The organism is Pseudomonas sp. SG20052 (assembly GCF_031766055.1).
GTDB classification, from domain to species: domain Bacteria; phylum Pseudomonadota; class Gammaproteobacteria; order Pseudomonadales; family Pseudomonadaceae; genus Aquipseudomonas; species Aquipseudomonas mandelii.
Genome location: NZ_CP134498.1, coordinates 5151837 through 5267179 on the forward strand (window position 1 = coordinate 5151837; position 115343 = coordinate 5267179).

At 59.4% G+C, this 115343-nt stretch carries 108 protein-coding genes, 1 tRNA gene and 4 pseudogenes (2 of these 113 cut by a window edge); 45 read left to right on the forward strand and 68 right to left on the reverse strand.

The annotated features are described in order from the left end of the window. Positions 1–930, reverse strand: the 5' portion of a protein-coding gene (locus RHP74_RS23685) for a methyl-accepting chemotaxis protein (RefSeq protein WP_311096442.1). The gene continues 693 nt to the left of window position 1, outside the view; 930 of the gene's 1623 nt are visible here — the first part of the coding sequence; its start codon is at positions 928–930; the stop codon falls past the left edge of the window. A 274-nt stretch (positions 931–1204) separates the two neighbouring features. Here RHP74_RS23685 and RHP74_RS23690 point away from each other — a divergent pair, with 274 nt between their 5' ends. Next, positions 1205–2227 carry a transporter gene (locus RHP74_RS23690; RefSeq protein WP_077748671.1) on the forward strand — a complete coding sequence of 341 codons (1023 nt, stop codon included), beginning with the start codon at positions 1205–1207 and terminating at the stop codon, positions 2225–2227. Between the two features lie 213 nt (positions 2228–2440). Then, positions 2441–4057: an inorganic phosphate transporter gene (locus RHP74_RS23695; protein ID WP_010457300.1), complete on the forward strand. Its 1617-nt coding sequence runs from the start codon at positions 2441–2443 to the stop codon at positions 4055–4057. 128 nt (positions 4058–4185) lie between these two features. Here the strand turns inward: RHP74_RS23695 and RHP74_RS23700 are convergent, their stop codons facing one another. Further along, positions 4186–5082, reverse strand: coding sequence for a LysR family transcriptional regulator (locus RHP74_RS23700; protein WP_077748673.1), 897 nt, complete (start codon positions 5080–5082; stop codon positions 4186–4188). Positions 5083–5203: 121 nt separating this feature from the next. On the opposite strand from RHP74_RS23700, the gene RHP74_RS23705 reads away from it, so the two are divergent. Beyond that, the gene (locus tag RHP74_RS23705) at positions 5204–5962 is read left to right on the forward strand and encodes an SDR family NAD(P)-dependent oxidoreductase (protein WP_010457302.1); all 759 of its coding nucleotides are present in this window, start codon (positions 5204–5206) and stop codon (positions 5960–5962) included. 154 nt (positions 5963–6116) lie between these two features. Here RHP74_RS23705 and RHP74_RS23710 read toward each other — a convergent pair whose 3' ends face one another. After that, entirely contained in the window at positions 6117–6551 is a 435-nt protein-coding gene (locus RHP74_RS23710) for a multidrug/biocide efflux PACE transporter (protein ID WP_200666852.1), read from the reverse strand. 90 nt (positions 6552–6641) lie between these two features. On the opposite strand from RHP74_RS23710, the gene RHP74_RS23715 reads away from it, so the two are divergent. Further along, positions 6642–7496: a LysR family transcriptional regulator gene (locus RHP74_RS23715; RefSeq protein WP_311096444.1), complete on the forward strand. Its 855-nt coding sequence runs from the start codon at positions 6642–6644 to the stop codon at positions 7494–7496. A 120-nt stretch (positions 7497–7616) separates the two neighbouring features. On the opposite strand, the gene RHP74_RS23720 is transcribed toward RHP74_RS23715, so the two are convergent. The 4 genes from RHP74_RS23720 to RHP74_RS23735 all read right to left on the reverse strand — a co-directional run bounded on the left by RHP74_RS23720 (position 7617) and on the right by RHP74_RS23735 (position 10222). Further along, on the reverse strand, positions 7617–8852 hold the full coding sequence (locus RHP74_RS23720) for an RNA polymerase sigma factor (protein WP_010457305.1): 1236 nt from the start codon (positions 8850–8852) through the stop codon (positions 7617–7619). Next, a complete protein-coding gene (locus tag RHP74_RS23725) occupies positions 8852–9343 on the reverse strand; it encodes an SRPBCC family protein (protein WP_010457306.1) in 492 nt (163 codons plus the stop codon). Before RHP74_RS23725 ends, RHP74_RS23720 begins: the two co-directional genes overlap by 1 nt. A gap of 27 nt (positions 9344–9370) precedes the next feature. After that, on the reverse strand, positions 9371–9715 hold the full coding sequence (locus RHP74_RS23730) for a YciI family protein (protein WP_010457311.1): 345 nt from the start codon (positions 9713–9715) through the stop codon (positions 9371–9373). An 81-nt stretch (positions 9716–9796) separates the two neighbouring features. Beyond that, a complete protein-coding gene (locus RHP74_RS23735) occupies positions 9797–10222 on the reverse strand; it encodes an SgcJ/EcaC family oxidoreductase (RefSeq protein ID WP_083375907.1) in 426 nt (141 codons plus the stop codon). 140 nt (positions 10223–10362) lie between these two features. Between RHP74_RS23735 and RHP74_RS23740 the strand changes: the two genes are divergently transcribed. Both RHP74_RS23740 and RHP74_RS23745 read left to right on the forward strand, forming a co-directional pair. Beyond that, on the forward strand, positions 10363–10848 hold the full coding sequence (locus tag RHP74_RS23740; protein WP_145309280.1) for an N-acetyltransferase: 486 nt from the start codon (positions 10363–10365) through the stop codon (positions 10846–10848). 7 nt (positions 10849–10855) lie between these two features. Next, the gene (locus tag RHP74_RS23745; RefSeq protein WP_288110559.1) at positions 10856–11461 is read left to right on the forward strand and encodes a pyridoxamine 5'-phosphate oxidase family protein; all 606 of its coding nucleotides are present in this window, start codon (positions 10856–10858) and stop codon (positions 11459–11461) included. A 135-nt stretch (positions 11462–11596) separates the two neighbouring features. On the opposite strand, the gene RHP74_RS23750 is transcribed toward RHP74_RS23745, so the two are convergent. The 3 genes from RHP74_RS23750 to RHP74_RS23760 all read right to left on the reverse strand — a co-directional run bounded on the left by RHP74_RS23750 (position 11597) and on the right by RHP74_RS23760 (position 13619). Then, on the reverse strand, positions 11597–12085 hold the full coding sequence (locus tag RHP74_RS23750) for a GNAT family N-acetyltransferase (RefSeq protein ID WP_010457320.1): 489 nt from the start codon (positions 12083–12085) through the stop codon (positions 11597–11599). Between the two features lie 313 nt (positions 12086–12398). Then, positions 12399–12887 (reverse strand): GyrI-like domain-containing protein, encoded by a 489-nt coding sequence (locus RHP74_RS23755; protein WP_311096446.1) that lies wholly within the window; start codon positions 12885–12887, stop codon positions 12399–12401. A 69-nt stretch (positions 12888–12956) separates the two neighbouring features. Continuing rightward, on the reverse strand, positions 12957–13619 hold the full coding sequence (locus RHP74_RS23760) for a LysE family translocator (RefSeq protein WP_077748680.1): 663 nt from the start codon (positions 13617–13619) through the stop codon (positions 12957–12959). 138 nt (positions 13620–13757) lie between these two features. Here RHP74_RS23760 and alaC point away from each other — a divergent pair, with 138 nt between their 5' ends. Beyond that, the gene (gene alaC / locus RHP74_RS23765; RefSeq protein ID WP_083375904.1) at positions 13758–14975 is read left to right on the forward strand and encodes an alanine transaminase; all 1218 of its coding nucleotides are present in this window, start codon (positions 13758–13760) and stop codon (positions 14973–14975) included. 193 nt (positions 14976–15168) lie between these two features. On the opposite strand, the gene RHP74_RS23770 is transcribed toward alaC, so the two are convergent. Together RHP74_RS23770 and RHP74_RS23775 are read right to left on the reverse strand one after the other, a co-directional pair. Next, a complete protein-coding gene (locus tag RHP74_RS23770; RefSeq protein WP_010457326.1) occupies positions 15169–16521 on the reverse strand; it encodes a GntP family permease in 1353 nt (450 codons plus the stop codon). A gap of 82 nt (positions 16522–16603) precedes the next feature. Continuing rightward, on the reverse strand, positions 16604–17137 hold the full coding sequence (locus tag RHP74_RS23775) for a gluconokinase (protein ID WP_010457327.1): 534 nt from the start codon (positions 17135–17137) through the stop codon (positions 16604–16606). Positions 17138–17352: 215 nt separating this feature from the next. Here RHP74_RS23775 and RHP74_RS23780 point away from each other — a divergent pair, with 215 nt between their 5' ends. Then, on the forward strand, positions 17353–18384 hold the full coding sequence (locus RHP74_RS23780) for a LacI family DNA-binding transcriptional regulator (protein WP_010457329.1): 1032 nt from the start codon (positions 17353–17355) through the stop codon (positions 18382–18384). Between the two features lie 104 nt (positions 18385–18488). Here RHP74_RS23780 and RHP74_RS23785 read toward each other — a convergent pair whose 3' ends face one another. Then, positions 18489–19361, reverse strand: a complete 873-nt coding sequence (locus RHP74_RS23785) for a LysR family transcriptional regulator (protein ID WP_077748683.1) — start codon at positions 19359–19361, stop codon at positions 18489–18491. A gap of 121 nt (positions 19362–19482) precedes the next feature. Between RHP74_RS23785 and RHP74_RS23790 the strand changes: the two genes are divergently transcribed. The 3 genes from RHP74_RS23790 to RHP74_RS23800 all read left to right on the forward strand — a co-directional run bounded on the left by RHP74_RS23790 (position 19483) and on the right by RHP74_RS23800 (position 21321). Continuing rightward, positions 19483–19914 (forward strand): PACE efflux transporter, encoded by a 432-nt coding sequence (locus RHP74_RS23790; RefSeq protein ID WP_010457335.1) that lies wholly within the window; start codon positions 19483–19485, stop codon positions 19912–19914. Between the two features lie 57 nt (positions 19915–19971). After that, positions 19972–20604, forward strand: coding sequence for a glutathione S-transferase family protein (locus tag RHP74_RS23795; protein ID WP_010457337.1), 633 nt, complete (start codon positions 19972–19974; stop codon positions 20602–20604). A 162-nt stretch (positions 20605–20766) separates the two neighbouring features. Then, positions 20767–21321 carry a hypothetical protein gene (locus tag RHP74_RS23800; protein ID WP_077748727.1) on the forward strand — a complete coding sequence of 185 codons (555 nt, stop codon included), beginning with the start codon at positions 20767–20769 and terminating at the stop codon, positions 21319–21321. A gap of 70 nt (positions 21322–21391) precedes the next feature. On the opposite strand, the gene RHP74_RS31470 is transcribed toward RHP74_RS23800, so the two are convergent. After that, positions 21392–21964 carry a methyl-accepting chemotaxis protein gene (locus tag RHP74_RS31470; protein ID WP_238706180.1) on the reverse strand — a complete coding sequence of 191 codons (573 nt, stop codon included), beginning with the start codon at positions 21962–21964 and terminating at the stop codon, positions 21392–21394. Between the two features lie 27 nt (positions 21965–21991). After that, positions 21992–22711: pseudogene (locus tag RHP74_RS31475) on the reverse strand (PAS domain-containing protein); the annotation flags it as partial. Positions 22712–23535: 824 nt separating this feature from the next. Between RHP74_RS31475 and RHP74_RS23810 the strand changes: the two are divergent. Then, positions 23536–24015: a GNAT family N-acetyltransferase gene (locus RHP74_RS23810; RefSeq protein ID WP_010457343.1), complete on the forward strand. Its 480-nt coding sequence runs from the start codon at positions 23536–23538 to the stop codon at positions 24013–24015. Between the two features lie 54 nt (positions 24016–24069). Here RHP74_RS23810 and def read toward each other — a convergent pair whose 3' ends face one another. From def to RHP74_RS23825, 3 genes are all read right to left on the reverse strand, one after another. Next, on the reverse strand, positions 24070–24609 hold the full coding sequence (def, locus tag RHP74_RS23815) for a peptide deformylase (RefSeq protein WP_083375900.1): 540 nt from the start codon (positions 24607–24609) through the stop codon (positions 24070–24072). Beyond that, entirely contained in the window at positions 24606–25562 is a 957-nt protein-coding gene (locus RHP74_RS23820; RefSeq protein WP_010457347.1) for a YihY/virulence factor BrkB family protein, read from the reverse strand. Before RHP74_RS23820 ends, def begins: the two co-directional genes overlap by 4 nt. A 171-nt stretch (positions 25563–25733) precedes the next feature. Beyond that, the gene (locus RHP74_RS23825) at positions 25734–25925 is read right to left on the reverse strand and encodes a CsbD family protein (RefSeq protein ID WP_010457349.1); all 192 of its coding nucleotides are present in this window, start codon (positions 25923–25925) and stop codon (positions 25734–25736) included. A 199-nt stretch (positions 25926–26124) separates the two neighbouring features. Between RHP74_RS23825 and RHP74_RS23830 the strand changes: the two genes are divergently transcribed. Beyond that, the gene (locus RHP74_RS23830; RefSeq protein WP_010457352.1) at positions 26125–26502 is read left to right on the forward strand and encodes a hypothetical protein; all 378 of its coding nucleotides are present in this window, start codon (positions 26125–26127) and stop codon (positions 26500–26502) included. 202 nt (positions 26503–26704) lie between these two features. On the opposite strand, the pseudogene RHP74_RS23835 reads toward RHP74_RS23830, so the two are convergent. Together RHP74_RS23835 and fadD2 are read right to left on the reverse strand one after the other, a co-directional pair. Beyond that, positions 26705–28032: pseudogene (locus RHP74_RS23835) on the reverse strand (AMP-binding protein). A 383-nt stretch (positions 28033–28415) separates the two neighbouring features. Beyond that, positions 28416–30104: a long-chain-fatty-acid--CoA ligase FadD2 gene (gene fadD2 / locus RHP74_RS23840; protein WP_010457356.1), complete on the reverse strand. Its 1689-nt coding sequence runs from the start codon at positions 30102–30104 to the stop codon at positions 28416–28418. Between the two features lie 235 nt (positions 30105–30339). Between fadD2 and RHP74_RS23845 the strand changes: the two genes are divergently transcribed. Next, positions 30340–31284, forward strand: coding sequence for an alpha/beta hydrolase (locus RHP74_RS23845; RefSeq protein WP_010457358.1), 945 nt, complete (start codon positions 30340–30342; stop codon positions 31282–31284). 41 nt (positions 31285–31325) lie between these two features. Next, positions 31326–31796, forward strand: coding sequence for a MaoC family dehydratase (locus RHP74_RS23850; RefSeq protein ID WP_008151121.1), 471 nt, complete (start codon positions 31326–31328; stop codon positions 31794–31796). 195 nt (positions 31797–31991) lie between these two features. Here RHP74_RS23850 and RHP74_RS23855 read toward each other — a convergent pair whose 3' ends face one another. From RHP74_RS23855 to RHP74_RS23870, 4 genes are all read right to left on the reverse strand, one after another. Continuing rightward, the gene (locus RHP74_RS23855) at positions 31992–32849 is read right to left on the reverse strand and encodes an HlyD family secretion protein (protein ID WP_077748686.1); all 858 of its coding nucleotides are present in this window, start codon (positions 32847–32849) and stop codon (positions 31992–31994) included. Positions 32850–32859: 10 nt separating this feature from the next. Further along, positions 32860–33066, reverse strand: coding sequence for a DUF1656 domain-containing protein (locus RHP74_RS23860; protein WP_008151119.1), 207 nt, complete (start codon positions 33064–33066; stop codon positions 32860–32862). After that, a complete protein-coding gene (locus RHP74_RS23865; RefSeq protein ID WP_311096447.1) occupies positions 33053–35041 on the reverse strand; it encodes an FUSC family protein in 1989 nt (662 codons plus the stop codon). Before RHP74_RS23865 ends, RHP74_RS23860 begins: the two co-directional genes overlap by 14 nt. Positions 35042–35199: 158 nt before the next feature. Continuing rightward, entirely contained in the window at positions 35200–35667 is a 468-nt protein-coding gene (locus tag RHP74_RS23870; protein ID WP_010457366.1) for a PA2169 family four-helix-bundle protein, read from the reverse strand. Positions 35668–35870: 203 nt separating this feature from the next. Between RHP74_RS23870 and RHP74_RS23875 the strand changes: the two genes are divergently transcribed. Together RHP74_RS23875 and RHP74_RS23880 are read left to right on the forward strand one after the other, a co-directional pair. Further along, positions 35871–36107, forward strand: coding sequence for a DUF3820 family protein (locus RHP74_RS23875; RefSeq protein ID WP_010457368.1), 237 nt, complete (start codon positions 35871–35873; stop codon positions 36105–36107). Between the two features lie 28 nt (positions 36108–36135). Then, positions 36136–37317 carry an aminotransferase class V-fold PLP-dependent enzyme gene (locus RHP74_RS23880; RefSeq protein WP_311096448.1) on the forward strand — a complete coding sequence of 394 codons (1182 nt, stop codon included), beginning with the start codon at positions 36136–36138 and terminating at the stop codon, positions 37315–37317. 2 nt (positions 37318–37319) lie between these two features. Here RHP74_RS23880 and RHP74_RS23885 read toward each other — a convergent pair whose 3' ends face one another. The 4 genes from RHP74_RS23885 to zwf all read right to left on the reverse strand — a co-directional run bounded on the left by RHP74_RS23885 (position 37320) and on the right by zwf (position 41080). After that, positions 37320–38045: an intradiol ring-cleavage dioxygenase gene (locus RHP74_RS23885; protein ID WP_311096449.1), complete on the reverse strand. Its 726-nt coding sequence runs from the start codon at positions 38043–38045 to the stop codon at positions 37320–37322. Positions 38046–38227: 182 nt separating this feature from the next. Continuing rightward, positions 38228–38893: a bifunctional 4-hydroxy-2-oxoglutarate aldolase/2-dehydro-3-deoxy-phosphogluconate aldolase gene (locus RHP74_RS23890; protein WP_010457374.1), complete on the reverse strand. Its 666-nt coding sequence runs from the start codon at positions 38891–38893 to the stop codon at positions 38228–38230. 17 nt (positions 38894–38910) lie between these two features. Further along, a complete protein-coding gene (gene pgl, locus RHP74_RS23895; RefSeq protein WP_169858027.1) occupies positions 38911–39624 on the reverse strand; it encodes a 6-phosphogluconolactonase in 714 nt (237 codons plus the stop codon). Continuing rightward, a complete protein-coding gene (zwf, locus tag RHP74_RS23900) occupies positions 39611–41080 on the reverse strand; it encodes a glucose-6-phosphate dehydrogenase (protein WP_010457378.1) in 1470 nt (489 codons plus the stop codon). The genes pgl and zwf overlap by 14 nt, the downstream gene beginning before the upstream one ends. Positions 41081–41319: 239 nt before the next feature. Between zwf and RHP74_RS23905 the strand changes: the two genes are divergently transcribed. Next, complete coding sequence (locus RHP74_RS23905) at positions 41320–42180, forward strand: MurR/RpiR family transcriptional regulator (RefSeq protein ID WP_169858048.1); 861 nt, start codon at positions 41320–41322, stop codon at positions 42178–42180. 153 nt (positions 42181–42333) lie between these two features. Here the strand turns inward: RHP74_RS23905 and RHP74_RS23910 are convergent, their stop codons facing one another. The 11 genes from RHP74_RS23910 to edd form a co-directional block, all read right to left on the reverse strand. Then, positions 42334–43188, reverse strand: coding sequence for a D-hexose-6-phosphate mutarotase (locus RHP74_RS23910; protein ID WP_010457382.1), 855 nt, complete (start codon positions 43186–43188; stop codon positions 42334–42336). A gap of 107 nt (positions 43189–43295) precedes the next feature. Beyond that, positions 43296–44642, reverse strand: a complete 1347-nt coding sequence (locus RHP74_RS23915) for a carbohydrate porin (protein WP_010457384.1) — start codon at positions 44640–44642, stop codon at positions 43296–43298. A gap of 172 nt (positions 44643–44814) precedes the next feature. Further along, a complete protein-coding gene (locus RHP74_RS23920; protein WP_010457386.1) occupies positions 44815–45975 on the reverse strand; it encodes an ABC transporter ATP-binding protein in 1161 nt (386 codons plus the stop codon). A 2-nt stretch (positions 45976–45977) separates the two neighbouring features. Next, positions 45978–46823, reverse strand: a complete 846-nt coding sequence (locus tag RHP74_RS23925; protein WP_077748691.1) for a carbohydrate ABC transporter permease — start codon at positions 46821–46823, stop codon at positions 45978–45980. Further along, on the reverse strand, positions 46816–47724 hold the full coding sequence (locus RHP74_RS23930; RefSeq protein ID WP_010457390.1) for a carbohydrate ABC transporter permease: 909 nt from the start codon (positions 47722–47724) through the stop codon (positions 46816–46818). The genes RHP74_RS23925 and RHP74_RS23930 overlap by 8 nt, the downstream gene beginning before the upstream one ends. Positions 47725–47872: 148 nt before the next feature. Then, the gene (locus RHP74_RS23935; RefSeq protein WP_010457391.1) at positions 47873–49174 is read right to left on the reverse strand and encodes an ABC transporter substrate-binding protein; all 1302 of its coding nucleotides are present in this window, start codon (positions 49172–49174) and stop codon (positions 47873–47875) included. 117 nt (positions 49175–49291) lie between these two features. After that, a complete protein-coding gene (locus tag RHP74_RS23940) occupies positions 49292–50551 on the reverse strand; it encodes an AGE family epimerase/isomerase (protein WP_311096450.1) in 1260 nt (419 codons plus the stop codon). Positions 50552–50777: 226 nt separating this feature from the next. Continuing rightward, a complete protein-coding gene (locus RHP74_RS23945; protein WP_172791516.1) occupies positions 50778–52247 on the reverse strand; it encodes an ATP-binding protein in 1470 nt (489 codons plus the stop codon). Then, a complete protein-coding gene (locus tag RHP74_RS23950) occupies positions 52237–52968 on the reverse strand; it encodes a response regulator (RefSeq protein WP_010457397.1) in 732 nt (243 codons plus the stop codon). The genes RHP74_RS23945 and RHP74_RS23950 overlap by 11 nt, the downstream gene beginning before the upstream one ends. A 183-nt stretch (positions 52969–53151) precedes the next feature. Next, on the reverse strand, positions 53152–54102 hold the full coding sequence (locus RHP74_RS23955; protein WP_077748693.1) for a glucokinase: 951 nt from the start codon (positions 54100–54102) through the stop codon (positions 53152–53154). After that, the gene (gene edd / locus RHP74_RS23960) at positions 54099–55925 is read right to left on the reverse strand and encodes a phosphogluconate dehydratase (protein WP_010457401.1); all 1827 of its coding nucleotides are present in this window, start codon (positions 55923–55925) and stop codon (positions 54099–54101) included. Before edd ends, RHP74_RS23955 begins: the two co-directional genes overlap by 4 nt. A 220-nt stretch (positions 55926–56145) precedes the next feature. On the opposite strand from edd, the gene gap reads away from it, so the two are divergent. The 5 genes and pseudogenes from gap to RHP74_RS23980 all read left to right on the forward strand — a co-directional run bounded on the left by gap (position 56146) and on the right by RHP74_RS23980 (position 61549). Then, positions 56146–57147, forward strand: coding sequence for a type I glyceraldehyde-3-phosphate dehydrogenase (gap, locus tag RHP74_RS23965; RefSeq protein ID WP_077748694.1), 1002 nt, complete (start codon positions 56146–56148; stop codon positions 57145–57147). Between the two features lie 15 nt (positions 57148–57162). Beyond that, entirely contained in the window at positions 57163–57627 is a 465-nt protein-coding gene (locus RHP74_RS23970) for a methylglyoxal synthase (RefSeq protein ID WP_311096451.1), read from the forward strand. A 561-nt stretch (positions 57628–58188) separates the two neighbouring features. Further along, positions 58189–59148, forward strand: a pseudogene (locus RHP74_RS31480) (chemotaxis protein); the annotation flags it as partial. 378 nt (positions 59149–59526) lie between these two features. Further along, a pseudogene (locus tag RHP74_RS31485) lies at positions 59527–60054 on the forward strand (methyl-accepting chemotaxis protein); the annotation flags it as partial. Between the two features lie 163 nt (positions 60055–60217). Then, positions 60218–61549, forward strand: a complete 1332-nt coding sequence (locus tag RHP74_RS23980; protein ID WP_311096452.1) for a CoA transferase — start codon at positions 60218–60220, stop codon at positions 61547–61549. A 128-nt stretch (positions 61550–61677) separates the two neighbouring features. On the opposite strand, the gene arcD (RHP74_RS23985) is transcribed toward RHP74_RS23980, so the two are convergent. Further along, entirely contained in the window at positions 61678–63105 is a 1428-nt protein-coding gene (arcD, locus tag RHP74_RS23985) for an arginine-ornithine antiporter (protein WP_083375891.1), read from the reverse strand. Between the two features lie 428 nt (positions 63106–63533). Here arcD (RHP74_RS23985) and arcD (RHP74_RS23990) point away from each other — a divergent pair, with 428 nt between their 5' ends. The 12 genes from arcD (RHP74_RS23990) to RHP74_RS24045 all read left to right on the forward strand — a co-directional run bounded on the left by arcD (RHP74_RS23990) (position 63534) and on the right by RHP74_RS24045 (position 78171). Continuing rightward, complete coding sequence (gene arcD / locus RHP74_RS23990; protein WP_083375890.1) at positions 63534–64961, forward strand: arginine-ornithine antiporter; 1428 nt, start codon at positions 63534–63536, stop codon at positions 64959–64961. Positions 64962–64996: 35 nt separating this feature from the next. Continuing rightward, positions 64997–66253 carry an arginine deiminase gene (arcA, locus tag RHP74_RS23995; protein WP_311096453.1) on the forward strand — a complete coding sequence of 419 codons (1257 nt, stop codon included), beginning with the start codon at positions 64997–64999 and terminating at the stop codon, positions 66251–66253. Between the two features lie 69 nt (positions 66254–66322). Next, positions 66323–67333 carry an ornithine carbamoyltransferase gene (locus RHP74_RS24000; RefSeq protein ID WP_010457417.1) on the forward strand — a complete coding sequence of 337 codons (1011 nt, stop codon included), beginning with the start codon at positions 66323–66325 and terminating at the stop codon, positions 67331–67333. Positions 67334–67512: 179 nt separating this feature from the next. Beyond that, positions 67513–68442, forward strand: coding sequence for a carbamate kinase (gene arcC, locus RHP74_RS24005; protein ID WP_010457419.1), 930 nt, complete (start codon positions 67513–67515; stop codon positions 68440–68442). Between the two features lie 12 nt (positions 68443–68454). Then, entirely contained in the window at positions 68455–68817 is a 363-nt protein-coding gene (locus RHP74_RS24010) for a DUF5064 family protein (protein WP_311096454.1), read from the forward strand. 243 nt (positions 68818–69060) lie between these two features. Next, positions 69061–70569, forward strand: coding sequence for a sigma-54-dependent transcriptional regulator (locus RHP74_RS24015; protein ID WP_077748702.1), 1509 nt, complete (start codon positions 69061–69063; stop codon positions 70567–70569). A gap of 452 nt (positions 70570–71021) precedes the next feature. Beyond that, positions 71022–71405, forward strand: coding sequence for a glycine cleavage system protein GcvH (gcvH, locus tag RHP74_RS24020; protein WP_311096455.1), 384 nt, complete (start codon positions 71022–71024; stop codon positions 71403–71405). A gap of 11 nt (positions 71406–71416) precedes the next feature. After that, positions 71417–74269 carry an aminomethyl-transferring glycine dehydrogenase gene (gcvP, locus tag RHP74_RS24025; RefSeq protein ID WP_311096456.1) on the forward strand — a complete coding sequence of 951 codons (2853 nt, stop codon included), beginning with the start codon at positions 71417–71419 and terminating at the stop codon, positions 74267–74269. A gap of 160 nt (positions 74270–74429) precedes the next feature. Beyond that, positions 74430–75806 (forward strand): L-serine ammonia-lyase, encoded by a 1377-nt coding sequence (locus RHP74_RS24030; protein WP_010457430.1) that lies wholly within the window; start codon positions 74430–74432, stop codon positions 75804–75806. Positions 75807–75844: 38 nt separating this feature from the next. Then, positions 75845–76969, forward strand: a complete 1125-nt coding sequence (gcvT, locus tag RHP74_RS24035; protein WP_083375885.1) for a glycine cleavage system aminomethyltransferase GcvT — start codon at positions 75845–75847, stop codon at positions 76967–76969. Between the two features lie 405 nt (positions 76970–77374). Next, positions 77375–77587, forward strand: coding sequence for a cold-shock protein (locus RHP74_RS24040; RefSeq protein ID WP_003175786.1), 213 nt, complete (start codon positions 77375–77377; stop codon positions 77585–77587). Between the two features lie 95 nt (positions 77588–77682). Further along, the gene (locus tag RHP74_RS24045) at positions 77683–78171 is read left to right on the forward strand and encodes an RDD family protein (protein WP_010457440.1); all 489 of its coding nucleotides are present in this window, start codon (positions 77683–77685) and stop codon (positions 78169–78171) included. Between the two features lie 136 nt (positions 78172–78307). Here RHP74_RS24045 and nadA read toward each other — a convergent pair whose 3' ends face one another. From nadA to RHP74_RS24140, 19 genes are all read right to left on the reverse strand, one after another. After that, positions 78308–79366: a quinolinate synthase NadA gene (gene nadA / locus RHP74_RS24050; protein ID WP_077748706.1), complete on the reverse strand. Its 1059-nt coding sequence runs from the start codon at positions 79364–79366 to the stop codon at positions 78308–78310. A gap of 272 nt (positions 79367–79638) precedes the next feature. After that, a tRNA-Lys gene (locus tag RHP74_RS24055) sits at positions 79639–79714 on the reverse strand. A 63-nt stretch (positions 79715–79777) separates the two neighbouring features. Further along, positions 79778–80470: a 7-cyano-7-deazaguanine synthase QueC gene (queC, locus tag RHP74_RS24060; RefSeq protein ID WP_145309231.1), complete on the reverse strand. Its 693-nt coding sequence runs from the start codon at positions 80468–80470 to the stop codon at positions 79778–79780. Between the two features lies 1 nt (position 80471). Next, the gene (gene queE / locus RHP74_RS24065; protein ID WP_311096459.1) at positions 80472–81119 is read right to left on the reverse strand and encodes a 7-carboxy-7-deazaguanine synthase QueE; all 648 of its coding nucleotides are present in this window, start codon (positions 81117–81119) and stop codon (positions 80472–80474) included. Between the two features lie 167 nt (positions 81120–81286). Next, the gene (ybgF, locus tag RHP74_RS24070) at positions 81287–82126 is read right to left on the reverse strand and encodes a tol-pal system protein YbgF (RefSeq protein ID WP_311096460.1); all 840 of its coding nucleotides are present in this window, start codon (positions 82124–82126) and stop codon (positions 81287–81289) included. A gap of 6 nt (positions 82127–82132) precedes the next feature. Next, positions 82133–82630 (reverse strand): peptidoglycan-associated lipoprotein Pal, encoded by a 498-nt coding sequence (pal, locus tag RHP74_RS24075; RefSeq protein WP_003178634.1) that lies wholly within the window; start codon positions 82628–82630, stop codon positions 82133–82135. Positions 82631–82682: 52 nt separating this feature from the next. After that, entirely contained in the window at positions 82683–83951 is a 1269-nt protein-coding gene (gene tolB / locus RHP74_RS24080) for a Tol-Pal system beta propeller repeat protein TolB (RefSeq protein WP_187699818.1), read from the reverse strand. A 29-nt stretch (positions 83952–83980) separates the two neighbouring features. After that, positions 83981–85060 (reverse strand): cell envelope integrity protein TolA, encoded by a 1080-nt coding sequence (gene tolA, locus RHP74_RS24085; RefSeq protein WP_010457470.1) that lies wholly within the window; start codon positions 85058–85060, stop codon positions 83981–83983. Continuing rightward, positions 85060–85512: a protein TolR gene (gene tolR, locus RHP74_RS24090; RefSeq protein WP_161807482.1), complete on the reverse strand. Its 453-nt coding sequence runs from the start codon at positions 85510–85512 to the stop codon at positions 85060–85062. Before tolR ends, tolA begins: the two co-directional genes overlap by 1 nt. A 23-nt stretch (positions 85513–85535) precedes the next feature. After that, positions 85536–86231, reverse strand: coding sequence for a protein TolQ (gene tolQ, locus RHP74_RS24095; protein ID WP_008147369.1), 696 nt, complete (start codon positions 86229–86231; stop codon positions 85536–85538). Continuing rightward, positions 86221–86688: a tol-pal system-associated acyl-CoA thioesterase gene (gene ybgC / locus RHP74_RS24100; RefSeq protein ID WP_311096462.1), complete on the reverse strand. Its 468-nt coding sequence runs from the start codon at positions 86686–86688 to the stop codon at positions 86221–86223. The genes tolQ and ybgC overlap by 11 nt, the downstream gene beginning before the upstream one ends. Before the next feature lie 126 nt (positions 86689–86814). Continuing rightward, a complete protein-coding gene (gene ruvB, locus RHP74_RS24105) occupies positions 86815–87876 on the reverse strand; it encodes a Holliday junction branch migration DNA helicase RuvB (protein WP_008147374.1) in 1062 nt (353 codons plus the stop codon). After that, positions 87877–88491, reverse strand: a complete 615-nt coding sequence (ruvA, locus tag RHP74_RS24110) for a Holliday junction branch migration protein RuvA (protein ID WP_077748709.1) — start codon at positions 88489–88491, stop codon at positions 87877–87879. It lies immediately after the preceding gene. Positions 88492–88606: 115 nt separating this feature from the next. Beyond that, the gene (gene ruvC, locus RHP74_RS24115) at positions 88607–89131 is read right to left on the reverse strand and encodes a crossover junction endodeoxyribonuclease RuvC (RefSeq protein ID WP_008147379.1); all 525 of its coding nucleotides are present in this window, start codon (positions 89129–89131) and stop codon (positions 88607–88609) included. Positions 89132–89257: 126 nt separating this feature from the next. Next, positions 89258–90004 (reverse strand): YebC/PmpR family DNA-binding transcriptional regulator, encoded by a 747-nt coding sequence (locus RHP74_RS24120; protein ID WP_282411145.1) that lies wholly within the window; start codon positions 90002–90004, stop codon positions 89258–89260. A gap of 120 nt (positions 90005–90124) precedes the next feature. Beyond that, a complete protein-coding gene (gene aspS, locus RHP74_RS24125; RefSeq protein WP_042932630.1) occupies positions 90125–91900 on the reverse strand; it encodes an aspartate--tRNA ligase in 1776 nt (591 codons plus the stop codon). A gap of 94 nt (positions 91901–91994) precedes the next feature. Continuing rightward, positions 91995–92216: an FmdB family zinc ribbon protein gene (locus tag RHP74_RS24130; RefSeq protein ID WP_010457489.1), complete on the reverse strand. Its 222-nt coding sequence runs from the start codon at positions 92214–92216 to the stop codon at positions 91995–91997. A gap of 135 nt (positions 92217–92351) precedes the next feature. Beyond that, positions 92352–92690, reverse strand: coding sequence for a ribbon-helix-helix domain-containing protein (locus RHP74_RS24135; protein WP_010457491.1), 339 nt, complete (start codon positions 92688–92690; stop codon positions 92352–92354). 264 nt (positions 92691–92954) lie between these two features. Beyond that, entirely contained in the window at positions 92955–93425 is a 471-nt protein-coding gene (locus RHP74_RS24140) for a Dps family protein (protein ID WP_010457493.1), read from the reverse strand. 307 nt (positions 93426–93732) lie between these two features. Between RHP74_RS24140 and RHP74_RS24145 the strand changes: the two genes are divergently transcribed. Next, entirely contained in the window at positions 93733–94335 is a 603-nt protein-coding gene (locus RHP74_RS24145; protein WP_010457494.1) for a cold-shock protein, read from the forward strand. Positions 94336–94396: 61 nt separating this feature from the next. Here the strand turns inward: RHP74_RS24145 and RHP74_RS24150 are convergent, their stop codons facing one another. Then, positions 94397–94603: a SlyX family protein gene (locus RHP74_RS24150; protein ID WP_010457497.1), complete on the reverse strand. Its 207-nt coding sequence runs from the start codon at positions 94601–94603 to the stop codon at positions 94397–94399. 3 nt (positions 94604–94606) lie between these two features. Beyond that, positions 94607–95032 carry an HIT domain-containing protein gene (locus tag RHP74_RS24155; RefSeq protein ID WP_042933027.1) on the reverse strand — a complete coding sequence of 142 codons (426 nt, stop codon included), beginning with the start codon at positions 95030–95032 and terminating at the stop codon, positions 94607–94609. 874 nt (positions 95033–95906) lie between these two features. Between RHP74_RS24155 and RHP74_RS24160 the strand changes: the two genes are divergently transcribed. After that, positions 95907–97178, forward strand: coding sequence for an OprD family porin (locus RHP74_RS24160; protein ID WP_145309225.1), 1272 nt, complete (start codon positions 95907–95909; stop codon positions 97176–97178). A 240-nt stretch (positions 97179–97418) separates the two neighbouring features. Here RHP74_RS24160 and RHP74_RS24165 read toward each other — a convergent pair whose 3' ends face one another. Next, positions 97419–98258: a mechanosensitive ion channel domain-containing protein gene (locus tag RHP74_RS24165; protein ID WP_311096464.1), complete on the reverse strand. Its 840-nt coding sequence runs from the start codon at positions 98256–98258 to the stop codon at positions 97419–97421. Positions 98259–98412: 154 nt separating this feature from the next. Beyond that, positions 98413–98898, reverse strand: coding sequence for a YajQ family cyclic di-GMP-binding protein (locus RHP74_RS24170; RefSeq protein WP_007906601.1), 486 nt, complete (start codon positions 98896–98898; stop codon positions 98413–98415). Between the two features lie 139 nt (positions 98899–99037). Here RHP74_RS24170 and RHP74_RS24175 point away from each other — a divergent pair, with 139 nt between their 5' ends. The 3 genes from RHP74_RS24175 to RHP74_RS24185 are packed head-to-tail and all read left to right on the forward strand — an operon-like array spanning position 99038 to position 102622. Next, positions 99038–99955, forward strand: coding sequence for a putative 2-dehydropantoate 2-reductase (locus tag RHP74_RS24175; protein WP_010457507.1), 918 nt, complete (start codon positions 99038–99040; stop codon positions 99953–99955). A 45-nt stretch (positions 99956–100000) separates the two neighbouring features. Continuing rightward, positions 100001–102037 carry a HAMP domain-containing sensor histidine kinase gene (locus tag RHP74_RS24180; RefSeq protein ID WP_042933026.1) on the forward strand — a complete coding sequence of 679 codons (2037 nt, stop codon included), beginning with the start codon at positions 100001–100003 and terminating at the stop codon, positions 102035–102037. Between the two features lie 3 nt (positions 102038–102040). Beyond that, on the forward strand, positions 102041–102622 hold the full coding sequence (locus RHP74_RS24185; protein WP_010457512.1) for a cob(I)yrinic acid a,c-diamide adenosyltransferase: 582 nt from the start codon (positions 102041–102043) through the stop codon (positions 102620–102622). 114 nt (positions 102623–102736) lie between these two features. Here RHP74_RS24185 and RHP74_RS24190 read toward each other — a convergent pair whose 3' ends face one another. The 4 genes from RHP74_RS24190 to secA form a co-directional block, all read right to left on the reverse strand. Continuing rightward, on the reverse strand, positions 102737–103687 hold the full coding sequence (locus RHP74_RS24190; RefSeq protein ID WP_010457514.1) for a Nudix family hydrolase: 951 nt from the start codon (positions 103685–103687) through the stop codon (positions 102737–102739). Further along, positions 103684–104316 carry a glutathione S-transferase family protein gene (locus RHP74_RS24195; protein WP_010457515.1) on the reverse strand — a complete coding sequence of 211 codons (633 nt, stop codon included), beginning with the start codon at positions 104314–104316 and terminating at the stop codon, positions 103684–103686. Before RHP74_RS24195 ends, RHP74_RS24190 begins: the two co-directional genes overlap by 4 nt. Positions 104317–104413: 97 nt before the next feature. Next, the gene (gene argJ, locus RHP74_RS24200) at positions 104414–105631 is read right to left on the reverse strand and encodes a bifunctional glutamate N-acetyltransferase/amino-acid acetyltransferase ArgJ (RefSeq protein ID WP_311096465.1); all 1218 of its coding nucleotides are present in this window, start codon (positions 105629–105631) and stop codon (positions 104414–104416) included. Positions 105632–105752: 121 nt separating this feature from the next. Further along, the gene (gene secA, locus RHP74_RS24205; RefSeq protein WP_010457520.1) at positions 105753–108488 is read right to left on the reverse strand and encodes a preprotein translocase subunit SecA; all 2736 of its coding nucleotides are present in this window, start codon (positions 108486–108488) and stop codon (positions 105753–105755) included. Positions 108489–108795: 307 nt separating this feature from the next. Between secA and RHP74_RS24210 the strand changes: the two genes are divergently transcribed. Continuing rightward, positions 108796–109251, forward strand: coding sequence for a DUF721 domain-containing protein (locus tag RHP74_RS24210; RefSeq protein WP_008147416.1), 456 nt, complete (start codon positions 108796–108798; stop codon positions 109249–109251). Positions 109252–109319: 68 nt separating this feature from the next. On the opposite strand, the gene RHP74_RS24215 is transcribed toward RHP74_RS24210, so the two are convergent. Beyond that, positions 109320–110807, reverse strand: a complete 1488-nt coding sequence (locus RHP74_RS24215) for a helicase HerA-like domain-containing protein (protein ID WP_010457524.1) — start codon at positions 110805–110807, stop codon at positions 109320–109322. Positions 110808–111138: 331 nt separating this feature from the next. On the opposite strand from RHP74_RS24215, the gene RHP74_RS24220 reads away from it, so the two are divergent. The 4 genes from RHP74_RS24220 to RHP74_RS24235 all read left to right on the forward strand — a co-directional run. Next, positions 111139–112884, forward strand: a complete 1746-nt coding sequence (locus RHP74_RS24220; RefSeq protein ID WP_409201919.1) for a methyl-accepting chemotaxis protein — start codon at positions 111139–111141, stop codon at positions 112882–112884. 194 nt (positions 112885–113078) lie between these two features. After that, entirely contained in the window at positions 113079–114200 is a 1122-nt protein-coding gene (locus RHP74_RS24225) for a glycosyltransferase family 1 protein (protein WP_311096466.1), read from the forward strand. Further along, on the forward strand, positions 114193–114969 hold the full coding sequence (locus RHP74_RS24230; protein WP_311096467.1) for a polysaccharide deacetylase family protein: 777 nt from the start codon (positions 114193–114195) through the stop codon (positions 114967–114969). Before RHP74_RS24225 ends, RHP74_RS24230 begins: the two co-directional genes overlap by 8 nt. Next, positions 114966–115343, forward strand: the start of a protein-coding gene (locus RHP74_RS24235) for a lysylphosphatidylglycerol synthase transmembrane domain-containing protein (RefSeq protein ID WP_311096468.1). Its footprint extends 618 nt past the window's final position; the window shows 378 of its 996 coding nt (coding positions 1–378); it begins with the start codon at positions 114966–114968; its stop codon lies beyond the right edge, outside the window. Before RHP74_RS24230 ends, RHP74_RS24235 begins: the two co-directional genes overlap by 4 nt.

A 115343-nucleotide genomic window follows, 5' to 3' on the forward strand; every position in this document is an offset into this window, starting at 1 on the left:
GGTGGCCGACATTTCGTTCATCGCCGTGGCCACCTGATCGGTGCGGTTGAACTGCTCATTGGTGCCGCTGGTCATGAGGCTGGCGATCGAGTTCAGCTCACTGCTGGCGCTGTCCAGGTCCTTGGCGCTGCGCTGCAAACGGCTGAACGTTTCGGCGAGGAAATCACGCAAAGTGTTGGCCGCAACCGCCAATTTACCCAGCTCATCCTGACGGGTGCTGGCCACGCGGTCGGCAAACTTGCCCTGGCTGAGTTGCGCGACGTACTCGATCAGTTTGCGAATCGGTTCAATCAGGTTGCGGTTGACCAGCCACAGGCTCAAGAGCCCGATCAACAGCCCCGAGACGAGCATCACAATGAGCCCCAGCAACACGGTGCGATCGGCTTCGGCGCTGATTTGCTTCGACTGCTCGACACCCTGCTTGCGCAATTCGCTGACCAACTCGGTCATCTGTTCACTGGTCGCACGGTCGACACCTTTGACCGCCGCGTCGCCTGCCGTCGGGTCGGCGCCCGCCGCCACGTAGGCGTCACGGCCCTTCTGATAGGCAGCGCCCAGCAAACGGTGTTCGTCACGCAGGCGTTCGATGCGGGTTTTCAGTTGCGGATCGATACCTTTTTGCACAGCCAGCTCACCTAGAATGCTCTGCACATCGCGCTGACGGTCTTCGAATTGTTTCCAATACTTCTCCAGGTCGGCCGGTTGCTTGCCACGCAGCAGGACGTTTTTCCATTCCTGGACCTGCACCTTGAATTGCAGGTTGGCTTCATCGATCAACTGCGAGGTGTGCAGCGGGCCTTCAATCAGTTTGACGTAGCTCTGAACGCCGCCGGACAGAAAGTGAAAGCAAGCCAGGGCGATCAACAGTACCGCCAACAGGCTGCCGCTCAACAGGGCGAGAATTTGTGCTCTCAGGGATTTTTGCAGCATCGAGTGATACTCATGACAGGGGGTGAGACACGCGGCAAACACAGCGTGAAAGGTGTCCGGACATCCCTGTCTGAAACTTGGCTCATGGCCGAAGCCGCGCAAGGTAACTTAAGCAAGATCGGCGGGCCAGAGCGGTTCTTGAATCTATTCCGACCACCGGCAATGCAATCGTTTGCGGTTATTTTTTCATCACAAAAACGTCATCCACAGTTGCGATGATGCGGTTCAAGTGAACCTGTAAAACCCGCGACAGGCGCCTCCCTTGCGAGCCCCAATGAACCACAGCATCGACCAAAGCCATCGCGACCCGGACCTGTTCGGTCTGCTCTACGGTTTCAGTTTTCGCCCCGGTGAGCGGGGTCGGGAGATTGATTCGGCGAAAGCGCTGCAATGCCTGCAACAGCCGGACGAGAGCGATGAATTCCTGTGGCTGCACCTGAACCTGGCGCATGCCGCGTGTGAGCGCTGGATGAAAAGCCACCTGGCATTGCCGGACGAGTTTTTCGAAGCCTTGCACGAAGGGTCTCGATCCACGCGCATCGAGCATGTGGATTCGGCGTTGCTGGCGGTGGTCAACGATGTGGTGTTCAACCTCAGCAGCATGGTGTCGTCGGATGTGTCGACGCTGTGGGTGTGCGCCCGCAGCCGGCTGATCATCAGCGCCCGCCTGCAACCGCTGCACTCGGTGGACAAGCTGCGCTCGTCGGTGAAGGCCGGCGAGTGCTTTCGTTCACCGCTGGAATTGCTGGTGCATTTGCTCCGCGATCAGGGCGAGGTACTGACCCAGATCGTGCGCAAGACCAGCCTCAGTGTCGATCAGATCGAAGATGAATTGCTGTCCTCGCGGCTGTCGACCAACCGTGCGGAACTGGGTGCCAATCGCCGGGTGCTGGTGCGCCTGCAACGGCTGCTGGCGCTGGAGCCGGGTTCGTTGTTGCGATTGCTCAACCGGCCGCCGCATTGGTTGCAGAAGGAAGACGTGAAGGAGTTGCGCAAGTCCACCGAGGAATTTGCGCTGATCATCAACGACCTCACGGCGCTGGGTGAGCGGATCAAGCTGTTGCAGGAAGAGATCGCGGCCAACCTGAACGAGCAGAGCAACCGCACACTGTTCACCCTGACCGTGGTGACGGTGCTGGCGCTGCCGATCAACATCATTGCCGGTTTTTTTGGCATGAATGTGGGTGGGGTGCCGTTGTCGGGGGATCCGGAGGGGTTCTGGATTCTGGTGGCACTGGTGGCGACGTTTACCGTGATTGCGGGGCGTTGGGCGTTTCGCAAGCGCCAGGATTATTGAGCCTTCACCCCATCCCCTGTAGGAGCGAGGCTTGCCCGCGAAGGCGTTTTACCTGATACATCGCTTTCGCGAGCAAGCCTCGCGCCTACAGGGACCGGGTGAATTCTGATTAACGGATCAGCAAAAAAACCAAACCCTGATCTAGGGCAGTTTCTCTGTAACATTTGGCAACGATCATGACAGACACTCCTTCCTTCCTCAGGATTGTCTGTCATGGCTACGCCCTCCTACACCGCCCAAACCCAGGCGCCCGCCCGCAGTGCCAGACCTCAACTCGATAAAAAACCCAGCCTGCTCACCCTCGTGGTGTTTTTCGGAGTGCTGGCCAGCGGGTTGTTGTTCACCGCCTACAGCCTGATGCACGACATGAGTGAACTCGGCACGGAGGTCACCACCTGGACGCCGTTTCTGCTGTTGGGCGTGGCGCTGCTGATCGCTCTGGGCTTTGAGTTCGTCAACGGTTTCCACGACACCGCCAACGCCGTGGCCACGGTGATTTACACCAACTCGATGCCGCCGAATTTCGCGGTGGCCTGGTCCGGGTTCTTCAACTTCCTCGGGGTGCTGCTGTCGAGTGGCGCGGTGGCGTTCGGCATCATCGCCCTGCTGCCCGTGGAACTGATTCTGCAAGTCGGGTCCTCCGCCGGTTTCGCGATGATCTTCGCCCTGTTGATCGCGGCGATCCTGTGGAACCTCGGCACGTGGTGGCTGGGCTTGCCGGCCTCGTCGTCGCACACCTTGATCGGTTCGATCATCGGCGTCGGCGTGGCCAACGCCCTGATGCACGGCCACGACGGCACCAGCGGCGTGGACTGGGCTCAAGCGACCAAGATCGGCTATGCGTTACTGTTGTCGCCGCTGGTCGGCTTCGGTTTTGCCGCGCTGTTGCTGCTGGCCTTGCGTGCGTTCGTCAAGAACCGCGCGCTGTACAAGGCGCCGGTCGGCAACACGCCACCGCCGTGGTGGATTCGCGGCATGTTGATTGTGACCTGCACCGGGGTCTCGTTCGCCCACGGTTCCAACGACGGCCAAAAAGGCATGGGCCTGATCATGCTGATTCTGGTCGGCACGCTGCCGATGGCCTATGCGCTGAACCGCACCATGCCGGCCGATCAGGCGCTGCAGTTCGCCGCCGTCGCCGAAGTCACCCAGCAAGCGCTGGTCAAAAGCGTGCCGATGCCGGCCCCCGCCGATCCGCGCCCGATTCTCTCTGAATACGTGCGCAGCAAGGAAGCCACACCGCAACTGATCCCGGCCCTCGCCGCCCTTACGGGCAGTATCGGCGCAGAGGTCAAGGGTTATGGCTCGCTGTCCAAAGTACCGGCCGAAGCCGTGGGCAACGTGCGTAACGATATGTACCTGACCAGCGAAACCATTCGCCTGATGGACAAGAACAAAGTCGGCCACTTCGACGCCGACACCACCGGCAAGCTGCAACTGTTCAAGCAACAGATCGACAACTCGACGCGCTTTATTCCGCTGTGGGTGAAGATCGCGGTGGCGATTGCGCTCGGGCTGGGCACCATGGTCGGCTGGAAGCGCATCGTGGTGACGGTCGGCGAAAAGATCGGCAAGACCCACCTGACCTACGCGCAAGGCGCCTCGGCGGAAACCGTGGCCATGCTGACCATCGGCGCAGCGGACATGTTCGGCTTGCCGGTGTCGACCACTCACGTGTTGTCCTCGGGCGTGGCCGGGAGCATGGTCGCCAACGGCGGCGGCTTGCAGATGAAGACCATCCGCAACCTGCTGATGGCGTGGGTGCTGACCTTGCCGGCGGCGATTGTGCTGTCAGGCAGCCTGTATTGGCTGTTCACCCAAATCTTCTAGCCCCACACATAACCCTGTAGGCGCGAGTGGTGCGGCAATCCGACTTGCCCACGAAGAGCGATAACCCGGTCATTCGGTCAGACCGCGTTATCGTTCTTCGCGGGCAAGCCTCGCTCCTACAGGGGCGGTTAGGTTGTGGACTGGATGACATTGGCCAGCCAGTCCATGAACGCCCTCACCCGCAGCGGCAAATGCCGTTGCCGGGCGTAGAGCAGCGAGACCTCCATCGAGGGTGCGCTGAACTGCGGCAGCACCGCCACCAGATCACCACTGCTCAAGTGCGATTGCATGCCCTTGACCGGCGCCTGAATCAGTCCGAATCCCCCCACGCACGCCAGCTCATAAGCATCGGTGCTGTTGACCGTCACGCTGCCCGCCATCGGCAGTTGCCGGGGCTTGCCTTCCACCTCGTACAGAAACCCGTCCGACCGCGAACCCAATACGCCGACGTAATGCACCATCCGGTGCTGAGCCAGGTCTTCGAGTGTTTCGGGAATCCCGTAGCGCGCCAAGTACGCCGGGCTCGCGCAGTTGACCATGGCGAAATCACACACGCGACGAGCGACCACCGACTGGTCCGGCTGCGACCCCACGCGCAACACGCAATCAAAACCCTCCCGAAGCAGATCGACTCGCCGGTCAGTGGTGCTGATTTCCAGTTCCAGGTGGGGGTGGCGCGCCATGAATTCCGGCAGTTGCGGCATCACCACCTGGCGGGCCAGGAAGTTCGGCATGTCGATGCGAATCCGCCCGACCAACGAGGCCGGGTCCTGGCGAAACAGGCCCTCGATGTCGTCCATGTGCGACAACAAATCCTTGCTGCGTTCGTACAGCACCAGCCCGTCCTGAGTCGCCTGGACCCGGCGCGTAGTGCGTTGAAGCAAGCGTGTCCCCAGCAGCGTTTCCAGCGCTTGAACGTGATCGGACACCGTGGACCGGGGCAGGCCCAGGCTTTCCCCCGCCAGAGTAAAACTCGACATTTCGCTGACGCGAACGAAGGTGCGCAGCAGTTCCAGCTTGTTCATGAGCCGCCCCTGTATTGTTCGGATTAACCGACCAGTGATTCCGATTTCATCCTGTTTATCACTTCAGAGCGGATAAATAAACTTCCTCCACACCGTCACTCACCACCTTTGAGGAAGTCCCATGAACCGTAAAATCGCACTGATCACTGGCGCCAGCCGCGGCCTCGGCAAAAACGCAGCCCTGCATCTGGCCGCCCAAGGCGTCGACATTATCGGCACCTACAACAGCAAGGCCGATGAGGCGCAAGAACTGGTCGCCGACATCGAACGCCTCGGCGCTCGGGCGGTGATGCTGCAACTCGATGTGAGCCAAAGCGAACGCTTCGAAGCCTTCGCCACCCAGGTCGCCGATGTGTTGCACAGCCGTTTTGATCGCCAGCACTTCGACTTCTTGCTCAACAACGCCGGCATTGGCCTGACCGCGAACTTCGTCGACACCACCGTCGCCCAGTTCGATCTGCTGATGAACATCCACCTGAAAGGGCCGTTCTTCCTCACCCAGAACCTGCTGCCGCTGATGGCGGACGGTGGGCGCATCCTCAACGTATCCAGCGGTCTGACCCGTTTCAGTTTGCCGGGTTACGGTGCTTACGCCGCGATGAAAGGCGCGATGGAAGTGCTGACCCGCTATCAGGCCAAGGAACTCGGTGCCCGCGGCATTTCCGTGAACACCCTGGCACCGGGCGCCATCGAAACCGATTTCGGCGGTGGCACCGTGCGCGATAACAGCGACGTGAACAGTTACATTGCCGGCAATACCGCGTTGGGTCGGGTGGGTCAGCCGGATGACATCGGCGCTGCGATTGCTTTACTGCTGGCGCCGGGCAGCCAGTGGATCAACGGCCAGCGCGTTGAAGCATCAGGCGGGATGTTTTTGTAACTGAAACCTGTGGCGAGGGAGCTCGCTCCCGCTGGGTTGCGAAGCAGCCCCAAAATCTCGGTACCTGCCGAAGATTTTGCGAGCGCTTCGCACTCGAGCGGGACAGTGCGGCGATCCGACAAGCTCCCTCGCCACAAAAGCGGTTCACTCTGGATTAGCGAGCAGTAGACACCATCAACATGCGCTCACGCACCACGTCATACGCCCAGTGATACACGTAAGTGTATGGCAGGAAAAACAGCAACACGCCGATATCCAGCAGGAACGCCTGCCACAGGCTGACGTTCAGCCACCACGCAATCAGCGGCACCCCCATCGCCACCAGCCCGCCTTCGAACAACAGCGCATGGACAACCCGTACCCAGGCGTTGTGCACGATGCCGTAGCGTTTGAGCAAACGGTCGAACAGCCCGTTGAAGACCACGTTCCAGGCCAGCGCCAGGGCGGCGATGACCAACGTGACGACGCCCATCTCGAGCATCGGTTTGTCCATGATCCACGCCAGGAGCGGCGTGCAGATCAGGATGGCCAGCACTTCGAAAGCGATGGCCTGGAAAATACGTTCAGTGATGGATTTGTTGACGCTCATGATCAGGAATCTCTGAGTGACTGTGGTTGCCATCATCCAGCCCTGCGTCGATACTTCCTAACCAATAACCATCGACAAAGGCGATAGTTCATGGCTTCTCAGGAAGTGTTGCAAGCGTTTGTCCAAGCGGCGACGCAAGGTTCGTTTTCTGCGGCAGCACGCAAACTCGGCCGCAGCCAGTCGACCATCAGTGCAGCGGTTGCCAGCCTTGAAATCGATCTGAACCTGGTCCTGTTCGACCGCAGCAGCCGCAAGCCGAGCCTGACCCCGGCCGGGCACGTGATGCTGCAGCGGGCCGAGGAGATCCTGGCCGCCACCAGCCGCCTGGCAATGACCGCCAGTCTGCTGTCCCAAGGGGTTGAGCCGAAGTTGACGGTGGCGATTTCCGACACTTATCAGTCCGACCGTTTCGAAGCGGCGTTGAGCGCGTTCGATCAGCGTTATCCGGACCTTGAACTCGAATGCCTGATCGCTGAATGCGATGACCTGGTGGCCTTGGTGCAAAGCGGCCGGGCGCATGTGGCCTTTGCCGAAAAGCAGGACAGTTACCCGCCGGACCTGGTCAGCTCGACCGTGGATGAACGCACGGAGATTGCCCTGTTCGTGTCCCGCGAGCATCCATTGGCAGCGCTGGGCCTCGTCGATCAAGACGCGTTGCAAAAGCATCGGGAGTTGCGACTGGCGACGATCGTCAATCCGTATGAAAGCCGTGCGAAGGGACGCGTCTGGTCGGCGCCGAGTTACCTGATGCTGTTGGAAATGGCCCAGGGCGGGTTTGGCTGGGCACCGTTGCCGCGATGGTTGGTGGAGCGGTTTGGCCCGGGGACATTGCAGGAGCTGGACGTGCGGGGCTGGCCGAAACCGGTGTTTGTCGATGCCTTGTGGTCGCGGCTGCATCCGCCGGGGCCGGCAGGGAGCTGGTTGCTCGGCAAGCTGCTGGAATGAAAGTCCTGCGGACCTTATCGCGAGCAGGCTCGCTCCCACAGTGGATCGCGGTGATCACAAAATTTGTGTACGCCCCCCCGTAGGAGAAAGCCTGCTCGCGATGGGGCCCGTCAGTGCACATCACCTCAGCGCCTTGATCCGCGCCTCGATAAAACGCCGTTCCGGCACCTGCTGCGTCAATTCCAGCGCCCGTTCATACGCCGCCCTCGCCTCTTCACGCCTCCCCAACTGCCGACAAAACTCCGCCCGCGCCGAATGCGCCAAGTGGTAATCCAGCAGATCACCCCGACCCAGAATCCCGTCCACCAGCACCAGCCCCGCCAACGGCCCGTCCCGCCTGGAGATCGCCGCTGCACGGTTCAACTCAATCACCGGTGAAGGCACCGCCGCCAGCAGCACGTCATACAAACCCACAATCTGCTGCCAGTCCGTCTCCCCCGCCGTGGTCGCTTCGGCGTGCACCGCCGCAATCGCCGCTTGCAGGCAATAAGGCCCGAACCGTCCGGTGGTCAGCGCCGCCTCCACCAGCGCGCAACCTTCGGCAATCATCCCGGCATCCCACAACGAGCGGTCCTGTTCATCCAGCACAATCAGTTCACCGCTCGCCGACGTGCGGGCCGGGCGTCGTGATTCATGCAACAGCATCAACGCCAGCAGCCCTATCACTTCCGATTCCGGCAGCAACTCCATCAACAGCCGCCCGAGCCGGATCGCTTCGCGGGTCAGGTCCTCGCGGGTCAGTTCGGCGCCGACCGACGCCGAGTAACCTTCGTTGAACACCAGGTAAATCACCCTCAGCACACTGTCGAGACGCTCGGGCAGTTCCGCCAGTGTCGGCACTTGATAAGGGATTTTCGCGTCACGGATTTTCGCTTTGGCGCGCACGATGCGCTGGGCGATGGTCGCCGGTGCCGAGAGAAAGGCGCGGGCAATTTCCTCCGTGGTCAGGTCGCACACTTCGCGCAGGGTCAACGGCACCTGGGCATCCGACGCGAGGGCCGGGTGACAACAGGTGAAGATCAACCGCAAACGATCGTCTTCCACGTCCTCATCACTCCAGTCGGCCTGTTCCAGCTCCTCCAGTTGAGCAATCAACATCGGCCGGGACGCGGCAAAACGCGCGCGCCGACGCAACACATCAATGGCCTTGAAGCGCCCGGTGGACACCAGCCACGTGCGCGGGTTATCCGGCACGCCGTCACGCTGCCAACGCTCGACCGCGACGAAAAATGCCTCGTGCAGGGCCTCTTCGGCGAGGTCGAAATCGCCAAGCAAACGGATCAGCGTCGCCAGAATCCGCCGCGAGTCTTCGCGGTAGACCTGCTCGACCCGAGCCGTGACCGAAGCGTCAGTCATCAGTCCGGCATGCCTTCAGTCACCAGCATCACCAAGCGATCGAGGCTTTGTCCCCAGCCATCGTAAAACCCCATGGCCTCGTGGGCCTGACGATCTTCTTCGGACCAGTGCATGGCCCGGGCGGTGTAGAGGGTTTTGCCGTCCTTGTCTTCGAGGGTCACTTCGGCCGACATGAAGGGTTTGCCCGAAGGAATCCACCCGGGAGTGAACGCGTCGGTGAACACCAGGCGTTCAGGCGCGACGATTTCCAGGAAGACTCCCATGGTCGGATACTCAGTCCCGTCCGGTGCGCGCATCAGGGTGCGAAACTGGCCGCCGACCCACAGATCCATTTCGCACTCCGGGGTGGTCATGCCATGCGGCCCCCACCATTGAGTGAGCAAGGCCGGCTCGGTCCAGGCGCGGAAGAGCTTGCGGCGCGGCGCGTCGATCAGACGACTGATGGACAGCTCGAATTCGGCAGGCTGATGCTTATAGGGTTGCGGACTCATGGGGATCTCCTGTCTTGTGCTTGTTATTCAGGGATTCAACTGGCGAACGGGCCGCACCTCGACGCTGCCGACCCGGGCCGCCGGGATGTTGCCGGCGACCTGGATCGCTTCATTGAGGTCTTTGGCATCGATCAGGTAGAAGCCGGCCAGTTGCTCCTTGGTTTCGGCGAACGGGCCATCGGTGATCGACATCTTGCCGTTGCGCATGCGCACGGTGGTCGCGGTCTGCACCGATTCCAGCGCCTCGGCCGCGATCATCCGGCCGCTGCCCTGGATCGCCTCGGCGTAGGCCATGCACTCGGCGTCATGGGGACTGTCGGGCAGCGAGTGCAACTCTTGTTCGTTGCTGTAGACCAGGCATAGGTACTTCATGTGGGCTCTCCCGGATCGAACTGATCAACTATGGCTGCTGATTGGCGTTTTGGCGCTGCTTCCCGATAAACAGCCCGGTGATCAGGGTTCAAGGTTGAACAGCGCCGTGCCACTGGTCATGTCGAACGGGGCCGACCAGTGTTCATGGACGATGCGCCATTGCCCGGCATCGCGCCGATAGCAGGCGGTCACACGCATCCAGCAGGCCTGGGTTTCACCTTGTTCGTTGGTGCCGCCGCAATGGGCCAGCCAGTGAGCGAAGGCGATGTGCTCGTCCGCGACGATGTTCAAGTGGGCGAAGTCGAACGTGTGCGCGCCCTGGCACATTTCCATGCACTCTTCCCAATGCGCGCGGTAAGCCGCCTTGCCGCGAAACTGCAAGGCCTTGACCGCGTCGTAGGAGACGATGTCGTCGGCATACAGCGTCATGAGTTTTTTGACGTCCTTGGCGATGACCGCCTCACGATAGGTGTCGATCAGGGCCTGGATTTCTTGGGTTGCGTTCATGGTGGTTCTCCGTGTTTTTTGTTGTGAAGACACCCTTAGTCGTCTGGCGCACCGCCAAATCGACAGTCGAAATAAAAATAATCCATGAATGCAAACTCGTTAGAATCCAACGCCTATTTTGTTGGAAAAAGGACACTCCAGTGACAACCCGACTCGTGCCTTACGAAAGCCTGAACGCGCGCCAGCGCCAGCAGATCGAGGCCATCGAAGTGCATAAAGAGCAGATTAAATTCTCCGGCGACATCCACGGTGCATTGCACACCTTGCTGTCCAAACCCGGTCCCGGCGTCAAGGGATTTGCGCTACTGGCCGAGGAGGTTCCCGTGGCCTTCCTGCTGCTCAAACGCCCGCCCGTGTTGCCGGCCTGGGCCGATGAACACAGTGCGACCTTGCATGCGTTGCAAGTCGATCACCGCGCTCAGGGCAAAGGTTATGGGAAGGCTTGCCTGCAAGCTTTGCCCGACGTGGCTCGTCAGGCGTTTCCGGAAATCAAAGCGCTGGAATTATCGGTGGACGCGGACAATGAGGCCGCCATTGCGCTCTATGCAAAATTTGGCTGGGTCGACAGCGGCGAGGCGTACAAGGGCCGGATCGGTTATGAACGGCGCATGAGTCTGGTTTTCTGAGGTGGTTATGCTCAACAGCATCGAAGCACTGGAAGCGATCTACGGCCAACCCCACGACCGCGCCGTGCGCAAACAGATTGCCTTTCTGAACGAGGACTATCAGGCCATGGTCCGTGCCTCGCCGCTGGTCATCATCAGCTCGGCCGGGCCTGATGGCCTGGACGGTTCGCCTCGTGGCGACACGCCGGGATTCGTGCGGATCATCGACCCGAAGACCCTGGCAATCCCGGACCGTCCGGGCAACAACCGCATCGACACGCTGCGCAATGTGGTGCTCGATTCGCGGGTGTCGCTGCTGTTCATCATCCCCGGCATCGGCGAGACGTTACGGGTCAACGGCACGGCGCAGATCAGCGCGGAACCGACGTTGCTGGAGAGCTTTGCGGTGAACGGCAAACCGGCGCGCACAGTGATGCTGGTGACCGTGGACGCGGCGTACTTCCATTGCTCGAAAGCGATTGTGCGTTCGGATTTGTGGAACCCCGAGAAACATCTGGAGCGCTCGTCACTGCCAACGGCGGGGGCTTTTCACAAGCGCTTGAATGATGGGCAGTTCGATGCCGAAACGTATGACCGGGAAGCGCCGGCGCGGGTGCGGGACAGTCTTTACTGACACGCCCCCTAACCAATGTGGGAGCGAGCCTGCTCGCGATGACGGCATAACATTCAACAGAAGTGTCGACTGTCAGACCGCCATCGCGAGCAGGCTCACTCCCACAGGGGATCTTCGGTGCTTGATATACGTTGGTTACAGCGCCAGAACCATCTCATGCCACGCCATTCCGCCGTGGTCGGAGGCCGACGGCTTGATGTAGGCAAAGCCGAATCCGGCGTACAGCGGAATATGCCGTTCCTTGCACATCAGATGGATGTGGGTCTTGCCCATCGCCCGCATGCGCTCGATGAATTCGCCCATCAAACGCTTCGCCAGCCCCTGCCCCTGAAAATCCGGGTGCACCACCACCGACATGATCACGACGTGCGGCCCGGCCGGGTCGTGGCCAATCAGCTCCTTGAACGCTTCGTCTGACATTTCCACCTGAAACGCCGCACCGGAATTGATGAAACCGGCTACAACGCCGTCCACTTCGGCGACGATGAAACCGTCGGGCCAGGTGGCAATGCGCGTGGCGATTTTTTCCCGGGTGGCGGCTTCGTCGCCTTCGTAGGCAACGGTTTCGATGGCGAAGCAGCGGTCCAGGTCGGCGGGAGTGACGTGGCGGATGACGGTGTTCATGGCAGCTCGGATTCAGCGTGGGAAAGGCTGGGGATCATAAATTAATAAGGTGTTCATATCGATCACTGCTGATGTCGTAAAGCCTTCGTATAGGCGCTTTCATTGCCGATCGGATCGGATTATTGGTGTTGCCTGTCTCTGATCATCGATAGGGGGAACACACCATGAGCAGCGTTCAGATCGGACTTCTCTTGCTGTTGGGCATCAGCACGTTTGGCTTTGTGACGTTGTCGATTGACGTGATGCGGTCGCGACGGATGAAGCGGAGCAAGTAACGATCAAGAGGCGGACGTGGGTCCGCCTCTTGATGCGGTCATTTGTCTTTTAGCGGCAGCCAGATTTCCAGCACGCCGGTGTTGAGCTTCGGGTTGAAGTCTTCGCTGTAGCGTTCGAACTCTGGCGCGTCCGCCGCCTGATGGCCGGACTGTGGCAGCCAGGTTTTCCAGATGTACTGAAAGGTCGCGGGCAACTGGTCCAGTGTGCCTTTGTGCTCGAACACCGCGTAATGCTGGGGTTGAACCTCGACCCAGCGGTACCTATCGGGCAGGTCGTCGAGTTTGGCGATTTCGACGCCGGCGATGTACTCAAACCCGCCTTTACCATCGGGATTGCAGCAAATACCGTAGGTCACTTCACCTTTTTGGCCGGGTATCTTGCCCATCTCGGGAATGAATTTTTCCCAGAGTTCGGGAATGCCTTGTGTGGTCTGCTGGGTAAATCGACCACCCAGCCCTGCAATGAGCAGAAAATGCCCATGTTCGAAGCGTGGCTCGGCCGGTTTCACGCCTGTTTGCTCATCCATGACTCAACTCCTTGCTGCAAAAAAAATGGGTTCGGCTGGGAGTATAGAAGCCAAACCCGATTCGCCTAATTACAGGGCGTGCAACTGCTCGACGGCGCCCGCACCAACAAACTCGTTATAGCCCGATAGAATCACGTACACCGCGAAATAGCAGAAGATCGCCGCCGATGCCATGTAGGAGTAACGCAGCAGTTTGTCGCCCAGCAACTTGCCGCCGTGGCTCGCGGCGAAGCACAACGCGACGCACCAGAACACTCCGGCGCACAGAAAACCGCCGAGAAACAGCGCCGAACTGACGGCGTCACCGCCACCGGAGCGCGCGATGAGCGTACCGCCCACGGCCGCAAACCAGAGAATGGCGCTGGGTGACGACATGGCCAGGAAAATCCCGCGGAAAAACTCCTTGCGGTGAGAGTTCTGCCCCACCTCGGCGGACTGCGCCAACACCGCTTCATGGTGAATCGCCGAATAGATCATCTTCGCCGCGAAATACACCAGCAACGCTGAACCGCCGATCCACAGCACCCAACGCACGGTTTCGTATTGCAGCAAAACGGTCATGCCCGCCAACGCCAGCACCGCGTAAATCAGGTCACCGACGCAAGTGCCCAAGCCCAGGGCAAAGCCTTGAAAATAGCCGCGCTGCATGGCCAGGGTGATCATCGCGATGTTGGCCACGCCGATATCCAGGCACAGCGAAAGGCTCAGCAGAAAGCCGCTGGTAAATTCCATCAACCGGGTTCCTTCGGACAAATTTGTTTACAGAGTCGCTGGACAGTGTGCCACAACAGCCCTTACATTCCGCCACAGGCCACCGCAGTGGCCAGCGTCGCTCGGACGGTTCCGGGCGCTCACGTTACCGAGGCAACAATGGCTAACCCAGGTTCGCCGCGCCGCTTTGCGCGCATAGATCGACTCCCCCCTTACGTATTCAACATCACTGCCGAACTGAAGATGGCCGCCCGTCGTCGTGGCGAAGACATCATCGACTTCAGCATGGGCAACCCTGATGGCCCTACTCCGCCACACATCGTCGAAAAACTGGTCACCGTCGCCCAGCGCGAAGACACCCACGGCTACTCGACGTCCAAGGGCATCCCGCGTCTGCGCCGAGCCATTTCCAATTGGTACAAGGATCGCTACGAGGTCGATATCGACCCGGAAACCGAAGCCATTGTCACCATCGGTTCCAAGGAAGGCCTGGCGCATCTGATGCTGGCCACCCTCGACCAGGGCGACACCGTGCTGGTGCCGAACCCCAGTTATCCGATTCACATCTACGGTGCCGTGATTGCCGGCGCCCAGGTGCGTTCGGTGCCGCTGATCCCGGGCGTGGACTTCTTCGCTGAACTGGAAAGCGCGATTCGCGGCTCGATCCCGAAACCGAAAATGATGATTCTCGGCTTCCCGTCGAACCCCACCGCCCAATGCGTGGAACTGGACTTCTTCGAGCGAGTGATCGCCCTCGCCAAGCAGTATGACGTTTTGGTGGTGCACGACCTGGCTTACGCCGACATCGTCTATGACGGCTGGAAAGCCCCGTCGATCATGCAGGTGCCGGGCGCCAAGGACATCGCGGTGGAATTTTTCACCCTGTCCAAGAGCTACAACATGGCGGGCTGGCGCATCGGCTTCATGGTCGGCAACGCTGAACTGGTCAACGCCCTGGCGCGGATCAAGAGTTACCACGACTACGGCACCTTCACCCCGCTGCAGGTCGCAGCGATTGCGGCGCTGGAAGGCGATCAGCAGTGCGTCAAGGACATCGCCGAGCAGTATCGGCAGCGTCGCAACGTGCTGGTCAAAGGCCTGCACGAACTGGGCTGGATGGTCGAGAATCCGAAAGCGGCGATGTATGTCTGGGCCAAGATTCCCGAAGCCTATGCGCACTTGGGCTCGCTGGAGTTCGCCAAGAAATTGCTCGCCGAGGCCAAGGTCTGCGTCTCGCCAGGCGTCGGGTTTGGTGAGTATGGGGATGATCATGTGCGCTTTGCGCTGATCGAAAACCAGGACCGGATTCGTCAGGCCGTGCGTGGGATTCGCGGGATGTTTCGGGCGGATGGCCTGGCCCCGAAATCCGCTGGCTAACACTTAACCTGTAGGAGTGAGCCTGCTCGCGATGAGGCCATCACATCCAATTGAAGTGTCAACTGCCCCACCGCTATCGCGAGCAGGCTCACTCCTACAAGGGTGATGTGTTGAGCAATGAAATCATCACCCACAAAAAAACCGCATTGCTGCGGTTTTTTTGTGCCTGCGCCTTGCTTAAACAAAGAGCCGCTTAAACGAACATCGACAGCAACAGGATAAAGCCCAGCGCAACGATGGACAGGATGGTTTCCATCGCGGTCCAGGTCTTGAAGGTTTCCGCCACGGTCATGTTGAAATACTGCTTCACCAGCCAGAAACCCGCGTCGTTGACGTGAGACAGGATCAACGAACCGGCACCGGTGGCCAGCACCAGCAGCTCACGGTTCACACCCGGAATCATCCCCACCACCGGCACCACGATGCCTGCGCCAGTAATGGTCGCCACGGTTGCAGAACCGGTTGCCACACGAATCACCGCCGCCACCAGCCAGGCCAGCAGGATCGGCGAGATCTGCGCTTCCACCGCCATGTGGCCGATCACGTCACCCACACCGCTGGTGACCAGCATCTGCTTGAAGCCACCACCGGCACCGATGATCAGAATGATCGCGGCGGTTGGCGCAAGGCTGGCATCCAGCCATTTGAGCATCTGGTTGGAGCCAATGCCCTGCTTGTAACCGAAGGTGTACAGCGACAGCAGCAACGCCAGCAGGAGAGCCGAGATAGGGTGACCGATCAGGTCCATGAAGGTGCGGAAGAAGTTACCGTCCGGCAGCACCACATCGGCAAAGGTCTTGAGCAACATCAGGAAAACCGGCGACAGCACGGTGATCAAGGTGATGGAGAAACTCGGGAGATCGGCAGAGTCGTTTTCACGTGCCAGTTGATCCACCAGTTCCTGGTTAGGATGGCCGGGGATGTATTTGGCGATGAACGTGCCGTAGATCGGACCGGCAATGATGGCCGTCGGCAGCGCAACGATCAGACCGTAAAGAATGGTTTTACCGATGTCAGCGCCAAACACGCCGATGGCCAGCAACGGACCCGGGTGCGGCGGAACCAGGCCGTGCACGGCGGACAGACCGGCCAGCAGCGGGATACCGATCTTGATGATCGACACGCCGGTACGTCGGGCGACGATGAATACCAGCGGGATCAGCAGCACGAAGCCGATTTCGAAGAACAGCGGAATGCCGACCAGGAACGCGGCGAACATCATCGCCCACTGCACCTTGTCCTTGCCGAACGCACGAATCAGGGTCTGGGCAATCTGATCCGCCCCGCCCGACTCGGCCATCATTTTGCCGAGCATCGTGCCCAGCGCGAGGATGATCCCGACAAAACCGAGCACCCCACCGAAGCCGTCCTGGAACGCCTTGATGATGGTGCCGATCGGCATGCCGGAGGTCAGCCCGAGAAAGGCTGCGGCGATGATCAGGGCAATGAACGGGTGGAACTTGAACTTGGTGATCAGGACGATAAGCCCGATCACCGTGACCACTGCATCGAGCAGCAGGAACGTCTCGTGGGACATGCCAAACATTAGGGGTGTCTCCTGGTTGTTGTTGTTATTAAAGCGGGTAACTCGCACGCCATCAGGACAGCGCTATCTCTTCGGAAAAAACTCATACGGCCTGTTTCAGGCCATGGGCCTGCCACCAGACATGCGCTTGCTTCGCCAGTTGCTCGACGCTGTGGTTCGAAGCGTCCAGCGCCAGGGTCAAGGGCTCGCCAACGGGGGATTCAAGGGTGGCGAACTGACTGTCGATCAGGGTCGAAGGCATGAAGTGGCCCGGCCGGTGGGAGACACGATCAGCGGCGACTTCAGGGGTCAGCTCAAGGAACACGAAGCCCAGGCCCGGCAAGGCGCTGCGCAGACGTTCGCGGTAACTGTGTTTGAGGGCCGAGCAGGTCAGCACCGGGCGCTGGCCTTGAGCGTCGACGCGGCGCAATTCATCGCACAGGCTGTCGAGCCAGCCGGCACGGTCTTCGTCGTTCAGGGGGATGCCCGCGCTCATCTTTTCGATATTGGCGGCAGGGTGGAAAGTGTCGCCTTCAATGGCGGTCGCGCCGCTGAGTTGGCACAAGGCCTCGCTGACGCAAGTCTTGCCGCAACCGGCAACGCCCATGATGACCAGGGCGGTGATGGAATGATTCATGTAACACCTCAGCGCGCAGACAGCGCTACCTTTGCCAGTTATGACGCTTGAGCAAAAGCAGAAGTTGCCGACGCCTTCTTGTCATTTTTGTGGGTTGCAGCATGTTCGTTCCCAATGCCAAAAAGCGGGGATCAGGCAAACCCCGCTCACGCATTTGCAGCTGCATCGAGACAGCGCTACCTTAGTGCCTCGAATTTTGTTTGGCAAGCCGTCCGATGATCTCCACTAAAAACGATAAGAATACGCGCACCACTGGCCGCCCTACCCTGAACGAAGTGGCACGCCTGGCCGGTGTCAGCCCGATCACCGCCTCCCGCGCCTTGCGCGGCGTCAGCACGGTGGCCACCGAACTGGTGGAAAAAGTGCAGAAAGCGGCCCTTGAACTCAACTACGTGGTCAACCCTGCCGCCCGCGCCTTAGCCTCGGCCCAGAGCCATTCAGTGGTGGTTTTGGTGCCTTCGCTGTCCAACCTGCTGTTCATCGATACGCTGGAAGCCATTCATCAGGTTTTGCGCCCCAAGGGCTTCGAAGTGCTCATCGGCAACTTCCATTATTCGCGCGATGAAGAAGAAAACCTGCTGCGCAATTACATGGCGTATCAGCCTCGCGGTTTGCTGCTGACCGGTTTCGACCGCACCGAAAGTTCGCGACGGATGATCGAGGCGAGCAACATTCCGTGCGTGTACATGATGGAACTGGACAGCGCCGCCGGGCTCAATTGCGTGGGTTTCTCGCAACTCGCGGCGGGTGAAACGGCGGCGCACCATTTGCTGTCACGTGGGCGCAAGCGCCTGGCCTACATCGGCGCGCAGCTGGATCAACGCACCTTGCTGCGCGGCGAAGGTTTCCGCAAAGCCCTGCAAAAGGCCGGTTTGTATGACCCGGACCTGGAAGTGCTGACGCCGCGTGCCTCCTCCGTCGGCCTGGGGGGCGAACTGTTCCTGCAACTGCTCGCCAATCATCCTGATGTCGATGCCATTTTCTTCGGCAACGACGACCTGGCCCAGGGCGCCCTGCTTGAAGCGATGCGTTGCGGGATCAAAATCCCCGAACAAGTGGCGATCCTCGGTTTCAACGACCTGCCCGCCTCGGCGCACATGGTCCCGCGCCTGAGCAGCATCAGCACCCCGCGCGAGGCGATTGGCCGACGTTCGGCGGAGTTGATGTTGACCTTGCTGGCGGGCAACACCGTGGCGAAACCGGTGCAGGACATGGGGTTTGAGTTGAAGGTGCGCGAAAGTACCTGACCCAGGTTGGCACGAGCCTACTTGCGATGGCGGTGGGTCAGTCACCATCAATGTTGACCGTCAGGTCCTCATCGCGAGCAGGCTCACTCCCACAAGGGATTGCCTCAGCGACCCATCAGTTCGACGAACGCCATTGCGCCTTTCTGCAACGGCTGGCTCTTGAGCCATACCGCGTGCACCGGCAGCACCAGACCGTTCTCGATGTTGCGGAAACTCAGGCGCTTGAGTCTTCCGGCATCGAGTAACGGTTGGACCACCGACAACGGAAAATTGCCCCAGCCCAATCCGGCTTCGACCATTTCCAGCGCCATGGCGAGGGTGTCGGTGCGCCAATAGGATTCGCCCACCAAAGGCCGGGTTTCGCTGATCGGCAGGTCGCGACTGGCAACGATGATTTGCCGCACGTGAACCAGATCCTCCAGAAACAAATCCTCGCCCTGAAACAGCGGATTGTCCGCTGCTAGCGTGGCGATCACGCGCTCGGTGCCGACGAACTGGAATCGCTCCAGTACGTTCATGCTCAACCCCGCGAAGGCCAGGCAAACGCTGACGCGACCGCTGTGGAGCATCGCCAGCACATCGTCCTGGGGCGCGCTGAGCAGTTCTATCTCCAGGAGCGGATGACGCTGGGCGATGACCTTGATCGCGGCCAGCAAATGGCGCTTGTCGAGGTCTGCCACGACGCCAATGGACAACTTGCTTTCCAGCCCCAGCGACAGCTCGATCGCATGCACCTGCAGCTGCTTGAGCTGTTCGGCGATCAACCGCGCGTGCGGCACCAACGCACTGGCCATCGCCGTCGGCACCGGTTCGCGATGGCTGCGATCGAACAGCGGATATCCGAGCTCGGCTTCCAGGTTGGCAATGCCCATGCTCACCGCCGACGGCACTTTGCCCAGCGCACGCGCCGCCGCCGAAAACGAACCGCGCTCGATCACGGCCAGGAACAACTCGATGCTGTCGCTGTTGAAATTCATTCCTCGTCCTATCAATAAAACTGAAAGCTGCTGACTTTTTCTGTCAGTACTATTGAAGCTATCTTTCGTCGCCTTCGCCAGTGCTGCTGGCTTCAAGTTCGCGAGAAAGAGGCAAAACTCCATGCAAGGCGTTAAACGCAAACTGGTCTACGTGTCGCTGTTCGAAGTCTTTGGCATGACCTTCTCGACTCTGGGCCTGGCATTGCTGTCCGGCACCTCACCCGGCAGCACCGGGCCGTTGGCCGTCATCATCACCACCATCGCAGTGACCTGGAATTTCATCTACACCACAGTGTTCGAGCGCTGGGAACGTCGTCAGCCATCGCGCACCCGCACCGTTAAACGGCGCATCGCCCATGCCGTGGGATTTCAACTAACCTTGATAGTGTTTCTCATCCCGCTGATCGCCTGGTGGATGAACATCAGCCTGGTGCAGGCTTTCCTGCTGGACCTGGCGCTGATCATTTTCATCCCGTGCTACACCTTCGCGTTCAACTGGCTGTTTGATCGCACATTTGGTTTGCCCGCCTCGGCGTTGCCGGATCCGGTTTGAAAACCGCGCAATGTCTGTCAGATTCCTGAAGCGTCGAATCGCTAACGGAGTAGCTCAATGGAACATGCACTGAAGATTTTGGGTAAGGCGTCGTCCATCAATGTCAGAAAGGTCCTGTGGACCTGTGAAGAACTGGGCGTTGCCTACGAACGCGAGGATTGGGGTAGCGGTTATGCCTCAACCCACACACCGGAGTTTCTGCGGCTCAATCCCAACGCGCTGGTGCCGGTGATCATCGACGACGCTGGAGTGCTGTGGGAGTCCAACACCATCTGCCGTTATCTGGCCGGCAAACACCAGAACACCGATCTGCTCCCCCACGAACCGGCCGCGCGCGCTCGGGTCGAGCAATGGATGGATTGGCAAGCCACTGAACTCAATGCCTCATGGAGCTATGCGTTCACGGCATTGGTGCGCAAAGATCCGGAGTTCCAGGACCCGCATCACATTGCTGCCGGTGTACGTGGCTGGAACCAGAAGATGGGCATCCTCGAACACCAGCTCGCGGCGACCAAAGCTTACGTCGCCGGGCCACGCTTCACCCTCGCCGACATTGTCATCGGACTGTCCGTCAACCGCTGGCTGATGACCCCGATGGAGCGGCCCGATTACCCGGCCATCGACGAGTATTTTCAGCGACTGGCACAACGTCCGGGGTTCCTCAAGTTCGGCTGCAATGGCCTGCCTTGATGCCCTGCCTTGTTTGCCGCCAAGCGGCAAAGACTAACCGCAGAACCCACGTCACCCCCTCGGCCAGCACTCACTAACTGGTTGATTTATAGTTGTTTTTTCTTATAGGCATACTATTTGCTCAAAGCACCGCACCACAACTACCTGCAAGGTCTATTCATCATGTTGGTCAGTGCCAAACAACAAACGTTAATGATCCCGCTCTCCAAGAAGCCCGGCGATGATCCTGCGGCTGAAGCCGCTGCCGGCCTTCAGGGGGCGATGCTGCAAACGTTGCAAAGCAACGTTCAGGCGCAAACCGCGCAGGTGCAGACTTCCGCCACCCGGGACGCCACCCGGCAAGTCAGCGAGGCGAGCAAAATAAGCGACAACGTGGATGAAGCGTTCGCCAAAACCCGCGTGCAATTGCAAGCGCTCGAGTCTCTCCAACTGCCGGCCGATGTTAAAGCCAGGGTCACGGACAGCGCCGCCATGAGCGACTTCAAGGACTACATGAGCAAAACGCCGGAGCAGCGCCTGCGCGACAGCATTCTGCAAGAGATGGGGCTGACTGAAGAAGAAGTACAAGCCATGCCACCGGAGAAACAACAGGCGATCGCCAAAGAGATCGCCGAGCGCACGGAGGACAAGGTCAAACTGGCGCAGGTCGAGAAAGAAAACGCCAACAGTGAGAAAGGCAGTAGCCAGGTGGTCGACAAGTTCCTCGCTTCGCTTTAACGGCAGGGAACCCTGCGCTTCATGCAGCAACCGGCACAGCCGGCTGCTACAAGAGACGCGACGCGATCAGTCAGTTCAACTGCAACGTTTCGTTGAACTGACTGATTGCATCTACTACATGCCGCGACCCTTGCTGAATCTCCAGGATCACCTCCCCCGCCTCGTTCGCCAGTTCCACCCCAAGTCCGGTTCGGCTCAAGCTCGACTGCATGCTGGTCACCGCGCTCAACGACAGGTCATGGTTCTTGCGCACCACATCGACGATCTCCAGCGTCGCCTGACTCGTGCGTGCCGCGAGGCTGCGTACTTCATCGGCGACCACCGCAAAACCCCGCCCATGCTCGCCGGCCCGGGCCGCTTCAATGGCTGCATTGAGCGCCAGCAAGTTGGTCTGGTCGGCAATGCCGCGAATCGTCTGCACGATGGTGCCGATGATGTCGGACTGTTTGCTGACGGCATCAATACTGAGCGCGGCTTCGTTCAAATCCCGGGAAATATCCTGGATGATCTGCACCGTTTGCTGCACCACCTGAGAACCTTTCTGCGCACAAGCGTCGTTTTGCACCGACGTGCTGTGCGCCGACTCCGCAGCGGTTTGCAACGTGGCGATTTGCCGGGTGATGTCGCTGGCAAACTTCACCACTTTGTAGAGCCGGCCCTTGGCGTCGAACAAAGGGTTGTAGGACGCTTCGAGAAACACGGTATGGCCGTGTTTATCTTTGCGTTCAAAACGATGAGAGTGATACTCGCCGCGATTGAGTGATGCCCAGAACGCTTTGTAAGCCGACGACTCGGATTCGGCGCGGTGGCAAAACAGGCTGTGGTGTTTCCCCACCACTTCGTTGAGCGAGTAATGCATCGTCTTCAGAAAGTTATCGTTGGCCGTGATGACGTTGCCCTCGGGGGTGAACTCGATCACCGCCATGGAACGACCTATGGCGGCGAGCATGCTTTCTTCTTCGTGTTCCTTGTAAACCCTGGCGGAGATGTCAGTGGCAACTTTAATCACGCTTTTAACCTGACGGTCGGGACCGAACACCGGCATGTAACTGGCTTCGAGCCAGACCTCCTTGCCGCGCTTGTTCAAGCGCAAGAAGCTCCCGCCCACCGGTTCGCCACGGGCCAGGTCGCGCCACAACTTCGCGTAAGCCTCGCTGCGATAAAAAGCTTCCTCGCAAAAGATCCGATGATGTTTGCCGCGCACTTCGTCGGCGCTGTACCCCATGACACTGCAAAAGTTGTCGTTGGCATCCAGCACGATGCCGTCCGGCGTGAACTCGATCATCGCCATTGATCGACTGACCGCCGCCAACTTGGCGTTGGCTTCGCTCAACGCGCAGCTATAGCGCTCGATTTCCAGCAGGTCAGCCTTGTGATGTAGGTTAAACATGGTCGTATCACCTTCAGCGCGTTCTTTTGATTGATGAAAGGTCTTTGGTCTTTCAACGGATCCACCACAACGTTCTATGGAACAGGCACACGCGTTCCTCCACGGGAGGAAGTGTCAGGTGATCAATGATGTTCAATCGGAGTGTCCATGCAGCAACGCACTCATCAAGACATCCTTCTCTTGATAGCCCGGGACCGGGCCAGCCCTAACGGTTTCATAAGTAATTCCCTTTACCGGCCAGCTCCTTGTTACTCCCTGTCGGCGCCTTGGGTTGGGCACTCTTGCTGCGCCATCTTTCATATGGCGAGCGACATGGGTAGTTAGAAGTCAGCGTAGACAGTCGATAGAGGGGCGCAAGGCCACTAGTCGGCCAGTATTGAGGACAAAATCGGTTCAGCGAGGCAAATCAGGAATGCCTGTAGCGCTGCAGCGCATCAAACGAACTCGCAGTGTCTGCCCGTGGGCGACATCGAAGTAATGGGGCATGGCGTCGCTCAGACCGGGGCCCCGTCCCCCTCTGTGCAATGGCGCAGGGAAATCTTGCGGATTATTGGGTTACTTCTTTAGGCATGCAGCAGGAGCCCGAAGACCGGGCTCCCTTGTGGCGAGATCAATGACCGAACACATCCACCTTCTTGGCCTTCTTGTCTGCGCGCTTTTCATCGGCGGTTTTCGCCGGTTTCTTCTTTGCCGCTTTTTTTGAATCCATGCCTTTGGCCATGATACGTACTCCACTCATACGGGATGTGAGATCAGGTATACACCTATCGCCGGCCGCGCGTTCTTTTATAATCACCCGCTTTGCGCACCGACAGATCGAACCCATGCCCGACACCCAGTACACCCTGCTCGCCGAGCCGTTATGGCCGTTGATGAACAAGTTTTATCGCGCCCACCAATCGTCGATGAAAGCGGTTCGCGACGCTCAGCTGTGGGTCGCCAGACGCGAGGAGATCATTGGCGCGCTGTGTTTGCGGCCGGTCTCGGGGGGGCATTGGTTGACGGGGTTGTTCGTCGATCCGGCCTGTCGCGAACAGGGCATCGCGGCGGCGTTGATCGCCGAAGCGGTGCGCGGTCTCGACCAACCGGTCTGGCTGTTCTGCCACCCGGACTTGCGGGGTTTTTATGAACGCCGAGGGTTTTCCTTCGATCCGCCAATGCCCTACGCCATGACCGAACGGTTGAGCCGTTATGCCCGCAGCAAACCGATGATCGCCATGGGCCTGGAACCGTCTGTGAGTTCGACATGTAGGAGCGAGCCTGCTCGCGAAGGCGGCGTGTCATTCGACATCATCGGTGAATGACCCGCCGCCTTCGCGAACAGGCTCGCTCCCACCGTGGTTTGTGGTGTTTACGCCTCAGTCGTCGGCGTTAGGGTCAAGGTCGGGGAACATCACTTCGGTGAACCCGAATTGGCTGAAGTCGGTAATCCGCGATGGGTACAACCGGCCGATCAGGTGATCGCATTCATGCTGCACCACCCGCGCATGGAATCCTTCGGCGATCCGCAAGATAGGCTGGCCCTTGGGATCGAAGCCTTCGTAGCGAATCTGCTGATAACGGTCTACCGCGCCGCGCAGGCCGGGCACTGAGAGGCAACCTTCAAAGCCCTCTTCCATCAGCGAGTTCAAAGGTGTGATCAGCGGGTTGATCAGAATGGTCTGCGGCACCGCTTCAGCGTCCGGGTAGCGTTCGCTGTGTTCGAACCCAAAGATCACCAGTTGCAGATCGACGCCGATCTGCGGCGCAGCCAGGCCGACGCCACCGACGCTTTCCATGGTCTGGAACATGTCGTCGATCAGTTGCCACAACTCAGGGCTGTCGAACATCTCGGCCGGCACCGGCGGAGCAATGCGCAGCAGGCGTTCATCGCCCATTTTCAGGATTTCACGGATCATTTTATGGTTTCGTCAGTGTGCGGCTTGATCGAGTGATCCCGACCCAGTCCGGAAACGTGGTGTTTGGGTTCGTGATCGAGCTCACCGGGGACTTTTTCACCGTCATTCTTGCCTTCGGTCGACATGTGCTCGATCACTGCATTCATCTCCGCGCCCAGCAACAGCACCGCGGCGGAAATATAAAAATAGAGCAGCAACACGATGATCGCGCCGATACTGCCATACATGGCGTTGTAGTTGGCGAACTCCTTGACGTACAGGCCAAAGCCCACGGAGGCAAGGATCCACACCACCACCGCCAGCACCGAACCTGGGGTGATAAAACGAAACTCTTGTTTAACGTCCGGCATGACGTAATAAATCAGCGCCACGGCCACCATCAGCAAAATCACCACCACGGGCCAGCGCACGATGGTCCACAGGGTCACGATGAAGTCTTCCATGCCGACTTGCGCGGCAATCCAGCCCATCAGTTGCGGCCCGAGCACCATCAACGCGGCGGCGATCAGCAGCATGCCGGCGATGCCAACGGTGTAGATGATCGACAGCGGAAAACGCTTCCACGCGGGCCGGCCTTCGACCACGTCGTAGGCGGCGTTCATCGCGCTCATCATCAGCCGCACGCCAGCGGATGCGGTCCACAGGGCAATCACGATACCAATCGACAGCAAGCCACCCTTGGACTGCTGGAGTTGGTCGATCACCGGGTTCACCTGCTCCAGCGCCTGGGGCGGCAGGACCAGTTCCGATTGCAGACGCAGCCACGAGAAGAAGTCCGGCAGGTGCAGGAAACCGATCAGAGCGATCAGGAACAGGATGAAGGGAAATAGCGAAAACAGCATTTGATAGGCCAGCGCCGAGGCATAGGTCGACATCTCATCGTCGACGAACTCGGTGACCGTGCGCATCATCACACGGTGCAGGCGCAGGCCTTTCATGTGGGGGAAAAACATTAGCGTCTCCTTTCGCCGCAGGTTGGGTTGAAGTCGAGGCGACTCAGGGGCCGTTTTCTACATCAAAGTAGCCTACTTGGCGACTTTGAAACAATTTCCGTGCGCAAGTTCAGGCTGACACAAAAACGGCCATCCGTGGATGGCCGTTCATGTTGTTCATCAAAGGCCGAATCAAGCCTTGTCGACGCCTTTCTTAATCGCGTCCTTGGCTTTGCCGACCGCTTGCTGGGCCTCGCCTTTTCTTTCCTGCACGACGCCTTCTGCGCGCATTTTGTCATTACCGGTGGCCTTGCCGACGCCTTGCTTGACGTTGCCGGCGGCTTCGTTGGCCATGCCTTTTACTTTATCGCCAGTGCTGCTCATGGTGTTTCTCCTGTGAACAATTCAACGGAAAAAGTCGTTACACAAAGATTGACCGGGGGCATTTGCGTGGAGTTTCATTTATTTCACGGCGACATTTCATCGTTCAATGCAGGTTGGGCTTTATGTTTGCCGACCAACCCCCGAGAATGCGCAACGTATTCAGGCCATGGCGCTGAAGATCCAATCCCGTAGGAATGTTATGAAACTCGATAAAAAGCAGGCCATTGCCCGCAGAAACCAGGAACTCGGCGGTGCTGTGCTTGGCGTCAACAACTGCCATTTCACCGAATTGAACCGCAACCGCAACATCTGGTGGTTCGATATCCCGGTGGCGCGCCTGGCCATTGGTCAGTACGAATGGGTTCACCTGCTGATGCACACGCCGGAAACCGACGAACTGCTGCACTTGAAAGTGCCGACGGTGTTCCTGCGCGAGAAGCTTGAAGGCCTGGTGGTGCGCAACGAAGGCAAGCGCAAAGCCGCCTTGAGCCTGGAGCTGAGCGCCGACAAGGACTCGTACCTCCAGGACATGCGTCCGGCGGGCACCAACGTCAATTTCGCGCCGTTTCGCCTGTAACTTTACACATCCCCTGTGGCGAGGGAGCTTGCTCCCGCTGGGCCGCGAAGCGACCCCAAATCAGACGCTGCGGTATTTTTGGTGTATCTCCATCGACTGGGTGACGACTGCTTCGCAGTCGAGCGGGAGCAAGCTCCCTCGCCACAAAAGCGGTCCTGATAGCGTTAAAAAAAAGCCCCGCATCTGCGGGGCTTCTTGTTTGTTACGCGCCGACTTTCCTGGCGTTGAGCTTCTTCAGCTCTTCGTCGCGCAATTCGCGGCGCAGGATCTTGCCGACGTTGGTGGTCGGCAGCGCATCGCGGAACTCCACGGCGCGCGGGACCTTGTAACCGGTGACGTTCGCACGCATGTGCTCCATCACCTGCTCCTTGTCGATGGAACCGGAATACCGATGGTGCCGATCTGGATGTGCTGGATCGGGTTTACGGTGGCGACCGGGCTGGTTTCGGTCATCCCGTAACCTTCGCAGATGGCGCAACCGGTGACCGCTTTCCAGCGCTCGGCTGCCGCCAGTTGCAGGGCCATGCCGCCGGACAGGGTGACTTTCAGCGCCGAGAAGTCCAGCTTGCGGAACGCTTCGTTGTTGCACAGCGCCACGAACAGGGTGTTGAGGCCGACGAAGCCGCTGAACTTCCACTTCGACAGTTCTTTGACCATCGCCGTCAAATCGCGCGGGTTGCTGATCAGGATGTTGTGGTTGCCGATCAGCATCATCGCCATGCAATGAAAGGTGAAAGCATAGATGTGGTACAGCGGCAGCGGCGTGATCAGGATCTCGCAGCCTTCGTTGAGGTTGGAACCCATCAGCGCCTTGCACTGCAACATGTTCGCCACGAGGTTGCGATGGGTCAGCATCGCGCCCTTGGCTACGCCGGTGGTGCCGCCAGTGTATTGCAGGACGGCAACGTCGCTGCTGGCCGGGTTGGCTTCAGCCACTGGCTGGCCGTGGCCCTTGCTCAGCACGTCGTTGAACTTGATCGCCTTGGGCAAGTGATACGCCGGGACCATCTTCTTCACGTACTTGATGACGCTATTGACCAGCAGGCGCTTGAGCGGTGGCAGCAGGTCGGCCACTTCGGTGACGATCACGTGCTTGACGCCAGTTTTCGGCACGACGATTTCGGCCAGATGCGCCATGTTGGCCAGGCAGACCAGGGCTTTGGCACCGGAATCGTTGAATTGGTGTTCCATTTCCCGCGCGGTGTACAGCGGGTTGGTGTTGACCACGATCAGCCCGGCGCGAATGGCACCGAATACGGCGACCGGGTACTGCAACACGTTGGGCAGTTGCACGGCGATTCGATCGCCCGGCTGCAAGTCGGTATGCTGTTGCAGGTAAGCGGCAAAGGCACCGGACAATTCGTACAGTTCACCGTAGGTGATTGTCTTGCCCAGGTTGCTGAATGCCGGTTTGTCGGCGAAGCGCTGGCAGGAACGTTTCAACACTGCCTGAATATTCGGATACTCGTCTGGATTGATCTCGGCAGCAATCCCGGCAGGGTACTTATCCTTCCAAAAGTCTTCGTTCATGGAAGCCCACTCCTCAGCAACGCGAATTCAGCACCGCATTTGATGCGATTATTATTGGTGTGTGTTTGTCGGTGAATCTAGCGCTTTCATAAGCCCGAGACGTCACAAAGCGCGCCGAGAGTAGCAGCTTTGCCAAGGGTCGACTAGAGCCAAAAGCGGCCTCTACGGTCACAATTGTGACTCAAGAATTGCTAGCGGTCATTTTAGAGCAAAAATTCTATACACCCCTGAAAAGCCTGTGAAACCGGGGGCTTCAGATGTTTAAAAGCTTCGCGGGCAAGCCTCGTTCCTGCAGGCTCGCATCGTTCGCTGACTTAATGAACGACACGAACCTGCAGGAACGAGGCTTGCCCGCGAACGCGCGAAGCGCGGCCATTCACCGACTACGCGATATCCCGCAACTCCCGCCGCAGGATCTTGCCCACCGGCGTCATCGGCAACGACTCCCGCAACACAATGTGCTTGGGCACTTTGTACGCCGTGAAGTTTTCCTTGCAGTACGCCTTCAGCTCTTCAAGGCTGACCCCTGATTCGCGGGCCACCACAAACAGCTTCACCGCCTCCCCCGAACGCTCGTCCGGCACGCCGATCACCGCGCAGTTGGCGACTTTCGGGTGAGCCATCACGATGTCTTCGATCTCGTTCGGGTACACGTTGAAGCCCGAGACGATGATCATGTCTTTCTTGCGATCGACGATGCGCACAAAACCGTCCGGGTCGATCACCGCGATATCGCCGGACTTGAACCAGCCTTCGGCATCCAGCACCTCGGCGGTGGCTTCCGGTTTCTGCCAGTAGCCCTTCATGATCTGCGGGCCCTTGATGCACAGTTCGCCTCGCTCGCCCAGCGGCTGCTCGACGCCTTCATCGTTGATCACTTTCAGGGTGGTGCCCGGCACCGGCAGGCCGACCGTGCCGATCCGCGATTTGTCGCCGTAGGGGTTGGTGCAGGCCACCGGTGAGGTTTCGGTCAGGCCATAACCCTCGGTGATGCGGCAGCCGGTGAGCTGTTCCCAGCGCTCGGCGGTGGCCTTGACCAGCGCGGTGCCGCCGGAGTTGGTGAGTTTGAGGCTGGAGAAATCCAGGGTCTTGAAGTCTGGGTGATCCATCAATGCAACGAACAGCGTGTTAAGCCCCAGCAGTGCCGAGAACCGCCAGTTCTTCAGCTCCTTGATGAAGGCGCCGATGTCGCGTGGATTGGTGATCAGCACGTTGTGGTTGCCGGTCACCATCATGCACATGCAGTTCGCCGTGAAGGCATAGATGTGGTACAGCGGCAGCGGCGCGATCATCACTTCCTGACCTTCGCGCAGCAATGGCTGACCGTCGCTGCCGAACTGTCCGAGGCATGCCCGCGCCTGTTGCATGTTCGCCACCAGGTTGCCGTGGGTCAGCATCGCGCCCTTGGCCAGGCCGGTGGTGCCGCCGGTGTATTGCAACACCGCGATGTCGTCGAGGCTGACGTTCAGCGGCTTGATGCCCAGGCCCCGGCCCAGACGCAGCGCGCTCTTGAAGGAAATCGCCTGGGGCAAGGAATAGTCCGGGACCATTTTCTTGACCTTGCTCACCATCGTGTTGACCAGCCAACCCTTGGCGGCAGGCATCAGGTCGCCCATCTTCGCTTCGATCAGGTACTGGATGTCGGTGTCGGGTAGCACTTCCTGGACCTTGGCCCCGAACATGTTCAGGTACACCAACGCCCGGGCACCGGAGTCCTTGAACTGATGACGCATCTCCCGCGCGGTGTACAGCGGGTTGGTGTTGACCACGATCAGCCCGGCGCGCAAGGCACCGAACACGGCAATCGGGTAATGCAAAACGTTGGGCATCTGCACCGCGATGCGATCCCCCGGCACCAAGTCGGTGTGGGCTTGCAGGTAACCGGCGAACGCCAGGCTGTAGCGTTCCAGTTCGGCGTAGGTCAGGGTCACGCCCATGTTGCTGAAGGCGGGGCGATCAGCGAATTTCTTGCAGGAACGCTCGAACACCTCAAGCACCGACTTATAGGCCCCAAGGTCAATATCCAGGGGCACGCCGGCCGGGCGTTTGTCATTCCAGAAATCAGGTTGCATTGTTCTTGTCCTCTTTACCTGAGCCTATCCGGGCCGCTTTTCTGTCACTTTTGTAAAAGCGGGGCTTCACGGACACTAGCAGCTATGGCGAATCAGGCAAATATGCCAATGGGCGTCATTGACCGCGTGAATCTTGCTGCAGCGGCGTGGCCTGATCATACGGCAAGCGCTGGATGCGCTATACAATGCATCGAGGCTATTTTCATACCCGGCAGCCCCATGCAAAGGAATCGCCATGATCCACGACACTTTCTGGCTGACCGCGAGTGACCGCAGCCGCCTCTTCGTCAACCAGTGGCTGCCCGATCCGCCTTTGAAAGCCGTGATTCTGCTGGCCCATGGCATGGCGGAACACAGCGGTCGCTACGCCCGCCTGGCGGAAAAACTCTGCGCGCAGGGTTACGGTGTCTACGCGCCGGACCTGCGTGGACATGGCAAAACTGCCGAAAACGGGACACTCGGCCATTTCGCCGATGACGATGGCTGGTGCAAAGTGGTTGGCGATCTGGCGAGCCTCAACCAGCACATCGGCCAGCAACATCCTGGCGTGCCGATCGTGCTACTCGGCCACAGCATGGGCAGCTACATCGCCCAGGCCTACCTTCTGCATCACAGCGCCAGCCTGCACGGTGCGGTGCTCAGCGGTTCGAACTTCCAGCCCATCGCGCTCTATCGCGCGGCACGTCAGATTGCCCGTGTCGAAAAACTGCGTCAGGGGCCCAAGGGCCGCAGTGCGCTGATCGAGTGGCTGTCGTTTGGCTCGTTCAACAAAAAATTCAAACCGGTGCGCACGCGTTTCGACTGGCTCAGCCGCGATCCGGCGGAAGTCGATCGGTACGCCAACGACCCGCTCTGCGGCTTTCGTTGCACCAATCAGCTGTGGATCGATTTGCTCGGTGGGTTGCAGCAAATCAGCAAAGCGTCCAATCTCGCTCAGATTGATCCGGGCCTGCCGTTGCTGGTGATTGGCGGTGAATGTGATCCGGTGAGCGAAGGCAAACGTCTGAAGGATCTGGCCGATGCACTACGCGCGGCTGGCAGCCAGAACCTGCAACTGACTATTTACCCGCAGGCACGGCATGAACTGTTCAACGAGAGCAACCGCGATGAAGTGATCAATGACGTGTTGAACTGGATCGCCCAGGCGCTGAGCCACCGCCGGCCACCCAGATCGGAATAGTTTTTTTGTGGATTTTTTATTCGTCACAGGAATTGAAACAGATGACCCAGGTTACCAACACCCCATACGAAGCCCTCGAAGTCGGCCAGACCGCCAGCTACAGCAAGACGGTCGAAGAGCGCGACATTCAGTTGTTCGCCGCGATGTCGGGTGATCACAACCCGGTGCACCTGGACGCGGAATTCGCCGCCGGCACCATGTTCAAGGAGCGCATCGCTCACGGCATGTTCAGCGGTGCGCTGATCAGCGCGGCCGTGGCTTGCGAGTTGCCTGGGCCGGGGACTATTTATATCGGTCAGCAGATGAGCTTTCAGAAGCCGGTGAAGATTGGCGACACCCTGACCGTGCGCCTGGAAATCCTCGAGAAACTGCCGAAGTTTCGTGTGCGGATCGCCACGCGGGTGTTTAACCAGCGCGATGAATTGGTAGTGGATGGCGAGGCCGAGATTCTGGCGCCGCGCAAGCAGCAGACGGTGACGCTGCCTACCCTGCCGGCGATCAGCATCGGCTGATTCATCTCTCACCTGTGGCGAGGGAGCTTGTCGGAACGCCACACCGTCCCGTTGGGGTGCCCAGCGCCCCCAAATCAGGCGCCGCGTTTGATCTGATCAACCGCGGCGTTAGTTTTTACGACTGCTTCGCAGCCGAGCGGGATGGTGCGGCGTTCCGACAAGCTCCCTCGCCACAATGATTGCGGCGCAGCGTATTTAGCGTTCGCTTACCTGCACACTCGCCGTCATCCCCGAACTCAGATTCATGCCCTCCGGCAATTTATCAATCTTGATCCGCACCGGAATCCGCTGTGCCAGCCTCACCCAGTTAAACGTCGGTTCTACCTCCGCCAACAACTGCCCATCTGGCGTGGTGTTGCGATCGGTAATCCCGCGACTGATGCTTTCCACATGCCCGTCCAGCGCTTCTCCCGCGCTCATCAACCAGATCTTCACCGGATCGCCAACCCGAATCCGCGACAACTTGGTTTCCTCGAAATACGCCTGCACATAGAAGGTCGAATCATCGATCAATGCCATCACCGGCTGCCCGGCGTTCACATAATTGCCTTGGGCCAGGCGCAGGTTGGTGATGTGGCCGCTGCGAGGCGCATGGACCTGACTGCGCGCCAGATTGAGTTCGGCAACCTTGGCTTCCGCCTGAGCTTCACGCAATTCACCCCGGGCGATACCGGCGTTGATTTGTGCGTTCTCGCGCAGTTCGGCACTGATGGCTTGCGGCCCGAGGCTGGCGCGGCGACTGGCTTCGCGTTCGCGCAGATTGAGTTGTTGCTGGCGGGTCTGCACCACCGCCTGGGCCTTCTCCAGCGCCGCTTCGAACCGGTCACGATCGATGCTCAGCAACAGGTCGCCCGCCTTGACCGGCTGGTTATCGAACGCCTTGAGCTCACGCACCCACCCCGAGACGTCCGGGGCGATGACCACCACGTCGGCGCGGATCCGCGCATCCCGGGTCCAGGGCGTAAGCATGTAGTACTGCCACAAATGGAAGCCGGCAAAGATCGCCACCGCCACCAGGCTCAAGGTTACCGCGACACGTACGGGGGTACGCATGTTCAACTCCTTATAAAGGTCCGAGGACGACGGTGATCAAGGTCAATACACAGACGTACAAGGCGCAATCAAACAGTGCTTCGTGCCAGATCCAGCGGCCGACCGGTGTCAGGCGCAACAGCATGCGCAAGGCTCCGGTGACCAGCAGTGCCAGCAGCACATAAATCAAAAACGGACTGAGCAGCACGCCGCCCACCGACCACTCACGCAAGCCCATGGCTTTGCTCCTGTTGACGGCACCAGGCGCGCCAACTGCTCTGCAATTGCAGCACCGCGCCCTGAGCCAGTTTCACCGCGTCGCTGGGTGGCAACGCGTACAAGGTCTTCAAGAAATCTGCGCTGGGTCGTTCCAGCGCATCGGCGCGGTTGCCCGCAGGGCCCTGCTCAAGGACTTTTTCCAACTGCTCGAGATAACGCCGCTGCGGTGCGCTGACCGGCACTTGCGCCACCGCCAGGCTCAACCGCAGATGCAACAATTCATCGCCGATATCGAGGCCGAGCAAGCCGTCATCCCAGCGACTGCGCGCCGGTTCCGGCAACTCGGGATAGTGCCGCGCCAGTTGCAGCAAGCGGTCGGCCATGCGTCCGCCAAACCAGCTTTCGGCACCCCGCAGGTTACGTCGGGTCAGCCGCACCAGATCGTCGAGCGTCGCTGTTAGCAAGCGGCGGCCATGCCACGCCGGGTTACGCAGGATCAGCAAATGAAACGCCAGCACCGCCGCGCCGACACCGACCACCATCGCCTGGGCGCTGTTGAAGAACGTGGCGACGTCGAATTTCATCGCGTTCAGCGGCGACACCAGCACGATGAAATGCAGACAGAACGAAGTCGCCGTGGCCCCAATCTGCGGCTTGGCCATGCCCAGCGCACCGAAAAACAACGGCACGCCCATGCCCATGCAGAGCAAGGCAAATCCGCTCCATTGCGGCAGCAGAATCTGCCCGACGAAAAACGCCGCCGGAATCGCCAGGAAAATGCCCCGCATAAAACTCATGCCGATCTGCGCACCGTTCTCGCGACTGGCGAACAGGCTGCACACCACGCACGTCAGCACCAGGGCGCCCGACGCGGCGGGCCAGGCCGTCGCCAGCCAGAAGCACGACACCACCAGAAACGCCAGGGCACTACGCGCGCCAAACACCAGCGCCAGTGACAGGTCGCGGTGCGGCGCCAGGGTGCGTGGCGGATCGACCGTTTCGCGCCCCTCCTCCACGGCTTTCATCGCCGCAGTGGCCGCCATCGCGGTATCGAGCAACAAGGTGAAACGGGCCAGGCAATAACTCTGCGCGGAGCTGATGTGCGGGTCATGGGACGCATCGAGCAACCTCGGCCGCAACGCTTGCAGGGTCGCCGTATCGTCGCCGCTGAGCGCAACCTGAACCTCGGTCATCCACGGCAACAGTTGCTCGGCATCCTGTGGTTCCAGCTGCTTCCACTGACGGCGCACCGAACGGGCGATGCGCAGCAGCATCAAGAGCTTCTGGCTCAAGCCGCTGATGGCTCGTGCCCGCTGCCGACCCAGGCCACCTTCAAACCAGGCATGTTCGCGCTGGGCATCGACCGCGACGATTCGCCCGAGGATTTCCAGCAACCCCTTACGGGCCTGAGCATCGCCGGCCAGCGTTGCACGCGCAGCATTCATCCCGCTGTTCCAGGCGGCTCGCGCCTGATCCGCCAGTTGTCGCTCGACGCGCATCGGCCACAGCAACGCGCTGGCCGCCGTGGCGCACAGGATGCCCAGACAGATTTCCGTGCAGCGCGCCACGGCCTGGTCGAACACCGTCAGCGGATGGGTAATGGCCGGCAACGCGATGATCGCTACCGTGTAACCGGCCAGCACAAATGAATAGGACCAGGCACTGCGCAGCAACGTTGAACTCGCCGTACACAACCCGAGCCACAACGCCAAGGCCAGCAAAAACAGCCAAGGCGTCTGGGCGAACAAGCCCATGAATACCACCGACATAATCGTGCCGACCAGCGTGCCCAGCAGCCGTGCCAGCCCCTTCTGCACCACCATTCCAGACAATGGCTGAGCGACGATGAACGCCGTCATCAATGCCCAGGCGGGTTGCTCAAGCCCCCAGCGCAATGCCAGCCACAAGGCCAGACCGCCACCGATCAGGGTTTTGATTGCGAACTGTAGGGCGCGGCGGTCAGGCGCAAACAAAGCCTGCAAAGTGATAGGCACGTAAAAGACTCTTGAAAGGACGTTTTTAACGATAGTCGGGTTCACTGAAGTCACTTGAAAAACAAATTATTAGCGAGCTATCTATATTCCGTCCAGCGTTAAATCCCAGACACAAAAAAACGCCAGACTGGCTGGCGTTTTTGACAGGCTACGGACGCTTAAGAGCGTGCGCGAGCCTGGTTGCGCAGGGCTTTTACCTGATCGTGATTGCGTTGCACGCCGTGATACTGACGTTCAACCAGGTCACGAATGCCCACCAGATTGTGCTTGTTGATTTTTTCGAGGGCTTCTTTGTATGCCTTCAGTGCATGGTCTTCACCGCGTTCGGCTTCGTTCAGCACGGCTTCTTCATCCTTGCCGGTGAACATCGCTTTGACGTCGACCCAACGACGGTGCAGATCACCGCTGACGCTGGTAGACGTTTCCGGATCGCCGCCCATCGAACGCACGGCACTCTGAAGTTCGGCAGCGGCGGTGGCGCAGTCGGCGGAGCGTTGCACGAACAGGGTTTTGAGTTCAGGGTGTTTGATGTCTTCAGCGCAAGTCTTGAACCCTTCCTGACCGTCTTTGCTGGTTTCAATCAGGTCGTTGAGTACAGAGATCGCTTCTTTATTCATGTCGGTCATTTTTCAATTCCTTGCGGGTTGATGAAAGATGCAATAGCTATTGCACCCTGCATGCCAGCTTCAAACTGAGAATTTATGCGTTATATTTCAATAAGTTAGTTATAGCGACCAAATCTGTATCCGCTTTTTTTGCATGAACTGTCAATTGGCCTGCATGCAGAATGCCTGTATTTTCCAGCCTGATGAATCAAGACGACCGATAGATGAACCCTGAAAAGCTCGAACTGTTGATCACCCGTGAAATGCCCTTCGGCAAATACAAGGGTCGCATCATTGCCGACCTGCCCGGCCAATACCTGAACTGGTTCGCCCGTGAAGGATTCCCGCACGGTGAGCTGGGCGGATTGCTGGCCCTGATGCAGGAGATCGACCACAACGGTCTGTCGGACCTGCTCGAACCGCTGCGCGCCAAACACGGCAAACCTGCCCCGCGCCACTGACATCGTCATCAAAAAAGCCGAGTAGCTCATGCCCGATAACACCCGTCGCGCCCGTGATGAACATTTCTGGAAGACCTTTGCCGACCGCTACGCGGTCGAACCCGGGCCCATCAACCTTGAAAACGGTTACTTCGGACGGATGTCGCGCACCGTGGTTGAGGAGTACGAGCGCAATATCGAGCTGATCAACCGCAGCAACTCGGTGCATGTCCGCCAGCGTTTCGAACAGATCGAAAGTCTCGAGATCCGGGCGCAGCTCGCCCGCCTGATCGATGTTCCAGTCGACACCGTGGCCCTCACCCGCAACGCGTCGGACGGCCTGCAATCGTTGATCCGCAATTACAATCGCCTTCAGCCGGGCGATCAGGTGCTGATTTGCGATCTGGAGTACGACACGGTCAAAGGCGCGATGCATTGGCTGGCGCGGCATCGCGGCGTGGAAGTGATCGAAATCGACCACGCGCACCCCGCAACGTTTGACAGCTTGCTGGCGACTTATCGCGACGCTTTCGCGCGTTATCCAAAGCTCAAATTGATGGCCCTGACCCATGTCACCCATCGCACCGGATTGGTCATGCCCGTGCAGGCCATTGCTGCTGCCGCGAAAGAATACGGCATCGACGTGATCCTTGACGGCGCGCACGCCCTCGGCCAGATCGAGTTCAATCTGCATGAACTGGGCGTTTCTTTCGCCGGCTTCAACCTGCACAAATGGATTGGCGCGCCCCTGACGCTGGGCTTTATCTATATAGACCCCGAGCGTTTGGCCGACATCGACCCGGACATGGGCGAGATGCACTTCCCGGTCACCGATATCCGCGCCCGCTCGCCCTACAGCACACCGAACATCCCGGCCCTGCTGACGCTGCCGCTGGTGTTCGAGGAGCATCTCTCCATGGGCGGGGCCGCTGCCAAGAGCACACGGCTCAATTACCTGCGCAACCGGTGGGTCAATGCAGTTCGCGAGTTACCGGGGATCGAGATCATGACACCCGATGACCCGCGACTGTATTGCGGCATTACCTCGATGCGCTTTACCCGGCATACCGATCAACAGGCGATGGTCGAGCGGCTGCTCAGCGATTACAACCTGTTCACCGTGGTCCGCAGTGGCGCGGCGAGCGGGCCCTGCATTCGCATTACACCAGGGCTCACCACCACCGCTGCCGACATGGATCTGCTGGCCAGGGCGCTGAGCGAGTTGCGCTGACGTCAGACCGTGTATTTGTCGAAGTCCTCCGGCTTGATTTGCGTCGAAGCGGCGAACGTGTCGATACCGATGGTCGTATGCCCGAAAAAGCCATCCTCGTTCGAGTCTCGACCGAGGGTGTGGACCTTCAATGTCGAAGCCTCGCCACCCTGCTCGCGGTAATAAGTGTCTTCATTGTTGCTCAACGGCGAGACCGATCGGCCGCTGTAGTCCCGGGCGTTTAGCACCGAACGTGAAGCGGGTTCGGGGAAGTAGAGCTGACCGACCCAGGCGACGTGTCGTTCGTCGAGGTAATTGTTGCCGGACGTAATGCGCACGGCGACATGAATGTGCAAAGTGCGGCCGGCATAGAACCCCGGGTAGATGGTGGTAAACCGCACAATGCCCTTTTTGTCGGTGAATTGTCCGCCACGCAGATAGGTGTCGTCGTCCGTGCGCGGGATGGAGCCGATGTCCCCGACATCGACTTCCTGGTCCGGATTGACCTTGCTCCAGCCCGAATACGCACCGCGCGCATTGCAATGCCAGATATCGACCAGGGCTCCGGTCACCGGCTCCCCCGTCATGGCATCGACAATCGACAGTCGCAGCACCAGGGGAATGCCATCGGCGCTCTCGCTGATGTTGCGCCTGATCAGTTTCGGATTGCGGAAATACGGGCCGGCAATTTGCTCGGGAGACAGCAGGTAAACGGAGGGTGCGGGTGTTGCGGAGGTGGTGTCGTCCATGACGTTCTCTCTTCCATAAGATGAACGCAGGTTAACGCTGGATGGGCGGCGAGAGGCGGTAACTATGTATCGCATCATTTCCCTTGCAGGAGCGGTATTTCATCAGGCAAAAAAAAACGGTGCACCGACCAAGCGCACCGTAAAGCCGTAGAACACACAACGAAGTGTTTGGTAAAAGCCGATCAGTCCAGCAGCGCCAAGGCCTCGGCGGTGCATTCCTGAATGCGGGCCCAGTCGCCGTTCTTGATCCACTCGGGATCCAGCATCCAGCTACCGCCCACGCACATCACGTTTTTCAACGCCATGTAGCTCTTGATGTTGGCCGGGCTGACGCCGCCGGTCGGGCAGAATTTCACTTCACCGAACGGGCCGCCAAGGGCCTTGATGGCGGCAACGCCACCGCTGACTTCCGCCGGGAACAGCTTGAAGCGGCGATAACCCAGCCCATAGCCTTCCATGATGCCGGAAGCGTTGCTGATGCCTGGCAACAGCGGGATCGGGCTATCGACGCTGGCTTCGAGCAGGTCACGGGTGATACCCGGGGTGACGATGAACTGCGAGCCGGCCGCTTCGGCAGCGGCGAGCATCGTGCGATCCAGCACAGTACCCGCACCGGTCACCAGCTCCGGACGCTGCTCACGCAGAATCTGGATGGCCTTGAGGCCGAACTGCGAACGCAGGGTCACTTCCAGGGCAGTCAGGCCACCGGCGGCCAGGGCATCGGCCAGCGGCAGGACGTCCTGTTCGCGGGCGATGGTGATCACCGGCAGGATCCGCGCCTTGGCGCAGAGGCTGTCGATCAGGGCAATTTTGTCCGCCATGGAAACGGTCGGGGATGTGATTGTCATAGCGGCTGATCCTTGGCTCATGGGCACCAGTAAATCTCTAACGTAGGTTGCAGAAACGCGCGAATCGGCATGGCGGCGACATCGTCACCGGCCAATGCGGCACTCAAAGTGGTCAGTTTGGACTGACCGGAAATCGATAGAACGGTGGTCTTGGCCGAGGCCAGCAGCGCGCGGCTCATGGTCAGTCGCTGATGCGGCACGGTCGGTGCCAGCATCGGATAGCACCGACGGGTGCCGTCGACTTTCAAGGCATCGATCAGGTTCGGGCTGTTGGGGAACAGCGAAGCGGTGTGACCGTCATCGCCCATGCCGAGGATCAACACATCGATCGGCGGCAATTCGGCGAGCAAACGGTCGGCCTGCTCGGCGGCCAGCTCAAGGTTCGCGGTGGCGCTGTAGAGGCTCAGAAACTGAGCCTTGGCTGCCGGGCCTTGCAACAGGTAACGCTTGAGCAGACCGGCATTGCTGTCGGCATGCTCGACCGGCACCCAACGCTCGTCGGCCAGGGTGACCACGACCTTGGACCAGTCGAGTTTCTGCTTCGCCAGGTTCTGGAAGAACGCCACCGGGCTGCGGCCACCGGACACCACCAGCGTCGCGCTGCCGCGAGCGTCGATGGCATCACTCAGTTGCTTGGCCACAATCAGCGCCAGACCATCGGCCAGCAACACCGGGCTTTTGAACTCATGGGCGCTGACGCCCTGAGGCAGTTTCAATTCAGATATCGCCATACCACGACCTCCCATCCCGCGTGATCAGAGCAATGGAGCTCATCGGTCCCCAGGACCCAGCCGCATACGGCTTGGGCGCATCACCGGATTTTTTCCACCCGGCGATCAACTGGTCACACCACTTCCACGCGGCTTCGATTTCATCTTTACGGACAAACAGGTTCTGATTGCCGCGCATCACTTCCAGCAACAACCGCTCGTAGGCATCGGGAATCCGTGCGCTGCGATAAGTGTCGGAAAAATTCAGCTGCAACGGACCGCTGCGCAACTGCATACCCTTGTCCAGGCCTTGTTCTTTGGTCATCACACGCAAGGAAATGCCTTCATCCGGTTGCAGGCGGATAATCAGCTTGTTGCTGATTTGCAGGCGCTGCTCGGGGGCGAAGATGTAGTGCGACGGTTCCTTGAAGTGGATGACGATCTGCGACAGCTTCTGCGGCATGCGCTTGCCGGTGCGCAGGTAAAACGGCACGCCGGCCCAGCGCCAGTTGCGGATGTCCGCACGCAGGGCGACGAAGGTTTCGGTGTCGCTTTGGGTGTTCGAATTCGGTTCTTCCAGATACCCCGGAACCGGTTTGCCTTCGCTGTACCCGGCGATGTACTGGCCGCGCACCACTTGTGTAGTCAGGCCTTCCGGGCTGATAGGCGCCAGGGCCTTGAGCACTTTGACTTTCTCGTCACGGATGCTGTCGGCGGACAGGTCGGCCGGCGGGTCCATGGCGATCAGGCAGAGCAGTTGCAGCAGGTGATTCTGGATCATGTCCCGCAGCTGACCAGCCTTGTCGAAGTAACCCCAGCGGCCTTCGATGCCGACCTTCTCGGCCACGGTGATTTCCACGTGGGAGATATAATTCTGGTTCCACTGGGTTTCGAACAGGCTGTTGGCGAAACGCAGGGCGATCAGGTTCTGGACGGTCTCTTTGCCCAGGTAGTGATCGATGCGGTAGGTGCGGTTCTCCGGGAAGAACTGCGCCACGGCGTCGTTGACCTTGCGCGAGGATTCCAGGTCCGAACCGATGGGCTTTTCCAGCACCACGCGGGTGTTTTCAGTCAGGCCGACCTTCGACAGGTTCTCGCAGATCGCGCCGTAAACGGCGGCCGGCGTGGCGAAGTAGGCAATGACACGCTGGGCGCTGCCGGCCATTTCGGCCAGGGCGACGTAATCGTCGGCCTTGAGGAAGTCGACATGCAGGTAGCTCAAACGGGCCAGGAAGCGTTCGACCACAGCTTCGTCCAGCTCTTTGGCACCTACATAACGGCGCAGTTCGGAGGCGATGAACGCCAAGTGTTCCTGCTCGCTGCCTGGCTCACGGGCCAGCGCGATAATCCGCGTTTCCTCGTGCAGCAGGCCTGCGCCATCGAGTTGATAAAGGGCAGGAAACAGTTTGCGCAGGGCCAAGTCACCGAGGGCGCCGAACAAGGCAAAGGTGCACGGTTCAACCGTAATCGAAGGCATGATGTTTGTTCTTTTATCAAGTTAAGCTACAAATACCTTTTTTCAAGGCATCACTCAAGGGAAAATGTAGTAATAACCACAACATTTTCGCAAAATACAGATTCCGAGTGGTGGTCGGTCGGAGCCATCAGTAGGATAGGCCACCGTGACGGGCCCGATCAAAGTCCCAATTTGCATAGCCGGGGCCCTTATTTGCATTGCTCTCTTGTTTGCGGAGCTAAGGAACATATATGGACCGCGTGCGAAATTTACTGGAACAGATCCAGAATCGCCTTGAAGACCTGAACAAGGCGGAACGCAAAGTCGCCGAAGTGATCCTGCTCAACCCAGAGCTGGCCACCCGGTTCAGCATTGCCGCCCTCGCCCAGGCCTCTAAGGTCAGCGAGCCGACGGTCAACCGTTTCTGCCGTTCGTTCGGCGTCAGTGGCTACCCGGAGCTCAAGCTTCAACTGGCCCAGAGCCTGGCCAGCGGCGCGGCGTATGTCAGCCGTGCAGTCGAGGCCGATGACAATCCCGAGGCGTACACCAAGAAGATTTTCGGCAGCGCCATCGCGTCGCTGGACAGTGCCTTGCAGGCACTGGACCCGAACCTGATCAGCCGCGCCGTCGACCTGTTGATCCAGGCCCGACAGATCCACTTCTTCGGCCTTGGCGCCTCGGCCCCGGTGGCGCTGGACGCGCAGCACAAGTTCTTCCGCTTCAACCTGGCGGTCACCGCCCATGCCGACGTGCTGATGCAGCGCATGATTGCGTCGGTGGCGCATACCGGCGAGTTGTTCGTGATCATTTCCTACACCGGCCGCACCCGCGAACTGGTGGAAGTGGCGCGTATCGCCCGGGAGAACGGCGCTTCAGTGCTGGGGCTGACGGCCGAGGGGTCGCCTTTGGCCAAGGCCAGCACCTTGAGCCTGAACATTCCGTTGCCGGAAGACACCGACATCTATATGCCGATGACGTCGCGGATCATCCAGCTGACCGTGCTGGATGTGCTGGCCACCGGCATGACCTTGCGCCGTGGCGTGGACTTCCAGCCGCATTTGCGCAAGATCAAAGAGAGCCTCAATGCCAGTCGGTATCCGGTTGGGGATGAGTTTAACTAGGTCAATATCTTCATTGCCTGTCCTGGCCTCATCGCGAGCAGGCTCGCTCCCACATTAGATCTTCGGTGGACACTGTATTTGTATTCAAAGCAGGTCCACTGTGGGAGCGAGCCTGCTCGCGAAAGGGCCAGCCCAGGCGCAAAGATTCTGGAACTAAACCCCCACCCGCGCCTGCAAACTCAAATGCGCTTTCTGCCCCGGCGCCAGGCTCAAACTGTCGGTCCCGCCACTCGCCGCCTCGACACACACAAATTCTGAAATCTCGTTCCAGCTCACCCCCAGCAACGGTCGCGCCCCCGGATGCCAGACCACGGTGTCCGCATGGTCACCGGTGTCGATACACAACTCGCGCTGCCAGGCGTGGTCCTTGAGCTGCAATTCACCGTCATGCTGGAATACCCGCTGACACCCACCGTCAACTCTCAACTCGCCTTCCTGCTGGCAAACCTGGCGGTTCAACTGGTCGTAACCGTGGGCGCCATCGAGCCCGGACAGCGCTATCTCACCGACATCACCAATACGCCAATAGGCATGCAACGCCTGGCTCAATTGGCACGGCAGGCTGTCCTGATGCTCGGTGCTCAGGCGCAGATCCATGCGTTCGCCCAAGTGGGCGTGCAGGTCCACTTGCCAGTCACACAGCTGAAGTTGCCAATGCAGGCGCACGCCATCGTCGTCATGGCTGCTGTCGAGCAGTTTCCAGTCGATCAACCGTGCCCAGCCATGGGAAGGCCAGGCGTTTTCGCTCGGATGACGGCCATACCACGGCCAGCATACCGGCACACCGCCACGAATCGCGCCGACTTGTGGCCACTTCGCCGCGCACCAGAGCCAGGGCTTCTGGCCCTTTGGCTGGAAGTGCAGCAACTGCGCGCCCTGCCGGCTGAACACCGCCTGACACAGCGGGTGATCGATCACCAGCACATCGCGCTTCTGATAGCGCTCCCACGCAAACACCGGACGTTCGCGCAAGGATTTGAAGAAGCGTTGTAGCGGATGCTCATGCATGTGCCACGGTCCTGAAAATCATCCGGGGTGCGCCGCCCCAAAAAAAAGCGGACAGCCAAGGCTGTCCGCAAAAATGCGCACATAGAGAGGAGCTTATCGCAACAGCGTTAGAACACCGACTGAATTTTCAGGCCGGCCACCAGCGCGTTGTCGACTTCATCCACACCGCCCGGGTGAGTGATGTATTGCAGGTTAGGACGCACGGTCAGCCAGTTGGTGACGTGGAAGCCGTAGTTGATCTCGTAGTTGTACTCAGTGTTACGCAGCGGCGCGAACAACGGGTCCTGATAGTCAGTGACATTGTTGGAGGCGTTGACCAACTCTGAGTTTTTCTTAACGTCATCGTTGACATGGATACGGGCGGCACCGATACCGAAGTCATCCTTCGGCCGTGCATCGAACGGGCCCTTGTACACCAGCATCAGCGACTGGTAGTTATCGACGAAGTTGGTGTCCTTGTCGTGGAAGGTAGCGTTGGCAGCAATGTTCAGACCGCGGGAAGCGTCACCGTTGTGGGTGGTGAGTTGTTGCTGCGCCACGAACCAGTAGCCGGACTTGCTGCTGTGGCTGCGATAGGCGTTACCGCTGGTTGCGGCGTCATTACCGTTGTCGTCTTCACGAACGTCATCGGCCTTGGCCGTGCTTTTGTAGTAACCGACACGGTATTCGCCCGGCAGGTTGCCAGGGTTAGGCAACCAGACCAGTTCGACCGGCAACACGGTGCCCTTGGTGCCACTGCCGCTGAGCTTGAAGCCGTTACCGTGTTCCAGTTGCGACGGGTTCTGGTTGTACGCGCCGATCTGCGCATACCACTCAGGCGAGATGTTGTACTTCACGCGAACCGCAGCCTGCATGACCGGCCAGTTGTACCAGATGTTGGTCGCCCAGTTACCCGCTTGGGAACCGCAGAACGCCAGGTTCTGGAACTCGCACGGGAAGGTGTTGAAGTCTTCGCCTTCGCCGAAGTAACCGGCCTTGACGTCCAGTTTGCCATCGAGGAACTGGTGCTTGATCCACAGTTGGGTCAGGCGAACCATGTGGCCACGGCCGTAGACTTCCTGGGAGGAACTCAAGGTGCCGGCACGCGGATCGCCGACACGGTCATTGGAGATGTTCTCACCGTTACGGTTGGTGAGCTGGACCTTGGCCTGGGTGTTATCCCAGCCCCACAGCTTTTGCAGGTCCAGCGCCACGCCCAGGCCAAACTGGTCGGCGTAACGCGCGGTCTTGTCGTTGTTGTAGCCACCGTGAAGGTTGCCACCGACTTCACCGACGTAGTCCATCTTGATGTCGATGCCCCGCTCGATCAGCTTGGTCCGCTCGCCACCCCAATCGCCGGTCATCCATTCGGAATCGGCGCTGAACGCGTCAGCCGCGTGCACACTACCGGCCAGCATCATGGCCGCAACCGCGGACAACTGGCAGATAAGCTGAGCGTTGTTGTTCTTCTTCATCCCTACATCCTCGTTTTATTGTTATTAACTGTTTTTATTTAACGCGGTTACATCAGGTGCGGAGAGCGACAGGCCGCTCACCGCATATCCCCCCTGCAGGAGCCAGTTTTGCCGGCGAAGGCGACCCTGAAATCGCCTCCGCCGGCATGCCTGGCGCCTACAGTTTTAATCTTCAGCGGCCCTTGAATTGGGCAACGTTCGCGCCGTGGCTCTCGGCTTTTGGTTGACCGGCCACCCCCAGGCGTTCCCCGGTCTTGGCATCGAACAACAGCACTTTCGATGGATCGAATTGCAGGGTCAGGGTCTCGCCCACGTTCGGCGCGACGTCCGGCGCCAGGCGGCAGCAGACTTTGGTGTCGTTGAGATTGACGAACACCAGGGTGTCGGGACCGGTCGGTTCGGTGACCTGGACTTCGGCGCGAATGGTCGGCAAACCGTTCGGCTCGCTGCCCGCCAGAACGATCTGCTCCGGGCGCAGGCCGAGGATCACTTCACGGTCTTCCAGACCGGCGTCCTGCATGCCCATCGGCAATTCGCAACGCGCCTGGCCGCTGTCGAGCAGCGCCACCAGACGACCGTCCTTGCGCTGCAAACGCAGCGGAATGAAGTTCATCGGCGGCGAGCCGATGAAGCTCGCCACGAACAGGTTGGCCGGGTTGTTGTAGATGTCCTTTGGCGTACCGAACTGCTGAATGATCCCGTCCTTCATCACCGCAACTTTGTCGCCCAGGGTCATCGCTTCGATCTGGTCGTGGGTCACGTAGACCGTGGTGGTTTTCAGGCGCTGGTGCATCAGTTTCATTTCAGTGCGCATCTCGACGCGCAGCTTGGCGTCGAGGTTGGACAGCGGTTCGTCGAACAGATAAATCTTCGGCCGACGCGCCAGGGCACGGCCCATGGCCACGCGCTGTTGCTGACCACCGGAGAGCTGACCGGGCTTGCGGTTGAGCAAGTGTTCGATCTGCAACAGCTTGGATACCCGCGCCACTTCCGCTTCGATGTCGGCGGCAGGCATTTTGCGGATCTTCAAGCCGAAAGCGATGTTCTCGCGCACGCTCATGGTCGGGTACAGCGCGTAGGACTGGAACACCATGGCGATGTCGCGGTCTTTCGGGCTCATGCCGCTGACGTCCTGATCACCGATCATGATCGCGCCGCCGGTGATGGTTTCCAGGCCGGCGATGCAATTCATCAGGGTCGATTTACCGCAACCCGAAGGTCCGACCAGGATCAGGAACTCACCGTCCTTGATCGACAGTTCGATGTTCTTGAGGGTGTCCGGCAGGCCGGGACCATAGGTCTTGTTTACATTGCGAAGTTCGAGCGTAGCCATGATTACCCCTTGACTGCGCCGGCCGTCAGCCCGCGCACGAAATACTTGCCTGCGACCACATAGACCAGCAGGGTCGGCAGCCCGGCGATCATCGCCGCCGCCATATCAACGTTGTATTCCTTGGCCCCGGTACTGGTGTTGACCAAGTTGTTCAACGCCACCGTAATGGGTTGCGAATCACCGCTGGAGAACACCACGCCGAACAGGAAGTCGTTCCAGATCTGGGTGAACTGCCAGATCAGGCAGACCATGATGATCGGGGTGGACATCGGCAGGATGATCAAGCGGAAGATGGTGAAGAAACCCGCGCCATCGAGCCGCGCCGCCTTCACCAGCGCATCGGGAACGCTGACGTAGTAGTTACGGAAGAACAGCGTGGTGAACGCCAGGCCGTAGACCACGTGCACGAACACCAGGCCGGTGGTGGTGCTGGCCAGGCCCATCTTGCCGAGGGTGAACGAGGCCGGCAGCAGGACGGTCTGGAACGGCAGGAAGCAACCGAACAGCAGCAGACCGAAGAACAGTTGCGAGCCACGAAAGCGCCACATCGACAGCACATAGCCGTTCAGTGCACCGATGGCCGTGGAGATCAGTACCGCCGGAACGGTGATCTTGATCGAGTTCCAGAAGTACCCGTCAACCGTGCCCCAGGCCTTGACCCAGCCAATGCCGCTGACCACGGTCGGCCAGCTCAGCAGGTTGCCGGAGTTGATGTCTTCCGGCGTCTTGAAACTGGTCAACAGCATGACCACCAGCGGTATCAGGTAAAGGAATACCGCCAGGATCAGCACGCCGTAGATGGCGATGCGACTCAGGCTGATGGATGGTTTGGCAGCGAAATTAGTCATGACGCTTGGTCCTCAGCTCGGAGTACAGGTAAGGCACGATGATTGCGAGAATCGCACCGAGCATCAGAATCGCACTGGCCGAGCCCATGCCCATCTGGCCGCGACTGAAGGTGAAGGAATACATGAACATCGCAGGCAGGTCAGAGGAATAACCCGGGCCACCGGCAGTCATTGCCGCCACCAGGTCGAAACTCTTGATCGCGATGTGGGCCAGGATCATGACCGCGCTGAAGAACACCGGGCGCAGGCTCGGCAACACCACTTTCAGGTAAATGCGCGGCATGCTCGCGCCATCGATCTGGGCAGCACGGATGATCGATTGATCCACGCCACGCAGGCCGGCGAGGAACATCGCCATGATGAAGCCCGAGGCTTGCCAGACCGCCGCGATCACCAGGCAATACACGACGCGATCCGGGTCGATCAGCCAGTCCAGGCGAAAGCCTTCCCAACCCCAGTCACGCAGCAATTTGTCCAGGCCCATGCCCGGGTTGAGCAGCCACTTCCACGCGGTACCGGTGACGATCATCGAGAGCGCCATCGGGTACAGGTAAATGGTGCGAATGAAACCTTCGCGACGAATGCGCTGGTCAAGAAACACCGCCAGCAGCACACCGATCACCAAGGTGATGCCGATGAACATGCCGCCGAACACCGCCAGGTTCTTGCTCGCTACCCACCAACGGTCGTTGTCGAACAGCCGCTGGTACTGCGCCAGGCCCGCCCATTTGTAAGTCGGCAGGAAGGTCGAGGTGGTGAACGACAGGATGAACGTCCACAGGATATAGCCATAGAAGCCCACCAGGACGATGAACATGCTCGGCGCCAGCACCAGTTTCGGTAGCCAGCGCTGCAGTGCATCGAACGGCGAGGCCTTGCTGAACACAGCAACAGAACTCATGGGAAGATCCCGTACGAGAGAAAATTTACGTTGGAAATGCTGACCCTTGCAGGCGTGAGACTGCTTGCGATAGCTGAGTGTCAGACTCTGGATGTATCAACTGATACACCGCTATCGCGAGCAGGCTCGCTCCTACAGGGGTCAAGCATTACTTGGCAGCTTTGACGGCCGTGCCCAATTGCTTGGCGGCAGTCGCCGGATCGGCTTTCGGGTCGTTGATGAAGTTGGTCACCACATCAAAGAACGCGCCCTGGACCGCCAGCGTGGTCGCCATGTTGTGCGCCATGCTCGGCTGCAGGCCGCCGGACTTGGCGTCCACCAGGAAGTCCTTGGCAGCGGTCTGGGCGCAGGAGTCGAAACCGTACTTGCCCATGTCGTTCAGCATGTCGATTCGAACCGGGATCGAGCCCTTGTTGATGCTGAAGACTTTCTGGAAGTTCTCACCCAGCACGACCTTGGCAATGTCCTGTTGAGCAGCAGCAGTGCCTTTGTCTTTCTGCTTGAACACAGCCAGGGAGTCGATGTTGTAGGTGAACGCCTTGTCGGTGCCCGGGAACGCTACGCACTCGTAGTCCTTGCCGGCGACTTTCTTGGCGGCTGTCCACTCACTCTTGGCCCAGTCGCCCATGATCTGCATACCGGCCTTGCCGTTGATGACCTTGGCCGCTTCCAGGTTCCAGTCCTGGCCTTTGCCGTCGGCGTCCATGTAGGTCGCGACTTTCTTCAGCTCGGTCAGCGCCTTGACCATTTCAGGACCGGTCAATGCTGCGTTGTCCAGGTCGACCAGGGCTTTCTTGTAGCCGTCGACGCCCATGACCGACAGGACCACCGCTTCGAACACGGTGCTGTCCTGCCAAGGCTGGCCGCCGTGGGCAAGCGCAATGAAGCCCGCTGCCTTGAGCTTGTCACCGGCTGCGTAGAATTCCTGAAGGGTGGTTGGCGCTTTTTCGATGCCGGCTTTCTTGAAGACTTCCGGGTTGATCCACAGCCAGTTGACGCGGTGAATGTTCACCGGCACGGCCACGTAGTCACCTTCGTACTTCACGGTATCGGAGACTTTCTTGTCGAGCAGACTGTCCCACTTCTCGGTTTTGGCCGCGTCTTTCAAGACGTCGGTGTCGAGCAGACCGGTAGACGCCCATTCCTGGATGTCCGGGCCTTTGATCTGGGCGACGCCCGGTGGGTTGCCTGCAACGGCACGGCTCTTCAGCACGGTCATGGCGGTCGCACCGCCACCACCGGCAACGGCGCCGTCCTTCCAGGTGAAACCGTCTTTTTCGACTTGGGCCTTGAGGACATCAACGGCCGCTTTTTCGCCACCGGAGGTCCACCAGTGAACGACTTCTACCGAACCTTTGGAATCGGCGGCAAGCGCACTGACAGGGAATGCAGAGATAGGGAGCAATGAGGCAAGAGAAATGACAGTAGCGAGGCGAGAAATCGCATTCATCTAGAATTACCTTTCTTGTTGTTATGCATGCAAGTCTGGTGCTTGCGCTGCATAGGATTTTAAACAGGAGTTATCCCCTCGCAGGTAACGAAGGGACGCTTGAATGTCACCACATGGTTACACAGGAGCGCTCTGGGACAACTGCCCCAAGGCCGTGGCCATGCTCGGCGCCAGTGGCAGGCGCGGGATCAGGACGGCTTGCCAGGCGTGATACAGATCCGGTTTACCGGCCCAGATATCGGCACTTGGACGGTTTTGCGGGTCGAGCTCATGGTGCCAACTGCCATCGCAGCGGTCGATGAAATGACTGTCACAGAAATCCCAGAACAGCCGGTACCAGGTTTCGTATTGCGTATCCCCAGTGCGTTTAAGCAACGCGCTGGCGGCGGCACTGGCTTCGCAATGGGTCCAGTGCAAGCGATGGCGAACCACCGCGCGATTGTCCCAGTCGAGGGTGTAGACAATCCCGGGCAGCCCGTCGACATCCCAGCCGTGACGGCAGTTGTGATCGAAGAGTTTTTGCGCGTCGGTGGCCAGCCAACCCGGCGTGAGCATGCCGGCTTGCACGCGTGCCGCTTCGAGGTGCAGCAACAGCCGCGCCCATTCGAAACCGTGGCCCGGCGTGGTGCCGTAAGGGCGGAAACCGTCGGCCGGGTTGTCGTGGTTGTACTCGCGTAGCGGCTGCCAGTCGCGATCAAAATGCTCGACCACCAGGTAATCGTTGGCAGCAGCGTGACCATGAATGACGCGCTCGACGATGCGCTGAGCGCGGACCAGCCAGCGGTTGTCTTCGGTGACATCGGCCAGGGCGAGAAAGGCTTCGGTGGCGTGCATGTTGCTGTTGGCGCCGCGGTAGGCTTCTTCACCGCTCCAGTCGCGCTCGAAGGATTCGCGCATTGCGCCCTCCTCCTCGCTCCAGAAATGCGTGTCGATGATGTTGATCGCATCGTCGAGCAACGCCTGTGCACCGGGGCGCTGGGCGACGACCGCCGAACTGGCCGCGAGGGCCACGAAGGCATGCAGGTAAGCGGCCTTGCCGGTGTTGTCATCGTGATGATGGGCTGCGGCAAACCAGCCGCCGTGTTCGGCATCACGCAACGGGCCGCTGAGCGCCTGGATGCCGTGATCGACCAGCTCGGCAAACCCCGGCAACCCCTGAATGTGCGCCATGGCGAAGCTGTGGGTCATGCGGGCGGTGTTCATGGTTTCGGCGTGGGCATTGGCCGGGAGACGGCCCTTTTCATCGAGATTGCCGAAGCCTTCGGCAAGCTTTGAAGCCTTGGCAAATGCCAACAGGCGCAAGCCTTCGGCCGCAAGCCATTGTTGATGGGCAGGTGCGTTGAGCCAACTGCTGAAGGCAGGTTGGAAGGTGTCCATGGGGTGCCTTTTTTTGTTGTTTTGACTGAGGGCAGTCTAAACAACGGGCGGGGGCAGGCTTGTAACGAAGGGGGCGAGTTATGTCACCAAACTGTGACATACAGATTTTGTGGTGGATGATTATTTGTGGCGAGGGAGCTTGCTCCCGCCGGGGCGCGAAGCGGCCCCAAAAGAGGGACTGCTGCGCAGTCCAGCGGGAGCAAGCTCCCTCGCCACAGGGTCCGCGTCAATCGATCGAACGAGGCAACTGCAACGTCACCCGCAACCCGCCTTCACGCAGGTTTTGCAGGCTGACTTCACCGCCATGGCTATGGGCAATGTTGCGCGCAATCCCCAACCCCAAGCCATATCCCTGCTGCTGCCCGGCCAACCGGAAGTGCGGTTCGAACACCTGCTCCATCCGTTGCTCCGGCACGCCTGGCCCTTCGTCATCGACATGCAGGATGAAGGCGCTCTCGTCGTCATCGATATGCAAATGCGCGTTCTGCCCATACTTCAATGCGTTGTCGATCAGGTTGCCGATACAGCGCTTGAGCGCCAGCGGTTTGCCCGGGTACGCCGCCAGCGCCCGGCCCTGCTGGGTGACGCGACCATTACCGTTGGGCGCCAGGTACGGTTCCACCAGACAATCGAGCACATGGTTCAGATCCACCGGCTCGATGTTTTCGTGAATATCGGTGTCTTTCACGCATTGCAGCGCGCCCTTGACCAGCAATTCCAGCTCATCCAGATCGCGGCCGAACTTGGCTTGCAGCTGTTCGTCTTCAAGCAATTCGACCCGCAGCCTTAACCGGGTAATCGGCGTGCGCAGGTCATGGGAAATCGCGCTGAACAACTGGCTGCGCTCGGTCAGGTAACGGCTGATGCGCTCGCGCATCGCATTGAAAGCGCGGCCCACTTCGACCACTTCACTGCCGCCGCCTTCGGCCACCGGTTCGACTTCGGCACCGAGGGACATGTCCCGCGCCGCCCGCGCCAGGCGTTTGAGCGGACGACTCTGCCAGTGCACCAACAGGCCGATGAACAACAGCAAAAAGCCACTGGTGAGCACAATGAACCAGACCTGCTGCGCCGGCAGGCCCTGTTCTTCAAGGCTGGTGTAGGGCTCGGGCAACAGCGAGGCGATGTACAACCACTCGCCCGGCGCCATCTGGATTTGCGTGACCAGCACCGGCGGGTTCACCGGCTCCAGCGTCAGCGCGTAATGCGCCCATGAGCGCGGCAACTCATCGAGTTTCAGCCCGCTGTTGAAGATCCGCAGGTCTTCGGGGCTGACGAAGGTCACCGAGATATCCGTGTCTTGGCCGAGGGACTCGCGCAATACCTGATCCACGGCCTTGAGCACGGCTTCCTTGCGCGGGGTGATCGGCAACACTTCCATGCCCAGCGGCTTGTCGTTGAGGGTCACCACGAAACGGGTGCCGCCCATGCTGCGCAATTGGTCGAGCACCAAGGGACGAAACGCCACCGGCAGCGAACGAAAATAACTGACGCTGGCCGTCATCGAATGGGCCAGGCTGCGGGCACTGGTGACCAGGCCTTCAAGTTGGGTGGCACGCAGTTGCGACACCCAGATCACGCTCGACAAGGTCTGCGCGAACAGCACCGCCAACAGGGTCAGCAGCAACATGCGCCCGAGCAGCGAACGCGGCATCGGCACGCGGGCGGCGAGCTTGCGCAACCACTCAGTGGCCATTGCTGGCAACCACATTGGCGGCCAGTTGGTAGCCGCTGCCACGCACGGTACGGATCAATCGCGGCGGTTTTTCGGTATCACGCAGGCGCTGACGCAAACGGCTGACCGCCATGTCGACGATGCGATCCAGCGGCATCAGATCGCGGCCACGGGTGGCGTTGCCGATGGTGTCGCGGTCGAGGATTTCCTGCGGATGATCGAGGAACAGTTTCAGCAGCGCAAAATCGGCGCCGGAGAGAATCACTTCTTCGCCGTCGATGTGGAACAGCCGGTGGCTGACCATGTCCAGCCGCCAGTCGTCGAACGCCAGCACTTCACCGCCGGAACGCTCCTGACCGAACTGCGCGCGGCGCAACAAGGCCTTGATGCGCGCCTGCAATTCACGGGGGCTGAACGGTTTACCGAGGTAGTCGTCGGCGCCCAGTTCCAGGCCAATGACGCGGTCGGCCTCGTCGGAGCTGGCGGTGAGCATGATGATCGGCACCTGCGCCTGACGCGGGTGTTGGCGGATCCAGCGACAAAGGCTGAAACCGTCTTCGTCGGGCAGCATCACGTCGAGGATCACCAGATCGCTCGGCGCTTCGTTCATCGCTTGGCGAAAGCCCGCGCCATCGGGCGTGGTGCGGACCTGGAAACCGGCGCGGGTCAGGTAGGTGTCCAGCAACTCGCGTATCTCTTGATCATCATCGACCAACAAAATCGACTTGTTGACTGAGCTCACGGGGCGGCGTCCTTGTTGTTTGAATTGTGCGGATTATGCCTGATCGCGGGTAAATCGTTGGTGTCTGTACGGACGCCTTCGCGGGCAAGCCTCGCTCCTGCAAGGTCAGAGCCGTTCGCGAATTCCGTGAACGACATAAAACCTGTAGGAGCGAGGCTTGCCCGCGAAGGGCGCGACTCGGTGTTAGGCCTGATCGAGCGCCACACCCGCACCCATCAACCCGGAATACGGCGCCGTCACCAGCCACACAGGGATGCCTTTGAAGTAATCGCTCATGCAGCCCTTGTCGGCGAAGCACCGGGCAAAGCCGCTTTCAACGAAGAAATCGGCAAACCGCGGAATCACTCCGCCGACGATATACACGCCACCGCGAGCCCCCGTGGTCAGCACGTTGTTGCCGGCGACACGACCGAGCCAGCAGCAGAACTGCTCCAGCACTTCCAGCGCAATCGGGTCACCCGCCAGACCGGCAGCGGTTATCGATTCCGGAGTATCGAGCACCGGCTCATGACCGTCCACCGCACAAATCGCCCGGTAGACCCGCGGCAAACCGCTGCCGCTCAACGCCGTTTCAGCGCTGACATGCCCGATCTCATTGAAGATGTGTTGCCACAGTTGGGTTTCACGCAGACTGCTCAAGGGCAGATCAACGTGACCGCCCTCCCCTGGCAAGGCGGCAAAACGGCCTTCGCCCAGGTCCAGCAAGGTGCCGACACCCAGCCCCGTGCCCGGACCGATCACCACGGCAGGCCGCAGCGGCTCAGGCGTGCCTTCGCAGACCACCCGAAACTCACCCGGCTGCAAACGGGTCATGCCCAGTGCCATCGCCGAAAAATCATTGACCAGCAACAACTGATCAACCTGCAATGCCTTGCAAAAATCTTTGCGGCTGAGCCGCCAGTGATTATTGGTGAACTTGAATTCATCACCGCTCACCGGGCCGGCCACCGACAGGCATACCGAGCCGATCGAACCCGGTGCCAGGCCAAGCCCGCCCAGATAGAGGGAAATCGCCTCTTCCGGGCTGGCGTGGTCGGCCGTTGCCAGCACCTGGATCGCTTCCAGTTGCTGGTTTTTCCACAACGCGAAACGTGCGTTGGTCCCACCGATGTCACCGACCAAAGCCAGTTTCAATTAAGCGTCTCCAGGGCAGAAGTAAAGGCGCTGGCGCCCTGCTCTGCGGAGCTGAAGGCCATGCGCATGAAACCAAACAGTTCGCGACCGCTGCCAATGTTGTTGCCCAACAGGCCCTTGGCCGGGGTGCGCGCTGCAAATTCTTCGGCGTCCACCTTAAGCTCCAGGGTGCCTTTGACGCCATCGACGCGGATGATATCGCCCTCCTGCACCCGCGCAAGAGCGCCGCCAACATAAGCTTCGGGACTGACATGAATCGCTGCCGGGATTTTCCCCGACGCGCCGGACATGCGCCCGTCGGTCACCAGCGCGACTTTGAAGCCGCGATCCTGCAGCACGCCGAGGAACGGCGTCATTTTGTGCAGCTCCGGCATGCCATTGGAGCGCGGGCCCTGGAAGCGCATCACCGCGACAAAATCCTTCTCCAGCAATCCGGCCTTGAACGCGTCGGCCAGGTCCTGCTGATCCTGGAACACCATGGCTGGCGCTTCGACGATCTGGTTTTCCAAGGCAACGGCGGAGACTTTCATCACGCCACGTCCGAGGTTGCCTTCCATCACCCGCAAGCCGCCCTCAGGCGAGAACGCACGCGCGACCGGGCGAAGAATGGTTTCGTCGAGGCTTTCGATCGGGCCTTCGCGCCAGACCAGCTCGCCGTTTTCGAGGAACGGCTCCATGGTGTAACGGCTCAAGCCGTGGCCCAGCACCGTGTTGACGTTTTCGTGCAGCAGCCCGGCTTCCAGCAGTTCGCGGATCAGGAATGACATGCCGCCCGCCGCCTGGAAATGGTTGATGTCGGCTTTGCCGTTCGGGTAGACGTGGCTCAGGGTCGGCACGACTTCGGAGAGGTCGGCCATGTCCTGCCAGGTCAGTTGAATGCCGGCCGCCATGGCGATGGCGGGCATGTGCAAGGTGTGGTTGGTCGATCCGCCGGTGGCGTGCAGCGCCACGATGGAGTTGACCAGCGAACGCTCGTCGACAATTTCGCCGATCGGCATGAAGTCACCGTTCTGCTTGGTCAGACGCGTCACCTGATGCGCCGCTTCGCGGGTCAGGGCATCGCGCAACGGGGTGTTCGGGTTGACGAACGAGGCGCCCGGCAAGTGCAGGCCCATGACTTCCATCAGCAACTGGTTGGTGTTGGCGGTGCCGTAAAAAGTGCAGGTACCCGGGCTGTGGTAGGACTTCATTTCCGATTCCAGCAGCTCTTCGCGGCTGGCCTTGCCTTCGGCATAACGCTGACGCACATCGGCTTTCTGCTTGTTGGAAATGCCCGACACCATCGGCCCGCCCGGGACGAAGATCGTCGGCAGATGACCGAAACGCAGTGCGCCCATCATCAGGCCCGGGACGATCTTGTCGCAGATGCCGAGCATCAGCGCGCCATCGAACATGTTGTGGGACAGCGCCACGGCGGTGGACAGCGCGATCACCTCACGGCTCGGCAGGCTCAGCTCCATGCCCGGCTCGCCTTGGGTCACGCCATCGCACATGGCCGGGGTGCCGCCGGCGAACTGACCGACGGAGCCGATCTCGCGCAGGGCTTTTTTGATCTGTTCAGGAAAGACTTCGTAAGGCTGATGCGCCGAGAGCATGTCGTTATATGACGAAACAATCGCAATGTTGGCGGAGTTCATCATCCGCAGACTGTGCTTGTCTTCAGTGCCGCAACCGGCCACGCCGTGGGCGAAGTTGGCGCATTGCAGCTTGCCGCGCATCGGACCGTCGCTGGCTGCATCGCGAATAAGCGCAAGGTAAGCCTCACGGGTTGCGCGGCTACGGGCGATAAGCCGTTCGGTGACCTCAAGGACGCGGGGATGCATGTGTAGAACTCCAGGCTAACGGATGTGGCGACCTGATTGTCTATGCTGAGCAAGAGCCGGTGTCGATGGGATGACAGACGGTTTTCTTGATCGGTCGGACCAGTTGATTCAGGTCACTCGTTGTAGATTGAACAAAATATTGCCATTAAAAAGGCTTGTTTTCTATTTTTATGCGAATAATCTTGTAATTCCAACAACAAAACGACGGCGGCCCTGTTAAATGACTCTTCGAATCGCAATCAATGGTTTTGGCCGAATTGGCCGCAACGTCCTGCGCGCACTGTATACCCAAGGCTATCGCCAGGATCTGCAGATCGTTGCCATCAATGACCTTGGCGACAGCGCGATGAACGCTCATCTGCTCAAGTACGACACCGTTCACGGCACGTTCGACGCCGATGTCCAGCACGATCAGGAAAGCCTGACCGTCAACGGTGACCGTATTGCCGTCAGTGCCATCCGCAACCCGGCCGAGTTGCCTTGGGCCGCGGAAAAAATTGATGTGGTGTTCGAGTGCACCGGTCTGTTCACCGACCGTGCCAAAGCCGCCGCGCATATTACGGCCGGCGCGCGCAAAGTGATTATCTCGGCCCCGGCCAAAGGCGCCGACGCCACCGTTGTCTACGGGGTCAACCACGACATTCTGCGCCAATCGCACCAGATCATTTCCAACGCATCGTGCACCACCAACTGCCTGGCCCCGGTGGCGCAGGTGCTGCACCGCGAACTGGGCATCGAAAGCGGTCTGATGACCACGATCCACGCCTACACCAACGACCAGAACCTGACCGACGTCTACCACACGGACCCGTACCGCGCCCGTTCGGCCACCCAGAACATGATCCCGAGCAAGACCGGCGCCGCTGAAGCGGTCGGCCTGGTGCTGCCGGAACTGGCCGGCAAACTGACCGGCATGGCGGTACGTGTTCCGGTGATCAACGTGTCGCTGGTGGACCTGACCGTGCAGCTCAAGCGTGAAGCATCGGCCGATGAAGTGAATGCACTGCTCAAAGAAGCCGCCCAGCACTCGAAGATTCTCGGCTACAACACCCTGCCGCTGGTCTCCAGCGACTTCAATCACAACCCGCTGTCGTCGATCTTCGACGCCAACCACACCAAGTCCAGCGGCAAGCTGCTCAAGGTACTGGCCTGGTACGACAACGAATGGGGCTTCTCCAACCGCATGCTCGATAACTGCCTGGCGCTGTGCAACGCTGAGTAACGGGGAGCTAAACCGATGATCGGTATCAGCTTCACGCAAAAGACCATGGCGGCGCGCAAGCGTATCGCCTTGGTCGCCCATGACCACTGCAAGGTATTTTTGCTGGACTGGGCCGAGCGGCAGAAGGACAAGCTTGCGCAACATGAACTGGTCGCCACCGGCACCACCGGGCTGTTGTTGCAACAACGCCTGGAGCTGCCGGTGGAAAGCATGATCAGCGGCCCCTTGGGCGGCGACCAGCAACTCGGTGCGCGCATTGCCGAGCAGCGGGTCGACATGCTGGTGTTTTTCTGGGACCCGTTCGAACCGCAACCCCATGACCCGGACATCAAGGCGTTGCTGCGGGTCGCGGCGGTCTGGAACATTCCGGTGGCGTGCAACGAATGCAGCGCCGACTACCTGCTCAGCAGCCCGATGATGGAGCAGGCACACGAACACCGCATCCCCGATTACGCGACCTATCTGTTGGGTCGCGCCTGAACCGCTTTCGGATCCATCACTGACCCCCTTGAACGGATAATGGACATCATCGTCCGTTCAAGAAGGATCAGGTACGCCAGCCTCAGAATCTCCCCGCGATTTCCCCCGTTTTAAGCCCTGTTTTCGGCAGATTTTTCCGCGCAAACGTTCAACCCCTACCGTTCGTCGGAGCCACCATCATGCATCCTCGTCCCACGCCGATGTACATTGAATGGCGCTGAATGGACTTGGCGAACCGGGTCGACATCGGCCCACAGCCAACACTTCATCCCTTCGCGAGTTCGCCCTATGTTCGACTCTCTCTCTATCCGTCTGAAAATCGTCTTGCTGTCCGGCCTGTGCCTGCTTGGCGTGGTCGCGTTGATCGTTGGTATGAACTTCTACCAGACCAACCAGAACGATGAGCTGGTCAGCGCCTCCAGCCGCAAGATGCTCACCACCAGCGTGCAGGACCTGCTCCAGGCCAAGGCCGCCGAGCAAGCGGTGCGGGTGCAGAAGACATTCGGTGAAAGCCTGTTGGTGGTGACTGCCCTGGCCGATCAGATCAAGGACATGCGCGCCATGGCCGCCAAGCGTTCGCTTGAGGCCGGGGCCCTGCGTGAGGAGTTGAACCAGAGCCTGAAAACCGCGTTTGAGCGCAACAGCAAAGTGCTGGGGATCTGGCTGGCGTTCGAACCCAACGGCCTGGACGGCAAGGACAGCGAGTTCGCCAACGATGCGGCCCGCCAGTCCAACGAATCCGGGCGTTTTGCCAGTTACTGGAGCCGTGCCGGTGGGGCCGGGATCAACACGATCATGGTCGAAGACGACATGACCAAAACCACCCTGAGCCTCAGCGGCACGCCGTACAACAGCTGGTACACCTGCCCTCGCGACAGCAAACGCACCTGCTTGCTGGACCCGTATGCCGACACCGTCGGCGGCAAGGAAATGCTGATGACCACCATTTCCGTCCCGCTGCTGGTGGACGGCAAGTCCATCGGCGTGGTCGGTATCGACATCGCCCTCGACGCCCTGCAAGCGGCCGCGGTCGATTCCCAGCGTGACCTGTTCAACAGCGCCGGGCACATGCTGATTGTCTCCGGCAGCGGTGTATTGGCTGGTTACAGCGTCGATGCGAGCAAGGTCGGCAAAAGCATTGATGCGACCCTCGGCGCTGACGGCAAGGACATCCTGCAACTGCTCAGCGGCGGCACGCCGAAGATCCTCGAACAAGGCGAAGTGATTCGTGCGGTGTACCCGGTCAGCCCGATCAGCGACTCCAAAGCCTGGGGCGTGGTGATTGACCTGCCCAAGCAAGTGCTGCTGGCCGATTCGGTCAAGCTGCAAGCGGTGCTCGATGACGCCCAGCAAAGCGGCACGATCAAAGCGGTGCTGGTGGCTGTCGCGGCAGGCCTGGTCGGTCTGTTGCTGATCTGGCTCACCGCGTCCGGCGTGACCCGGCCGATCAACAGCGTCGCCGAGATGCTCAAGGCGATTGCCAGCGGCGACGGCGACCTGACCCAACGCCTGCACTACAGCAAAAAAGATGAACTGGGCGAACTGGTCAGCTGGTTCAACCGCTTCCTCGACAAGCTGCAACCGACCATCGCGCAGATCAAACAAAGCATCACCGACGCTCGTGGCACCGCCGACCAATCCTCGGAAATCGCCCGTCAGACCAGCGAAGGCATGCAGGTGCAGTTCCGCGAAATCGACCAGGTCGCCACAGCGTCAAACGAAATGAGCGCCACCGCCCACGAAGTCGCCAACAGTGCGTCGAACGCGGCCAATGCGGCCAAAGGTGCGGATCAATCGGCGCGCGATGGCATGTCGATCATCGAGCGCAGCACCCGCGACATCAATCAACTGGCCGACGAAGTCAGCAAGGCTGTGACTGAAGTCGAGGCGCTGGCGGTGAACAGCGAGCAGATCGGTTCGGTGCTGGAAGTGATCCGCAGCATTGCCGAACAAACCAACTTGCTCGCCCTCAACGCGGCGATCGAAGCGGCCCGTGCCGGCGAAAGCGGTCGTGGGTTTGCCGTGGTGGCCGACGAAGTGCGCAACCTGGCCAAACGCACCCAGGACTCGGTGGAAGAAATACGCGTCGTGATCGAGCGCATCCAGACCGGCACACGCGGCGTGGTGGCCACCATGCATTCGAGCCAGACCCAGGCCCACAGCAACGCCGGACAGATCCAGCAAGCGGTCCAGGCCTTGAGCAAAATCAGCGACGCGGTCACCGTGATCAGCGACATGAACCTGCAAATCGCCAGCGCCGCCGAACAGCAAAGCGCGGTGGCCGAAGAGGTCAACCGTAACGTCTCGGCGATCCGCACCGTCACCGAAACCCTGACCGGCCAGGCCACCGAATCGGCGCAGATCAGCAGCCAACTCAACTCGCTGACCACCCACCAGATGAAATTGATGGATCAGTTCCGGGTGTAACAGCCACAGCCCTGTAGGAGCGAGGCTTGCCCGCGAAGGGAGCGCTGCGGTTTTCAGATAGACCGCATTATCGTTCTTCGCGGGCAAGCCTTGCTCCTACAGGTTTCATCCGCTTCATCACCTGTTTGATCTATGCTCGGGCTCTCGTTCCGGAGGGCCTTCGATGACTGGTTTACTCACGTCCATTCAAGCCGCGCTTGGCTTGTCTCACACGCCAATTCCCTTTACGTCGAGCGGCGCCCTGCCCTCGGCGTTTGCCGTCACTGATCTGGCCTGTGCCAGCATCGCCGCCGCCGGTCAGGCAGTCAGCGAATTACTGCAACAACACACCGGTCGCTTGCCCAACCTTGAAGTCGACCGCCGCCTGGCCTCTTTCTGGTTCGCCACCTCGATCCGCCCCGTGGGCTGGAGCGTTCCGCCGCTGTGGGACCCGGTGGCCGGTGACTACGCGACCCAGGACGGCTGGATCCGCTTGCACACCAACGCGCCGCATCACCGCGCCGCCGCCGAAAGCGTGCTCGGCACTTGTGCCGACCGTGCGGCGATGGCGAGCAAGGTTGCGCAATGGGCGAAAACCGATCTGGAACAGGCCGTGGTCGATGCCGGCGGCTGCGCCGCCGAGATGCGCAGCTGGGCACAATGGCAGGCGCATCCCCAAGGCCTGGCGGTGAACGCCGAGCCGTTGATTCAGTTCAGCGCCGGCAGCGGTCAACACGCGAAACCCTGGAAAGGTTCTGTGGCGCAACCGTTGGCAGGCATCAAGGTGCTGGACTTGACCCGCGTGTTGGCCGGCCCCGTCGCCAGTCGTTTTCTCGCCGGCCTCGGCGCCGATGTATTGCGAATCGACCCACCGACCTGGAACGAACCCGGCGTGGTGCCCGAAGTCACGCTGGGCAAACGCTGCGCACGGCTGGACCTGCACAACAACGACGATCGAGCGGTGTTCGAAAGCCTGCTCAAGGACGCCGATATCGTGCTCCACGGCTACCGCGCCGACGCACTGGAAAAGTTGGGTTACGGTGTCGCCGAGCGGGAAAAACTGGCGCCGGGCCTGATTGATGTGTGCCTCAACGCCTACGGTTGGAGCGGCCCGTGGCGTAACCGCCGTGGCTTCGACAGCCTGGTGCAGATGAGCAGCGGCATTGCCGACGCGGGCCGGCAGTGGAAGAAAGCGGACAAACCGACGCCGCTGCCCGTTCAGGCGCTGGATCATGCGACCGGGTATTTGATGGCGGCTGCAGCGATCACGTTATTGGGACGGGGTGGGTCGGCCAGGTTGTCGTTGGCGCGAACGGCGAAATTGTTGATTGAAAACGGTGCAGGGACGGATGAGGCGCTGCGAGCTGAAGATGAAAATGATCAGGGGATGTTGATCGAGCAAACGCCTTGGGGGCCGGCGCATCGGCTTCATGTGCCTTTGAAAATCACCGGCACTCCATTGCAATGGGCACTTCCAGCTTCGGAATTGGGTGCCCATCGCGCGCAGTGGTGGTGACCGTCCGATAGCTATCGCGAGCAGGCTCGCTCCCACATTGGATCTGCGTCGAACACAAAACCTGTGGGAGCGAGTTTGCTCGCGATGGGGCCAGAACACTCAATACAAAACCGGTGCCAGCCGCCACCTCACAACGACAGCAACCCGCTGTACAACCCATACGCCGCCAGCCCCGCCCCGCTGATGACGCAGGTAAAAATGCCTTTCTCGATATGGGTAAACAGCGGCTCGCCTTGCTCTCGCTTGGCCTTGGCAAACAAGATCACCCCCGGCGCATACAACAACGCCGACAGCAGCAGATATTTCACCCCGCCCGCATACAACAACCACACCGCGTAACCCAGGGCGATGCCGCCGATCATCAGGTCCTTGGTCCGCTCGGCCGACGCGTGCTCGTAGGTTTCGCCGCGTCCGCTCAACAGCACCGCATACGCCGCCGACCACAGATACGGCACCAGGATCATCGACGACGCGAGGTAGATCAGGCTGGTGTAAGTGCCTGCCGAAAACAGCGTGATCAGCAGAAAAATCTGGATCATCACGTTGGTCAGCCACAGCGCATTGACCGGTACATGGTTGGCGTTTTCCTTGGTCAGAAAGGCCGGCATGGTCTTGTCTTTAGCCGTGGCGAAAAGGATTTCGGCGCAAAGTAGCGCCCAGGACAACAATGCACCCAACAGCGAAATCGCCAGGCCGATGCTGATCAGCAACGCCCCCCAAGGACCGACAATGTGCTCCAGCACCGCCGCCAGTGACGGGTTTTGCAGGGTGGCCAATTCCGGCTGGCTCATGATCCCCAGGGATAACACGTTCACCAGCACCAATAACGCCAACACGCCGAGAAAACCGATCACCGTTGCCCGGCCGACGTCCGAGCGTTTCTCCGCCCTGGCCGAGTACACACTGGCGCCTTCAATGCCAATGAACACGAACACGGTGACCAGCATCATGTTGCGCACCTGCTCCATGACACCGCCGAAATTCGGGTTGCTGCGTCCCCAGATATCGCGGGTGAAGACGTCCGCCTTGAAGGCCACGGCGGCGATGACGATGAACATGATCAGCGGCACGATCTTGGCCACGGTGGTCAGCTGGTTGATGAACGTCGCCTCCTTGATCCCGCGCAGCACCAGAAAATGCACGGCCCACAGCAGCACCGAGGCGCAACCGATGGCGATCGGCGTGTTGCCCTGGCCAAACACCGGAAAGAAATAACCGAGGGTACTGAACAGCAACACGAAATAACCGACGTTGCCCAGCCAGGCGCTGATCCAGTAACCCCAGGCGGATGAAAACCCCATGTAATCGCCGAACCCGGCCTTGGCGTAGGCGTACACCCCGGAATCCAGTTCGGGTTTGCGATTGGCCAGGGTCTGGAACACGAAGGCCAGGGTCAGCATGCCGACCGCAGTGATCGCCCAACCAATCAATATCGCACCGGCATCGGCACGCGCCGCCATGTTTTGCGGCAAGGAAAAAATCCCGCCGCCGATCATCGATCCGACGACCAGGGCGATCAGCGCACTGAGGCGAAGCTTTTGCGTCGTTTGCACCATCTTGCGTCCCTTTTTTACGGCATGGCCATTGAGGCATAACTTTAACTAAATGGATAACGGGTTTAAGCGTTTATTAACTAACGGAAAATAACGCCTTCTATTTATAGCCGATAATTCTATGGGATCGGTGTGTAACAGTTTTGTATGTCAATTTTGATAAATCCATTCCACACCGAAAATAGATGACAAAATTGGCAGAAAGCCAAAACCGGACTAAGGTCAAAATTCAAAAGTGCTATGCATCATTCACGCCTGAACTGGCCGAAGCCTCTGGAAAGGGCTTTTCCAGCGATATCCTTATGCCCGCAAAAGTTTCATAAGTCTTTCATTAACAATGGAATGTGTCGATGTACTGATCTATGTCAGATGTCTGAATAGCTAACAGCATTAATCTGCTGTCTCTTTTCTCCTGCATTGGAGGTCATGCAATGTCTGAATCCCCCGGTAAACTGAAACTCGGCGCACTTGTGGCGCTGGTTGTCGGCTCAATGATTGGTGGCGGGATCTTCTCTTTACCGCAAAACATGGCCGCCAGTGCCGATGTCGGCGCCGTGCTGATCGGTTGGGCGATTACCGCGGTCGGCATGCTGACCCTGGCCTTCGTGTTCCAGACCCTCGCCAACCGCAAGCCTGACCTGGACGGCGGTGTCTACGCCTACGCCAAGGCCGGTTTCGGCGACTACATGGGTTTCTCGTCTGCCTGGGGTTACTGGATCAGTGCGTGGCTGGGCAACGTCGGTTATTTCGTGTTGCTGTTCAGCACCCTCGGCTATTTCTTCCCGATCTTCGGCGAAGGCAACACCGTCGCTGCGGTGATCGGCGCGTCGGTGCTGCTCTGGGGCGTGCATTTCCTCGTGTTGCGCGGGATCAAGGAAGCGGCGTTCATCAACCTGGTGACCACCGTCGCCAAGGTCGTGCCACTGGTGCTGTTTGTGCTGATCGCGATTTTTGCCTTCAAACTGGACATCTTCACCGCCGACATCTGGGGCCTGAAAAACCCGGACCTGGGCAGTGTGATGAACCAGGTGCGCAACATGATGCTGGTCACCGTGTGGGTGTTCATCGGCATTGAAGGCGCGAGCATTTTCTCGGCCCGGGCAGAAAAACGCAGCGACGTCGGCAAGGCCACCGTGATCGGTTTTATCACCGTGTTGCTGTTTCTGGTGCTGGTGAACGTGCTGTCGCTGGGCATCATGACCCAACCGGAACTGGCCAAACTGCAGAACCCGTCGATGGCCGCGGTGCTGGAACACGTCGTCGGTCCATGGGGCGCCGTGCTGATCAGCGTCGGCCTGATCATCTCGCTGCTCGGGGCGCTGCTGTCGTGGGTGCTGTTGTGTGCGGAGATCATGTTCGCCGCCGCCAAGGACCACACCATGCCGGCGTTCCTGCGCAAGGAAAACGCCAAACAGGTGCCGGTCAACGCCTTGTGGCTGACCAACGCAATGGTGCAGCTGTTCCTGGTCATCACCCTGTTTTCGGCCAGCACTTACCTGTCGCTGATCTACCTGGCCACCTCGATGATTCTGGTGCCGTATCTGTGGTCCGCGGCTTATGCCCTGCTGCTGGCGGTGCGTGGCGAGAGCTATGAAAACGCTGCGGCTGAACGTCGCAAAGACCTGTTCATCGGTGCCGTCGCGTTGATTTACGCGGTCTGGCTGATCTATGCCGGCGGCGTCAAATACCTGCTGCTCTCCGCCCTGCTCTATGCCCCCGGCGCGATCCTGTTCGCCAAGGCCAAGATGGAGCTCAACAAACCGGTTTTCACCAACGTCGAGAAGCTGATTTTCGCCGCTGTTGTCGCTGGCGCCCTGGTGGCGGCCTACGGCCTGTATGACGGCTTCCTGACCCTGTAACACTCGACTCATTTGTCATCTGGAGGATCACTGTAATGACCACCGAAAAAGTTAAGTACGGCGTCCATTCCGAAGCCGGCAAACTGCGCAAAGTCATGGTTTGCTCCCCAGGCCTGGCCCACCAGCGGCTGACTCCGAACAACTGTGACGAACTGCTTTTCGATGATGTGCTGTGGGTGGCCCAGGCCAAGCGTGACCATTTCGACTTCGTCACCAAGATGCGCGAACGCAACGTCGAAGTGCTGGAAATGCACAACCTGCTGACCGACATCGTCGCCATCCCCGAAGCCCTCGACTGGATTCTGGAACGCAAGGTCACCGCCAACTCGGTCGGCCTCGGCCTGATCAACGAAGTGGGTTCGTGGCTGCGTAGCCTGGAACCGCGGCATATCGCCGAGTTCCTGATTGGCGGTGTCTCCGCCGATGACCTGCCGGACAGCTTCGGCGGCAAGACCATCCAGATGTTCCGCGACTTCCTCGGCCACTCCAGCTTCATTCTGCCGCCGCTGCCCAACACCCAGTTCACCCGCGACACCACCTGCTGGATCTACGGTGGCGTGACGCTGAACCCGATGTACTGGCCGGCGCGACGTCAGGAAACCCTGCTGACCACCGCCATTTACAAATTCCACCCACAGTTCACCAACGCCGATTTTGAAATCTGGTACGGCGACCCGGACCAGGATCACGGCAGCGCCACCCTGGAAGGCGGCGACGTGATGCCCATCGGCAACGGTGTGGTGTTGATCGGCATGGGCGAACGTTCGTCACGACAGGCCATCGGCCAACTGGCGGTGAACCTGTTCAAGCACAACGCCGTGGAGAAAGTCATCGTCGCCGGCCTGCCGAAGTCCCGCGCAGCGATGCACCTGGACACTGTGTTCAGCTTCTGCGACCGCGACCTGGTGACGATTTTCCCGGAAGTGGTAAACCAGATCGTCGCCTTCACCCTGCGCCCTGACGACAGCAAGCCGGGCGGCATCGACATCCGCCGCGAAGAAACCAACTTCCTCGACACCGTCGCCAAGGCCCTCAACCTCAAGACGCTGCGCGTGGTGGAAACCGGCGGCAACAGCTTCGCCGCCGAACGCGAGCAATGGGACGACGGCAACAACGTGGTGGCCGTGGAGCCCGGCGTGGTGATCGGTTATGACCGCAACACCTACACCAACACCCTGCTGCGCAAGGCCGGTGTGGAAGTCATCACCATCAGCGCCGGTGAACTCGGACGCGGCCGTGGCGGCGGCCACTGCATGACCTGCCCGATCATTCGCGACCCTATCGACTATTAATTTTTATGCCCTGCTTCGCGCTCATAAAGCGCGAAGCAGGCGGATAACCGAAACCCAAGGAGATCCAAAATGGCTTTCAATATGCGCAACCGCAGCCTGCTCTCGCTGATGCACCACACCACTCGCGAGCTCAACTACCTGCTAGACCTGTCCCGCGACCTCAAGCGCGCCAAATATACCGGCACCGAGCGTCCGCACCTGCAAGGCAAAAACATCGCGCTGATCTTCGAAAAAACCTCGACCCGCACCCGTTGCGCCTTCGAAGTCGCGGCCCATGACCAGGGCGCCCACGTCACCTACATCGACCCGGTGTCGTCGCAGATCGGCCACAAGGAAAGCATGAAAGACACCGCCCGCGTGCTGGGGCGGATGTTCGACGCCATCGAGTACCGGGGCTTCGAACAGGAAATCGTCGAAGAGCTGGCCAAGTTCGCCGGCGTACCGGTGTTCAACGGCCTGACCGCTGAATTCCACCCGACACAAATGATCGCCGACACCCTGACCATGCGTGAGCACAGCGACAAGCCGCTGCACGACATCAGCTACGCCTACCTGGGCGACGCCCGTTACAACATGGGCAACTCGCTGCTGATGATCGGCGCCAAACTCGGCATGGACGTGCGCATCGCCGCGCCCAAAGCCTTGTGGCCGCACGCTGATTTCATCGCCCAGTGCAAAGCCTTCGCTGAGGAAAGCGGCGCACGCATCACCATCACCGAAGACCCGAAAGAAGCGGTCAAGGGCGTGGACTTCATCCACACCGACATCTGGGTGTCGATGGGTGAGCCGGTAGAAGCGTGGGACGAGCGCATCGAGCAACTGCTGCCGTACCAGGTCAACGCCGCGATGATGAAAGCCTCCGGCAACCCGCGGGTGAAATTCATGCACTGCCTGCCGGCGTTCCACAACAGCGAAACCAAGGTCGGCAAGGACATCGCCGCACGCTATCCGCACCTGGCCAACGGCGTGGAGGTGACTGAAGAAGTCTTCGAATCGCCGGCCAACATCGCCTTCGAGCAAGCGGAAAACCGCATGCACACCATCAAGGCGATCCTGGTGTCGGCGTTGGCGGATATCTAACGGCCCACCCGGCTCTCCCGGCTGGAACAAAGCCCCTGTGGGAGCGAGCCTGCTCGCGATAGCGGAGTAACAGTCAACGTCTCTGTTGAGTGTTAAATGGTCATCGCGAGCACGCTCACTCCCACACTGATCGGGTTTCACCAGGGAGACCGAGTCACCTCATTTAGAAGGACTGCATTATGCGTATCGTCGTTGCTCTGGGCGGTAACGCCCTGCTCCGCCGTGGTGAACCCATGACCGCGGACAATCAACGCGCCAACATCCGGATCGCCACTGAACAGATCGCCAAGATTTATGCTGGCAACGAACTGGTGATCGCTCACGGCAATGGCCCGCAAGTCGGGTTGCTGTCGTTGCAGGCCGCCGCTTACACCTCGGTTTCGCCTTATCCGCTGGACGTACTCGGCGCCGAAACCGAAGGCATGATCGGCTACATCATCGAACAGGAACTGGGCAACCTGCTGGACTTCGAAGTGCCCTTCGCCACCTTGCTGACCCAGGTCGAAGTCGATGCCAACGACCCGGCGTTCCAGAACCCCACCAAACCCATCGGCCCGGTCTACGCCAAGGCCGAAGCGGAAAAACTTGCCGCCGAAAAAGGCTGGGCGATTGCCCCGGACGGCGACAAATACCGTCGCGTGGTGGCCAGCCCGAGACCGAAACGCATCTTCGAAATCCGCCCGATCAAATGGTTGCTGGAAAAAGGCAGCATCGTGATCTGCGCGGGCGGTGGCGGCATCCCGACGATGTACGGCGCCAGCGGCAAACTGCAAGGCGTGGAAGCAGTGATCGACAAAGATCTGTGCTCGGCGCTGCTGGCCGAACAGCTGGAAAGCGATCTGCTGGTGATCGCCACCGACGTCAACGCCGCCTGCATCGACTTCGGCAAACCGACCCAGAAAGCCATCGCCCGAGCCCACCCTGACGAAATGGAAAAACTCGGCTTCGCCGCCGGCTCCATGGGACCGAAGGTGCAGGCCGCCTGCGAGTTTGCCCGCCATACTGGAAAAACCGCGGTGATCGGTTCACTCTCGGACATCGAAGCGATCGTCCAGGGCACGGCCGGCACGCGCATCAGCACGGCGACACCTGGCATTACTTATTTATAAGGAGAAACGTCAATGGCAACGTTCGCCCCCGGTCACTTGCACATCGAGCGCCACGCGCTGACCACGGATGATGTCAGCTACAACCTGCACTTCGACTATGAGGTCAGCAATAACGACAAAGGGGAAAAAGGCATCCAGTTCACCATGCATGGCAGCATTCAGGGAAAGGATATGAGCGAAACCTTCTTTCTACCCAAGGTTGAGGCCTACAACTTCGCCAACAACATAACGAATATCGCCGAGAAGTACGGTATTCCAAGGACACACAGCCAGATCGGCTCGGTTCACAAAAATTACGACCAGGTATTTGAAGACATTCGGAAGAAGCTGGATATGAAATCCGGCGACCCAGTAGACCTCGAGAAATTTGAGTAGCCTGCGTCCCCTTGTGGGAGCGGGCCTGCTCGCGATGACGGACTTTCATTCGCTATGGATGCCGACTGAAAGACTGCGGCCCCACGACCTGTAGGAGCGAGGCTTGCCCGCGAAGCTTTTAGCGGTCTTGATGGCCTCTTCGCGGGCAAGCCTCGCTCCTGCAGGTTGAACACGTGCATTTCACCTGAGACCCGCCCCAAGGCATACTTGCCCCCCTCCGCTTGCCAGATTGAAAACCGCCCCATGCGTATCCACGTCAGCTTCATCGACCGCGTCGGCATTACCCAGGAAGTCCTGGCCCTGCTCGGTGGGCGTAATCTCAATCTGGATGCGGTGGAAATGGTCCCGCCCAACGTGTACATCGACGCTCCGACCCTGAGCCCGGAAGTGCTCGAAGAGCTGCGCGATGCGTTGCTCAGCGTGCGCGGCGTGCAAGCGATGACGGTGGTCGACATCCTTCCGGGGCAACGGCGGCACTTGCAGCTCGATGCGCTGCTCGCCGCCATGACCGACCCGGTGCTGGCCCTGGACAGTGACGGCAAAGTGCTGCTGGCCAACCCGGCGCTGATCGCGTTGTATGGTCGCGAACCGGCCGGTGAAAGCGTCGCCGATCTGTTTGCCGACCCGGCGCTGCTTGGCGTATTACTCGAAAACGGCTTCCGCCTGCCGCTGCGCGAGATCACCGTCAACGGCCAGACCCTGCTGCTCGACGCCACCCCGATCACCGACGCCGGCGCCCTGCTGACCTTGTATCAACCGAACCGCATCGGCGAACGCCTCTCGGCGCTGCACCACGACCATGCCGAAGGTTTCGACGCGTTGCTCGGCGAGTCCCCGGCGATCCGTACCCTCAAGGCACGCGCCCAGCGCGTGGCAGCACTGGATGCGCCGTTGCTGATCCAGGGCGAAACCGGAACCGGCAAAGAACTGGTGGCGCGGGCCTGCCACGCCATCAGCGCCCGGCACGGTTCGCCGTTCCTGGCGCTGAACTGCGCCGCATTGCCGGAGAACCTCGCCGAAAGCGAACTGTTCGGCTACGCCCCTGGCGCCTTTACCGGTGCGCAACGGGGCGGCAAACCGGGGCTGATGGAACTGGCCAACCAGGGCACGGTGTTTCTCGATGAAATCGGTGAAATGTCGCCGTACCTGCAGGCGAAGTTGCTGAGGTTCCTCAACGACGGCAGCTTCCGGCGAGTCGGGGGTGATCGCGAGGTAAAGGTCAATGTGCGAATCCTCAGCGCAACTCACCGCAACCTGGAAAAAATGGTCAGCGAAGGTTCGTTCCGCGAAGACTTGTTCTATCGCCTCAACGTCCTGAATGTCGAAGTCCCGCCTCTGCGTGAACGCGGTCAGGACATCCTGCTGCTGGCGCGCTATTTCATGCAGCAGGCTTGCGCACAGATCCAGCGCCCGGTCTGTCGTCTGGCGCCAGGGACTTATCCTGCACTGCTGGGTAACCGCTGGCCGGGCAACGTGCGGCAATTGCAGAACGTGATCTTCCGTGCGGCGGCGATTTGCGAAAGCAGCCTGGTGGACATCGGCGACCTCGACATCGCCGGCACCTCGGTGGCGCGCCAGAGTGACAGCGATGTCGATAGCCTGGAGCAGGCGATGGAAGAGTTCGAAAAGACGCTGCTGGAAAAACTCTACGTCAGCTACCCCTCTACCCGGCAACTGGCCAGCCGCCTGCAAACTTCCCACACGGCGATCGCCCATCGACTGCGCAAGTACGGCATTCCCAATAAGCCGTGAGGCCGGATATACAATCTCCCAACCGACACAAAACAACTGTAGGAGTGAGCCTGCTCGCGATAGCGGTGTGTCAGTTGCTGCATGTGTTGACTGACACACCGCTTTCGCGAGCAGGCTCACTCCTACAGGGTTTGTGTCTGGCCTGAAGACCTGTTTAAAAACGACCTCCACCTGTACTGAAAGAGCTACAGCGGAACGATATCGCTACACCCTCCCCTGATCACCGCTGTGCAAGGCTTTGATCCACTTAGGCTTTTTTCTTCGCCTCTTGCTGTAGCGATTTCGCTACAGCCATCAATCTACCGCACATCGCAATATCAACTAAGCGATTGATTTATAACGATAAAAAAACATTGGCCGCGAAATTGCTTAGTAACCCGCCATAAAGCAAGGCTTTAGCCCAAGCATTCCATCGCATCCACCAGACAAGTCTGGCCCCCTTAGGAGTTTCCATGAGCGAGTTGCGTTTTACTGAAGATCACGAATGGCTGCGCACCGAAGCTGACGGCAGCGTCACTGTCGGCATCACCGCCTTCGCACAGAACGCCTTGGGCGACGTGGTTTTCGTACAACTGCCTGAGCTGCAGTCCTACGACAAAGGCGCCGAAGCCGCCACCGTGGAATCGGTAAAAGCCGCCAGCGGCGTGTACATGCCTTTGGACGGTGAAGTGGTCGAGACCAACCCGGCACTCGACACCAGCCCTGAACTGGTCAACGAAGATCCGCTGGGCGAAGGCTGGTTCTTCCGCTTTCAGCCAACCGACGCTTCCGCTGTCGCCAAACTGCTGGATCAGGACGCTTACGACCGTCTGATCAAAGCCAACGCCGAAGCCTGAGGGGCGCTGACATGACTCAAGTCAACCTGACGACCGCCAACGAATTCATCGCCCGCCACATCGGCCCGCGTTCCGGCGACGAGCAAGCCATGCTCAACAGCCTCGGTTTTGACTCCCTGGAAGCCCTGAGCGCCAGCGTCATCCCGGAAAGCATCAAAGGCACCAGCGTCCTCGGTCTCGAAGACGGCCTGAGCGAAGCCGATGCCCTGGCCTTGATCAAATCCATCGCCGGCAAAAACCAGCTGTTCAAGACCTTCATCGGCCAGGGTTACTACGGCACTCATACGCCGTCGCCGATCCTGCGCAACCTGCTGGAAAACCCGGCCTGGTACACCGCGTACACCCCGTACCAGCCAGAAATCTCCCAGGGTCGTCTCGAAGCGCTGCTGAACTTCCAGACCCTGATCAGCGACCTGACCGGCCTTCCGATTGCCAACGCATCCTTGCTCGACGAAGCCACCGCCGCCGCCGAAGCGATGACCTTTTGCAAACGCCTGAGCAAGAACAAGGGCAGCCACGCCTTCTTCGCGTCCGTGCATTGCCACCCGCAAACCCTCGACGTGCTGCGCACCCGTGCCGAGCCGCTGGGCATCGACGTGGTCGTTGGTGACGAGCAGGCACTGACTGACGTGACACCGTTCTTCGGCGCCTTGCTGCAATACCCGGCGAGCAACGGTGACGTCTTCGATTACCGCGAACTGACCGAACGCTTCCACGCCGCCAACGCGCTGGTCGCCGTCGCCGCCGACCTGTTGGCCCTGACCGTGCTGACCCCTCCGGGTGAGTTCGGCGCCGACGTGGCCATCGGCAGCGCGCAACGCTTCGGCGTGCCGCTGGGCTTCGGTGGCCCGCACGCGGCTTACTTCTCGACGAAAGATGCGTTCAAGCGCGACATGCCAGGCCGTCTGGTCGGTGTCTCCGTGGACCGTTTCGGCAAACCGGCCCTGCGCCTGGCGATGCAAACCCGCGAGCAGCACATCCGCCGCGAGAAGGCCACGTCGAACATCTGCACCGCGCAGGTTTTGTTGGCCAACATCGCCAGCATGTACGCCGTGTACCACGGCCCGAAAGGCCTGACGCAGATCGCCAACCGCATTCATCACCTGACCGCGATTCTGGCCAAGGGCTTGAGCGCACTGGGGCTGACGGTCGAACAAGAAAGCTTCTTCGACACGTTGACCATTAAAACCGGCGCCAACACTGGCGCGTTGCACGACAAGGCTCGCGCCCAGCAGATCAACCTGCGCGTCGTGGATGCCGAGCGTCTGGGCCTGTCCCTCGACGAAACCACTTCGCAAGCCGACGTGGAAACCCTGTGGGGCCTGTTCGCCGACGCTAAGGCGCTGCCAGACTTCGCCGCCCTCGCCGCTTCCGTGGTCAGCACCCTCCCGGCCGCGCTGGTTCGCCAATCTCCGATCCTCAGCCACCCGGTGTTCAACCGTTATCACTCGGAAACCGAGCTGATGCGCTACCTGCGCAAGCTGGCCGACAAGGACCTGGCCCTGGATCGCACCATGATCCCGCTGGGTTCGTGCACCATGAAACTCAACGCCGCCAGCGAAATGATCCCGGTCACCTGGGCCGAGTTCGGTGCCCTGCACCCGTTCGCCCCGGCCGAGCAAAGCGCCGGTTACCAACAATTGACCGACGAACTGGAAGCGATGCTCTGCGCCGCCACCGGCTACGACGCGATCTCGCTGCAACCGAACGCCGGTTCCCAGGGTGAATACGCCGGCCTGCTGGCAATTCGCGCCTATCACCAGAGCCGTGGCGAAGACCGTCGCGACATCTGCCTGATCCCGTCCTCTGCCCACGGCACCAACCCGGCCACCGCCAACATGGCCGGCATGCGCGTAGTCGTCACCGCGTGTGATGCCCGCGGCAACGTCGACATCGAAGACCTGCGCGCCAAGGCCATCGAGCACCGCGAACACCTCGCAGCATTGATGATCACTTACCCGTCGACCCACGGCGTGTTCGAAGAAGGCATCCGTGAAATCTGCGGCATCATTCATGACCACGGCGGCCAAGTGTACATCGACGGCGCCAACATGAACGCGATGGTCGGCCTCTGCGCCCCGGGCAAGTTCGGCGGCGACGTGTCCCACCTGAACCTGCACAAAACCTTCTGCATTCCCCACGGTGGTGGCGGCCCGGGCGTTGGCCCGATTGGCGTGAAATCGCACCTGACCCCGTTCCTTCCGGGTCACGGCACCATGGAGCGTAAAGAAGGCGCGGTCTGCGCGGCACCGTTCGGCAGCGCGAGCATTCTGCCAATCACCTGGATGTACATTCGGATGATGGGCGGCGCGGGCCTCAAGCGCGCTTCGCAGCTGGCGATCCTCAATGCCAACTACATTTCCCGTCGCCTCGAAGAGCACTACCCAGTGCTGTACACCGGCAGCAACGGTCTGGTGGCGCACGAATGCATCCTCGATTTGCGTCCGCTGAAAGACAGCAGCGGCATCAGCGTCGATGACGTCGCCAAGCGCCTGATCGACTTCGGTTTCCACGCCCCGACCATGTCCTTCCCGGTCGCCGGCACGCTGATGATCGAGCCGACCGAAAGCGAATCCAAGGAAGAACTGGACCGCTTCTGCGACGCCATGATCCGCATCCGCGAAGAAATTCGCGCGGTGGAAAACGGCACGCTGGACAAGGACGACAACCCGCTGAAAAACGCCCCGCACACCGCTGCGGAAATCGTTGGCGAGTGGACGCATCCGTACAGCCGTGAGCAAGCGGTATACCCGGTTGCGTCGCTGATCGAAGGCAAGTACTGGCCACCGGTCGGTCGCGTCGACAACGTGTTTGGCGATCGCAACCTGGTTTGCGCTTGCCCGTCGATCGAAAGCTACGCTTGATCCATAGGGGGCGGTTCACCGCCCTCACAAGGACACACCGGTTCTGTAGGAGCGAGGCTTGCCCGCGAAGAGGCCATCACGGCCGCTAAAAGCTTCGCGGGCAAGCCTCGCTCCTACAGGTCGTGTGGTGCTCCTCATAACAAGAAACCGGAGAACAACCATGTCGTTAAGCGTGTTCGACCTGTTCAAGATTGGCATCGGCCCTTCCAGCTCCCACACCGTCGGCCCGATGCGCGCTGCTGCGCGTTTTGCCGAAGGCTTGCGCCGTGAAGGGCTGCTGACTGCAACCGCCTGCGTCAAAGTCGAGCTCTACGGCTCGCTCGGCGCCACCGGTAAAGGCCACGGCAGCGACAAGGCCGTGTTGCTCGGCCTGGAAGGCGAACACCCGGACACCGTGAACACCGAAACCGTCGCCGCCCGTCTGCAAGATATTCGCGGCAATGGTCGCTTGAACCTGCTCGGCGAACACAGCATTGCGTTCAACGAGAAAGAACACCTGGCGATGATCCGCAAACCGTTGCCCTATCACCCCAACGGCATGATTTTTCGTGCGTTCGACGCGGCGGGCCTACAGGTCCGCAGCCGCGAGTACTACTCGGTCGGCGGCGGATTCGTGGTCGATGAAGACGCCGCCGGCGCCGACCGCATTGTCGAAGACGCCACGCCGCTGACCTTCCCGTTCAAAAGCGCCAAGGACCTGCTCAGTCATTGCGCCACGTACGGCTTGTCCATCAGCCAGTTGATGCTGACCAACGAAAGTGCCTGGCGCCCGGAAGCGGAAACCCGCGCCGGCCTCCTGAACATCTGGCAAGTGATGCAGGATTGCGTCGCTGCCGGTTGCCGCAATGAAGGAATTCTGCCCGGTGGCTTGAAGGTCAAACGTCGGGCCGCTGCGCTGCATCGGCAACTGTGCAAGAACCCGGAATCGGCGCTACGTGATCCGCTGTCGGTGCTGGACTGGGTCAACCTCTACGCTTTAGCGGTCAACGAAGAAAACGCCAACGGCGGGCGCGTCGTCACCGCGCCCACCAACGGAGCAGCGGGCATCGTACCGGCGGTGCTGCATTACTACATGCGCTTCATTCCCGGCGCCAACGAAGACGGCGTCGTGCGCTTTCTGCTGACCGCCGCCGCCATCGGCATTCTCTATAAAGAAAACGCCTCGATCTCTGGCGCCGAAGTCGGTTGTCAGGGTGAAGTCGGCGTCGCCTGTTCCATGGCAGCCGGCGCGCTGTGCGAAGTGCTTGGCGGCACGGTGCAGCAAGTGGAAAACGCGGCGGAAATCGGCATGGAACACAACTTGGGCCTGACCTGCGACCCGATTGGCGGGCTGGTGCAAGTGCCTTGCATCGAGCGCAACGCCATGGGTTCGGTGAAAGCCATCAATGCCGTGCGCATGGCCCTGCGCGGCGACGGTCAGCACTTCGTCTCCCTCGACAAGGTCATCCGCACCATGCGCCAGACCGGCGCCGACATGAAAAGCAAATACAAGGAAACCGCCCGTGGCGGTTTGGCGGTCAACATTATCGAGTGCTGATGCCCACGCGCATCCGCACATTTTTTCAGGAGCTGAATATGTCCACCGAACAATTGCTGAAAACCCCGCTGCACGCACTGCACATCGAACTCGGCGCGCGCATGGTGCCGTTCGCCGGCTATGACATGCCGGTGCAATACCCGTTGGGCGTGATGAAAGAACACCAGCACACCCGTGATCAGGCCGGGCTGTTCGATGTCTCGCACATGGGCCAGATCCGCCTGACCGGCGCCAATGCCGCCAAGGCCCTGGAAACCCTGGTGCCGGTGGACATCATCGACCTGCCGGTGGGCATGCAGCGCTACGCGATGTTCACCAATGAAACCGGCGGAATCCTCGACGACCTGATGGTCGCCAACCTGGGTAACGACGAACTGTTCCTGGTGGTCAACGCCGCCTGCAAGGATCAGGACCTTGCGCATCTGCAAAAGCACATTGGCGACCAATGCACAATCGAACCGCTGTTCGAAGAACGCGCGCTGCTGGCCCTGCAAGGCCCGGCCGCCGTGACCGTGCTCGCTCGTCTGGCGCCTGAAGTCGCGAAGATGACTTTCATGCAGTTCACCCGAGTGAAACTGCTGGGTGTCGAATGCTTTGTCAGCCGTTCGGGCTACACCGGTGAAGATGGCTTCGAAATCTCCGTACCGGCCGCCAACGCTGAAGCCTTGGCGCGCGCGCTGCTGGCTGAGCCTGAAGTGGCGGCCATCGGCCTCGGCGCTCGCGACTCCCTGCGCCTGGAAGCCGGCCTGTGCCTCTACGGCCACGACATGAACACCGAGACCACTCCGATCGAGGCCAGCCTGCTGTGGGCCATCTCCAAGCCACGTCGCGCCGATGGCGCACGGGCCGGCGGCTTCCCTGGCGCAGAGACTGTGTTCGCGCAACAACAAGCCGGCGTCAACCGCAAGCGTGTGGGCCTGTTGCCTCAGGAACGTACACCGGTGCGTGAAGGCGCGGAAATCGTCAACGAAGCAGGCGACATCATCGGCGCTGTGTGCAGCGGTGGTTTCGGCCCGACTCTGGGCGGACCTTTAGCCATGGGCTACCTCGACAGCGCTTATATCGCTATTGATACACCCGTATGGGCGATTGTTCGTGGGAAAAAGGTGCCTTTGCTTGTAAGCAAAATGCCATTTGTTCCACAACGCTACTATCGCGGCTGATTGACTGTTTCTATAAGTAACGCGGTTGCGTTAACAGTGCACTAATGTGTAACGCAACCGCCATAAAACAGTGCATGTCTTTGGCTCTAAGCTTCGTTTATGAACGTTGCTTATAACGTTCGAAAACAATTGAACAACCCGATCGAATAAGCCCGCACTAGTGGACACGCTACTGCCATCAACCTGAGCAAAACCGGGCCTCTCACAGGGCTTGTTTTTTCTCACGTAGTTGGCGTAGAGTTTGTTCACTGTGTTTGCATGGGTCGCTTGGAATCGTGACCTGGGCAGTAGCCTACAAGTTAGCTACATCCCGTTCGACGTCTTCTTACTCTCCTGCAACCAGCCCCAGTACTCTTTCATGAGAAGGAGACTGTCATTAATTTTTTGCGTCAAAGGAAATAAGAAATGTCCCAACGTCAGAGCGGTACCGTCAAGTGGTTTAACGACGAGAAAGGTTTTGGTTTTATCACTCCAGAAAGCGGTCCGGATCTGTTCGTGCATTTCCGCGCTATTCAGGGCAACGGCTTCAAAAGCCTGAAAGAAGGCCAGAAAGTGACTTTCGTTGCTGTGCAAGGCCAGAAAGGCATGCAGGCTGACGAAGTACAAGCAGAAGCCTAATCTTCTGTAACGAAAAAGCCCCTGATGCTGACATCAGGGGCTTTTTTGTGCGCGTAAATCCGTAAAATGGCTTTTTTTTCCGTCCAGAGGCTGCCATGTCGAAACACCTGCTCAACCCCCAGGGCGACTTTCCCGCCGCCACCCTGGGCCGTCGCCTGGCAGCGATGTTCTATGACTTCCTCTTGTGCACCGCCCTGCTGATCGTCACCAGCGGCATTTACAAGATGATCCAGATGGCGATCATCGGCGAAGACAAAATGCGCACATTGACCGAATCCGGCGCGCTGGACGGTGATCCGCTGCTATCGACGGTGTTGCTGTTTGTGTTGTTTGGGTTTTTTGCCAAGTTCTGGACCTGGTCCGGTCAGACGCTGGGTATGCAGGTGTGGTGCATTCGCGTGCAGAACGCGGATGGTTCGTCCATCAGCCTGTGGCAGGCGCTGCTGCGGTTTGTCGTGTCGATCGCATCGCTGTTGTGCGTTGGCCTTGGGTTCTTCTGGTCGCTGTTCGATAAACAGAAACGCAGCTGGCATGACATGTACTCGAACACGCAGCTCGTGCGCATTCCGAAGAAGACCAAGTAGCTGCGGGAAGCAAAAACCACTGTGGGAGCGAGCCTGCTCGCGATGGCGGTGCTTCAGTCAACTACATGTGACTGACGGACCGCCATCGCGAGCAGGCTCGCTCCCACAGTTTTTATCCCGCAGTTTTTACGCGTACTTAAGCGTTACCGGCCAGTTTCATCCGAGCAGCCTGGGTGAAGTCGAGCATCCGCTTCAACGGCCGAATCGCCTGCGGAATCAACGCCGGATCCACAAAGATCTCGTTCGTCCCCTCCTTCAAGCACTTCAGCGTGCGCTCAAGGGTGTTCATCGCCATCCACGGGCAATGCGCGCAACTGCGGCATGCTGCGCCGTTACCAGCCGTTGGGGCTTCGATGAAGACCTTGTCCGGGCACAGCTGCTGCATCTTGTAGAAGATGCCGCGATCGGTGGCGACGATCAGGGTCTTGTTCGGCAGGCTCTGTGCCGCCGCAATCAACTGACTGGTGGAACCGACGGCGTCCGCCAGCTCGATCACCGAGGTTGGCGACTCCGGGTGCACCAGAATCGCCGCGTCCGGGTACAGCGCCTTCATGTCTTCGAGCTGCTTGGACTTGAACTCTTCGTGAACGATGCAGGCACCGTCCCACAGCAGCATGTCCGCACCGGTCTGGCGCTGGATATAAGTGCCCAGATGCTTGTCCGGGCCCCAGATGATGGTTTCGCCGTTATCCATCAGGCTTTCGACGATCTCCAGCGCGCAGCTGGACGTTACCACCCAATCCGCCCGGGCTTTGACCGCCGCCGAGGTGTTGGCATACACCACCACCGTGCGTTCCGGATGCTGATCGCAGAACGCCGAGAACTCATCCACCGGGCAACCCAGGTCCAGCGAGCAGGTCGCTTCCAGGGTTGGCATGAGAATGCGTTTTTCAGGATTGAGGATTTTCGCGGTTTCGCCCATGAACTTCACACCGGCGACCAGCACAGTCTTGGCCGGGTGAGCACTGCCGAAGCGCGCCATCTCCAGTGAGTCGGAGACGCAACCACCGGTTTCTTCGGCCAGGGCCTGAATCACCGGATCGCAATAGAAGTGAGCAACCAGCACCGCGTCCTGAGCCTTGAGCTCGGCAGCGATGGCGGCACGGTAAAAAGCTTCCTCTTCAACGGTCAGCGGCTTGGGCTGCTTGGCGTCGAGGTGGGCTTGAACCAGAAGGCGTTCGGAAATTTGCGTCATGTTCGCAAGACCTGCAGGCGCTTTCGCGCGAAAGTCGAGTATACACCCGGCTCCGGACCCTTCAGGGTACCGCCGGGAGAGTGAGTATCATCAGGCACGGACATCGGTGAAGCTGCGCAAGGCTACAGAATATCCCGTGGATGCAAAAGATGATTCTGACCTGCGTCACGCGGTGCAACCCCGCGTTGAGCCGAGGTCAAATCGCGGACAAAAAAAAATCCGGAAATCCTCACTTGCGTGGGCCTTCCAGACTTTTAAAACTGCTACAAAAATGGTGGGTCGTGTGGGATTCGAACCTACGACCAATTGGTTAAAAGCCAACTGCTCTACCAACTGAGCTAACGACCCGCTGTGTGGTGGCGCGTATAATACTGATTTTTAAGGACTATTCAACACCTAATTTGAAATAAATCAAAAATAAGGTGTTGGGTCGCTCACGCCGGCCGCTGCAAAGCCTTCTGCACGCAGTCGGCAGCTGTCGCATTTGCCGCACGCACGACCATTATCGTCCGCCTGATAGCAGGAAACGGTCAGTCCATAATCGACCCCCAGCTTCACGCCTGCCTGGACGATCTGTGCCTTGCTGAGGTTCTGCAGTGGCGCCTGGATGCGGAAGCCATTGCCCTCTACACCGGCCTTTGTCGCCAGATTGGCCATGCGCTCGAAGGACTCGATGAACTCGGGACGGCAATCCGGGTAACCGGAGTAATCCACCGCGTTCACGCCGATGAAGATGTCGCGCGCGCCGAGCACTTCAGCCCAACCCAGCGCCAGAGACAGAAACACCGTGTTGCGCGCCGGCACATAAGTGACTGGAATGCCTTCCCCCAACTCTTCAGGAATATCGATGCTGCTGTCGGTCAGTGCCGAGCCGCCCATACCGTTCAAATTGAGGCCGATCACCTTGTGCTCGACCACGCCCAGGTCGCGGGCGACTCGTTCTGCGGCGTGCAACTCTGCTTGAGACCGCTGACCGTAGTCGAAGCTCATGGTGTAGCAGCTGTAGCCTTCAGCACGGGCCATGGCCACGACCGTCGCGGAGTCGAGACCGCCGGACAGCAGGATGACCGCACGTTTTTCAGCAGTGTTCAGTTGTTCAGTCATCTCAGCGCCCCGGCTCGTCATTCCAAAGATATTTATGCAGCTGCAATTGCAGACGCACTGGCAGGTTGTCCGCCACCACCCAGTCAGCCAGGTCCCGCGCATTCAGGTCATGGTGGCTTGGCGAAAACAGCACTTCGCCCGCACGCTTGTCCAGGCCGTACTGAATCAGCTTGGACACCGCCCAGTCGTAGTCTTCCCGCGAGCAGATGACAAACTTCACCTGGTCATTGGGTGTGAGCAGTTCGATGTTCTCGTAGCGATTGCGGTGTGCTTCTTTCGAACCCGGGGTTTTCAGGTCGACGACCCGACTGACCCGTGGATCGACCGCCGAGATGTCGAGCGCGCCGCTGGTCTCCAGCGACACTTCGTAACCGGCGTCACACAACTGCTTGAGCAATGGGATGGCATTGGGTTGCGCCAGCGGCTCGCCACCGGTGACACAGACGTAACGCGGACGGAAACCGGCCACTTGCTCGAGGATGTCGTCGAGGGGGCGAATGGTGCCGCCGGTGAACGCGTAGGCGCTGTCACAGTATTGGCAACGCAATGGGCAACCGGTCAGGCGCACAAAAACTGTGGGCAGCCCGGCAGTCCGCGTTTCACCCTGCAACGAGTAGAAAACTTCGGTGATTCTCAATGTGTCTTGCATAGTCGCCACGGGCATAACAGCTAAACAGGCTGTCCGCCTCCGTCAGGCACTTCAAGGAACCCCGCCAACGCGCAGATCCCAAAAAGCGTGTTTCAGAAAAAGGGCGTGAATTCTAACGAAAAAACCCGCGACAGGCGCGGGTTTCTTCAAAACGGGTCAAGCAGCCCTTACATTTTTTGCAGATCACGCTGGGCCAGCTGCGCAGCGGAAGTGCCCGGATACTGGGACACAACCTGTTGCAGAATGCCTTTGACCTTGTCGGTGTGACCGAGGCGGCGCTCTACATCAGCCAGCTTGTACAGCGAATCAGGCACTTTGGGGTGCTTGGGGTATAGCTGCGAAACCTTGGCAAATGCCTGACCTGCACCTTGCAGATCGCCTTTGGCCAAATTGACTTCGCCCAACCAGTATTGGGCATTGCCCGCGTACTGGCTGTTCGGGTACTTGCGCAGGAATGCGGCAAAAGCCTGACTGGCCTTGTCGAAGTCCTTGGCTTTGATCAGGTCGAAGGCTGCATCGTAATACAGTTTTTCCTTCGCCGGATCAGCCGGTTCGCTACCCGCAGCAGGTGCTTGAGCGGCGGCCGCTCCTGCACCTGCGCCAGCGGCGGCACCGGGGGCATTCAAACTACCACCGGTGGAAGAATTATCAGGAGTCGCGGCTGGTGCAACGCCGGTTCCTATGCGCCGATCAAGATCCTGATATCGCTCCAGGCTCTCTTGCTTCATGCGCGCTACATCATTCTGCAGAACTTCGATCACACCCTGTTGGCGTGAAATCTGCTCCTGCATGGATTGCAATTGGTTGAACAGCACGCCCTGTGCCGAGACAGGGGTCGAAACCCCTCCCCCGGCATAGGCGCCGTTCGTACCGTAACCCGCAGGCGGATTGCTACTCCCGCTATTGTTATAGCCGGAGTCGTTATCGACCACAGGAACCGCAGCCCACACCGCAAGCGGTGCGAGGCTGAGAGCCAAAACAGTTACAGCACGACGGCACGTTCGCATGACGAATTACTTACGCAGTTCGACGCGACGGTTTTGAGCCCAGGACTGCTCGTCGTTGCCGGTAGCAACTGGACGCTCTTCGCCGTAGGAAACCAGTTCCAGCTGAGCTGGGGAAACACCTTGCAGTACCAGGTAACGCTGAACGGCTTTCGCACGACGCTCGCCCAGTGCCATGTTGTACTCACGAGTACCACGTTCGTCGGTGTTGCCTTCCAGAACAACGCGAGCGCCGTTTGCTTTCAGGTCTTTGGCGTGAACGTCCAGAGCGCGCATGGCTTCTGGCTTCAGGTCCGAGCTGTCGTATTCGAAGTAGAAGGTAGTGATTGCGCGCAGAGCAGCTTCTTCGCTCAGGGAGCCATCAACGGCACCAGTGTTAGCGCCGTAACCAGCGTTTGGATCAACAGCGCCTTCACCGGCATTGTCGCCGCCTTTGGACGAGCAACCTACAGCTACAGCCATGGCCAGAGCCAGCGCAGCAAATTTACCAAACTTCAGCATTTCCATCGTGAAACTCCTAATGAACCCCAGTGTGTTAAGTAAAACGTGTAGCGCCGCGTCAGTTCAGGTAAGGGGACCAGGAAGGTTCTCTGACTTCGCCTTGTGCGGTAGGAAGCGGGAGCCTTACGCGTCCATTAATGGACACGAGCATCAAGACTCCCCGGCCCTGCTGGCGGGTGGCGTAGATTACCATGGTGCCGTTGGGCGCAACAGTAGGCGACTCGTCCAGAGTGCTATCAGTGAGGATCTTTACACTACCGCGCTGCAAATCCTGGGCCGCCACCTTGAAATTAGTGAAGCCATCCTGGCGGTGAATCATCACCAGGGTCTTTTCATCAGCCGAAAGTTTAGGGTTGGCGTTGTAGTTACCAATAAAGGTCACGCGTTCCGCACCGCCACCACCGACGCTGGTTTTGTAGATCTGTGGCTTGCCGCCACGGTCGGAGGTGAAGTAGATGGTCGAACCATCCTTGCCCCAGAACGGTTCGGTGTTGATGCCGGGACCATTGGTGACGCGAGAGATCTGACGCGAGCCCAGGTTCATCACGTAGATGTCCGGGTTACCGTCTTTCGACAGTACGAATGCCAGGCGATTGCCATCCGGCGACCAGGCAGGCGCGCCATTGAGGCCTTCGAAGTTGGTGATCTGCTCACGGCGACCGGTGTCGATGTTCTGCATGAAGATACGCGGACGCTTCTGCTCGAACGAAACGTAAGCGATGCGCTTGCCGTCCGGTGCGAAACGCGGCGACAGGATCGGCTCGCGCGATTGCAGCAGAGTCACGGCGCGGGCACCGTCATAGTCCGAGCGTTGCAGCGTGTAGCGCGTGTTCTTCTCGGAGAAACGTTCGGCCGTCACGTACAGCAGGCGTGTCGAGAACGCACCTTTGATACCGGTGAGTTTTTCGAACGACTGATCGGCGATGTAGTGCGCCATGTCACGCAGTTGATCGACGCTGCCCGACACGCTGCCGGTCAGCACTTGCTGTTCGGTGGCGACGTTGAACAGAGCGTATTGAACCTGCAGGCGACCGCCCGCTGGAACGATGCTGCCGACCATAATGTACTGAGCGTTGATCGCCTTCCAGTCACGGAAAATGATTTCGCTGGCCTGGCTCGGCTGGCTGATCATGTTCTGCTTTGGAATCGGCGCGTAGTAACCCGAGTTGCGCAGGTCGTTGCCGATGATTTCGGCCATGTCATCCGGCAGCACGGTGCCGCCCTGGAAACCGAATGGCACTACGGCAATTGGAGTTGCCTGGGAGCTACCACTGCTGACCAGGATATTTTTTTCATCTGCTGTGGCCAGTCCTGCAAAGCAGAACATGACGACAAGCAGTCCTCGAAGAAGGTTTCTCACAAGGCTAGATCCTCAGGTGTGAATGTCATCTTGAATGAACGATAGGGTGCGAAATCAGCTGGCTTCAGACCCTGCATTTCGGTCAATCGACCAATATTTTTTACCGCCGCTACCGCTGAACTGTCGAACGGTACATCACCGCTGGACTTGGCAACCGATACGCCGGAGATTGTTCCATCAGGCAGCATGTTGATTTGCAGAATCACTTTCATGCCCTTGCGGGCCGACGGTGGCTGCGCCCAACCTTCGGAAGCACGCGAGCGAATCAAATCGTCGAAGTTACCCGCGACTTCATCACCCGTTTCATCCGCCAAGGCCTGCTGACGCTCCGTCGTGTCGGAAAGCAGATCGGCCAGGGCCTGAGCTTTTTTCTCATCGACGGATTTACGCGCCGCTTCCTGCGATTTTTTCTTCGCAGCATCGGCAGCAGCTTTCTTCTTCGCGTCTTCGGCGACTTTCTTCTTCGCCTCTTCAGCTTCGGATTTCTTCTTGGCGTCTTCTGCGGCTTTCTTCTTCGCGTCTTCGACAATCTTTTTCTTGGCTTCTTCAGCGGCCGCTTTCTTGGCCTCTTCTTCAGCCGCTTTCTTGGCTTCTTCTTCAGATTTCTTCTTGGCTATATCAGCCAATTGTTTCTCTTCGGCCTTTTTGGCTTCGGCGGTCTTCTTCGCTTCATCGGCTTTCTTGGCTTCATCAGCCTTTTTTGCCTCTTCCGCTTTCTTGGTCTCGTCGGCCTTCTTGGATTCTTCGGCTTTTTGAGCCGCATCTTCCTTCTTTTGTTCCGCGGCCTTGATCGCTTCCTGTTCGATCTTTTTCTGTTCCATCTGTTCGACTTCGGTCTGACGCGCGGCGGATTTCTTCGCCTCACCCGCAATCTTCTGATTGGTCTGGGTGGTCGCCTGACTTTTCGATTTCAGTTGGTACAAGGTCGCCTGGACAATCGGCTTGGCCGGCGGCAACTCCGGTGTGAAGGCGAAACTGACGAACAGCATGCCGAACACCAGCACGTGCAAGACAATCGCCAGGACACTAGGCCAGAAGTAGCTTTCCGAGGCGGACGGCTCTCGCATTTGCTGCATCAGGGTGCCTCGGTAATCAAGCCAACATTACCGACCCCGGCTTTCTGCAACCCGCCCATGGCGCCCATCACGGAACCGTAATCGACGGTCTTGTCACCGCGGATGAACACCTGGGTGCGCTTGCCGCCTTCGGTACCGGCGCGAATGATCTTGGTCACCGCGTCAGTCATCTGCGGCAAGGTCATGGCCTTGTCCTGTTGCTTTTCAGTGTCGACTTCGCTGCCAAGGTTCCAGTAGTAGGTCTTGTCAGCCTTGATCGAAATGGTCAGGACCTGGGTGTTGTTGTCCTGCGGCAAGGCTTCGCTGGAAACCTTGGGCAGATCAACTTTCACGCCCTGATTGAGCATCGGAGCGGTCACCATGAAGATGACCAGCAGCACCAGCATCACGTCGATGTAAGGCACCACGTTCATCTCGGCAACCGGCTTGCGCTTTTTGCGAGCTCGAGCGATTAAAGCCATTGGAAATTACCTGCTTATTCTTCGCTGGTGTGCACTTTGCGGTGCAGGATCGCCTGGAATTCATCGGCGAAGGTGTAGTAACGGCCCAGCAGGGTTTCACTGCGAGCAGCGAAACGGTTGTAAGCGATAACGGCCGGGATGGCTGCGAACAGGCCGATCGCGGTAGCAATCAGTGCTTCGGCGATACCCGGAGCCACGGTGGCCAGGGTCGCTTGCTGGGCAGTGGCCAGGCCACGGAAGGAGTTCATGATCCCCCAGACCGTACCGAACAGACCGATGTACGGGCTGACGGAACCGACGGTAGCGAGGAACGGCAGGCTCTGTTCGAGCTTTTCTTCTTCGCGGGAAATGGCGACGCGCATGGCACGGGCCACGCCTTCCATGACCGCTTCCGGGTCAACGCCTGGCTGCTGACGCAGACGGGAGAATTCCTTGAAACCGGCACGGAAGATCTGCTCGACGCCCGAATCCGGGTCCGGGTTGCTACCGGCCTGACGGTAGAGTTTGGACAGGTCGATGCCGGACCAGAAGCGCTCTTCAAAGCTCTCCAGGGCACGTCGACCGGCGCGCAGCAGGTTGCTGCGCTGAAAGATCATGATCCATGAGGTCACCGATGCGGCTACCAGGATCAGCATTACCAGTTGCACCACGATACTGGCATTGCTGACCAGGCTCCACATGGAGGAATGGTCGACGACGTTAGCTTCCACGCTTTATCTCCTGCTTTGAGTGTGTACCCGCGCCGCTCACGTCGGCAAAGGCCGTACGTAGAGCTTCGGGAATGGCCCGGGGTTTTAAACTTTCAGTGCGCACACAGGCCACCAGAAACTGCCCTTCGCAGAGCAGCGCATTATCCGTGGCTCGCCTGACCTGCTGTTTGAAGCGCAGGCTGACACGGTTCAATTCGATTACTTCAGCGCTTACCAGAAGCTCGTCGTCCAGTCGCGCCGGCGCGTGATAACGCGCTTCGCTGGAATGCACGACAAACAACAGGTCCTCGCCTGCCAGCTGGGACTGGGCAAAGCCCAGATCCCGGAGCCGCTCGGTTCGAGCCCGTTCCATAAACTTGAGGTAATTGACGTAATACACGATGCCGCCCGCATCGGTGTCCTCGTAATAAACGCGACAACGAAGTGCGAAAGGCTCAAGCCCGTTTTGCGCGCGCATACTCTAGTGCTTACTCCTCAGGTTGCCAATCCGGCCAGGCAACTGTTTTTCATTGATTCGCGGCTTTCTGGCAAAAGCACGGTCCTAGGACCGCGCAAATCCCGAATAAATCGGCCCGAAAGGTGATTAATCGTCTACCGCATCGAGGAACTCGTCTACAACGGGCATCTCGCCCAATCGTGACGGAATGTTTAAACCGAAGTGCAGATACGCGTGCCGAGTGACCACTCGCCCCCGCGGCGTGCGCATGATGTAGCCCTGCTGGATCAAATACGGCTCCAGCACGTCTTCAATGGTGTGGCGCTCTTCGCTGATCGCCGCGGCCAGACTGTCCACACCCACCGGCCCACCGTCGAACTTCTCGATCATGGTCAACAGCAGGCGCCGGTCCTGGTGATCGAAGCCACGCTCGTCGACGTCCAGCAGGTTCAAGGCCAGGTCGGCGATCGGTTTGGTGATGTGGCCCTTGGCACGCACTTCGGCGAAATCCCGAACCCTGCGCAACAAACGGTTGGCGATCCGCGGCGTGCCACGGGCACGACGGGCAATCTCAAAGGCGCCCTCCGGGTCCAGCGGCAAGCCGAGGATGTTCGCCGAACGACTGACAATCGTCGCCAGGTCGGCGGTGTTGTAGAACTCCAGGCGCTGGACGATGCCAAAGCGGTCGCGTAACGGGTTGGTCAGCATGCCGGCCCGCGTCGTCGCCCCCACCAGGGTGAACGGCGGCAGATCCAGTTTGATCGAGCGCGCAGCCGGCCCTTCACCAATCATGATGTCGAGCTGGAAATCTTCCATGGCCGGGTACAGCACTTCCTCGACGATCGGCGAGAGCCGATGGATTTCATCGATAAACAGCACGTCGTGGGGTTCAAGATTGGTCAACAGCGCCGCCAGATCACCCGGGCGCTCAAGCACCGGGCCCGAAGTGCTCTTGATCGACACGCCCATTTCCTGAGCGATGATGTTGGCCAGGGTGGTTTTACCCAGACCCGGCGGGCCGAAAATCAGCGTGTGGTCCAGGGATTCGTTACGCCCGCGTGCGGCCTGGATGAACAACTCCATTTGCTCGCGAACGGTCGGCTGGCCAATGTACTCGGCCAGGCTGACGGGGCGAATCGCCCGGTCCTGGACTTCCTCGCGGTCGCGAGGGCCGGGCGTGGCGGCAATCAGACGATCAGCTTCAATCACTTAGATCATTCCCTTCAGGGCACGACGAATCATGTCTTCACTGCTCAAACCTTTCTCCTTGATCGCGGAAATCGCCTTGCTGGCTTCCTGCGGCTTGTAGCCCAGGGATATCAGCGCGCTGACCGCGTCATTTTCGGCGGTGGCAACCGGCGCCACATCAGGCCCGCCCGGCTGGTTCGGCACCAGGGCGAACATCGCCGGCACGGTTTCCCAAGCCTTGAAGCGGTCCTTGAGTTCCACCAGTAAACGCTCGGCCGTCTTTTTGCCCACGCCCGGCACCTTGGTCAGCGCCGAGGTGTCCTGGGATTGCACGCAACGCACCAGCTCATCCACTTCCAGGCTCGACATCAATGCCAGGGCCAATTTCGGCCCCACACCATTGAGACGGATCAACTCGCGAAAAAAGTCTCGCTCACGCTTGCCGAAGAAGCCATAGAGTAACTGCGCGTCTTCACGTACGACCAAATGGGTGTGCAAGGTCAGCGGTTCACCGACCGACGGCAAGCGATAGAGCGTGGTCATGGGCACTTCCAGCTCATACCCCAGACCGTTTACATCCAGAATCAGGTGCGGCGGCTGTTTCTCAGCCAGTGTGCCGCGCAAGCGTCCAATCACGTTTCAGATCCTTGAGCGTTGGCCAGATCAATGACTGGCGACTGACAGAACAAGGGGTTTGCGCCGACAACACAGGCGCAAAACCCTCATTCGCTAAAAATGATTGCTGATGCTATCAGAGACGCAGGCGCCCGCCACGACTGCGTGCCGTTCCCAGGCCATGGGGCAACAGGCTGGAACGGGTATGCGCGTGGCAAATGGCAATGGCCAGGGCATCCGAAGCATCGATTTGCGGCTTGCTGGTCAATTTCAGCATGTGCATGACCATCATCTGCACCTGCTCTTTATTGGCGGCACCGGTGCCGGTCACTGCTTGTTTGACCTGGGTTGCGGTGTACTCAGCGATTTCCAGGCTTTCTTCGGCACCCGCCACGATCGCGGCGCCCCGGGCCTGACCAAGCTTGAGGGCAGAGTCGGCATTGCGCGCCATAAAGACTTTTTCGATGCCCATGGTCACCGGGCCGTAGGTCTGGATGACTTCACGCACACCGCGATAGACGATTTGCAGACGCTCATGCAGTTCGCCGGACCCGGTGCGAATGCAGCCCGACGCCACATACACGCAACCACGCCCGGTATCGCGTACCACGCCATAACCGGTGATGCGCGAACCGGGGTCGATACCAAGAATTAAAGTCATAACGCCTGCAGCTTAAAAATGATGCCTGCCGGCAATTGCTTGCTCGGCGTAAAGGCAGAAGCCGGACATGCCTGGCGGTGAAACATCACCGCCTGCACTTCCGGCTTCAAGAGTATTGCAGATCAATCAACCCAGCTGTGCGGCCACAGACTCTGGAATATCCGCGTTGGAGTAGACGTTCTGCACGTCATCCAGGTCTTCAAGCATGTCGATCAGCTTGAGCACCTTCTCGGCGCCTTCCAGGTCCAGCTCAGCGCTGGTGGTCGGCAGCATCACGATTTCCGCATCATCACCTTTGAAACCTGCCGCTTCCAGCGCGTTACGCACGGAGTAGAAGCCGGCGAACGAGGTGAACACGTCAATCGAACCGTCTTCATGGGTGACCACGTCATCGGCGTCAGCTTCCATGGCCGCTTCCATCAGCGCGTCTTCATCGACACCTGGCGCGTAGGAAATCTGCCCCTTGCGCTCAAACAGATAAGCCACCGAACCGTCGGTCCCCAGGTTGCCACCGCACTTGCTGAACGCATGGCGAACAGCAGCTGCGGTGCGGTTACGGTTATCGGTCATGCACTCGACCATCACCGCCACGCCACCCGGGCCGTAGCCTTCGTAGGTCAGTTCGACCATGTCGTCGGTATCGGCTGCACCGGCACCGCGGGCGACTGCGCGATCAATGATGTCGCGACTCATGTTCGCACCAAGCGCCTTGTCCAGCGCCAGGCGCAGGCGCGGGTTGGAACCCGGATCACCGCCGCCCTGACGGGCCGCAACGGTCAGCTCACGAATCCACTTGGTGAAAATTTTGCCCTTCTTGGCATCCTGACGTTCTTTGCGGTGCTTGATGTTCGCCCACTTGGAATGACCCGCCATATCTCGCTCCGAATTTCTCTTTGAAACATCGCCCGCCGCGCACGTTGTGTCGGCCAGCAACAAAAAATCTCGACCTAAAGAAAAGGCGCATCCCGGAAGGATGCGCCTTTGCGGTCAGCTTTACTCAGCCTTTGGTGTTTCGCGCAGACGAATGTGCAGTTCGCGCAATGCCTTGGCATCTACAGCACCCGGTGCCTGAGTCATGACGTCAGCCGCGCTCTGGGTTTTCGGGAAAGCGATCACTTCACGAATCGACTGGGCACCGGTCATCAGCATGACCAGACGGTCCAGGCCGAAAGCCAGGCCACCGTGCGGCGGCGCGCCGTATTTCAGAGCGTCGAGCAGGAAGCCGAACTTCTCTTCCTGTTCCGCTTCATTGATACCCAACAGGCGGAACACGGTCTGCTGCATTTCCTTGCGGTGGATACGGATCGAACCGCCACCCAGCTCGGTGCCGTTCAGAACCATGTCGTAGGCACGGGACAGAGCGATCGCCGGGTTGGCTTCCAGTTCTTCCGGGGTGCACTTCGGCGCGGTGAACGGGTGGTGCAAGGCGGTGAAGCTGCCGTCGTCGTTCTCTTCGAACATCGGGAAGTCGACAACCCACATCGGCGCCCACTTGCAGGTCAGCAGGTCCAGGTCGTTGCCGACCTTGATCCGCAGCGCGCCCAGGGCTTCGCTGACGATCTTGGCTTTGTCGGCGCCGAAGAACACGATGTCGCCATCGACCGCGCCAACACGATCGAGGATCACGTTGAGGTTGGCTTCAGGGATGTTCTTGACGATTGGCGACTGCAGGCCTTCAACACCTTTGGCGCGCTCGTTGACCTTGATGTACGCCAGGCCCTTGGCACCGTAGATGCCGACGAACTTGGTGTAGTCGTCGATCTGCTTGCGCGGCATGCTCGCAGCGCCTGGAACGCGCAGGGCGGCAATACGGCATTTCGGGTCGTTGGCCGGGCCGCTGAACACCTTGAAGTCGACGTCTTTCAGCTGGTCTTCAACGTCAACCAGTTCCAGCGGGTTGCGCAGGTCAGGCTTGTCGGAACCGTAACGACGCATGGCTTCTTCGAAGGTCATGTGCGGGAAGTCGCCGAACTCCAGGTCCAGCACTTCCTTGAACAGGTTGCGGATCATTTGTTCGGTGATGGCCATGATCTCTTTTTCATCGAGGAAGCTGGTCTCGATGTCGATCTGGGTGAATTCCGGCTGACGGTCGGCGCGCAGGTCTTCGTCGCGGAAGCACTTGGCAATCTGGTAGTAACGGTCGAAGCCGGCGACCATCAACAGTTGTTTAAACAGCTGCGGCGATTGCGGCAAGGCGAAAAAGCTACCGGCGTGGGTACGGCTCGGCACCAGGTAGTCGCGAGCGCCTTCTGGCGTGGCACGGGTCAGGATCGGCGTCTCGACGTCGAGGAAGCCGTTTTCGTCGAGGAAGCGACGGATGCTGGTGGTCATGCGCGAACGCAGACGCAGCTTCTCGAGCATTTCCGGGCGGCGCAGGTCGAGGAAGCGATAGCGCAGGCGGGTTTCTTCACCGACATCGGAGAACTCGTTCAGCGGGAACGGCGGGGTTTCCGACTCGTTCAGCACTTCCAGTTCATAGCCCAGCACTTCGATCATGCCCGACGCCATGTTGGCGTTGGTGGCACCTGCCGGACGCAGGCGAACCTTGCCAGTGATCTTCACGACGTATTCGCTGCGCACGCGATCGGCGGCGGCGAAGCTCTCGGCGCGGTCCGGGTCGAAAACCACCTGGGCCAGACCATCACGATCACGAATATCGAGGAAAATCACCCCACCGTGGTCACGGCGACGGTGCACCCATCCGCAAAGGGTAATTTCCTGGCCTTCCAGGGCTTCGTTCAGTTGGCCGCAATAATGGCTGCGCATCATGGTAGTGGTTTCACTTCTCGTAATCGAAATTCGGTTGGAGGCCTTGCAGGTGTTGCAAGAGCTCGCGCGTGTCGTTCAACTCAGGTTCCAGACCTTAGTCAGCTTTGTCGCCGCCGGCCAGATTCTTCTTGGAACCGGTCTTGAAATCGGTTTCGTACCAGCCGGTGCCGCTCAGGCGGAAGCCCGGCATGGACAGCATCTTTTTAAGCTCTGGCGCCTGGCAGGCAGGGCAGTCGACCAGCGGTGCTGCGCTGATCTTTTGAATGGCTTCCAACTGATGACCACAGGAAGCACATTGATAGTCGTACATCGGCATGGGGGTTGTCTCGGCGATCAGATTGCTACCGCGCACGCTGGGTTTTGCGGCAAAGAGCGGGATTATATCCATTAAATGCAGCCTGTGCAGCCGTAAGACTGCACAGACTGACACTCTGTCCGATCACCTGCGTGGCTAGGGCATTGCGACGCTGCCCCCTTCTTTCAGGCTGTGCACGACGCAGACAACCCGCACCAGCCCGGTAAAGTTCTTGACCCCGCCATGACGCAAGTGCACTTCGCGATCCACATGGGACAGCAGCGCACTGACCGTACAACAATTGACCTTGGCCATATCGCCCAGAATATCCCAGTACACCTGCTCAAGCCGCAAGCAGGTGGCAAAGCCGTTCAACCGCACCGACCGGGATAAAGGCCGGGCCAGCCCCATATCAAATTCGCTGACAAATGGATCAATCCTTATCTCCTTGACCGGACTGACCCTCCCCTCGCTTCGCCTGTCTTCGTAATCCATATCGTTGACACTCCTTTGTCATCCTTGCCTTCTGTAAGAGCACTCTCCGTGGCCCTATAAAAGCGCAGGCGCAAAGGTATATCCAGATGACTTTATGACCATCGACGTAGGATAAGCCAACAACTGAAGGGCGATCATGGAGAGCGTCCTAGGCCGGCTATTTTCCTACGCCGCCAGACGATTTTTAACGAGCTTAAAAGCGATTTGAAGAAGGCAAAAGACCGCGAATAACACCCGACGGGCGTCATTCGCGTAGTGACGATATTACTGATCCAGCAGAGACCGCAGCATCCATGCGGTTTTTTCGTGGACTTGCATGCGCTGGGTCAGCAGATCAGCCGTCGGCTCGTCGCTGACTTTTTCCAGCAGCGGAAAGATTCCGCGGGCGGTACGGGTGACCGCCTCTTGCCCATCGACAAGCTGCTTGATCATGTCTTCAGCGCTCGGCACACCAGCTTCTTCTTTAATAGAAGACAGCCGCTCATAAATCGAATAGGCGCCGGGGGCAGGAAACCCGAGGGCGCGAATGCGCTCGGCAATCGAATCGACGGCCAGGGCCAACTCGTTGTATTGCTCCTCGAACATCAGGTGCAGGGTCCGAAACATGGGACCTGTGACGTTCCAATGGAAGTTATGGGTTTTCAAATACAGCACATAAGTGTCCGACAGCAGACGCGAAAGCCCGTCAACGATGGACTTGCGGTCCTCTTCACTGATACCGATATCGATTGCCATGTTTTTCCCCTAAAGGTGATGAGTTCATCCAACAGGTGCAGGACCACTCTAGCAAGCCTGCCACCCCCTCGCCGCCCGGGATTGCACAATAACCTGCGACAAATCGCCCCGCGAAGCACCGCTGGACTGCCTGATTTGAGTAGCTGCAGGCTTTGCTGTTAAATAGACCGTGTGTCGCGACCGCCTATTTTTCGGGGGCTGCGCATAGGCTGGTACCGGGTACGTGTCCAACGCCTCTTATTGTTCTGAAGCGAACCGTGCTCCATCAGCTCTTCCTTGTGATCCGTCTTAACGTGAGTTAATCAAAATGTTGAAAATCGTCCACCTGCTAATGGGCGCAGCAGCTTTGCTGCTGTCCTTCATCCCTAGCCTGCAACCCGAAGCTGCTCCTTACCTGCAACAACCCGCTGCGCTGTACCTGGCCTTTTTCGGCCTGCTTAACCTGACCCTCGCTCCGGTTATCCCTTACTGGAACAAAGGTCCTCGTCACCAACTGCAAAACCTGGTCAGCGCCCTGCTGGTCCTGGCCGTCGTCCTGCAAACCCTGACGTTGCTCGCGCCGATGCCTGTCATCGCCGGTCAACCTGCCGTCCTGTTCAGCCTGGTGGCTGCACTGATCGCCGTTCTCCTGCACCTGGCTATCAGCTTCTACAAATCCTCGCCGGCCGCCGCCTCGCCAAGCTACGACATGAGCAACCGCGATACCGGCACCGTCAAGTGGTTCAACACCTCCAAAGGCTTCGGCTTTATTTCCCGTGATTCCGGCGATGATATTTTCGTGCATTTCCGGGCCATTCGTGGCGAAGGTCACCGTGTTCTGGTTGAAGGCCAGCGCGTGGAGTTCTCTGTCATGAATCGTGACAAAGGGCTGCAAGCCGAAGATGTGATCGCTGCATTGCCGCGTCGCTGATTCAAGGCTAAAAAAAACCGCGAGCAGCTGAGCTGTTCGCGGTTTTTTATTGCCTGCGGTTTTAATAATGAGGCGGAGGTGCTTCTTCTTCGAAGGTTTCGAACTGCCCGGCCATTTCTTCCTGGCGCTTGAGCAATGCAGCCATCTGCAATTGCAGGCGTTCAACGGCGCGCTGCTGCGTTGCCAGCACATCACTCAATGACTGGATGGTGTCATCCTGAAACGCCAGTTGGCTCTCCAGATCGGTAACGCGATCTTCCAGGCTCATGATTCAACCCTCCAGAAACGTGAAATGTTCGGTTAACAGCAGACGCAGGCGCTCGCGAATGGCCGCAATTTGCGCTGCGCTGTAAGGCACGGCCGGGTGTTTGCCCCAGACCGGGGCTGGCCAGGCGGCGTCCTCACGCTTGCGCACAATGACATGCATGTGCAACTGACTGACGACATTACCCAGCGCCGCGACATTCAGCTTGTCGGCGTCGAACGAATCCTTGAGCAGTTCCGCCAGCGCGGTCGTTTCCTGCCACAGCTGCTGTTGATCTGCGACACCTAACTGAAATATCTCACTGATATCTTCACGGCGTGGCACCAGGATGAACCAGGGGTAGTTCGAATCATTGGATAACAGCAACCGGCAAAGCGGGAAATCGCCAATCGGTAGCGTGTCTTGTTGAAGTCGTGGATCTAAAGCGAACACCGCGCGCACTCCCGCCAGGTCATCATTTTCAGCTTAGCGCCCATCCTGACAGGCTGCGCACCAAGCGACAGGACGCCAGCATACCCGTGAACGCCACTGCCTTCACACCGCACGAGCGCCCCTAAATGGGCCTTTTTTGCTCACGGCGCACCATTACAGAACCGCAGACCACGCCAAAAATGCTGAAATGACTGATAACCAATGAAAAGTTCCAGATGAGTCCGTTACCGCACTGTTTGATATCAGCACAGTGATTAAGATTTTTTGCACCAAAACCGCACAGTGCGTCTACGCTGAGTGCGTCAGCATCCGAGAATTACTCAACGAGGGGTGAACCGGTAACATTTTTCGTTGTCACGCTTTCCGTTTCAGTGGTGCAACACCATGCAATGCACGGCGTCAAGCGTACAAAAAACACGCTTGAAGCCCCCGGTTTCATGAGGTTTTTATAGCGACAGGCAGGTTTCCAGAAAAAAACAGCTACAGAATTCTGGTTTGTGCACGCTTGTTGCATTCACACCCACATAGCTTTGGAAGCCTCCGCTGGAAGTGGAAGCCTCAAGGCCAATAAAAACAGCGGCAGGGTTGCCCAATGGAGATTCAAACGTTTCACCAGGGACTCTTTTTAGCGATGCACAAGCCTTGGAAAACAACGTTAAAGTTGCCAATCCGCTTGCGTCTAGGCAGTAAATTTGCGACATCTACCAAGCTGTTTGCGACAGGGTCGTAAAGAAGCTGAAAGGTTAGATACGCAAGTATCGCCAACATGGTCGGCGTGATATAAGTTTGCGCCGACACAAAAAGAAAGAGCCGCCCAGATAAAAAAACAGGTGGGACGGCAGTACTCTTCTAAAAACCAAAGGAGCAAATCACGATGCGCGTGATGAAGTGGAGCATGATCGCACTGGCTGTTTCGGCTAGTACCTCGCAGTTCGCAATGGCGTCTTCTCAAGAGGAATCCAAGGGCTTTTTTGAAGATCAGAGTCTGAATGTTCATAGCCGTATGCTGTACATGAACCGTGATTTCAAAAACAACCCTAGCACTTCGCAAAGTTATCGCGAAGAGACTGGCCTCGGCGTACGTACCACTTATGAGTCGGGCTTCACTCAGGGCACCGTAGGCTTCGGTGTGGATGCCTTGGTCAATGCCATGGTCAAACTGGACAGTGGCCGTGGCCGCACCGGTAATGGCATGTTTGGTCGCGACAGCGAAGGCCGCCCAGAAGACACCCAATCCAAGGCTGGCGGTGCAGTTAAGTTCCGTCTGTCCGACACTGTCCTGAAATATGGTAACCAATACGTTGCCAGCCCTGTCTTCTCCACAGACGACAGCCGTCTGCTGCCAGAAGTTGCTACCGGCACCATCATCACCAGTAAAGAAATCAAAGGGCTGGAGCTGACCGCAGGTCGTTTCAGCGCCCTGAGTTCGCAGACTGGCATGGGCCGTGACAGCATCAACGGACCTCACAACCCAGGCCTGACCAGTGCCAACATTGCCGGCGCGACCTACCAGTTCACCGAAAACTTTGTAGCTGGCGTGGCAGCTTCCGATGTAGATGACTACTTCAAGAAGCAATACATCAACGCCAACTACACCCTGCCGATCAACGAAGATCAGTCCCTGAACTTTGACTTCAACGGCTATCGTTCCAAGAGCCAGGGTCAAGAGCTGAGCGGTGATGTTGACAACCGCATCTGGTCCCTCTCTGCTGCCTATAGCATCGGCGCCCACAAGTTCACCGTGGCACACCAACGCTCTACTGGTGATACCGGCTACGTTTATGGCGTTGACGGCGGCGGTACCATCTTCCTCGCCAACTCCATTCAGTACTCTGACTTTAACGGTCAAGACGAGCGTTCGTGGCAGGCTCGCTACGACCTGAACATGAAAACCTATGGCGTTCCTGGCCTGAGCTTCATGACTCGTTACGTCCGGGGTGACAACATCACCACTGGCGCCGAAGAAGGTAAAGAGCACGAGTTCGACTTCGAAACCAAGTACGTTATGCAAAGCGGCCCAGCCAAAGACCTGTCTTTCCGCTTACGTAGCGCGATCTACCGTACAAACTCCGCTTACAACGCCATCAACGGCAACGACAACAACGACACCCGCTTAATCGTCGAATACCCACTGAGCATCTTGTAATTTCTCAGCGGTAGTTCGATAGCCTCAAATCTGCAATAAAAAAAACCGCTCACCTGGTCAGGTGGGCGGTTTTTTTATGCCTGCTCGGTTTTCAATTCGTAAGCAGGCTAATAACGTTCACATGAATAACAGTAGGCAGCTAACATTCCTCAAGTGGCAGCCGAAAAAAACCCAGGCACCTATCGATGCCCGGGCTTGTGCGTTTAACTTGACCGAACAGCCAAGTAAAAAACGTTGTTACTACACTGCTGCTTCCTGAACCACACGAATAACCCGCTGTGGAAACGGAATATCGATACCCGCCGCTTTCAAACGATCACGGGACTGTTCATTGAACATGAACATCACATCCCAGTAATCCGCAGTCTTCACCCAAACACGCAGCGAAACAGTAATCGAACTGTCACCCAGGGTCGAAATAACGGCTTGTGGTGCAGGTTCTGTCAGGATGCGTTCATCTTTGGCCAAATCCAGCAACACTTCACGGGCCTTCTGCAAGTCCGCTTCGTAGTCCACGCCCACATCAAATACAACTTTGCGGGTTGGCTGACGATTTGTATTGGTAATGATACCGTTCGACAAGTTGCCGTTAGGCACAATGATGGTCTTGTTATCGCCAGTGCGCAGTACGGTGTGGAAAATCTGGATACTGTCGACCGTACCGGCAACGCCTTGGGCTTCGATCCAGTCACCAATGCGGAACGGACGGAACAACAGAATTAGCACGCCGCCGGCAAAGTTTGCCAGGCTGCCCTGCAAGGCCAGACCGATGGCCAGACCCGCCGCACCAATGGCCGCCACGAACGAAGTGGTTTCCACGCCGATCATTGATGCCACGCTGACTACCAGCAAAACCTTGAGAATAATGTTCGCCAGACTGCTGATGAAACCTTGCAGCGCGAGGTCGGCATTACGCAACGCCAGCAGGCCGCCAAGCTTTTGCGCCACCTTGCTGATCAACCACCATCCGACTGCCAGCGTGATGACTGCCAGCAGCACGCGGCTGCCGTACTCCATGATCATCGGGATCCAGGCTTGGGATGCCCTGACCAGGTTGTCCACTTCGGTATTCAAATCCATCTATTTTCTCCTGGGTTAAGCACAATCCGGGTGGGAGCGACGGTGCGGCGATCCGACCTGCTCGCGAAGAGGGCAGATCAGTCGACATCACTAATGAAATGACCCACCGCTTTCGCGAGCAGGCTCGCTCCCACAGGGTTCCCGCATTGCTAGGTCAGTCGCGGAAGTTGTTGAACTGCAGCGGCATATCGAAAGTCTTGGCGCGCAGAGCTGCAATCGCCTCCTGCAAATCATCACGTTTCTTACCGGTGATGCGCACTTGCTCGCCCTGAATGGCGGCCTGAACCTTGAGCTTGGCGTCCTTGACGTGAGCGACGATTTTCTTCGCCAGCTCTTTGTCGATGCCCTCCTTGAGGACGGCTTCCTGTTTCATCAGCTTGCCCGACGCGTAGGCATCCTTGACTTCAAGGCACTGCACGTCGATCTTGCGCTTGACCAGGGCCAGCTTGAGGATCTCGATCATCGCCTCGAGCTGGAAGTCAGCCTCGGCGGTCAGGTTGACGGTCAGGTCCTTTTCCTTGAATTCAAAGGTGCCCTTGCCTTTCAGGTCATAACGGCGATCGAGTTCCTTGACGGCGTTCTCGACCGCGTTGGTGACTTCGTGTTTGTCCAGTTCGGATACCACGTCGAACGACGGCATGTAATCTCTCCAATAAAAGGCGCGCTCGATAGCGATGGCGCGCGCTTGGCTTGCGGTTAAAATCGGGCTCATTATAACGGGTCTTTTCCAACCGATACTGCGAGCCTCACATGCCTGTGCCAAACCGAGCAAAAAGCTGATGTCCACCACCTGGCATGTATTGGGCGCCGGCAGCCTCGGCACCTTGTGGGCCACCCGCCTGGCGCGGGCCGGGGTGCCGGTCCGGTTGATCCTGCGCGATGAGCAACGCTTGCAGGCATATCAGGCGGCCGGAGGGTTGACGCTGGTGGAACACGGCGAAGCCAGCACCTATGACATCCCCGGTGAAACACCCCACGGCAACGAGCCGATCCACCGTCTGCTGGTGGCGTGCAAAGCCTACGATGCCGAAAAGGCCGTGGCGCAACTGGCGCCGCGCCTGGCGCCTGATGCCGAACTGATCCTGTTGCAGAACGGCCTCGGTAGCCAGGACGCCGTCGCCGCGCAGGCTCCCCAAGCGCGTTGTGTATGCGCCTCAAGCACCGAAGGCGCGTTTCGCGATGGCGACTGGCGTGTGGTGTTCGCCGGTCACGGCTACACCTGGCTGGGGGATGCCGGTCATCCGGTCGCGCCGATCTGGCTGGACGACTTGACTGCCGCCGGTATTCCTCACGAATGGAGCACCGACATTCTCACGAGGCTGTGGCGCAAACTGGCGCTCAACTGTGCGATCAATCCGCTGACCGTGCTGCACGATTGCCGCAACGGCGGCTTGCAGGAACACCATTGCGAAGTCGCCACCCTTTGCGTCGAACTGACCGACTTGCTGGAACGCTGCGGTCAGCCGGCAGCCGCCGAGGACCTGCAACAGGAAGTCGAACGGGTGATCCATGCCACCGCGGCCAATTACTCCTCGATGCACCAGGACGTCGCAAGCCAGCGCCGAACCGAAATCAGCTATCTGCTGGGCTATGTCTGCAAAGTGGCCTCGCGGCACCAGTTGAACCTGCCCCACCTCAATCAATTACAGCAGCGGCTGATTGCCCATCTTCAAAGCCTTGGATTGCCCAGCGACTGAGCAGCGGCTACGCTGGCCACTTGTTCCTTTTCAGCGATGAACCTGATGCCATTGCGCCAGCGTCTCGAAAACCTTCCCGTCGGCCAGAAACTGCTGGCCGCCCTGCTCGTGCTGTTGATCACCATCCTGCTGGTCGCCAACCTGACCTTTATCAGCGCCGCGTATTACATCTCTCAGGAAAGCATGGCGCCACAGGCCTTGCAGACCATCGGCCGACTGGTGTCCAACCCGAGCCTAGTGGCCGACGCCTTGAAGTCGCCGCAAAGCGCGGAACGCCTGCTCAACGAACTCAATAGCTATTCACCGCTGCGGGCGGCGGCCTTGTATGACGGCAAGGGTGAGCGATTGGCGCAATTGCAACATGGCGAGAAGCTGCAACTGCCAGAACGCTATCGGCATATCGAAGCCTGGCAGGCCACCGAGTTTCGCAGCAATCAGATCATCACCCTGCCCCGCCCCGGCACCGCGCCGGGCCACCTGTTGTTGGTGGCCAGCAGTGAACTGCCAATGGCGTTCTACACCGGGACCCTGACTGCCAGTCTCGGCATTCTGATCTTCAGTGTGCTGTTATGGCTGGTGATCGCCCGGCAAATCAAGCGCCTGATTACCCGGCCGATCCATCAGCTCGAAGAGCTGTCCCGGCAAGTGACCCGCGAAGAAAACTACGCCCTGCGCGCCTCCCGTGGCAACCACGACGAAATCGGCAGCCTCGCCGAGGCCTTCAACACCATGCTCTCGCGGATCGAAGCCCGGGAGCAGCAGCTCAAACGGGCCCGGGACGATTCCCAGGCGGCTTACGATCAGGCGCAAGGCCTGGCCGAAGAGACCCGCCACACCAATCGCAAGCTGGAACTCGAAGTCCAGGTGCGCAGCAAGATCGAGAAAAAACTTACCGGTTTCCAGAACTACCTCAACAGCATCATCGACTCCATGCCGTCGGCCCTGATCGCCCTTGATGAGCAGCTCTACGTGACCCAGTGGAATCAGGAAGCCAGTGCGCTGTCCGGCACGCGTCTGGACGAAGCCTTGAACCAGCCGATCTTCCTCGCCTTCGAACCCTTGAAGCCATTTCTGCCGCAGCTCAAGCAAACCGTCGAGCAGCACACCGTGGCGAAGATCGAGCGCGTGACCTGGTTCAAGGACGATGAACCCAAGCATTACGCCCTGACCTTCTACCCGCTGATGGGCGGCGCCGGGCGCGGCGTGGTGATCCGGATCGATGACATCACCCAGCGTCTGTCGCTGGAAGAGATGATGGTGCAGTCAGAAAAAATGCTCTCGGTCGGTGGCCTCGCCGCGGGCATGGCCCACGAGATCAACAATCCGTTGGGCGCGATCCTGCACAACGTACAGAACATTCGGCGGCGCCTGTCACCTGACTTGCCGAAGAACCTCGAACAGGCTGAGCTAGCCGGCATTTCCCTGGACACGGTCAACAAATACCTGCAATTGCGCGAAGTACCGCAGTTGCTTGATGGCATTCAACAGGCTGGCGCCCGGGCCGCGAAGATTGTCACGCACATGCTCAGCTTCAGCCGCCGCAGCACCCGGCAAATGGCCCCGTGCGACCTGCCGGCGCTGATCGATCAGGCGGTGGAAATCGCCGGTAACGACTTCGACCTGGCCATCGGTTTCGACTTCAAGGGCCAGGCGATCATCCGTCAGTTCGACCCTGCGCTGGGCCCGGTGCCCGGCACGGCCAACGAACTGGAACAAGTGCTGCTCAATTTGTTGAAAAACGCCGCCCAGGCCATTCACCAACGTGAAGACGACAGTGAACCCGGGCGAATCATTCTGCGCACCCGGCTGAATCCGCCGTGGGCCGAAATCCAGGTCGAGGACAACGGCATCGGCATGAGCGAGAACGTGCGCAAACGCACCTTCGAGCCGTTCTTCACCACCAAGGAAATCGGTCAGGGCACAGGCCTTGGCTTGTCGGTCTCGTATTTCATCATCACCAATAACCACAAGGGGCAGATGGAGGTGCAATCGACGCCGGGCCAAGGCACCTGTTTCACTTTGCGCCTGCCGCTGGCCGGCTCCCCCGTCATCTCTCAAGAACTCAATCAGCTATCGAGGTAACCCATGGGCTTTCGCTTGTCGAAGATTTACACCCGCACCGGCGACAAAGGCGAAACCGGGCTCGGCGATGGTCGCCGCGTGCCCAAGGACCACCCGCGGATCGAGGCCATTGGCGAAGTCGACACGCTGAACAGCCAAGTGGGCGTGCTGCTGGCCGGATTGGCCGCAGAAAGTGCTGCGAATCCGGGTTTGAACGAGGTGATTGAGGTTTTGGCGCCTTGCCAGCATCGGTTGTTCGACCTCGGCGGCGAGTTGGCGATGCCGGAGTATCAGGCGTTGAATGCAGCGGAAATCGAACGGCTGGAAACGGCGATCGATCTGTGGAATGAGGAGTTGGGGCCGCTGGAGAATTTCATTCTACCGGGAGGTTCAGCGCTGATTGCCCAGGCCCATGTGTGCAGAAGCCTGGCGCGCAGCGCGGAGCGGCGGTGTCAGCAGTTGAATGCGATTGAACCGTTGGCCGGGGTTGGCTTGGCGTACATCAATCGGCTGTCGGATGTGTTGTTTGTGGTGGCCAGGGTGATTGCCAAGCGGCAGGGGGTTGCCGAGATTCTTTGGCAGGCGGCTGCTAAACCTCAGGAATAATTGGCGTATTCGAGGACGCTATCGCGAGCAGGCTCGCTCCCACAGCTGACCGAGTTCCTCCAGAAGGAATGCGATCAAAGGTGGGAGCGAGCCTGCTCGCGATGAGGCCGGTGGCTACATCACAGAATCAGGCCAAAACGCCCGAATCCCCGCCACTCCCTGCGCCCCCGCCTCCCAAGCCTTTTGCTGTTCCGCCGGGCCAACACCACCGAGCAAGAACACCGGTTTGCTGAAACCGTCGATCAACGCCGCCACCTGCTCCCAGCCCAACGGCAGCGCATCCGGATGAGTCTGGGTCGGCTGCACCGGTGACAAGGTCACAAAATCCACGCCCATCTGCTCGGCCAGCGCCAGCTCTTCAGCGTTGTGGCAAGACGCCGCCAACCAGCGCGACGCCGGTAACGGTCGACCCGCCGCTGCATATTTGCGCAACTGCGCTGACGTGATGTGCCAGCCGGCGGACGGGAAGTCGCCCAGCCACTCGAACGGGCCCTTGATCATCAACTGCGCCTTGCCAGCACACAGCCCCGCCGCATCCACCGCCAGATCGCGGTATTTCGGATCGTAGCCGTTGGGTGCCCGCAGCTGGATCAGCTTGATGCCGCCAGCGATGGCTTTCTGGATTCCACGCAGCAAGGCCGGGGTTTCCAGGTCTTCAGGCGTAATCAAATACTGCGCAGGCAAACGTGCAGCCGCCACGATCGGCTGGTTGGCCGCGGGGAACTCATAGCTCAGCAGATCACGCTGGCCCACCCATTCCAAAGGCTGGCCTTCGGCGCCATGGGGCTCGCCGGTAAAGGACGAAACTTCCCAAACGTCCAGCAACACTTGCTTGTCCGGGTAATCGTGGCGGACTTTGATCAACGGACGCGCGGCGCTGACCACAATGCCCAACTCTTCCTGGAGTTCGCGAGCCAATGCGCTTTCGACGGATTCGTCGTCCTCGACCTTGCCCCCGGGGAATTCCCACAAGCCGCCCTGGTGCTGGGTGTCGGCACGGCGTGCGATAAGGATCTTGCCGCTGCTGTCGCGGATAACGGCGGCGGCTACGTGTACTCGTTTCACTGCCCAATCTCCTCCAGGCCAGCCTTCTGCCAGGCCTTGAACGACGGCCATTGATAGACGGTTTCAACGTAGGCTTCGTCCACCGCCGGCAATTTCACCTGATAGGTGCGCAGGCGCACGGCAATCGGGGCGAAGAAGGCATCGGCGAGGGTCGCGCCGCCGAACAGGAACGGACCGGTTTCAGTGGCGACCGCACGGCATTCAGCCCACAACGCCAGCATGCGCTCGATGTCTGCCTGAACCTCAGGAGGCGTCGGCGATAGCGGTGCGTCGCGGCTCAGGTCGAACGGCATGTTGCCGCGCATGGCAAAGAACCCGGCGTGCATCTGCGCACAGGCCGAACGGGCCTGGGCACGGGCGGCGGTGTCTTTGGGCCAGAGGCCAGCGTCGGGGAATTGCTCGGCCAGGTATTCGGCAATCGCCAGAGAATCGGCGATGGTGCCGTGCACGGATTTCAGCAGCGGGACTTTGCCGGTCGGCGAATGCTTGAGCAGGCGTTCGCGGGTGTCCGGCTGGCCCAGCTTGATCAGTTCTTCGGTGTACGGGGCGCCAGTGAGGTCAAGGGCCAGTGCGCCGCGCAGGGACCAGGAGGAAAGCAGTTTGTCGCCGATGATCAGGTGGAGGCTCATGTTCGGGACCTTTTGAGAAGGGAAGCGGGCCAGCATTTGCAGTGTCTGGTCGGCCGTCTTCGCGGGCGATCCGACGTGCCCGCGAAAGCGATCTATCTTATGTGCGGTATTCGGCGTTGATCTTCACGTATTCGTGGGACAGGTCGGTGGTCCAGATGGTTTCGCTGCAATCGCCGCGACCCAGTTCGATACGGATGGTGATTTCTTCCTGCTGCATCACCGCCGCGCCCTGGGCTTCGGTGTAGGTCGCGGCGCGGGCGCCACGGCTGGCGATGCAGACTTCGCCGAGGAACACGTCGATCTTGCTGACGTCCAGGTTCGGCACGCCGGCACGGCCAACGGCAGCAAGGATGCGGCCCCAGTTCGGGTCGGACGCGAACAGCGCGGTCTTGATCAGCGGCGAGTGCGCCACGGTGTAACCGACGTCCAGGCATTCCTGATGATTGCCGCCGCCGTTGACTTCAACGGTCACAAATTTGGTCGCGCCTTCGCCGTCACGCACGATGGCCTGGGCCACGTCCATGCACACTTCGAACACGGCTTGTTTCAGCTTGGCAAACAACTCGCCTTCGGCGCGGGTGATTTCCGGCAGCGCGGCCTGACCGGTGGCGATCAGCATGCAGCAGTCGTTGGTCGAGGTGTCGCCGTCGATGGTGATGCGGTTGAACGACTTGTTGGCACCGTCCAGCAGCAGATTCTGCAACACGTCGCGGGAAACTTTGGCGTCGGTGGCGATGTAGCCGAGCATGGTCGCCATGTTCGGACGGATCATGCCCGCGCCTTTGCTGATGCCGGTAACGGTAATAGTCACGCCGTCATGCTGGAACTGGCGGCTGGCACCTTTGGGCAAGGTGTCGGTGGTCATGATGCCGGTGGCGGCGGCTTCCCAGTTATTCACTGACAGGTCGTCAAGGGCGGCTTGCAGCGCACCTTCGATTTTCTCGACCGGCAGCGGCTCACCGATCACACCGGTGGAATACGGCAGCACCAAGCTGGCGTCAACGCCGGTCAATTCAGCCAGTTTCGCGCAGGTGCGCTCGGCGGCGGCCAGGCCAGGTTCGCCCGTGCCGGCGTTGGCATTGCCGGTGTTGGTCAGCAGATAACGTACCGGGCCTTGCACTCGTTGCTTGGCCAGAATCACCGGAGCGGCGCAAAAGGCGTTCAGGGTGAACACGCCCGCGACCGTGGAGCCTTCGGCGCAGCGCATGACCACAACATCCTTGCGCTCCGGGCGCTTGATGCCGGCCGAGGCGATACCGAGTTCAAAACCGGCAACCGGGTGCAACGTTGGCAAAGGACCAAGACCAACAGCCATGAATGCGCTCCTTAATAAATGATGTCAGCACCGCTCTCAGGAAGAACGGTGGTGTAAATGGCAAAACGCCGCGACGGCTGATGCCGGTCGCGGCGCGGGTATTTCAGCGTATGAAACGGGTTTACTGGATCTGCCCGTGGCAATGCTTGAATTTCTTGCCCGAACCGCAGTAGCACAGTTCGTTACGGCCCAGCTTCTGTTCGTTGCGAACCGGTGCAGTGGCGAGGGCGACATCGACCTCTTCACCGAGCAGTTCCGGTTGCTCAAGACCAGGCGCTTCGTCGTGCAGGAACTGCATGCGCGCCGCCAATGCCTCGGCTTCCTGACGCAGGCGTTGCTCTTCTGCTTCCGGATCTTCGCGGCGAACCTGAACGTGCGACAGCACACGGATCGAGTCGCGCTTGATCGAATCCAGCAGCTCGGAGAACAGCGTGTACGACTCGCGCTTGTACTCTTGCTTCGGGTTCTTCTGTGCATAACCACGCAAGTGGATGCCGTGACGCAGGTGATCCATGGTCGACAGGTGGTCTTTCCACAGGTCGTCGAGCACACGCAGAACGATTTGCTTCTCGAAGGTGCGCAGTGCGTCGGCACCGGCCTGATCTTCTTTCTCGTTGTAGGCAGCGATGAGCTCCTGCATCAGCTTCTCGCGCAGGGTTTCTTCGTACAGGTGATCGTCTTCGTCGAGCCATTTCTGGATCGGCAGCGCCACACCGAAGTCGCTCTGCAACGCAGCTTCCAGACCGGCCACGTCCCACTGCTCTGGCAGCGATTGCGGTGGAATGTGCGCACTGATGGTCGCGTTGAGCACGTCCTGACGGAAGTCGGCGATGGTTTCACCGATGTTGTCGGCGGCCAGCAACGTGTTACGCATGTGATAGATCACTTTACGCTGTTCGTTGTTGACGTCGTCGAACTCGAGCAGTTGCTTGCGAATGTCGAAGTTACGACCTTCAACCTTGCGCTGAGCCTTCTCGATGGCGTTGGTCACCATACGGTGCTCGATCGCTTCACCGGACTGCATGCCCAAGGCTTTCATGAAGTTCTTCACCCGGTCAGAGGCGAAGATGCGCATCAGGCTGTCTTCCAGCGACAGGTAGAAACGGCTGGAACCGGCGTCACCCTGACGACCGGCACGACCACGCAGCTGGTTGTCGATACGGCGCGATTCGTGACGCTCGGAAGCGATCACCTGCAAGCCGCCCGACTCCAGCACTTGCTGGTGACGTTTCTGCCAGTCGGCCTTGATCTGGGCAATCTGCTCAGGGGTCGGATTTTCCAGGGTCGCAACTTCCACTTCCCAGTTGCCGCCCAACAGAATGTCGGTACCGCGACCGGCCATGTTGGTGGCGATGGTCAGCGCACCCGGGCGACCGGCCTGGGCAATGATCTCGGCTTCTTTTTCGTGGAACTTGGCGTTCAGGACCTTGTGTTCGATGCCTTCCTTCTGCAGCAACGCAGACATGTGCTCGGACGTTTCGATGGTTGCAGTCCCCACCAGCACCGGACGGCCCAGGGTCATGCATTCCTTGATGTCGTTGATGATCGCCGCGTATTTCTCTTCGGCGGTCAGGAACACCAGGTCGTTGTAATCTTTGCGCGCCAGCGGTTTGTTCGGTGGAATGACCATCACCGACAGACCGTAGATCTGGTGGAATTCGAACGCTTCGGTGTCCGCAGTACCGGTCATGCCGGACAGCTTGTTGTACAGACGGAAGTAGTTCTGGAACGTGGTCGAGGCCAGGGTCTGGCTTTCGGCCTGGATGTTCAGGTTTTCCTTGGCTTCGATGGCCTGGTGCAGGCCTTCGGACAAACGGCGACCCGGCATGGTGCGGCCGGTGTGTTCGTCGACCAGGACGACCTGGCCATCCTGCACGATGTATTCGATGTTGCGATTGAACAGCTTATGAGCGCGCAGACCGGCATAAACGTGGGTCAGCAGGCCCAGGTTGTGCGCCGAATACAGGCTCTCGCCTTCAGCCAGCAGGCCGACGCGGGTCAGCATGTCTTCGATGAACTGGTGACCGGCTTCGTTGAGCTCGACCTGACGGGTCTTCTCGTCAACGGTGTAGTGGCCAGCCTTGGTGACTTCGCCTTCCACTTCTTCGACGTGCAACTCCAGCTGCGGGATCAGTTTGTTGATCTCGATGTACAGCTTGGAGCTGTCCTCGGCCTGACCGGAAATGATCAGCGGGGTACGGGCTTCGTCGATGAGGATGGAGTCGACTTCGTCGATCACGGCAAAATTGAGTTCGCGCTGGAATTTTTCTTCCATGCTGAACGCCATGTTGTCGCGCAGGTAGTCGAAACCGAATTCGTTGTTGGTGCCGTAGGTGATGTCGGCGGCGTAAGCAGCGCGCTTCTCTTCCGGCGGCTGGAATGGGGTGACCACACCGACCGTCATACCGAGGAATTCGTAGAGCGGACGCATCCAGTTGGCGTCACGACGGGCCAGGTAGTCGTTCACCGTCACAACGTGCACGCCCTTGCCGGACAGCGCGTTGAGGTAAACGCCCAGTGTTGCCACCAGGGTCTTGCCTTCACCGGTACGCATTTCCGCGATCTGGCCTTCATGCAAGGTCATGCCGCCAATCAGCTGGACATCGAAGTGGCGCATACCCATGACACGCTTACCGGCTTCGCGGGCGACCGCAAAGGCTTCTGGCAGCAGCTTGTCGAGGGTTTCCCCTTTGGCGATGCGGGCCTTGAACTCGTCTGTCTTGGCACGCAATTGATCGTCCGAAAGGGCCACCATTTGCTCTTCGAAGGCATTGACGAGTTGCACCGTCTTGAGCATGCGTTTGACTTCACGCTCGTTCTTGCTTCCAAAAAGTTTCTTTAACAAAGGCGCAAACATATCGGCAGGATCTTCCACACTAAAGGGATGGAGGGCGGCCCCGTGAGTCGCCCGTGCAGCCCTCATGGCCGCATGCGAACGAGCATTCTACCCGGAAACGATGGTGAGGAAAGTGGCGTTGTTCCACGATGCATGCACTGCGCTGTGACGGGGCTCACTTAAAATAAGGGCTTTTTGCGCAACTTCAAGCCATTCGCGGCAGAAGTTACTTGTTGATTTAATGGGTAAAGCGCTCGCAAAGCAATGGGTCGGGCGCATGTGATGCTTTCTGCTACCATGGCGGCTCTGTTACTTCAGGTGTCTGATCATGGCATTTCGCCCTCTCACGGCCAGAGCACCCGCCGTTCTGCTTCGCGAAGCCAAGCCGCTGAAAGCCATTTTTGGCCATGCTCAACGCCTGGGTCATCTGCAACGTCTGCTCGAAAGCCAGTTGCAGCCTGCTGCGCGCGAGCATTGCCATGTGGCCTCGTGGCGCGAAGGCAGTTTACTGCTGATCGTCACTGACGGTCATTGGGCCACCCGCCTGCGTTACCAGCAAAAACGCCTGCAACGCCAGTTACAGATGTTCGACGAGTTCGCCAGCCTGACGCGGATTCTGTTCAAAGTGCAGCCCCCCACCGTTCAGCAAGGGGCGGCGGGGCATACCATCAGTTTGTCGACGGATGCCGGCGCAACCATTCAGGCCACGGCCGATGGCATCAGCGATCCGAATCTGCGAGCGGCGCTGGAACGCCTTGCGGCGCACGCCAAACCCAAAACCTGAAATTGATGTTTCACCTGTAGGATCGCCGCACCGCTCGCTCCTACAGGGTTGTGTCCGGCCAGTGGTTGTCAGCGGCGTTTACTGCCACCGAGCAGCGAGCCCATCAGTCCGCGTACCAGCTGCCGGCCCAATTGATTGGCCGCCTGGCGCATCGCCGATTTCAGCGCCTGCCCCGCCGCCGTGCCGAGGAATTCCCCGGCCTTGTCGGTGAAACTCGGCTCTTCGGCGGCCGGTTTACCCGGAACGGCCTCAGGCTCCGGCGCCAACCCTTTACGGCCCATCAATATTTCATACGCCGATTCCCGATCAACCGGCTTGTCATACCGCCCCTTGAACGGCGACCCGGCGATCAGCATCGTGCGCTCGGTTTCGGTCAACGGCCCGATCCGCGATTGCGGCGGGGCGACCAAGACACGCTGGACCATCTCCGGCGTGCCCTTGTCCTGCAAGGTGCCGACCAGCGCCTCGCCGATCCCCAGTTCGGTCAACACCGACAGGGCATCAAACGCCGGGTTCGGCCGGAAGCCCTCCGCCACCGCTCGCAGGGATTTCTGCTCCTTGGCGGTGAAGGCGCGCAAACCATGCTGGATGCGCAGGCCGAGCTGAGCCAGCACGTCATCCGGCAAGTCGCCCGGTGATTGCGTGACGAAATAAACGCCCACGCCTTTGGAACGAATCAGCCGCACCACCTGCTCCAGGCGATCCTGCAAAGCCTTGGGCGTGTCGGCGAACAATAAATGCGCTTCGTCGAAAAACAGTGCCAGCAGCGGTTTGTCCGAATCGCCACGCTCCGGCAGTTGCTCGAACAACTCGGCCAGCAACCACAGCAGGAATGTCGCATACACCTTCGGCGCTTCGTGGACCAGACGACTGGCATCCAGCAAATGAATGCGCCCACGGCCGTCAGCCGTCGGTTGCAGAATGTCTTCGAGTTGCAGCGCCGGTTCACCGAACAGCGCTTCGGCACCTTGTTGCTCCAGGGTCGCCAGACGCCGCAACAGCGCCTGACTGGAACCGGTGGTCATCAACGCCGCGTCGTCCCCCAGCAACTCAGGGTTGTCACGCAGGTGATTGAGCAGCGCCTTCAGATCCTTGAGGTCCAGCAGCAACAACCCTTCGCGGTCCGCGACCTTGAACGCGGCATACAGCGCCGACTGCTGGCTGTCGGTCAACTCCAGCAGGCTGCCGATCAGCAACGGCCCCATTTCGCTCAAGGTGGTGCGCAATGGATGACCGGACTCACCGTGAATGTCCCACAGGGTGACCGGGTAAGCCGCAGGCTTGTGGTTGAGCCACGGCATCCCGGCGATCCGCTCGGCGATTTTGCCTTGAGGGTTGCCGGCGGCACCCAGGCCACACAGGTCGCCCTTGATGTCTGCCGCGAACACCGCCACGCCCGCGTCGCTGAAGGCTTCGGCCAGTCGCTGCAACGTGACGGTTTTACCGGTCCCGGTAGCGCCCGCGACCAGGCCGTGACGGTTCGCCAGGCGCATGGCCTGGGAGATAGGCTGGCCGGCAAGGTCAGCGCCGATAACGAGTTGCGATGAGTCAGGCATTTTGTCACCCATGGTTAATCTTTGATCCTGCACGGCCGATACAAATAGTTGTGAGACCAATCCGAAAATAGCGTCGGTAATTCCCTAAGGAGAGGATGGAAATATCAGCTTTTTTTCAACATTGCCCATTTTGCGTGCCTTTATAAAAGCACGCTCAGGACATTAAGACCTTAGCGGAACCCCAAGCCATGAACAAAAACCTGCGTTTCAGCCATAAAATCTTGCTTGCGCCGCCCTCATCGTCATTGCCGCCTTCGCCTCGTTCACACTGTACAACGACTACCTGCAGCGCAACGCCATTCGCGAAGACCTGGACAATTACCTCAACGAGATGGGAGACGTCACCGCCAGCAACATCCAGACCTGGCTGACTGGCCGTATCCTGCTGATCGACAACCTCGCTCAAAACATAGCCGTCAATCCTGAACAGGCCAACGTCGCCAGTCTGCTTGATCAGAAAGCCCTGACGTCGACTTTCATGGCGTCCTACCTGGGCGACTCCACCGGCAGCTTCACGATTCGTCCCGACGCCAAAATGCCTGCCGGTTTCGATCCGCGGGTACGTCCTTGGTACAAAGGCGCCGAAAGCAGCAGCACGGCCACCCTGACCGAACCTTACATCGATGCGGCCACCGGCCAGACCATCATCTCCATCGCCACCGCCTCGAAAAAGGCCGGGCAAAGCGTGGGTGTGGTGGGCGGCGACTTGAGCCTGCAAACCCTGATCGACACCCTCAGCGCCCGTGATTTCGACGGCATGGGTTACGCCTTCCTGGTCAGCGCCGACGGCAAGATCCTGGTGCACCCGGACAAAGCCCTGGTGATGAAGTCCCTGAGCGAGGCGTACCCGAAAAGTACCCCGCGCATCAGCAGCGACTTCACTGAAGTGGAAGTGGACGGCAAGACCCGCATCGTCACCTTCACTCCGATCAAAGGCCTGCCATCGGTCAACTGGTACATCGGCCTGTCGGTCGACAAAGACAAAGCTTTCTCGATGCTCAGCGAGTTCCGCGCCTCAGCGGTCGTCGCGACGATCATTGCCGTGGCGATCATCATCGCGTTGCTGGGCATGTTGATCCGCATCCTGATCCAACCGCTGCACGTCATGACCCGCGCCATGGAAGACATCGCCGACGGTGAAGGCGACCTGACCAAACGTCTGACCATCGTCAATAACGACGAATTCGGCGTTCTAGGCACAGCGTTCAACCGTTTTGTCGAACGTATTCACGGTTCGATCCGTGAAGTGTCCTCGGCCACCGGCCAGGTCAACGAAGTCGCGCTGCGTGTGGTCGCCGCGTCGAATTCGTCGATGTTCAACTCCGACCAGCAAGCCTCGCGCACCAGCAGCGTGGCCGCCGCGATCAACCAGCTCGGCGCCGCCGCTCAGGAAATCGCCCGCAACGCTGCCCAGGCGTCCAGCCAGGCCAGCGATGCCCGCAGCCTCGCCGAAGATGGCCAGCAAGTGGTGGATCGCAGCATCAAAGCGATGAATCAGCTGTCGAGCATGCTCAGCGCTTCGAGCACCAACATCGAATCGCTGAACAGCAAAACCGTGAACATCGGGCAGATTCTCGAAGTGATCACCAGCATCTCCCAGCAAACCAACCTGCTGGCGCTCAACGCAGCCATCGAAGCGGCCCGCGCCGGTGAAGCCGGGCGTGGTTTTGCCGTGGTGGCTGACGAAGTGCGCAACCTGGCGCACCGCACGCAGGAATCGGCGCAACAGGTGCAGACCATGATCGAAGAGCTGCAAGTCGGCGCCCGCGAATCCGTCAGCACCATGAGCGACAGCCAGCGCCACAGCCAGGACAGCGTGGAAATCGCCAACCTGGCGGGCGAGCGCTTGAACAGCGTGACGTTGCGTATTGGTGAGATTGACGGGATGAACCAGTCGGTGGCGACCGCGACCGAGGAACAGACGGCGGTGGTGGAGTCGATCAACGTCGACATTACCGAGATCAACACGCTGAATCAGGAAGGCGTGGAGAACCTGCAATCGACGTTGCGGGCGTGTTCGGACCTGGAGCAGCAGGCGGCGCGTCTTAAGCAGTTGGTGGGCAGTTTCCGTATTTGATGCGGCATTGAGGTCCTCTTCGCGGGCAAGCCTCGCTCCTACAAATTAACGCTAATCCGTGTAGGAGCGAGGCTTGCCCGCGAAGGCGGTCTGAAATACACCGCAAAAACCTCGCTGATCTGCGCGCCACAAAACCCCGACCGAACATCTATCCTTCATAAAGGTCAACCAAGGGAGAACAACGGACCGGAGGGATGCTCACTGTGCATATCGCGGACATCACCATGTTCTACGCCCCGGCCAGCGGTGGCGTGCGCACGTATCTGGATGCCAAGCACCGTCGCCTGAGCATCAAGCCAGGCATTCGCCACAGTTTGCTGATTCCAGGGGCACACCTGAGTGAGCATGACGGCATCTACTCAGTTCCAGCCCCGGCCCTACCTTTCGGCAAGGGTTATCGTTTTCCTCTCCGCTTGGCGCCATGGCGAAATGTCCTGCATGATTTGCAGCCTGACCTGATCGAAGTCGGCGACCCTTACCTCACCGCATGGGCAGCTCTGGATGCGCGCCGGCAACTGGATGTGCCGGTGATCGGCTTTTATCACTCGGACCTGCCACTGCTGGTCAGCAATCGAATGGGCAATTGGGTGACCCCGAATGTCGAGGCCTATGTCCGCAAGCTGTATGGCAACTTCGACCGGGTGCTGGCACCGAGTCAGGTCATGGCCGACAAGTTGATCGGTCTTGGCGTGAAGAATGTGTTTGTCCAGCCGTTGGGGGTCGACCTGCAAACGTTCAATCCCCAAGCAAGGGACAGCGGCTTGCGGGCCGAGTTAGGCATTGATGAAAACACCCATCTGCTGATTTTTGCCGGCCGTGGCTCCAAGGAAAAAAACCTGCCGGTATTGCTCGGTTGCATGAAACGTCTGGGGCCTCGTTATCATTTGTTGCTAGTCGGTTCTTCCATGCCCGCTGTGGTGCCGGACAACGTGACTGTCGTCGATGAGTTCTGCCCGGCCACGCAAGTCGCGCGCTTGATGGCCAGCGCTGACGCGTTGCTGCATGCCGGCGATCAGGAAACCTTCGGCCTGGTGATCCTCGAAGCCATGGCCAGCGGTATTCCGGTGGTGGCGGTAGCCGCCGGGGCCTTTCAGGAAATCGTCACCGATCAATGCGGCTTGCTCTGCGCGCCGAACAATCCCCTGGCGATGGCCAATGCTGTTCGCGAGCTGTTCAGCCACGACAGCGCCGCCCTGGGCAAGCGCGCCCGCAGCCATGTCGAACAGCATTACGCCTGGGACACCGTGGTCGACAGCCTGCTGGGGCACTATCACGCAGTGCTCGGCAGCCAATGGCCGCTGACCGCCAATGGTTGAGCCCATGAGCCTGCCCAGCCTGGTACTCGTGCTGCATGACGTTGCGCCGCAGACCTGGGCCGATTACCAGCCTTTTGTCGAGGCTGTCGATGCCCTGGGCGAAGTGCCGATGACCTGGCTGGTGGTGCCGAACTTCCACAAGCACAACGACCTGGACGAGCATCCGGGATTTCGCCGATGGCTGACCAGCCGAGTTGCCCGAGGTGACGAACTGGCATTGCACGGCTACTTTCATTGCGACGAAAGCCCTCCTCCCAGCAATCCCAGAGACTGGTTCATGCGCCGGATCTATACCCACGAAGGCGAGTTTTACAGCTTGTCGCAAGCCGCCGCCCTCGCCCGCCTGCGTGCCGGAATCGAAGTGTTCCATCGTTATCATTGGCCACTGGAAGGCTTCGTCGCTCCGGCGTGGTTGATGAGCGAAGGCACTCGGCAGGCGTTACGCCAGTTACCGCTGAGCTACACCAGCGATTCACAGCATCTCTATCGGCTGCCGGACTTCAAGGCCATCGATGCGCCGGGACTGGTCTGGAGTGCGCGCAGTGCCTGGCGCCGGGGGCTGTCGAAAATCATCAGCGACCAGCGTGAACAGCGCTGGCGGCACGCGCCGGTGATTCGCCTTGGACTGCACCCGGTGGACATGCGTCATGGATTTTCGCGCAACTATTGGCTGCAAACCCTCAAGCGCTTGCTCGATGAGGGGCGAGTGCCAATGACCAAGGCCCAGTGGCTCTCTTTTCACAGTGATCGTCTCGGTCGCGCCGCATGAGCCGGGGCATTCTGCTGTTTATCGCCCTGCTCGCCGCGGTGCTGATTCCATTGCTGCTGGGCGGCAACGAGACGTGGTCGCGGCTGCAAAATTTCCCCTTGAATGAATTGCTGATCATGTTCGGCATGATCTTGCTGTGCTGGGTGGTGAACACCCTGCGCTTGCGCCTGTTGCTGGGCGATCAGTGCGACAAGGTCGGCCGGGTCAAGAGTCTTGGCGTAGTGATGGCCGCCGAGTTCGCCTACTGCGCCACCCCAGGCGGCAGCGGCGGCCCGCTGACCATCATGGCGCTACTGGCGCGCAATGGCGTGCGCCCGGCACGGGGCAGCGCGGTGTTCGCCATGGACCAACTCAGCGATCTGCTGTTTTTCCTC

Coding starts and splice junctions, on each gene's coding strand:
- RHP74_RS23735 (WP_083375907.1), bottom strand. CDS start 10,222: ATGAACGCAACCCAAGAAATCCAGGCCCTGATCGACACCTATCGTGAG.
- RHP74_RS23910 (WP_010457382.1), bottom strand. CDS start 43,188: ATGCATGAGCATCCGCTACAACGCTTCTTCAAATCCTTGCGCGAACGT.
- zwf (WP_010457378.1), bottom strand. CDS start 41,080: ATGCCTTCGATTACGGTTGAACCGTGCACCTTTGCCTTGTTCGGCGCC.
- ybgC (WP_311096462.1), bottom strand. CDS start 86,688: ATGCGCGCGCAAAACGGGCTTGAGCCTTTCGCACTTCGTTGTCGCGTT.
- RHP74_RS24000 (WP_010457417.1), top strand. CDS start 66,323: ATGGCTTTCAATATGCGCAACCGCAGCCTGCTCTCGCTGATGCACCAC.
- RHP74_RS23810 (WP_010457343.1), top strand. CDS start 23,536: ATGCCCGACACCCAGTACACCCTGCTCGCCGAGCCGTTATGGCCGTTG.
- argJ (WP_311096465.1), bottom strand. CDS start 105,631: ATGGCTGTTGGTCTTGGTCCTTTGCCAACGTTGCACCCGGTTGCCGGT.
- RHP74_RS24015 (WP_077748702.1), top strand. CDS start 69,061: ATGCGTATCCACGTCAGCTTCATCGACCGCGTCGGCATTACCCAGGAA.
- gap (WP_077748694.1), top strand. CDS start 56,146: ATGACTCTTCGAATCGCAATCAATGGTTTTGGCCGAATTGGCCGCAAC.
- fadD2 (WP_010457356.1), bottom strand. CDS start 30,104: ATGCAACCTGATTTCTGGAATGACAAACGCCCGGCCGGCGTGCCCCTG.
- RHP74_RS23970 (WP_311096451.1), top strand. CDS start 57,163: ATGATCGGTATCAGCTTCACGCAAAAGACCATGGCGGCGCGCAAGCGT.
- arcC (WP_010457419.1), top strand. CDS start 67,513: ATGCGTATCGTCGTTGCTCTGGGCGGTAACGCCCTGCTCCGCCGTGGT.
- RHP74_RS23915 (WP_010457384.1), bottom strand. CDS start 44,642: ATGAAGAAGAACAACAACGCTCAGCTTATCTGCCAGTTGTCCGCGGTT.
- RHP74_RS23980 (WP_311096452.1), top strand. CDS start 60,218: ATGACTGGTTTACTCACGTCCATTCAAGCCGCGCTTGGCTTGTCTCAC.
- aspS (WP_042932630.1), bottom strand. CDS start 91,900: ATGATGCGCAGCCATTATTGCGGCCAACTGAACGAAGCCCTGGAAGGC.
- edd (WP_010457401.1), bottom strand. CDS start 55,925: ATGCATCCCCGCGTCCTTGAGGTCACCGAACGGCTTATCGCCCGTAGC.
- RHP74_RS23705 (WP_010457302.1), top strand. CDS start 5,204: ATGAACCGTAAAATCGCACTGATCACTGGCGCCAGCCGCGGCCTCGGC.
- ybgF (WP_311096460.1), bottom strand. CDS start 82,126: ATGCGAACGTGCCGTCGTGCTGTAACTGTTTTGGCTCTCAGCCTCGCA.
- RHP74_RS23885 (WP_311096449.1), bottom strand. CDS start 38,045: ATGGACGACACCACCTCCGCAACACCCGCACCCTCCGTTTACCTGCTG.
- RHP74_RS23785 (WP_077748683.1), bottom strand. CDS start 19,361: ATGAATTTCAACAGCGACAGCATCGAGTTGTTCCTGGCCGTGATCGAG.
- RHP74_RS23870 (WP_010457366.1), bottom strand. CDS start 35,667: ATGACCGACATGAATAAAGAAGCGATCTCTGTACTCAACGACCTGATT.
- RHP74_RS23710 (WP_200666852.1), bottom strand. CDS start 6,551: ATGAGCGTCAACAAATCCATCACTGAACGTATTTTCCAGGCCATCGCT.
- RHP74_RS23845 (WP_010457358.1), top strand. CDS start 30,340: ATGATCCACGACACTTTCTGGCTGACCGCGAGTGACCGCAGCCGCCTC.
- RHP74_RS23925 (WP_077748691.1), bottom strand. CDS start 46,823: ATGACTAATTTCGCTGCCAAACCATCCATCAGCCTGAGTCGCATCGCC.
- gcvP (WP_311096456.1), top strand. CDS start 71,417: ATGACTCAAGTCAACCTGACGACCGCCAACGAATTCATCGCCCGCCAC.
- queC (WP_145309231.1), bottom strand. CDS start 80,470: ATGACTGAACAACTGAACACTGCTGAAAAACGTGCGGTCATCCTGCTG.
- tolA (WP_010457470.1), bottom strand. CDS start 85,060: ATGCAGCAAATGCGAGAGCCGTCCGCCTCGGAAAGCTACTTCTGGCCT.
- RHP74_RS23855 (WP_077748686.1), bottom strand. CDS start 32,849: ATGCGTACCCCCGTACGTGTCGCGGTAACCTTGAGCCTGGTGGCGGTG.
- RHP74_RS24120 (WP_282411145.1), bottom strand. CDS start 90,004: ATGGCGGGTCATTCCAAGTGGGCGAACATCAAGCACCGCAAAGAACGT.
- RHP74_RS23930 (WP_010457390.1), bottom strand. CDS start 47,724: ATGAGTTCTGTTGCTGTGTTCAGCAAGGCCTCGCCGTTCGATGCACTG.
- RHP74_RS24010 (WP_311096454.1), top strand. CDS start 68,455: ATGGCAACGTTCGCCCCCGGTCACTTGCACATCGAGCGCCACGCGCTG.
- RHP74_RS23770 (WP_010457326.1), bottom strand. CDS start 16,521: ATGTTTGGCATGTCCCACGAGACGTTCCTGCTGCTCGATGCAGTGGTC.
- secA (WP_010457520.1), bottom strand. CDS start 108,488: ATGTTTGCGCCTTTGTTAAAGAAACTTTTTGGAAGCAAGAACGAGCGT.
- RHP74_RS23750 (WP_010457320.1), bottom strand. CDS start 12,085: ATGAACACCGTCATCCGCCACGTCACTCCCGCCGACCTGGACCGCTGC.
- gcvT (WP_083375885.1), top strand. CDS start 75,845: ATGTCCACCGAACAATTGCTGAAAACCCCGCTGCACGCACTGCACATC.
- RHP74_RS24145 (WP_010457494.1), top strand. CDS start 93,733: ATGTTGAAAATCGTCCACCTGCTAATGGGCGCAGCAGCTTTGCTGCTG.
- RHP74_RS24150 (WP_010457497.1), bottom strand. CDS start 94,603: ATGAGCCTGGAAGATCGCGTTACCGATCTGGAGAGCCAACTGGCGTTT.
- RHP74_RS24175 (WP_010457507.1), top strand. CDS start 99,038: ATGTCCACCACCTGGCATGTATTGGGCGCCGGCAGCCTCGGCACCTTG.
- RHP74_RS24040 (WP_003175786.1), top strand. CDS start 77,375: ATGTCCCAACGTCAGAGCGGTACCGTCAAGTGGTTTAACGACGAGAAA.
- RHP74_RS24225 (WP_311096466.1), top strand. CDS start 113,079: ATGCTCACTGTGCATATCGCGGACATCACCATGTTCTACGCCCCGGCC.
- queE (WP_311096459.1), bottom strand. CDS start 81,119: ATGCAAGACACATTGAGAATCACCGAAGTTTTCTACTCGTTGCAGGGT.
- RHP74_RS23860 (WP_008151119.1), bottom strand. CDS start 33,066: ATGGGCTTGCGTGAGTGGTCGGTGGGCGGCGTGCTGCTCAGTCCGTTT.
- RHP74_RS24170 (WP_007906601.1), bottom strand. CDS start 98,898: ATGCCGTCGTTCGACGTGGTATCCGAACTGGACAAACACGAAGTCACC.
- RHP74_RS24140 (WP_010457493.1), bottom strand. CDS start 93,425: ATGGCAATCGATATCGGTATCAGTGAAGAGGACCGCAAGTCCATCGTT.
- RHP74_RS23920 (WP_010457386.1), bottom strand. CDS start 45,975: ATGGCTACGCTCGAACTTCGCAATGTAAACAAGACCTATGGTCCCGGC.
- RHP74_RS23935 (WP_010457391.1), bottom strand. CDS start 49,174: ATGAATGCGATTTCTCGCCTCGCTACTGTCATTTCTCTTGCCTCATTG.
- RHP74_RS24165 (WP_311096464.1), bottom strand. CDS start 98,258: ATGGATTTGAATACCGAAGTGGACAACCTGGTCAGGGCATCCCAAGCC.
- RHP74_RS24210 (WP_008147416.1), top strand. CDS start 108,796: ATGGCATTTCGCCCTCTCACGGCCAGAGCACCCGCCGTTCTGCTTCGC.
- RHP74_RS23795 (WP_010457337.1), top strand. CDS start 19,972: ATGGAACATGCACTGAAGATTTTGGGTAAGGCGTCGTCCATCAATGTC.
- RHP74_RS23775 (WP_010457327.1), bottom strand. CDS start 17,137: ATGAATCATTCCATCACCGCCCTGGTCATCATGGGCGTTGCCGGTTGC.
- RHP74_RS23945 (WP_172791516.1), bottom strand. CDS start 52,247: ATGGCCACTGAGTGGTTGCGCAAGCTCGCCGCCCGCGTGCCGATGCCG.
- def (WP_083375900.1), bottom strand. CDS start 24,609: ATGATCCGTGAAATCCTGAAAATGGGCGATGAACGCCTGCTGCGCATT.
- RHP74_RS24185 (WP_010457512.1), top strand. CDS start 102,041: ATGGGCTTTCGCTTGTCGAAGATTTACACCCGCACCGGCGACAAAGGC.
- RHP74_RS23760 (WP_077748680.1), bottom strand. CDS start 13,619: ATGGAATTTACCAGCGGCTTTCTGCTGAGCCTTTCGCTGTGCCTGGAT.
- alaC (WP_083375904.1), top strand. CDS start 13,758: ATGGCTAACCCAGGTTCGCCGCGCCGCTTTGCGCGCATAGATCGACTC.
- RHP74_RS23825 (WP_010457349.1), bottom strand. CDS start 25,925: ATGAGCAGCACTGGCGATAAAGTAAAAGGCATGGCCAACGAAGCCGCC.
- RHP74_RS23755 (WP_311096446.1), bottom strand. CDS start 12,887: ATGGATGAGCAAACAGGCGTGAAACCGGCCGAGCCACGCTTCGAACAT.
- RHP74_RS24230 (WP_311096467.1), top strand. CDS start 114,193: ATGGTTGAGCCCATGAGCCTGCCCAGCCTGGTACTCGTGCTGCATGAC.
- nadA (WP_077748706.1), bottom strand. CDS start 79,366: ATGACGCAAATTTCCGAACGCCTTCTGGTTCAAGCCCACCTCGACGCC.
- RHP74_RS23720 (WP_010457305.1), bottom strand. CDS start 8,852: ATGACTGACGCTTCGGTCACGGCTCGGGTCGAGCAGGTCTACCGCGAA.
- RHP74_RS23880 (WP_311096448.1), top strand. CDS start 36,136: ATGCCCGATAACACCCGTCGCGCCCGTGATGAACATTTCTGGAAGACC.
- RHP74_RS23790 (WP_010457335.1), top strand. CDS start 19,483: ATGCAAGGCGTTAAACGCAAACTGGTCTACGTGTCGCTGTTCGAAGTC.
- RHP74_RS23875 (WP_010457368.1), top strand. CDS start 35,871: ATGAACCCTGAAAAGCTCGAACTGTTGATCACCCGTGAAATGCCCTTC.
- gcvH (WP_311096455.1), top strand. CDS start 71,022: ATGAGCGAGTTGCGTTTTACTGAAGATCACGAATGGCTGCGCACCGAA.
- pgl (WP_169858027.1), bottom strand. CDS start 39,624: ATGGCGATATCTGAATTGAAACTGCCTCAGGGCGTCAGCGCCCATGAG.
- RHP74_RS24135 (WP_010457491.1), bottom strand. CDS start 92,690: ATGGATTACGAAGACAGGCGAAGCGAGGGGAGGGTCAGTCCGGTCAAG.
- arcD (WP_083375890.1), top strand. CDS start 63,534: ATGTCTGAATCCCCCGGTAAACTGAAACTCGGCGCACTTGTGGCGCTG.
- RHP74_RS23690 (WP_077748671.1), top strand. CDS start 1,205: ATGAACCACAGCATCGACCAAAGCCATCGCGACCCGGACCTGTTCGGT.
- RHP74_RS23725 (WP_010457306.1), bottom strand. CDS start 9,343: ATGAGTCCGCAACCCTATAAGCATCAGCCTGCCGAATTCGAGCTGTCC.
- RHP74_RS23850 (WP_008151121.1), top strand. CDS start 31,326: ATGACCCAGGTTACCAACACCCCATACGAAGCCCTCGAAGTCGGCCAG.
- RHP74_RS23695 (WP_010457300.1), top strand. CDS start 2,441: ATGGCTACGCCCTCCTACACCGCCCAAACCCAGGCGCCCGCCCGCAGT.
- pal (WP_003178634.1), bottom strand. CDS start 82,630: ATGGAAATGCTGAAGTTTGGTAAATTTGCTGCGCTGGCTCTGGCCATG.
- RHP74_RS24195 (WP_010457515.1), bottom strand. CDS start 104,316: ATGAGCCTCCACCTGATCATCGGCGACAAACTGCTTTCCTCCTGGTCC.
- RHP74_RS23730 (WP_010457311.1), bottom strand. CDS start 9,715: ATGAAGTACCTATGCCTGGTCTACAGCAACGAACAAGAGTTGCACTCG.
- RHP74_RS23940 (WP_311096450.1), bottom strand. CDS start 50,551: ATGGACACCTTCCAACCTGCCTTCAGCAGTTGGCTCAACGCACCTGCC.
- RHP74_RS23745 (WP_288110559.1), top strand. CDS start 10,856: ATGCTCAACAGCATCGAAGCACTGGAAGCGATCTACGGCCAACCCCAC.
- RHP74_RS23700 (WP_077748673.1), bottom strand. CDS start 5,082: ATGAACAAGCTGGAACTGCTGCGCACCTTCGTTCGCGTCAGCGAAATG.
- arcA (WP_311096453.1), top strand. CDS start 64,997: ATGACCACCGAAAAAGTTAAGTACGGCGTCCATTCCGAAGCCGGCAAA.
- RHP74_RS23800 (WP_077748727.1), top strand. CDS start 20,767: ATGTTGGTCAGTGCCAAACAACAAACGTTAATGATCCCGCTCTCCAAG.
- RHP74_RS23820 (WP_010457347.1), bottom strand. CDS start 25,562: ATGTTTTTCCCCCACATGAAAGGCCTGCGCCTGCACCGTGTGATGATG.
- arcD (WP_083375891.1), bottom strand. CDS start 63,105: ATGGTGCAAACGACGCAAAAGCTTCGCCTCAGTGCGCTGATCGCCCTG.
- RHP74_RS24160 (WP_145309225.1), top strand. CDS start 95,907: ATGCGCGTGATGAAGTGGAGCATGATCGCACTGGCTGTTTCGGCTAGT.
- RHP74_RS23890 (WP_010457374.1), bottom strand. CDS start 38,893: ATGACAATCACATCCCCGACCGTTTCCATGGCGGACAAAATTGCCCTG.
- tolB (WP_187699818.1), bottom strand. CDS start 83,951: ATGTTCTGCTTTGCAGGACTGGCCACAGCAGATGAAAAAAATATCCTG.
- RHP74_RS24130 (WP_010457489.1), bottom strand. CDS start 92,216: ATGCCGATGTACGACTATCAATGTGCTTCCTGTGGTCATCAGTTGGAA.
- RHP74_RS24045 (WP_010457440.1), top strand. CDS start 77,683: ATGTCGAAACACCTGCTCAACCCCCAGGGCGACTTTCCCGCCGCCACC.
- RHP74_RS23830 (WP_010457352.1), top strand. CDS start 26,125: ATGAAACTCGATAAAAAGCAGGCCATTGCCCGCAGAAACCAGGAACTC.
- RHP74_RS23715 (WP_311096444.1), top strand. CDS start 6,642: ATGGCTTCTCAGGAAGTGTTGCAAGCGTTTGTCCAAGCGGCGACGCAA.
- RHP74_RS24180 (WP_042933026.1), top strand. CDS start 100,001: ATGCCATTGCGCCAGCGTCTCGAAAACCTTCCCGTCGGCCAGAAACTG.
- RHP74_RS24215 (WP_010457524.1), bottom strand. CDS start 110,807: ATGCCTGACTCATCGCAACTCGTTATCGGCGCTGACCTTGCCGGCCAG.
- RHP74_RS23780 (WP_010457329.1), top strand. CDS start 17,353: ATGATCTCCACTAAAAACGATAAGAATACGCGCACCACTGGCCGCCCT.
- RHP74_RS24220 (WP_409201919.1), top strand. CDS start 111,139: ATGGGAGACGTCACCGCCAGCAACATCCAGACCTGGCTGACTGGCCGT.
- ruvC (WP_008147379.1), bottom strand. CDS start 89,131: ATGACTTTAATTCTTGGTATCGACCCCGGTTCGCGCATCACCGGTTAT.
- RHP74_RS24030 (WP_010457430.1), top strand. CDS start 74,430: ATGTCGTTAAGCGTGTTCGACCTGTTCAAGATTGGCATCGGCCCTTCC.